Below are 114191 nucleotides of genomic sequence, written 5' to 3'. Positions count from 1 at the left end.
TCGGACTCCACCAGCGGCACCCACAAGATTGTGGATGCCGCCGACAACCAGTTCATGCAGTTCGGTGGCGGTGATTCAGCGTACACGGCCTTCGGCGTGACCACGGGTGGCGCTTACAACCTGAACTTCGACTACAGCGGTTCAGGTTTCTGGGCGCTGTACAACACGGGCACGTCCTTGTTTGAATCGACCGGCCCGCTGGTCCAGTTCAGCAGCGCAAGCACGACCAACAACACCAGCAGCCTCACGCTGGCCAGCAGCGGCAACTACAAGCTGTACTTTGGCTCGATCGGTGCCGGCCTGCCCGTGACCACCGACCTGCAACTGGACAACGTGTCGGTCACCGCCGTGACGCCGGTACCGGAACCCGAGAGCTACGCCATGCTGCTGGCTGGTCTGGGCGTGCTGGGTTTCGTCAGTCGCCGCCGCCACCTGCGTTGATGTGCCGCGCCCGAGAGGCGCTGCAGCCAGGGGCGCCCTGCGGGGCGCCCTTTTTCGTTCAGACCACGGCGTTCAAGCGTGCGGGTGCACGACCACCTTGCCCTTGACTTGCCGCGACGCCATGCGCTGGATCGCGTCCCGTGCACCGTCCAGCCCGACCCGTTCGCTGATCACTGGCCGGATGCGCCCTTCGGCGAACCACATGGCGAGTTGCTGCATGTTGGCAAGATGGGTCGTCGGATCCCGCCGGACCGCATCACCCCAGAACACCCCCATGAGCACGCGCTCCTTGAGCAGCGCCAGATTGAGCGGAATCTTCGGAATGGCACCGGCCGCAAAGCCGACGACCAGATACCGGCCGCGCCAAGCGGTAGCACGCAGCGCCGGCTCGGCATAGTCACCGCCCACCGGGTCGTAAACCATCTGAACTCCCTCGCCGCTAGTCAATGCATCGACGCGCTTGCGCAGATCCTCGGTGCTGTAGTTGACGGTTTCATCCGCGCCCACAGTGCGGCACAGCGCCAGCTTGTCCTCGCTGGACGCTGCAGCGATCACGCGGGCGCCCATCTGCTTGCCCAGTTCGATCGCCGCCAGCCCCACGCCACCCGCGGCCCCCAGCACCAGCAGCGTTTCGCCCGCCTGCAGGCGGCCGACATCCTTGAGGGCATGGAGTGACGTGCCATAGGTCAGCACCAGGGCGGCGCCGGTGTCCATGTCCATGCCCTCCGGCAGTGGCATGACCTGGCGGGCCAACACCACCGCCAGCTCGGCAAACGCGCCATGGCCGCAGAAGCTGATCACGCGCTGGCCGGGCTTCAGGTGACGCACCCCCTCGCCGACGGCCTCGACCACACCCGCCAGCTCGGCGCCCGGCGAGAACGGCAGCGCTGGCTTGACCTGGTACAGCCCCTGCACGATCAGGGCATCGGGGAAGTTGACCGACGCCGACTCAACCCGTATGCGGACCTCGCCAGGACCGGGTTCGGGCGTGGCCACCTCGCACACCCGCAGTTGGTCGATCGGGCCATAGGAATCGCAGATCAGCGCACGCATGGGCAAGGCTCCTTGGGGGTTTTGGCAAAGGCTGCAGTCTGCTGGCCGGTGGTCCTGCGGCTTGACTCCTACGTGACAGGCCAGCCCAGCACCAGTTGCCCGAGCCACCAGCCCACCGCCACCGCCGCCAATGCGCCCAGCAAATGCGCCGCGCTGTGCAGCACCGCCAGCGGCACTTGTCCCGACTGCAGCAGCAGCAGCGACTCGCCCGAAAAGGACGAGAACGTCGTCAACCCGCCGAGGAAGCCAGTGACGATCAACAGTCGACTGTTAGTAGCTTCTGGATGGAGACGAAACCAGACAAGCGCGAGGCCGATCAGGAGTCCGCCGACCACATTGACCACAAGCGTGCCGAGCGGGAAACCGGCGACAACGAAGCCCAGCCGCAGCCCGGCCTGCCAGCGCAGCAGCGCCCCGAGCGAGGCACCGAACGCGACCGAGGCCGCCTGGAGCAACGTCGGGTTCATGGGGTTCAGGCGCCGGTCGCGTTGCCTGAGACAATGCCCCAGCGCTGCAGTGCCGCGTCGTCGCTGACGCGGGCATCGACCCAGCGGGCACCTTCGGGCGTGGTTTCCTTCTTCCAGAACGGCGCCTCGGACTTCAGGTAGTCCATCAGGAACTCGCACGCTTGGAACGCCTCGCCGCGGTGCATTGACGTGACCGCGACCAGCACGATCTGGTCGGCGATCTGCAGGGGGCCGACGCGGTGGACGACGCGGGCGGCGCGGATGTCGAAGCGACGCAATGCCTCGTCGATCATCGCCTCGATGCTCCGCTCGGTCATGCCGGGGTAGTGCTCCAGCTCCATCGCGCGAATCGCGCCGGCGTCTGGCTGGCCGGCATGGCGGTCGCGCACGGTGCCGACGAAGGTGGCGATGGCGCCGACGCCCGCGTCACCGGCCCGCAGCGCAGCGACTTCGGCGGACAGGTCAAAGTCCTCGGTCTGGATGGACACCCGCGGCGTGGTCGTCGCCATGGCTCAGCCTCCGGTGACGGGCGGGAAGAACGCGACTTCGGCACCGGAGGTCAGCGCGGCCGACTCGGCGCACATCGTCTGGTTGAGTGCCGCACGCAACGCCCGGCCCCGCGCCAGCGCATCCGCATACGGCTCGCCACGGGCGATGAGCTGGTCGCGCAACTGGCCGACCGTCAGCGGCGCGTCGAACGACAGCGCCTCGCCGGCCCCGAGCGACTCGCGCAACGACGCGAAATACCGGATCTGGATCTGCATGCTCACGTCACGATTCATTGCAATTCATCCCAGTTCACTCAGCGGCACGAAGCGCACCGTCTCGCCGCAGGCGATCACCTGCCCCGCCGCGACATCGACCAACCCGTCGGCCCACACCGCCGAGGTCAGCACCCCGGAACTCTGGTTCGGGAACAGCGTGACGCCGCCCTCGGCGTTGACCCGCGCCCGCAGGAATTCGCGGCGGCGATCGGGTTTCGGCCAGTCGAAATCGGCGCGCAGCGGATAACTGCGCGGCGTCAAATCCGCCTCGGGCACCCCCTGCAGCCGCAACAGCACCGGCCGCACCGTCAGCAGGAAGGTCACGAAGCTCGACACCGGATTACCCGGCAGACCGAGGAACCACGCTTCGCTGCCGTCCTCGCGCCGCACCGCGCCGAACGCCAGCGGCTTGCCGGGCTTCATCGCGATCTGCCAGAGGTCCAGCCGCCCTTCGGCCTGGACGGCGGGGCGCAGGTGGTCTTCCTCGCCCATCGAGACACCGCCGGACGTGATGATCAGGTCGCAGCCGGCCGCAGCCGTGCGCAGCGCCTCGCGGGTGGCGTCGAGCCGGTCCGGGACGATGCCCAGGTCCTGCACCTCGCAGCCCATCGCCTGCACCAGCCCGCGCAGCGTGTAGCGGTTGGAGTTGTAGATCGCGCCGGGGCGCATCTGCTTGGGTGTGACCTCGCCGGGCATCACCAGTTCGTCGCCGGTCGAGAACACTGCCACGCGCGGGCGGCGGGCGACCTGCAGCGTGGCGGCACCAACCGACGCGGCCAGTCCCAGCGCGGCAGGCGTGAGGCGTGTGCCGGCCGCGAGCACGACGGCGCCGCGCTGCACGTCCTCGCCACGGCGGCGAATCCACTGTCCAGCCGGCGGCACGAGGTGGACGCGCACGGTGCCCAGCCCTTCGCCCGCCACGGCCTCGCACTGCTCCTGCATCACGACGGCATCGGCACCGGGCGGCACCTGCGCACCCGTGAAGATGCGCGCGGCTGTGCCCGGCTGCAGCGGCTGGCCGACGACACCGGCCGGGATGCGCTGGCTCACCGGCAGCACAGTGCCGACGGCAGGCACGTCGGCCGCCCGCATCGCGTAGCCGTCCATCGAGGTGTTGTCGGCCGGCGGCACGTCCAGCAGCGAGCACACGTCCTCGGCCAGCACGCGGCCGAGCGCATCGAAGGTCGAGACGGTTTCGGGCTGCGCGGCACAGGACGCAGACACCGCCGCGAGCAGCTTCGCCAGCGCATCGTCCAGGCTCTGCAGCACCGGACGGCGCGGGGCCGCCGCTGGTTCAGCGTTGTTGAGGGGCGCGGTAGCCATAGCGTTGCGGGTCGCTTCGCAGGAAATCGGCCACCGACGCCGGATCGTCCAGATCCAGCAAGGGCAGCGCGGTGGAATGGGGCACGGTGTCCTCTGCCGGGCGCGCAATCGCGACGACAAACGGATCGTTCGGGTAGGCCGCTGGTGCGCCATGGGCGGCGCGCCAGACCTCGACCTTGGGCAAATCGGCGTGCTTGAAGCCTTCGACGATCACCCAGTGCTCGACACCGAACGCGCCCAGGTCGCTGAGTTCGGCGATGAGCTGGTGGACGGACAGATCGGCCTCCATCTCGAACTCGCGCATCAGTGCCAGCCGGTGGTTGTTGGCGACCAGCACCTCGAACGCACCGGCCTCGCGGTGGCGAAAGCTGTCCTTGCCGGGGCGGTCGATGTCGAACCACTTATGGGCGTGCTTGATCACGGAGACGCGGCAGCCCTGCGCCTTCAATGCACGGATCAAGCCTTCGCCGAGCGTGGTCTTGCCCGAGCCGGACGCGCCGCAGAGTCCGATGACGTTCACAGCGGGACGTGGTCGCGGACGTACTGCTGGATCACCGCCGTGTCGGCCGGCATGACCTGGAACCGCTTCGGGCGCGACTCCAGATCGGCCAGCGCGGGCGGGCGTGGCGCGTGGACATCCGGGCCAAGCGCCTCGGCGATGGTGGCCTCGAACTTCGCGGGCAGCGCAGTTTCGAGCACGATCATCGGCACGCCGTCCTCGCGCAGCTCGCGCGCCACCTTCACGCCGTCGGCGGTGTGGGTGTCGATCAGCACGCCCTGGCCTTCGTAGGTGGCGCGGATCGTGGCGAGGCGGTCGGCGTGGGTCGAGCGGCCGGACTGGAAACCGTAACCAGCGATGCGGGCGAACTCTTCCGGGGATACGGTGAACACGCCCTCGCGGTTCAGCGCCTCGCCGAACAGCGCCTTGGTGCGGCTGCCGTCGCGGCCAAGCAGGTCGAACACGAAGCGCTCGAAGTTCGACGCCTTGCTGATGTCCATCGACGGGCTGGACGTTTCCCACGTCTCGCTGCTGCCGCGCACGCGGTAGGCGCCGGTGCGGAAGAACTCTTCGAGCACGTTGTTCTCGTTGGTCGCGACCACGAGGTGCTTGACCGGCAGGCCCATCATCCGCGCCACATGACCGGCGCAGACGTTGCCGAAGTTGCCGGACGGAACGGTGAAGCTGACCTGTTCGTCGTTCGATTTCGTGGCCTGGGTGGCCTGGAAATAGCCAGCGAAGTAGTAGACGACCTGGGCCAGCAGGCGCGCCCAGTTGATCGAGTTGACGGTGCCGATGCGGTAGGCGCGCTTGAACTCCAGGTCGTTCGAGACGGCCTTGACGATGTCCTGGCAGTCGTCGAACACGCCTTCGACGGCGAGGTTGTGGATGTTCTCGTCCTGCAGCGAGAACATCTGCGCTTGCTGGAACGGGCTCATGCGGCCGTGCGGCGACAGCATGAACACGCGCACGCCGGCCTTGCCGCGCATCGCGTATTCGGCCGCGCTGCCGGTGTCGCCGGAGGTGGCGCCGAGGATGTTGAGCTGCTCGCCACGGCGACCGAGTTCGTACTCGAACAGGTTGCCCAGAAGCTGCATCGCCATGTCCTTGAAGGCGAGCGTCGGGCCATTGGACAGCGACTCCAGGCACAGGCCCGGCTCCAGCGGCTTGAGCGGCACGATGGCGTCGGTGCCGAACACCTCGGCGGTGTAGGTCTTCTCGGTCAGGCGCTTCAGGTCGTCGGCCGGGATGTCGTCGATGTAGAGCGACAGGATCTCGAACGCGAGGTCGGCGTAGGACAGGCCGCGCCAGCGGGCCAGCGTGGCCACGTCGATCTTCGGATAGCGGACCGGCAGGTAGAGCCCGCCATCGGGCGCGAGGCCCTCCAGCAGGATCTCGCAGAAACGGCGCTCGGTCTGGTCGCCGCGGGTGCTGATGTATTTCATCGTGCGTGCTTCAGGGTGCGGACAGCCGGCTCACGCCAGCTCTTCCTTGCGCAGACTCACGATCGGCGCCAGCACCGTCGCCAGCGCCTGCATCTGCGCCAGCGCCGCGCGCATCACGCCTTCCTGCGTCTCGTGCGTCAGGATGATGACGTCGGTCTGGTGCTCGCCGTCGTTGGACTCGCGCTGCAGCACGGCGTCGATCGAGATGTCGGAGGCCGCCAGGATCGAGGTGATCGCCGACAGCACGCCCTTCTGGTCCGCCACGCGCAGGCGCAGGTAGAACGCCGTGCGCACTTCGCTGATCGGCAGGATCGGCGTGGTGTGCAGCTCGTCCGGCTGGAAGGCCAGGTGCGGCACGCGGTGGTCCGGGTCGGCGGTGTGCAGGCGGGTGATGTCCACCAGATCGGCGATCACGGCGGAGGCGGTCGGCTCGGAACCGGCGCCCTTGCCGTAGTACAGCGTCGTGCCCACGGCATCGCCCTGCACCATCACGGCATTCATCGCGCCTTCGACGTTGGCGATCAGGCGCTTGGTCGGCACCAGCGTGGGGTGTACGCGCAGCTCGATCCCGGCCACCTGCCGCTTGGCGATGCCCAGCAGCTTGATGCGGTAGCCCAGTTGCTCGGCGTAGCGGATGTCCACGGCCGAGAGCTTGGTGATGCCCTCGACGTGCGCCTTGTCGAACTGCACCGGCACGCCGAACGCGATCGCGCTCATCAGCGTGGCCTTGTGCGCGGCGTCCACGCCCTCGATGTCGAAGGTCGGATCGGCTTCGGCGTAGCCCAGGCGCTGCGCTTCCTTCAGCACCACGTCGAAGTCCAGGCCCTTGTCGCGCATCTCGGACAGGATGAAGTTGGTCGTGCCGTTGATGATGCCGGCGATCCACTGGATGCGGTTGGCGGTCAGGCCCTCGCGCAGCGCCTTGATGATCGGGATGCCGCCCGCAACCGCCGCCTCGAACGCGACGATCACGCCCTTTTCGCGCGCCGCCGCGAAGATCTCGGTGCCATGCACGGCCAGCAGCGCCTTGTTGGCCGTGACGACATGCTTGCCGGCAGCGATTGCTTCGAGCACCAGTGCCCGGGCGATGCCGTAGCCGCCGATCAGCTCGATGACGATGTCGATGTCGGGGTTGGCGATCACCTGGCGCGCGTCGGCCACGACCGCCACACCGTCGCCGACGATCTCGCGGGCACGTTCGACGTTCAGGTCCGCCACCATCGTGATCTCGATGCCGCGGCCCGCACGGCGGCGGATCTCTTCCTGGTTGCGCAGCAGCACGTTGAACGTGCCGCTGCCGACGGTACCGATGCCCAGCAGGCCGACTTGGATGGGTTTCATGGCGATCTAATCTATCTACGGTCAAAAAAACGGGTCGAAAAACAATCAGGTACCGTGGCGGCGACGGTAGCCGTCAAGGAAACGGGCAATGCGCCCGACCGCGTCGGACAGGTCGTCCGAGTTCGGCAGGAACACGAGACGGAAATGGTCCGGCGTGGCCCAGTTGAAGCCGGTGCCCTGCACGATCAGCACCTTTTCCTCGGCCAGCAGCTCGTAGGCGAACTGCTGGTCGTCGGCGATCGGGTACATCTTCGGGTCGAGTTTCGGGAACATGTACAGCGCCGCCTTGGGCTTGACGCAGGTCACGCCCGGGATTTCGGTCAGCAGCTTGTGAGCGAGGTCGCGCTGACGGCACAGGCGCCCACCCGGTGCCACCAGATCCTTGATGCTCTGATAACCACCCAGCGCGGTCTGGATCGCGAGCTGCCCCGGCGTGTTCGCGCACAGGCGCATCGAGGCGAGCATGTTCAGCCCCTCGATGTAGTCGCGGGCATGGCGCTTGTCGCCCGACACCACCATCCAGCCGGCGCGGTAGCCGCAGGCGCGGTAGTTCTTGCTCAGGCCGTTGAAGGTCAGGATCAGCACATCGTCGGCGAGCGCAGCGATGCTGGTGTGCGTGTGGCCGTCGTAGAGCGTCTTGTCGTAGATCTCGTCGGCGAAGATGATGAGCTGGTGCTCGCGCGCCACCTGCACGATCTCGCGCAGCACCGCGTCCGGGTAGAGCGCGCCGGTCGGGTTGTTCGGGTTGATGACGACGATGGCCTTGGTGCGCGGCGTGATCCTGGCGCGGATGTCGGCGATGTCGGGCATCCACTCGGATTGCTCGTCGCAGATGTAATGCACCGGCTTGCCCCCCGACAGCGCGACGACTGCGGTGTAGAGCGGGTAGTCCGGCGACGGGATCAGCACCTCGTCGCCGTCGTCGAGCAGTGCGTTCATGCTCATGGCGATCAGCTCGGAGGCGCCGTTGCCGAGGTACACGTCATCGACGGTGACGCCCTTGACACCCTTCTCCTGCGTGTAATGCACGACCGACTTGCGGGGTGCAAACAAACCCTTCGAGTCGGTATAGCCGGCCGAGTGCGGCATGTTGCGGATCATGTCCTGCACGATCTCGTCGGGCGGCTCCAGCCCGAACACCGCCAAGTTGCCAATGTTGAGCTTGATGATCTTGTGGCCCTCCTCTTCCATCTGGCGGGCCTTCTCCAGCACCGGGCCACGGATGTCGTAGCACACGTTGGCGAGCTTGCTGGACTTGGCGACGGTCTTGAGCACGAGGGAGATCCTGTTCGAATGGGGCGAGAGAGGGAAAGGCGACAAAAGCTAGAATTTACCGCATCCCGGCCCCATCTCCAGCCAGCCCTCCACTTCCCGGCGCATACGCCGACCACCGTGAAACTCCAGCCCGACCGCATCGAAGGCGTCAACGCCATCTTTTCCACGACGCACGACGCCGTGTCCGTGAACAACCAGGTCGGCCTGCAGCAGTGGCGCAGCAGCGTGATCGTGCCGTTCAAGGGCGAGGTGGTGGCGTGGGCCTGCACGCGGCACGAGGATCTGAAGCGCGAGGACTTCGACGCGCTGCTGGCCTATCAACCAGAGTTGGTGATCTTCGGCAGTGGCAAGACAATCCGCTTCGTGCATCCCTCGCTGATTCGCACGCTGATCGATGCCCGCATCGGCGTGGAGTGCATGGACACACTGGCCGCCTGCCGCACCTACAACGTGCTCGCCAGCGAAAACCGCCGGGTCGTGGCCGCGCTGCTGATCGGGTGAAGCCCTGACCCACGCCTATCCTGCCGGATGGGCGAAGCTCTCCGTATGGACTTATAATAGATGGCTTATCCCCGTCAGGGATCCTCAGACTCAAAGAAATTGCATGACGCCCGCTCTCAACAAACCTCTTCCGGAACTTGAAGCGAATGCAACCGGCGGCGTGAAATTCACCCCCCAGGCGTTCCTCGGCAAAACCGTGGTGCTGTATTTCTACCCGAAAGACAACACGCCCGGCTGCACCACTGAAGCCATGCAGTTTCGTGACCACCACAAGGACTTCGTGGGCGCAGGCGCCGTGGTGTTCGGTGTGTCGCGTGACAACATGGCATCGCACGACAAGTTCAAGCAGAACATCGAACTGCCCTTCGACCTGATCGCCGACACTGAAGAAAAGCTCTGCCACATGTTTGGTGTGGTCAAGAACAAGATCATGTACGGCAAGAAGGTCAAGGGCATCGAGCGCTCGACCTTCCTGATCGACCCCGCTGGGGTGCTGCGCGCCGAATGGCGTGGCATCAAGGTGGCTGGACATGTGGAAGAAGTACTCAAGGCGGTCAAGGAACTGAAAAGCCCCGCCTGAGCACCCTTGGCGACACTGGCGGCCTGTGCATAATGGGTTCATGCGCGTAAGACATGAACCGCATCCGCCGACCAACGAGAAGCCGTACAGCTTGCTGTGCGGCTTTTTCTTTTTCCAGTGACGCCACCGCTCATGCCTCTGCCCAAACCACCCGCCAAGCGCGGCACCATCCTCGATCCTTCTGCCTTTGACGCCCAGGCCGCGCCCAAGCCGGCGCGGCGAACATTGAAGGCGCCAGCCGACGAGTCGAGCCCCCTGGAATTGCAACCGCCGCCGCCGCCCGCGGCTGCGCCTCAGGTTGTCAAACCCCTGCCCGCACCGATTCCTGCGAGGGTTGTGGCCACGGTCGCTGCGCCGGTGGCGCGTCCGCCCGTCGCCCGTCCCGCGCCCAAGGCTGCCCGGGTCCGATCAGCCCGCACGGGGCCGGCCAAGTTGTTCGTGCTCGACACGAATGTGCTGATGCACGATCCGATGAGCCTGTTCCGCTTCGAGGAACATGACATCTACCTGCCGATGATCACGCTCGAAGAACTGGACGGCCACAAGAAAGGCATGAGCGAGGTCTCGCGTAATGTCCGACAGGTCAGCCGCGAACTCGACGCGCTCGCCGCCAGCCAGGGCGATTCGGCGAAGTTCGACCCCGCCGTCGGCATCCCGCTGGCGCGCACCGGTCACAGGGACGCAGGCGGAAAACTGTTCTTCCAGACCACCTTCGTCGATTTCAAGCTACCCGATGGCCTGCCACAGGGCAAAGCCGACAACCAGATCCTCGGCGTCGTGCAGGCCCTGCGCACGCAGCAGCCCGAGCGCGAGATCGTGCTGGTGTCCAAGGACATCAACATGCGCATCAAGGCGCGTGCGCTGGGCCTGCCCGCCGAGGACTACACCAACGACAAGACGCTCGAAGACGGCGACCTGCTCTACACGGGGGTGATGGCACTGCCGGCGGACTTCTGGGAGCGCCACGGCAAGACGATGGAGAGCTGGCAGCAGGCCGGCTCGACCTTCTACCGCATCAGCGGCCCGCTCGTCCCGTCGCTGATGATCAACCAGTTCGTCTACCTGGAGAGTCCGGGCAACGCGCCGCTGTACGCCCGTGTCACCGAGATCACCGGCAAGTCAGCGGTGCTGAAGACACTCAGGGACTACACCCACGCCAAGCAAGCGGTCTGGGGTGTCGTGGCCCGCAACCGCGAGCAGAACTTCGCCCTCAATCTGCTGATGGACCCGGACTGCGACTTCATCACCCTGACCGGCACGGCGGGCACGGGCAAGACGCTGATGACGCTGGCCGCCGCACTCAGCCAGGTGCTGGACGAGCGCCGCTACACCGAGATCATCGTCACCCGCGTGACCGTGCCGGTGGGCGAGGACATCGGCTTCCTGCCCGGCAACGAGGAGGAAAAGATGAGCCCGTGGATGGGCGCGCTCGACGACAACCTCGAAGTGCTGGCCCGGGGTGAAACCGGCGCGGGCGAATGGGGCCGTGCGGCGACCAACGACCTCGTGCGCAGCAAGATCAAGATCAAGAGCCTGAACTTCATGCGCGGGCGCACCTTCCTGAACAAGATCGTCATCATCGACGAGGCGCAGAACCTCACGCCCAAGCAGATGAAGACGCTGATCACCCGCGCTGGCCCGGGGACCAAGATCATTTGTCTGGGCAACTTGGCGCAGATCGACACGCCCTATCTCACCGAAGGCAGCTCGGGCCTGACCTTCGCGGTGGACCGATTCAAGGGCTGGCCGCACGGTGGTCACATCACGCTGGCGCGGGGTGAACGCTCCCGACTGGCGGACTTTGCCTCGGAAGTACTCTGACCGAGCGGCCCTCGGCCGCAGTTCATGGGGCGCCTGCGGGCGCCCTTTTCATTGCCCGCAGGGCCGGGAAATCAGTCGCCCCAGAGCATCAGGACGTCGCGCCCCTGCACCACCAGTTCGATCTTCACACCCACCGGCAAGGTCACTTTGGTCGGTACATGGCCAAAGGGCAGACCAGTCAGGATCGGTGTGTCGCACACCGAGCGCAGGTGCGCCACCATCGCCTTGAGGTTGTAGCCACGGTCGAGCGGCGACTTCTTCCAGTTCCCGAAGTACCCCAGCACGAGGGCCTTCTGCGCAGCGAGCACACCCGACTGGTGCAATTGCAGCAACTGGCGCTCGACGCGGTAGGGGTGTTCGTTGACGTCCTCGACGAAGAGCACGCCGCCCTTGATCTTCGGCCAGTGCCGCGTGCCGAGCAACGAGCACAACACCGAGAGATTGCCCCCCCAGAGCGTGCCCTTCACGTCCAGCCCGTCGAAGCCGGCCTCGGTGCGAAAGCCCACCGCCTCCAGCTCGCCGGACATCGCCTCGCGAAAGCAGTCGGGAGTGACCTCGTCGAGCCCGCCATCCGCTTCGGCTCGGCCAAAGTCTTCGCAGGCGAGCGGGCCGGCCCAGCTCGCGGTCTTGGTGTGCGCCAGCAGGCCCATCTGCAACGCGGTCTGGTCGCTGTAGCCCACCCAGCGAGTACCGCGGGCGGCGGCGTCGGCGAGCAATGGCCAGTCGATGCGGTCCAGCAGCCGGGTCAGGCCGTAACCACCCCGCGAGGCCATCGCGACAGACGGCGCCGCCTGCGCAACGCGGTGCAGCGCGGCCAGCCGCAGGTCGTCGTTGCCAGCAAAGCGCTGGAATTTCGCGATCGCGCTCTCGTCGATCTGCACGTCGAAGCCGAGCGCGCCGAGGCGCTTGGCCGCCAGCTTGATGGCCGCCGACTTGAGCACCACACCAGACGGGCTGTAGATCGTCAGCGACGGGTTCGGGGTCGTGGGGGCATCACTCATGGGGGCAGTCCGGGTGCAGGTGGGAAGGCAGGTCGTCGTCGCCCAGCTCGCTCGCTTCCCCGGCGGGGATCGGGGCTTGGGTGGCGGGCGATGGTAGCGCAGCACCACCGCGTTCCAGCAGGCGCTGCGCCTTCTGCTCCGCACGCCTTCGGGCGAAAAACGCCCGCAGCAGGTCGCCGCAAGGTTCCGCCAGCACGCCACCCTGCAGCGCAGTCTGGTGGTTCAACTGCGGCTGGGCGAACAGATCGACCACCGAGCCAGCCGCGCCCGTCTTCGGGTCGTAAGCGCCGAACACCACCCGCTTGAAGCGCGCATGGAGCAGCGCCATCGCGCACATCGCACACGGCTCCAGCGTCACGAACAGCTCGCATTCCGGCAGGCGGTAGTTCTCCAGCAGCGTCGCGGCGTGGCGCAATGCGACCAGCTCGGCGTGGGCCGTGGGGTCGTGCGTGGTGATGGGGCGGTTGTAGCCGGTGGCGATGACCTGCCCGTCGCGCAGGATCACTGCGCCGACCGGCACCTCGCCGACCAGCGCGGCATTGAGTGCCTGGTCGAGTGCGAGGCGCATGGCATGTTCGTCGGCGGGCGAGCAGGTGGTTTCAGACATGGGCACCGATTATGCTGGCGCGATGTCGAACACCACCGCCATCCACCAGCACGCCTTGTTCGCCGACGCTGACGACACCCCTGCGCCAGGCGCCACAGCCGTAGACGCCCAACCTCCAGGGGACGAACTGCATGCCTTGGCACAGGCACTCTCCCCTCGCATCCATCTGGGCACCTCGTCGTGGAGCTACCCCGGCTGGGCAGGCCTGGTCTGGGCCGGAGCCCACACCGACGCCGCCCTGGCCCGCGACGGCCTGCTCGCCTACGCGCAGCACCCGCTGCTGCGCACCGTGAGCATCGACCGCGGCTTCTACCGCCCCATGACTGCCGAGCAGTTCGCGCTGTATGCAGCGCAGGTACCGGACGATTTCCGCTTCATCGTCAAGGCGCCCGCCCTTGTCACCGACGCCATGCTGCGTGCCGGTGACGGTCGCGGCGTCCAGCCCAATCCTGCGTTCCTTGATCCGCAGCAAGCCATCGATCGGTTCGTGCAGCCGGCGCTGGACGGCCTGGGCGCGAAGATCGGCGCGCTGGTGTTCGAGATCTCGCCGCTGCCCTCCACACTGCGACGCGACATGCCGGCGCTGCTGGAGCGCCTGGCCAGGCTCCTCACCGCCCTGCCCGCGCTGGCGCCGACTGCGCCGGACGGCGTGATCGCCGTCGAGGTACGCGACCCGGACTGGCTGGTGCCGGCTTTCCGTGACGTGCTGCGCGCAGCAGGGGCGCGCTACTGCCTGGGCCTGCACCCGCGGCTGCCACCGATCGCCGAGCAGCTTCCACTGCTGCGTGCGATGTGGCCGGGGCCGTTTGTCTGCCGCTGGAATCTGAACCGGCTGCACGGCGCCCAGGGCTACGAGGCGGCCAAGGCGGGCTATGCGCCGTTCGACCGGCTGGTCGATCCCGATCCCGATACCCGTGCCGCACTGGCCCGCATCGTGCGCGGCACAGCGGCGGCGGGTTTTCAGGTGTACGTCAGCGTCAACAACAAGGCGGAGGGCTGTGCGCCGCTGTCGGTGGTGGCGCTGGCGCGCGCAGTGATCGCCGAGACCTGACTCGGGCAAGATGCGCACCATGCTTGATCCCCAGTCCGACCTTTCCCCTCTGCCCGACACGCCACTCGGCCGCTACCGCCATTACAAGGGCGGCGAATACGAAGTCATCGGTGTTGCCCGGGACAGCGAGACGCTAGCCCCGATGGTGGTCTACCGACCGCTCTGCAACGCCAGCGGGTTGTGGGTGCGCCCGCACGCGATGTTTTTCGGGTGCATCGAGATCGACGAACAGTCGGTGCGCAGGTTCGCACCGGTCAACCCCGACACCTGACCCCGCTCACTCCCACTCGATCGTCGCGGGCGGCTTGCTCGACACGTCGTAGGTGACGCGGTTGATGCCGCGCACCTCGTTGATGATGCGGCTCGACACCCGCTTCAGCAGCGCGTAGGGCAGCTCCGCCCAGTCCGCCGTCATGAAGTCGCTGGTCTGCACCGCCCGCAGCGCCACCACGTAGTCATACGTGCGGCCATCGCCCATCACGCCGACGCTCTTGACCGGCAGGAACACCGTGAACGCCTGGCTGGTCAAGTCGTACCAGCTCTTGCCCGTCGCCGGGTCGATGGTGCCGCGCAGCTCTTCGATGAAGATGTGGTCAGCGCGCTGCAGCAGGCTGGCGAAATCCGCCCGCACTTCGCCCAGAATCCGCACGCCCAGACCGGGGCCGGGGAACGGATGCCGATACACCATCTCGTGCGGCAGACCCAAGGCCACGCCCAGCTCGCGCACCTCGTCCTTGAACAGTTCGCGCAAGGGTTCGAGCAGCTTCAGGCCCAGCGTCGCGGGCAAGCCGCCGACGTTGTGGTGGCTCTTGATCGTGGCTTTCTTGCTCGCCGTGCCGCCGCTTTCCACCACGTCCGGGTAGATCGTGCCCTGGGCCAGCCACTTGGCGCCCTTGTTGCCCTCGCCCTTGAGCTTGGCGGCCTCGGCCTGGAAGACTTCGACGAACTCGCGGCCGATGATCTTGCGCTTCTGCTCGGGGTCGGTGACGCCCTTCAGATGGCCGAGGAACTGCTCGGCCGCCTGGACGTGGACGACCTTGGCGTGCAGCCGGCCGGCGAACATCTCCATGACCATCGCGCCTTCGTTGAGGCGCAGCAGGCCATGGTCCACGAACACGCAGGTGAGCTGGTCGCCGATGGCGCGGTGGATCAGCGCCGCCGCCACCGACGAATCGACGCCACCCGACAGGCCAAGGATCACCTCTTCATCGCCGACCTGCTCGCGGATCTTCGCGACGGCTTCCTGGATGTAGTCGCCCATGATCCAGTCGCCCTTGCAGCCGGTGATCTCGCGCACGAAGCGGTTCAGCAGCGCCGCACCCTGCAGCGTGTGCGTCACTTCGGGGTGGAACTGGACGGCGTAGTAGCCCTTGTCCTCGTTGGCCATGCCGGCCATCGGGCAGCTCGGGGTGGAGGCCATCAACTTGAAGCCGGGCGGCAGCATCGTCACCTTGTCGCCGTGGCTCATCCAGACCTTGAGCATGCCGTGGCCTTCGGGGGTGCCGAAGTCCTGGATGCCGTCGAGCAACCTAGTGTGGCCGTGGGCGCGGACTTCGGCGTAACCGAACTCGCGGTGGTCGCTCCAGCTCACCTCGCCGCCAAGCTGCACGGCCATCGTCTGCATGCCGTAGCAGATGCCCAGCACCGGCACGCCCGCGTCCCACACGGCCTGCGGGGCGCGCAGTTGGTGGTCTTCGTAGGTGCTGGCGTGGCTGCCGCTAAGGATGATGCCCTTGGGGGCGAACGACCGGATGAAGTCATCCGACACATCGTTTGGATGGATCTCGCAATAGACATGGGCCTCGCGCACGCGGCGGCCGATGAGCTGGGTGACTTGCGAGCCGAAGTCGAGGATGAGGATCTTGTCGTGTTGCATGTCGAACTCAGGCGACCACATGCGCCGGGTGCGGCAGCGTGGCGGGATGGCGTCGGAAGTGGCGCAGCGCGAGCACGGTGGCCGTGATCTGGAGCGCCGAACAGAGGAAGAACGGCGCGCCGATGCGCCAGTCGCCCTGCGGCAGGTGCGAGACAAAACCCAGCAGCGCAGAACCGATGACGGGAGCGAACACGGCGGTCAGGCTGTTGAGCGAACCGAGTGCGCCCATGGTGCGGCCCTGCGATTCATCGTCGGCCGCGTTGGAGACCAGCGTCTGCATGGCGGCCTGCACCATGAAACCGAAGACGTTCAGCCCGATGACGGCGTACATCATCCAGCCCTCGGTGGCCGCGCCCCACAAGGCGTAGGTGATGGCCGACGAGATCAGGCCGATGACGGCGATGCGCTGCGGCGTCGTGCGTTTCAGGGCCACACGGATCAGCCCGCCCTGCACCAGCACCGACATGACCCCGACGGCGAACAGCGACCAGCCGTTTTCCTTCGGGCCCCAGCCGAACTTGAACATCGTGTAGAGCACCCAGGTGGTGTGCAGGATGAACTGCGCCAGGCTGGACAGGCCCATCACGAACACGAGCGGGCCGACCCCGCGCAGTTCGGTCAGGCGGCGCAGGGAGGCCACCGGATTGACCTTGGTCCAGTCGATGGCCGGGCTGCGGCGCTCCACCGGAAGCGACTCCGGCAGCACGAACGCACCGTAGATGGCGTTCAGCACCGCCAGCCCACCCGCCACGTAGAACGGCAGGTGCAGGTCGATCGCACCCAGCAGCCCACCCATGACGGGACCGAGGATGAAGCCCATGCCGAACATCGCACCCAGCAGCCCGAAACGCTTGCCGCGCTGCTCGGGGGTGCTGATGTCGGCGACATACGCCTGCGCGATGGACGCATTGGCCTGCAGCGCACCGCTGACCAGCCGCACCGCCACCAGCATCCACAGCGCCGTCGCCAGCCCCGTGACGAAGAAGCTCAGCGCCAGCCCGGTGAAGCCGAGCAGCAGCACGGGCCGGCGGCCATAGCGGTCCGACAATGCCCCCAGCACCGGCGAGCCAATGAAGTTGGCAACGCCAAAGGCGAAGGTCACCACGCCGTACCAGAACGCCTGGTCCGCCTGCGAGCCGGTGAACTTGCCCACCAGCGGCGCCAGCACCGGAATGATCAGGCCGATGGCGACCATGTCGATCAGCACGGTGATCATGATGAAGGGCATCGCCGCAGTGCGGCCCTTCGGCTTCGACTCGGCGTCGACGCTCGGATCGTCGGTCAAGCGCATCACTCCATGCGGTAGTTGGGCGCTTCCTTCGTGATCTGCACGTCGTGGACGTGGCTCTCACGGATGCCGGCGGAGGTGATCTCGACGAACTCGGCGCGGTCCTGCATGTCGGTGATCGACGCGCAGCCGCAGTAGCCCATCGACGCACGGATGCCACCGGCCATCTGGAAGACGATCGACAGCATCGAACCCTTGTACGGGACACGGCCTTCGATGCCTTCCGGCACCAGCTTGTCGGCGTTCGGGTTGCTGGTCTCGTCGTTTTCCTGGAAGTAGCGGTCGGCAGAGCCCGCCTTCATCGCGCCGATCGAACCCATGCCGCGGTAGCTCTTGTAGCTGCGGCCCTGGAACAGCACGATCTCGCCCGGCGCCTCTTCGGTGCCAGCGAACATGCCACCCATCATCACGGTCGACGCGCCGGCCGCGATGGCCTTGGCGATGTCGCCCGAGTAGCGGATGCCACCGTCGGCGATCAGCGGGACACCCGTGCCGCGCAACGCGGTGGCCACGTTGTCGATGGCGGTGATCTGCGGCACGCCAACACCGGCGACGATGCGGGTCGTGCAGATCGAGCCCGGTCCGATGCCGACCTTGACGCCGTCCGCACCGGCTTCCACCAGCGCCAGCGCGGCGGCGCCCGTGGCGATGTTGCCGCCGATGACATCGACGTGCGGGTAGTGTTGCTTGACCCAGCGCACGCGCTCGATGACGCCGTGGCTGTGGCCGTGGGCGGTATCGACGACGAGGGCATCGACGCCGGCCTTCACCAGCAGCTCGATCCGCTCTTCCGTGCCGTCGCCGACACCGACCGCCGCGCCGACGCGCAGCTTGCCGTGGGCATCGCGGGCCGCGTTGGGGAAGGTGGTCTGCTTGGTGATGTCCTTGACGGTGAACAGGCCGCGCAGCTCGGATTCGTCGTTCAGCACCAGCACGCGCTCCAGCTTGTGCTGGTGCATTAGCGCCTTGGCCTGGGCGAGCGAGGCGCCTTCCTTGACGGTAACCAGGCGCTCGCGCGGGGTCATGATCTCGCGCACCGGGGCGTCGAGACGGGTCTCGAAACGCAGGTCGCGGCCGGTGATGATGCCGACGACGCGGCCGTTCTCGACCACCGGGAAGCCGGAGATGCCATGCGAGCGCGACAACTCCATCACGTCACGCACACGGGCGCCAGGCGCCACCGTGATCGGATCCTTCAGCAGGCCCGATTCGTAGCGCTTGACGCGTGCCACTTCGGCGGCCTGCTGTTTCGGGCTGAGGTTCTTGTGGACGATGCCGATGCCGCCCTCCTGGGCGATCGCAATCGCCAGACGGGCCTCGGTGACCGTGTCCATCGCGGCGGACACCAGCGGCAGATTCAGGGTGATGTTGCGCGACAGTTTGGTCGCCAGCGAGGTGTCGCGGGGCAACACCTGGGAGTACGCGGGGACCAGCAACACGTCGTCGAAGGTCAGTGCTTTGCCAAGCAGGCGCATGAGTCGGGCTCCAGACGCAAAAGGAGATTATACGGACCCGTTACACGCTCGACCCGCCCGGACGGTTACGGACCTCCGCAGGGAGCGGAGCCGCCGCTACACTGGCGCCCATGTTTTCGACCCCCAAGCACCGACACCGACCACTGCGGGGCGTGCTGCTGGCCCTGGTGGCCGCGGCACTGGCCCTGCCCTGTGTCGCGCAATGGAAATGGCGCGATGCCCAAGGCCGTGTGCAATACAGCGACCGCCCGCCGCCGAACGATGTGCGCGACCGCGACATCCTGACCCGCCCCGCCGCCGTGCCGATGGCGCAGCGTCCGGCAACACCGACGTCTGCGGCCGCTGGCGCTCAAGCGGGATCCGCGTCTGCACCGACCAGCGATCCGGCCCTCGAAGCCCGCAAGCGCCAGGCCGAATCGGCCCAGGACCAGGGCAAACGCGACGAGGAAGCCCGCATTGCGCGCCAGAAGATCGAGAACTGCGCCCGCGCCAAGGAATACGCCCGCACGCTCGACAGTGGTCAGCGCATCTCGCGTGGCAACGACAAGGGCGAGCGCGAGTTCCTCGACGACGCCCAGCGCGCCCGGGAATCGGCCCGCGCCCGCGAGATCATCGCGAGCGACTGCCGCTGACCCGCGTGCGGCCCCGCTCGCCCTGCGCCCGGTAGCGCACGCGGCGGGCCTCCTTGGGATCGACGATCAGCTCCCGGCAGAGTTCCAGCCGGTCTCCATCGTGCAGCACGGCCGACGGTGCCACCGCCCTGCCCCACACGGCCACCGTCACCCGCTCCAGATCGAAACCTGGATGCCGCGCCGGCAACCCGGCCGCCAGCACCGCCTGTCCGGCCGTTGCGCCGACCGGCAGCGCAAACACCTGCAGATCCACCTGCCGCGGCGCCGGGCTGTAGGCGACCTCGACCTGGATCGTCTCCCCTGCCATGCCCGCGCCCGACTCAACGCTTGCCATGAACCTGCTCGGCCCGGGTGACAAATGCATCGACGAAGGTGTTGGCGATGCGGTCGAACACGGGGCTGACCACCAGCTCCAGCGGTCGGCTGGCGAAGGCGTAGGACAGCTCGAACTCGACCTTGCACGCCTTGCTGTCAGGCCCGATCGGGATGAAACGCCAGAGTCCTTCCAGGTGCGAGAACGGCCCGTCCACCAGACCCATGGCGACGGACTGGCCCTCGACATGCGTGTTGCGGGTGGTGAAGGCATGGCGCACACCCGCGTAGGCCAGGTGCAGCCGGGCGGTCACCGCCCCCGGCTCCTGCGACAGCACCTCGGCCCGCTGGCACCACGGCAGAAACTGCGGATACGCTGGCACATCGACCACGAGATCGAACATCTCGCGGGGCGAGTACCAGAGGAGGACGGATTTTTTGACGTGCTTCACAATGCAGGGATTGTATTGAGGCTGCCCATGTCCACCGCCCACACCCCCGCCACCATTGCAGAAAACAGAAAAGCGCATTTCAACTACCACATCGAGGAGCGGCACGAGACCGGCGTCGTGCTGGAAGGCTGGGAGATCAAGGCCATCCGCGCCGGGCAGGTGCAACTCACCGACGGCCACGCGGTCATCAAGAACGGCGAGCTGTTCCTCGTCGGCTGCCGGATCAACGCGCTGCGCAACGCCTCTGCCCACGTTCACCCTGAAGCCGACCGCACCAAGAAGCTGCTGATGCACAAGGCGGAGATCAAGCGCCTGATCGGCAAGGTGGAGCAGAAGGGCTACACGCTGGTGCCGCTGAACCTGCACTACAAGGGCGGCCGGGTGAAGGCCGAGATCGCGCTGGCCAAGGGCAAGGCCGAGCACGACAAGCGTGACACCGAGAAGAAGCGCGACTGGGAGCGCGAGAAGGGCCGCCTGATGCGCCACAAGGTGTCCAGCCCGCGCAAGGACGCCTGAGGGTGCGGCTGGTTACCGGCAAGGCGAGCGCGGCCGAACGCATCGGAGCGCTGGACGGCTGGCGCGGCCTGGCTGTACTGACCCTGCTGGCAGGTCACTTCGTGCCGGGCATGGGGCTGGATGCGCCGGTCTGGTCGGCCAACCTGGGTCGCGTCGGCGTGGAGCTGTTCTTTGCGCTCTCCGGCTGCCTGATGGGCACGCTGCTGTTCGGGCGGGAAATGGGGCTGAGGGCATTTTCCGTGCGGCGCTTCGCGCGCATCGTGCCGTCGATGTGGGTGTTCCTGGTGGTGGCTTGCGGCGTGACGCTGCTGCGCGGTGGATCGTTGAGCGCAGCGTCGGTCGGCATGGGCCTGTCCGGCTGGATCAATTTTTGGCCGGTGCTCACGCTGAGTGCCCCGCCGGAGCGTCTGGGCCACCTGTGGTCGGTGTGTGTCGAACTGCAGGGCTACCTCGTGCTCGGCGGGCTGGCCGCGGTGTCACGGCGATGGCGGCTGGATCCGGTCGCACTGATCGCTCCGGTGCTGCTGCTGAGCTGGGCGGTGCTGGGTCTGCAGGTCATGCGCGGCGACCCGCTGCCCTACTACCTCACCTTCTGGCGCCCGGACACGCGGCTGACCGCGATGCTGCTGGGCACGCTGTTCGTGGTGCTGCATGACAGTGGCAGGCTGCGGCTGGACCGGTTGCTGGCATGGCCGCTGTCGACCACTGCCGGGCTGCTGCTGCAGGTGAATCTCGTGCCTGACGTGCTCAAGTACACCATCGGCGCGGCACTGATCGCGCTGGGCTGCGCGGGGCTGGCGCGTTCCGCGGGACCGGGTTCACGCTGGCTGGACCATCCCGTGCTGGTTGCGTTCGGCACGGTGTCCTACAGCCTCTACCTGTGGCAACAGCTTTTCTACGCGGAAAAAACCCTGCTGCGCTGGCCGGTGGCACTGGTGCTGGCGGTGATGGTCGGCTTTGCGGCGCACCACCTGTGGGACCGCTGGTTGCACCAGTGGACCGTGGCGCGTCTGGACCGACGCCCTGTGCGGCCCCACGCGGTCAACTGACTGTCGACCCGGTACCCGAGCGGCGTTCAAGCAGGCGGGTCAGCGCCGCGCCCGCCGCATCCAGCACGAACCAGGTCAGCAGGAAGCCGCCGGTTTCCAGCAGGAAGCTGTGCCACTTGTAGAACAGCTCGGCCACCAGCAGCGAAAGCAGCAAAGCCGGGGTTTGACGCAGCAGCAGTTCGCGCGCAGTGAGACGTGAGATCAGCGTGAACATGTTGTCATCTCCTGGTTTCATGCGTGGAATTGGATGTAACGTGGCTCTATGTTCTGCCGTGCGTTACCACCCTGCAGCGTGTACCCGGAGGCTACCCACTGGCTGCTCTGGTCATGGTGCGCCAGGCAGGACAGGTAGTCGCCCCAAGCCTGATCGACTGGCCCGTGGGTGCTGGTCTTGGTCAGCGTGGTCTGCCAGCCCGCAGCGGTGTGGACGCCAACGACATGCCCCGGATGGATGGCGCCGCCGCCGTAGAACGCCGTGAAACCGGCCTGACCCTGCGCATTGGCCGCCGCCGCTGGATAGGCCCAGGCCGCCGTGTTGCTCCAGATGTCCGGCTCGTTGAGTACCGTCTTGGTCGATTCGCTGAGGCGGACGACGCGGATGTAGGGCAGCGGGTGGCTGGCGTCCCGGTTGGCGGACCACATGAAGCCGATCACGCCCGCACCGACCCAGGCCCCGGTGACACGCGGATCAAGCCGGTTGAGCCAGTTCACACCACCAGGACCGGGCGCCGAATACGCCCCGGCACTCCAGGCCCGCACCCCCACCGTGCTGGAGCTGATGCTGACGGCCGTGTCCGCCCACTGGTACACCCGCATCTGGCTGAGCGAGTTGTGGCTGCCCATGTACATGACCGAGCTGGCACCGCGGCACAGCCGGATCGAGCCGTTGGTGGTCGTGTTCCACCAGCGGTAGCTCAGGCCCGTGCCCGAGGCCAGCGCAGTCAGCGGAAAGCGGAACACCACCGCCCGTTGCCAGGCGTTGCCGATGAAGGCGTTGAAGCTGATGAACAGTTGCTGGTTGGTGAACGCCATGTCCGGGTAGTCGAACCAGGTGGTGGTCCAGGCGGCGTTCAGGTCGGTGGGCCGAAAGTCCCAGTAGTACCAGGTGCCAAAGCTCGCCTCACGCGAGATGGCCAACCGGAACAGATTGCCACCGCCGGGGCCCGCGCTGTACTGCAGCAGCCAGATCCAGATGCGGTGCTGCGGGTGATAGAGCACTACCTGGTCACAGCAGAAGCCGCCCGCGGACGCCGGGAAACGGGTGAACGGGTCCACCGATGTCCAGGACGTGCCCCCGTTGGCTGACGTGCAGGCAAACCAGTTGCCCGTCATCATCAGCTGCAGCTTGTTCGCCGCCGTGGTGGGCTCGCACACGGACGACGTGCGGGTGGTGGTGGCCGCGTCCGAGAGGCCGATGTTCTTGACCAAGGTGAGTGACATGGCGGTCTCCGTCGGTCATTGGGGATCGGTGGGCGGAGTGAGCTGGGCATCCGGCACCGCCCGCGTGGGCACAGGTTCGGGTGTGTCGCCAGCCAGCGGCGGACCGGCCTGCCGGCGCGGGCCGGATTTGATCCGGTCGCGGGCATCCAGCTCCGCATCAGTCGGGCCGGACGCAGCGCCTCGGGCCGTGCCAGCGCTGCTGTTCACGGGTGCGCCAGCGTCTTTGACGCGAGTCCGCTCCGTGCGGGGTCCCTCGGACGGTCCGGGTGTCCTGGTAGCCATGTCGGGCCTCCTTGCCGGTGAACTTCAGAACCTGAAGTTCCAAGGTATCCAGTCTGCACTTCTGCAAAAAATGGTCAATGCCTGCACTGGAGCGCAGCAGCTCTGCCATCCTCAAGGTTGATGACCCCCTCCCCGCACTCCGCCCTCACTCCGCCCGGAGTGCATCCACCGGATCGAGCCGCGCCGCCCTTCTCGCCGGCATCACCCCTGCGAGCAAGCCCACCGCCATCGCCAGCCCTTCGGCCAGCAGCACGAAGGGCAGCGGCGTATGCACCGGCAGCGCCGGCAGCAGCAGGTGCGCGCCCTGCGCGATGCCGATGCCGATCGCCAGCCCCAGCGCGCCGCCTACCGCCGACAGCACCACCGCCTCGCCCAGGAACAGCGCCAGCACCGTGCGCCGCCGTGCGCCGAGCGAAATCAGCAGGCCGATCTCGGCCGTGCGCTCGGTCACCGCGATGGTCATGATCGTGACGATGCCGACACCGCCCACCAGCAGCGAAATGCCGCCCAGCGCCCCCACCGCCGCCGTCACCACGTTGAGGATGTTCGACAGCGCGCCGAGCATGTCCGCCTGCGTGACGATGGAAAAGTCCTCGCGGCCATGGCGCGCCTTGATCAGCGCCCGCGCCTGTGCGACGACCGCGGCGGACGAGGTCGCTTCGGTGTAGGTCAGGTGCAGCTCCATCAACCCCGTGCGGTTGAACAGCTCCATCGCCCGCGCCGCCGGCACGTAGGCCACGTCGTCCAGGTCGATGCCCAGGAACTGCCCGCGCGGCGCCAGCACGCCGATGACACGGAACTGCTGGCTGCCGACCCGGATGCGGGCGCCGAGCGGACTCTCAGCGCCGAACAGCTCGCGCTTGAGGCTCGCGCCGAGCACGACGAAGTTGCGCGCATGCGCCGTGTCCTCGTCGGGCAGGAACTGGCCCGCGGACGTCGCCAGGTGGAACGCTGGCACCAGCGCCGCGCTCGTGCCATAGACCATCGCCCGGCGCACGCGGCCGTTGGCGCCCATCTCGGCGTTGCCGGTGACACCGGGGGTGACACCGACGAGATTCGGGATGCGCTGGCGCAGCACGTCCGCATCCTCCAGCGACAGCGGGCGAACGGACGACGGAAAGCCCGGGTTGGTGCCGCCCGTCGACACCCTGCCCGGCGACAGCGTGACGACGTTGGTGCCGATCTGGCTGAACTCGGCGAGCAGGAAGCGGTGCAGCCCCTCGCCGATCGAGGTCAGCAGGATCACGGCGGCGATGCCGATGGCGATGCCCAGCAGCGTCAGCACGCTGCGCGCGCGCTGGGCGGTGATCGAGCGCCAGGCCATGGCGAGGGTGTCGGCGAGGCGCATGGCGTGCGTCCCGTCCTCAGCGCTTCGAGAGCGCAGTGACCGGCTCCAGTGCCGCGGCCTTGCGCGCCGGCAACACGCCGAAGAGGATGCCAGTGGACAGCGCCGTGGCGAGTGCCGCGACCACCGCCCAGGTCGGCGGCCAGGCGGGAAAGGCCGGATACGCCGTGCGCACCGCGAACGCACCCGCGTGTCCGACCAGGTAGCCGACCACCGCGCCAGCCACCGACAGCAGCGCCGCCTCGGTCAGGAACACGGCGCGGATCGTCGCCGCCGGCGCGCCCAGCGCCTTGAGCAGGCCGATCTCGGACGTGCGCTGCGCCACCGACACCAGCATCACGTTCATCACCAGCACACCGGCCACCGCCAGGCTGATCGCCGCGATCCCCGCCACTCCGGCCGTGAGGGCTCCCAGCACGCGGTCAAACGTGGCGAGCACGGCGTCCTGCGTGATGACGGTGACGTCCTGCTCGCCGTCGTGGCGGGTCTGGATCAACGCCGTCGCCTGGCGCTTGGCGGCGGGGATGGCGTCGCGGTCGCGGGCTTCGATGAGGATGCGGAACAGCGTGTTCGAGTCGAACATCGCCTGCGCCAGCGCGACCGGCACGATCGCCAGCTCGTCCGAGTTCAGGCCCAGGCTCTGCCCCGCCGATGCGAGCACGCCGATCACTCGCAGCCGCCGCCCGCCGATGCGCACCGTCTGGCCGAGCGGATTCTCCGCGCCGAACAACTCGCTGCGCAGCTTCGCGCCGAGCACGACGACCGGCGAGCCACGCCCCCAGTCCTCCTCGGGCAGGAAACGCCCCTGCCCCATCGCCATGCGCCGCACCGCCAGGAAATCCGCCGTCGTGCCGAGCACCATCGACTCGCGCAGCCGCCCGGCCAGCGCCACCTCCGACAACCCCACCGCCAGCGGCGCGACCCGCCGCACCGACGGCAGGTGCAGCAATGCGTGGGCATCGTCGATCGTCAGATCACGCGGTGTCGTGCTGACCGCGTTGGCGGGGCTGAAGCCACCGGTCTGCGAGCGCCCGGGCAGCACGATGACCAGGTTGGTGCCAATCGACGAGAACTGGTCCACCACGTAGCGCCGCGCACCATCGCCCAGCGCCGTCAGCAGCACGACCGCCGCCACGCCGATCGACATCGCCAGCGTCATCAGCAACGTGCGCACCGGGCTGCCGGTGGCGGCGTCGCGGGCAAAGCCGAGGATGTCGAGCGGGCGCATGTCAGGCGGGCACCGCAGTGTCGAGCGTCAGGCCACCGTCTTCCATCATCAGCCGCCGGCGCGCCCGGGCGCCGAGCGCCGGGTCATGGGTCACGACGATCAGCGCCATGCCACCCGCGTTGAGGGCTTCGAGCAGCCGCACCACCTCGTCGCCGGTGGCGCGGTCGAGGTTGCCGGTGGGTTCGTCGGCCAGCAGCAGCGCGGGCTGCATGATGGTCGCGCGGGCGATCGCCACCCGCTGGCGCTGGCCGCCGGAGAGTTCGTTGGGCTTGTGGCTGGCGCGGTTGGTGAGGCCGTAGTCCTGCAGTGCCTTCTCGACCCGCCGCGCCCGTTCACGCGGCGGCAGGCCGGCCAGCACCATCGGCAGCGCGATGTTCTCGGCAGCCGTCAGCCGCGGCACCAGGTGGAAGCTCTGGAACACGAAACCGATGTGCCGGCTGCGCACCGCCGCCTGTTCGTCTGGCGACAGCGTGGTCACGTCGCGCCCTTCGAGCAGCAGGTGGCCGGCGTTCGGCTGGTCGAGCAGGCCAAGGATGTTCAGCAGCGTGGACTTGCCCGAGCCGCTCGGCCCCATCACCGCCACGTACTCGCCCGCACCGATGCGCAGGTCCAGCCCGCGCAGCGCATGCACCTCGCTGTCCCCGAGATGGAAGACACGCTCGATGCCCTGCAGTTCGATCAGCGGCGGGGTCACGGTCACCATCACGGCTTGGCGGCAGGACTGGCAGAGGCTTCGACGGTGACGCGGGCACCGGCCTTGACACCTTCGCGCTCCAGCGAGGTGACGACCCGCTCGCCGCCCTTCAGCCCGTCGAGCACCTCGGTGTGTTCCCAGTTCGACAGGCCGGCCCGAATGCGGCGCTCGACCAGCATGTCGCCTTCGACGACGAGGACACGGCCGCCTTCGCCCAGCGCCGCCGCGGGCACGCGCAGCACCTCCTTGCGGGTAGCGAGCACGACCTCCACGTCGGCGCTGTAGCCCACCAGCAGCGGGCCGGTCTTGTCCGGCTGGTCGAAGCTCACGTCGATGTCCACCGTGCGCGCCTGCTTCTCGACCGCCGAGACGATGGGCGCCACACGCTTCACGCGCCCGGGGAAAGTCTTGCCGGGCAGCGCGTCGATGGTGATGCGCACCGGCTGGCCGGGCTGGATGCGCGGCGCGTCCACCTCGTCCATCGGCGCCTTGATGTAGAGGCAGGAATCGTCGATCAGGTCGATGGCCGGCGGCGTCGGCACGCCCGGCGGCGACGGTGTCGAGTATTCGCCCACCTCGCCGACGATCCGGGCGATGCGACCGTCGAAGGGGGCGTACAGGTGCATGCGGCCCTGCTCGACCTGGGTGGCGCCGATGCGCGCCTGCGCGGACGCAACGTCAGCCTGCGCGGTCTGGCAGGCGGCGCGGCGGGTGTCGGCCTCGGCGCGGGCCGCTTCCTCGCGCGAGACCGAGACGAAGCCCTGCTCGCGCAACGCCGACTGGCGCTTCGCCTCGCGGGCAGAGGCGTCTGCCGCCGTGCAGGCTTCGACAACGCGCTTGCGCGCGGTCTCTCTCTGCGCGGTGGCCAGCGTCTGCTGCGCCTGCTGGTCGTCGTTCCAGAGCTTCATCAGCAACTGGCCCTTGCGGACGCGGTCGCCTTCCTTGACGTTGAGCAGTTCGATGCGCCCGCCCATGACCGTGGACAGCCGCGTGCGCTGGCAGGCCTCGACCGTGCCGGCGCGGGTGTTGGCGATGGAGGATTCGACCTGACCGCGTCCCACCTCCACCGTGACCACCGCGACCGGCTTGGGTCGCCGCAGCCACACGACACCGCCCGCCAGCAGGCCGAGCACCAGCAAGGGGATGAGGCCGCGGCGCAGCCAGGGCGAAAAGGTCAATGGGCGCATCAAGTTGGTCCCGTTCAGCCGGCGATGGGACGATTCTGAACGTGAACCCTGTCACGCAGTGGCCTGTTTCGGCCGCCGCTTGATGCGCGTCAAGTCAGGGTCTGAACACCACCGAGGTCGCGCGGATGCCCGGCACGGCGGTGGTGCCGATGGCCGTACCGTTGACCACCTGCAGGCCGTAGGACGTGAGTTGCAGTCCGTAGGGCGCCGAAGCCGACACGGGCACCAGACCCTCGTTGAGCGACATGTCGAGCACGGTCTGGTTGTCCCAGGAGCCATTGCCCTTCCAGGACCAGGCGAGGTAGCCCAGGCCGTCGCGGTTGGACATCTGCATCAGGTAGCGGTGGTCCGCGGCCTGACCGGGCTGGAAGGCCAGTTGTCCGAACTCGCCCCAGACAAAGGGGTAGCCGCTGGCGCGCACGGCGGTGGCCGCAGCGTCGATCAGCGCGGCGGTCTGGTAGCTCCAATAGGCGTGGACCGAGAAGATGATGTTGCGGTACTTGTCGGCGCCCGCGATGCGCGCCGCGCCGCCATTGGTCAGCACGCTGGTGTTCTGGCCGCAGTGGGCGGCGTCGATCATGAGCGGAAAGGCGTAGCCAGCCGCACGCAGCTGGGTGATGGCGGCGCGGTAGGTGGTGCCGTAGGTATCGGCGCTGTCCGGCTCGCCCCACTCGTTGGCGATGTTGAGGATGAGGTGGCGCCGGTACTTGGCGTTGCTCAGCACCGGCTTCCAGGTGTTGAGCCAGCGGTCCATCGCGCGGTCGAAGCCCTGGGTGTAGGAGCGGCAGGTCACGTCGTCCTCCCAGTACATCAGCACGGCGACCATGTTCTTCGCCACGATGGCGTCCAGCGCGGCCGTCAGTTCGGCCGCAGTGGTGGCGTTGCGCAATTCCAGCCGCACGGCGTTGGCGCCGGTGGCTGCAATGGCGTTGATGCCGGCGAGCCGGACGGACGGCCAGTCGCCGTACTGCAGGTTGATGCCGCGCAGCACCAGCTTCTGGCCGCTGGCACTGTAGAGGCTGCCGGTGCGCGCCACGATCACATCGGCGGGCGGTGTCACGGCGGTCACCGGGGTGACGGTGGGCGGCGTCGTGACCATGCCCGCAGGGATCACGCAGGAGCGGTTGGCCTCCCAGCCCCAGCCAGCGCTGCTGGAGAGCTGGTAGTGGCCGGCGGTGCAATACGGGTAGCCGTTCGACGCCTTGGCGATCTGGCACGACTTGTTGTTCTCCCAGCCCCAGCCATCGCCGTCCGGGTCGCTGGCCAGCGCCGTGCAGACCGGGTAGGTGATGACCGGGCTCGGGCTGGTGGTGGGAATCACGCACGAGCGGTTGGCTTCCCAGCCCCAGCCGGCGCTGGTCGAGGTCTGGTAGTGGCCGGCGGTGCAGTAGGGGTAGCCGTTGGCTGCCTTGGCGACTTGGCAGGACTGGTTGTTCTCCCAGCCCCAGCCGTCGCCGTCCGGGTCGCTGGCCAGCGTGGTGCAGGTCGGGTAGCTCTGGGCCTGCGCCATGGGGGGCGCGATTCCGGCACTCAGGACGGTCCAGACCAGGGTGGTCAGGCACAGGGTGATCCAGGTGCGGATCAGGCGAGCAGCAGTCATTGGCGATTTCCCACGCACAGACATTGCGCGTTTTTTCAAAGATCGCAAATCATGCTTGGTGAATGCACACCGCGCCAGTGCCTTGGTACAGGTGCGGCCGACTGTTACGAGAGCCTCGCCTCTAATCCGAGCTCAGCAGGCCAAGGACTCGTGGAAGGACACGTCATCACCGAGCCTTGCAGTCACTGCCTGTGCCTCGATGCGCAGCGCCGTCCCCGAGATCAACCAAAACTCGCAGACGGTCGCCCCACGCGCCTCCAGCGGCAGCGCCAGGGCATGGGCCGCCGCGCCGACCGGAATGCCGTCCACCAGCAGGCTGCCGTGCGCGATGCCACCCAGACAGAGTGCGGGATCGTCCCCGCGCCAGGTGGCGGCGTGAAACACCAGCTCGACCGGGCGCAAGTAGCCTGCCACACCGTCCGCTGTCCGACGGCAGAAGGCCGCGGCGAAGCGCAGGCGCAGCGCCATGGAAGGGTCTTGGGTGACACCGGCCAGTTCGGAGTCGGGCCAGTGGAGGCAATAGGTTTCAGGCATGCAGCCATCATCCACCAAAGCTAGACTCGACCGATGCGCCTGCAGATCTTTTCCGACCTCCACCTCGAACGCCACCCGCACTGGGAGCCGACTCCCGCCCCCGGCGCCGACGTGCTGGTGCTGGCCGGCGACATCGGCTCCTACCAGACCGGCTCGCTGCTGCGCGACGACGATTTCGGGCTGACACGGTTTTCCCCGACCCACGGCGCGGGGCACTGGCGGAACGTGCTGTTCGTGCCCGGCAACCACGAGTACGACGGTTACGAGCTGAGCGAAGCCGGTGAGCGCATGCAGGCACTGTGCGCGCGGCTGGGCATCACCTGGCTGGACCGGCGGCGGGTGGTGGTCGATGGCGTGCGCTTTGTCGGCACAACCTTGTGGAGCGACTTCGACGCGATCGGCCCACGCGAAAAGGCATTCCGCGCCGCCAATTACTACCTGCGCAAGAACACCTGCCTGCGCGGTGGCGAGCCCATGCTGGCCGAGTCGATGCGCGAACTGGCGCTGGAGTGCCAGCAGTGGCTGCGCACGGCACTGGCCGAGCCCTTCGACGGCCCGACCGTGGTCGTGACCCACTTCGCGCCAACGTTGGCGAGCGCGGATCCGCGCTACGGGCTGGCACCGGGCACGGCCGGGTTCTGCAACGCGCTGGACGACCTGCTGCCGGCGGCCAATCTGTGGATCCACGGCCACCTGCACTGCCCGGTGGACCACGTCACCCGGGGCTGCCGGGTGGTGGCGAATCCGCTCGGCTATGCGGTCAAGGGCGAGCAGGATGGGTTTCGGCCCGCCATGGCCGTCTCGGTGCCACAGCGCTTCACAGCGTCGTACACGCCAGCGACGACGCCGGCAGGCTGAGCCGCGCCAGCTCCAGCAGGTGCCGGTGGTGGGTGAACACCAGCACCTGCCCGCCCTGCGCGAAGTCGGCCAGCATCCGCAGCATGCGCACGGCGCGGTCGTCGTCGGAGGTCATCAGCACGTCATCGAGCACCAGCGGCAGGTCGATGCCGCGCTCGCGGTGCAATTGCAGCGCAGCCAGGCGCAGCGCGAGGTAGAGCTGGTCGCGCGTGCCTTCGCTGAGGCCCTCCACGCCGAGCGTGCAGCCACCGCGGCGGCGGATCTGCAACACCGGCCGGTGGTCATCCACACCCGGTTCGCTCTGCAGACGGTCGTAGTCCCCGCCGGTCATCGCGGAGAAAAAGCCGGACGCAGCACGCAACATCGGCCCCTGCGCCCGCTCGCGGAACTGGCCCAGCGCCTGCGCCAGCAGGGCCTGCGCCAGGCGCGCACGCATCCACGGCACCAGACTCGACCGGATCGCCGCGCCGGACTGCTCCATCTGCGCGCGGGCCTGCGCGGCAGCGTCACCGGAATCGATGGCGTCACGGGCGCGGCGGGCGGCCTCATCCTGCTGACGGGCCTCGTCGAGCCGGGGCGCCAGATCGGCCAGTGCCTGCTCCGCCCGCTGTGCTTCCGCTTGGGCCTGGGTGGCGTCGAACGCACCAACGAGCGCGCGCAGCTCCGATTCGTCGCGCGGGGACACCTGGGCAAGCAGATCGCGGACATGGTCACGCTGCTGCTGCGCTTCTCGGCGTTGCCGGGCGCGCTCTTCGGCGCCGGGCAGATCGGCCTCCGTGTCCACGCCGGCCGCCGCACACAGGCTGAGACACACCTGTTCGAATTGATGCAGGGTGGCCGTGTGTTGCCGCTGCCGCTCGGTCGCTTCGGCGAGCGCCTGCGAGAGCACCTGGCGGCGCCCCTCCAGGCGGCGGGCTTCGTCGAGGCGGCGCCCCACGTCATCGATCCAGTGGCGCAGATCGGCCATCGGCGCCGATTCCTGCAAGGTGGCTGCCAGCTCGGCGGCCTTGCGCCCCAGATCGGCCACAGCACGCTGCGCCCGTGCATGGACTGATCGTGCCTGCACGAGTTGGTCTGCGCACAGCCGGACCTGTTCCCATTCCTGCAACCGGGCCCGCGCGGCCACGGCATCCGCCGTGGCCGGCAACTGCAAAGCGGCGCAGACAGGCCCCAGCGCCGCGGCGGCCGCGTCACGCAGCGTCAGCAGACGCCGCTCTTCCTGCTGCGCGCGTTCGTGCTGTTCGCGGCGCAGGCCCCGCTCGGCAGCCAGCGCCAACGCGGCCTGTTCCGCGCGGGCGAAGGTCTCCTCGCGTTGCCGGGCCAGCGCCAGCAGCGTGGCAACGGGCGCGTCGGGCGCGTCGAGGTTGTCGAGCACCACGCGCAGGTCCTGCCGCAACTGTGCGGCGAGCGCGGTGGCACGGGCCTCTTCAAGGGCCAGCGTCTCGGCCAGATCGGCGGCCGTGCGTGCCGCCCGCAGACGGGCTTGCCATTCCCGCAAGGATTCCGGCACACACTCCGGCAACCCCGCCTCCTGCAGCCTCGCCCGCCAGGCGGCGGCGCGGCTGGTCTGGTCGATCTGCAACTGCCGTATCTCTGACTGGCGCAGGTGCTGGTCGCGCGCCAGATCGGCGATCTGGCGTTGCAGCGCCTGCAGTTGCGCGGCGCGCCCGGCATCGCGCACCAGTGCGTCCACCAGCGCATCGGCATGGCGCACGGCCTGCTCGACACGCCGCATCGACTCGGCACTGGCGAGGTCCGTGCACCACATGCGCCACGCCTCGTCGCGCGCCGATCGGGCAGTACGCACATCGTCCGGCGTCGGCACGACCCCTTGTGACAGCAGCTGGTCACGCTCGGCTTCGCGCCCGCGCAGCGCTTCCTCGATCTGCGCCAGCCGCATCACCAGTTCACGCTGGCGGGTGCGGGCGTCATCTTCAGTGCGAACGGCGAGGTCGATGTCCACCTCCAGCACGGGGCACGCGGCCCGCACCGCTGCAACGTTCCACGCGGACGCGTGGCCCAGATCGGACAGCGCCAGGGCCTGCCGCTGCCGCGCCAGCGCCAGCTCCGCAGGCAGCGCAGCGAGGCGGGTCAGCACACCTTCTGCGCGCACCACCGCGTCACACGCTGCACGCAGCGCCACCCGCCGCGGGTCGGTCGAGTGGCACACGGCCGTCGTGCCAACACCGCCCACAGTGGCCGGGTCAGCCACCGGGGCCTGGCCCTGCATGGCCTGCCGGTGCTGCAGCAGAGCACGTTCCGCCTCGTCCAGCGCCTGCAGCGCGGCATCGGACTGGGCGCGAAGTACCGCTGCAGGCATGGACCGCAGCAGCGTGTCGACCGGCTGCATGGCATCGATCGCCGCGAGTTGCCGCGCAAGCTGCGCTTCGAGCCGCACCTGCTCGGCCTCGGCTTCACCGATCTCGCGCTGGCCCTGGTCCAGGCGCTCGCCCTCGGCAACCAGGCGCTCGATGGCGGGTGCAGCCAGCAGCAACGCCGATGAGACCGGCAACACATCCCACTCCCGCCGGTAACGGGCCAGAACCTCCTGCACCGCGTGCAGCGACTGCTGGTGCTCGGCCGCGCTGGCTTGCAGCGTCAGACGCCGGGCGCTGGCGTCTTCGCCGAGCACTGGGGCACTGGCCAGCTCCGCACAGCGGTTCAGCGCCTGGTCCAGCCGAGCCAGCAGCGGCGCCACGGCCAGCCGCTCGCGCCATTGCCGGACTTCACGGTCGAAGCTGGCCTGGGTGTCCAGCAGCGCAGCCAGCGTGCGCCCGGTCGCTTCACAGCGCCGCTGCAACTCGACCCACGCCGTCGGGCGCAAGGTGGCTTCGCGCAGGACGCCCGCCTGCTCACCGTGCTGACGCAGCGCCTCGTTGATGCGGCCCTTGCTGCCACGCGCACCGGGCACGAAGTGGCGGCGCGCCTCCTGGTCGAGCCGCACGATGACGTCCTGCAAGCTGCGCACGCCGACGCTGGCCTCGAACAGCGCGGCGCCGACATCACCCTCGCCCTTCAGCAAGGCTTCGCCGCCCTGGCGCAGGCGCGTGTGGTCGAGCCCGTAGAGCGAGTCGAAATCGGCACGCTTGAGTCCACCGGTGAGCTGGTGTTCCAGGTCGGCGGATGCAGCCAGCAGCGTGTCGTTCGCGCCGCACAGACTCAGCGTCTGCCCCCGGCCCTTGCGGCGCACGACACGCACCTCGCGCCCCTCGCGGTCCAGCAGGACAGCACCCAGGCGCATCGCGGGGTGGTCGTGCACGAAATCGTCGGTGCTGCGCAGCTCGATGCCGTAGCGCAGCGCGGTCAGCGCGCGCAGGGTGGAGGATTTTCCCGCCTCGTTAGGGCCGCAGACCAGTTGCAGCCCGACGGAGCCATCACCCAGATCGAGCCAGCGGTCGGTGAACGGACCGAAGGCCTGGAGGTGCAGGCGCAGCAGTTTCACCGGGAGGTGTCCGCCGGTTGAACATCCGGCAGACCGGCGCCGAGTTGCGCCAGAACCATCGCTTCGGCATCGGCCAGCAGCGCACGCCAAGCATCCGGAGTCAGCCGTTCGGGCCGGGCATCGCCGAGATCGGCGGGCAAGACCGGCACAGCGTCCAGCGCCGCCAAGGCCCACCGCTGCAAGGCCGCGTCGTCCCCGACAAGCTGATCGACCAGGCGAACCACCTCGCCCACCGCATCGGGCCGCTCGGCCGCAGCGGCGCGGTCCAGTGGCGACTGCAGTTGTGTCAGTACACGCTCGATCCAGACTTCGGGGCCCTCCCGCTGGCGCAGCGCCGCCTGCAACGCCGCCTCCAGCACGCCGGGCTGGCTGGCTTCGAGACGGTGCAGCGGAGATTCGCCCTCCAGCCGCACGCGCACGACATGCAGACGCTGCCGATCGCCGACAAGTGCGTCGTCCAGCGCGGCGGTAAATCGAAGGCACAGGGCGTCGATATCGACCAGAGACTGGCACGCAATGACCAAAGCGTGCCAGCGCACGACATCCAGCGCGACGAACTCGGTTTGCGTGATTTGCCCGTCCTCGACGGTAACAATTTCGCAACCTTTCGGGCCGATTTCGTGGGCGTGCCGCCCTTGCAGATTACCGGGAAATACGATACGGGGCGCCAATTCCCGCACAACCTGCCGGGCATGGATATGTCCAAGCGCCAGATAGTCATATCCGGTGGCGACCAGTCGATCGAGCCGCGTGGGGGCGTACGTACCGTGGTCGGGGCTTCCGGCCAGACTGGTGTGGAGGATGCCAATATTGAAACAGCCTCGCACGGGTGCAGGATATCCTGGCACCAGATCTTCTGTGACCGCGCGGTCCGGAAAGCTGCGCCCATGGACCGCCACGCCCAGATCGCCCATTACATGGGTTTGTGCGACACGGGAGCTGAAGACGTGGACGTGGGCCTGTCGAGGCAGTTGCCGTGAAATGATGCTTTCCGCATCGTGGTTACCTCGAACCACAAAAACGGAAATACCGTGGACGGCTAGTCGTGCGAGTTGCTCGTGGACAAACAGGCCCGTCCGGAAATCGATCCAGTCGCCGTCATAAAGATCGCCGGCCAGAATCACCAGATTCACCTGCCGGCGCACAGCCAGATCAATCAGGGCAACGAACGCCCGCCGGGTAGCGCCACGCAGGCGTTCTACCGGGGCATCGCGCGCATCTAGCCCCCGCAAGGGGCTGTCAATGTGGAGATCTGCCGCGTGGAGAAACCGCATGCAAGCTCAGGCGATCTCACCCACGGTCACAGGCGCTCAGTGGGCCTGGTTTTCGATCAGGAACTCGTCCTGCGTGCGGCCACTTTCGAGGGCAGCAACCAGCCAGCGCGGCTTCAGACCACGGCCGGTCCAGGTCGAGCCAGTCGAAGGGTCGCGGTACTTGGCAGCGACCTTGGACGGCTCCTTGTCCGGATTGGCCGCCTTGCGACCCGTGACCGTCAGGTCCGAGGCAGTGATGCCGTGCTGGGCCATCAGGGTCTTGATCTCGTTGATCACACCGGAGCGTTGAGCCGACTGGAATTCAGCGATCGATTTCGCGATTTCCTGCTGCTGGCGCAGCAATGCGTCTTTCTGTGCGATCAGTTCCTGAAGTGTCGTCATGGCTGGAATTGGTTTTGGAGTGAAGGAAGAGCACATGCTCAGGGTGCAGTATGCCGGCTTTTTACCGGCCAGGACCCCAACATTTCATGAAAAAATATTAATCACCCGGTATCCGGGGGTGCCCGGTTCTAATGCACAAGTCCGAATGCCGGTTATTCCACGGGGGTGGCGAAGAGTTCCACAGGATTCGGGCGCATCCGGGCATTGAATTGCCGAGCCAGCTCGGACGGCAGGCTGGACTTGTGCCGATGGTCCGACCAGTACTGGCGCCAGAGCCTCGCACCGCGCTCGCCATTCCACAGCCCCAGGGCGTGGCGCATGGCCGTCGGCCAGGCGCGCCCACCACGGTGCACCCGGTCCAGATACTCGAACCACTGGGTTTCTACGGATTCACGGCTGTCTGCGGGGCCGATTTGCCCGAAAAATCGCGCGTCCCAGCCGGCCATCATCCAGGGGTCGTGGTAAGCCTGTCGGCCGACCATCACGCCGTCCACGTGGGCCAGATGGGCCTCGATTTCGTCGTCGCTGCGCACGCCACCATTGAGCACGATGGTCAGGTGCGGGAAATCTTGCTTGAGGCGATAGACGAGTTCCGGACACAGCGGAGGAATGTCGCGATTTTCCTTGGGACTCAGACCCTTCAGCCAGGCGTTGCGGGCGTGGACGATGAACACCCCGCAACCGGCCTCGGCCACGGCACCGACAAAGTCGCGCACGAAGTCGTAGCGTTCGATCTGGTCTATGCCAATGCGGTGCTTGACGGTCACGGGCAGGTCCACGGCATCCCGCATGGCCTTCACGCCATCGGCCACCAGTTGCGGCTCGGCCATCAGGCAGGCTCCGAAGGCCCCCTTCTGCACCCGCTCGCTCGGGCAGCCGCAGTTGAGATTGACCTCGTCATAGCCCCACCGCGCCGCCAGCCGGGCACACGCGGCCAGATCCGCCGGTTCACTGCCACCAAGCTGCAACGCAAGGGGGTGCTCCGCAGCGTCGAAATCGAGGTGCCGCGCGGCATCGCCGTGCAGCAGTGCGCCGGTGGTGACCATCTCGGTATAGAGCCTGGTCTGACGCGTCAGCAGGCGATGAAACGTGCGGCAATGGCGATCCGTCCAGTCGAGCATCGGGGCCACGGACAGACGCCACGGCGAATGCACGGCGGGAGATGTAGGGGCAGCGTAGGTAGTCACCCGGGCATTATCCCGGCAGTCCGACGGACCAGCGTGAAGCGGTGTGGGGCGGCATCGCGTGATGTCGTTAACGATTATGTTAATTTTTTACGTAATGTTACATTGGCCTATGCCATCCACCCGCCCCCTCTGTCTGATCACCGGCCTGGACCGTCTGGGCATTCCGTCGGTCTGGCCCGCGCAGGACCGGATCTGGCCCGAAACCAACCGCTACACCGATCTGTGGGTCAGCGTGCTTGCCGCGCTCCGCCTGGATCCGTCGGCCTGCCTGCCCTACACGCTGGCGGTGGATTTCCTGGACGACCAGTGGACGCAGTTCCGTCCGTCGCACGACGATCTCTACATGCTCTACGGCATCGAGGTGCAGACGCTCACCCTCTGGCGACCGCTGATCGATCATCTGCACGAGCAGCTCAGTGCCGGGCGGCTGGTCGTTGTCGACGTGCCAGCGCGTGGCCTTCCCGATGGCGCGGGCGGCTTGCTGCACCCACGCCGCGCGACGGAAACCATCGTCATCAACGAGATCGACACGCAGCGCGAATGCCTCGGCTTCTTCCACCGGACCGACTACCGCGTGCTGCAGGGCAGCGAGTACCGCCGCCTGTTGCACCCCGACTCGGCGCCCGAGGCCGAAGCGCTGCTGGGCCGAGCGGAGGTCATCAACCTGCACAGCCTGGTGCGCCGCCCACCCGACACCCTGCGCCACCTCTCGCACCAGTTGCTGGAGAAATACCTGCAGCGCGTGCCAACCCGGCATCCACTGCGTCGCTGGAAGCGTCGATTTGCGCGTGAGGTCACGCCGCTGCTGGCGAGCGGGTCGACGCATTACCAGCACTGGGCAGAGGCCGGTCCGCACCAGCTCGGTGCCGCCTTCGAGCTGGCCGCGTTTTACCTGGTGTGGATTGCGGGTGGCTGCAGTGGCTCAGCCCATCTCGTGCAGGCGGCAGACGCATTCCGGCAACTGAGCGTGCTGGCACGCTCGCTGCTGCTCAAGGGCGCCCGCGCGGTGGAGAGCGGCCAGCCCTTCCAGGAACACGATCTGGTCGACCGCATGGTCCGCCACTGGAGCCGCGGCATGGCGCTGCTCGGTGCCGGCGAAATCGTGCTGGACACGCCGACGCTGGTGCTCAGACCCGGGTACCCACCAGACGGAGGTCCGCCAGCCGTGGACTGAAGCAGGAGTCCACCGCTCTGGCTACAGGGTCCACCGGCCCCGCATCGCGACGAGTTCGTTGCCGACGAGCGCACCCAGCACCAGCGCACCCCCTGCGAGCGCCGTTGGACCCGGCGCCTCGCCTGCACCGATCCACGCCCAGAGGACACCGAACACGACTTCCAGCAGCCCGAGCAGCGCAATTTCCGGCGCCGGCAGGATGCGCGTCAAGCCGACCACCAGCAGGCACGGTAGCGCCAGTTGAAACACCCCCAGCCCGGCGAGCAGCATGAGGTCGTGCGCGGACGCCTGCGGCGGCCACGCCAGCGGCAGCGTGAACAGCGCCGAGATCAACGCACCGATCAGCACCGCCGGCAGCATGTCCTGCGACTCGCCAGCCACTTCTCCGTGCGAGATGTGCTGCAGCACGGTGAAGTTGATGGCGGCCGCCAGCGGCACGGCCAGCGCCACGGCCATGCCCAGCAGGCTGCGCGCGTCGGCGGCCTGCACTTCGTGGCCGAACATCCACGCAATGCCTGCCCCGGCCACCGCGATAGCCAACCAGGTGCGCGCCGGCAGCCGGTGGTGCAGGAAGAGCCGCGCAAACAGTGCCGTGACCAGCGGCCCGATGGCCATCGTCACCAGCACATTGGCGACGCGGGTCATCGTCAAGGCCAGCATGAACGCCGTGAACATCACTGCCCAGCAAGCCCCCGACAGCCACACCACCCGCGGCGAGCGCCACAGGCCACGCCACAAGGCCACGCCGTGCAGCCCGGTCAGGGCCGCCGACAGCGCCAGCGCGGTGAAGGCGCTGCGCCAGAACGTCACCTCGAAGCCCTGCGCCACCTCGAAATGGCGGCTGACCACGCCGGCCGTGCTCCACAGCAGCGTGACCAGCACCATCAGCGACACCGCACGCACGTGCGACATGGGAATCCCTTCATCCATGAAAAAAGCCCCGGCGGATTTCCGGGGCTCGGTACGACAAACGCTCAGGCGATCAATCGCGCGCAGCGCGCTTGCGCTCGTGTTCGGCCAGGAAACGCTTGCGCAGGCGGATCGACTTCGGGGTGATCTCGACCAGCTCGTCGTCCTCGATGAACTCGACGCCGTATTCCAGCGACAGCTCGATCGGCGGCGTGATCTTGGTGGCGTCTTCCTTGCCGGAAACGCGGAAGTTCGTGAGCTGCTTGGTCCGGGTGGCGTTGACCACCAGGTCGTTGTCGCGGCTGTGGATGCCGACGATCATGCCTTCATAGACGGGATCGTTCGGCTTCACGAACATGCGGCCGCGGTCGTCGAGCTTGCCCAGTGCGTAGGTGAAGATTTCACCGGCGTCCATCGAGATCAGCACGCCGTTCTTGCGGCTGGCAATCTCGCCCTTGTGCGGCTCGTAGCCTTCGAAGATGTTGGCGATCAGGCCGGAACCGCGGGTCAGGTTCATGAACTCGTTCGAGAACCCGATCAGGCCACGCGCCGGAATGCGGTACTCCAGGCGCACGCGGCCACGGCCGTCCGGCACCATGTTGACCAGTTCGCCCTTGCGCTCGCCCATGGCCTGCATCACGCCGCCCTGGTGCTGCTCTTCCACGTCGGCCGTGACCATCTCGATCGGCTCGCACTTCTCGCCGTTGATCTCCTGGAACACCACACGCGGCTTCGACACGGCCAGCTCGTAGCCTTCGCGGCGCATGTTTTCCAGCAGGATGGTCAGGTGCAATTCACCCCGGCCCATCACTTCGAAGATGCCGTCTTCGTCGGTTTCCTTGACACGCAGCGCGACGTTGGACTGGAGTTCCTTCTGCAGGCGGTCCCAGATCTGGCGGCTGGTGACGTACTTGCCTTCGCGACCGGCCAGGGGACTGGTGTTGACGCAGAAGTTCATCGTCAGCGTCGGCTCGTCGATCTTGAGCATCGGCAGCGGTGCGGGATTGAGCGGATCAGTGATGGTCACGCCAATGCCGATGCCTTCGATGCCGTTGATCAGCACGATGTCGCCCGGGCCGGCTTCGGTGGTCTGCACCCGGTCAAGGCCGTGGAACGTCAGCACCTGGTTGACCCGGCCCTTCACGGCCTTGCCGTCCGGACCTTCCATGACCAGCACGTCCATGGACGGCTTGATGGTGCCCTGGCTGATGCGGCCCACGCCGATGCGGCCGACGAAGGTGGAGTAGTCGAGCGAAGAGATCTGCAGCTGCAGCGGCGCAGCGGGGTCACCCGCATTGGCCGGGACGTGCTTCAGCACCGTGTTGAACAGGGCCGACATGTCGGGGCCCCACTGCTCGCCCGGTGCGCCCTCTTCCAGCGAGGCCCAGCCGTTGATGCCCGAGGCATAGACGACGGGGAAGTCGAGCTGCTCGTCGGTGGCACCCAGCTTGTCGAACAGGTCAAACGCGGCGTTGATGACAGCGTCCGGCTTCGCGCCCGGCTTGTCCACCTTGTTGACCACGACGATGGGCTTCAGACCCAGCGCGAGCGCCTTCCTGGTCACGAAGCGCGTCTGCGGCATCGGACCTTCTTGTGCGTCGATCAGCAGCACCACGCCATCGACCATCGACAGCGCGCGCTCGACTTCACCACCGAAGTCCGCGTGGCCCGGGGTATCGACGATGTTGATGTGCGTGCCTTCCCAGCTCACGGCGCAGTTCTTGGCCAGGATGGTGATGCCGCGTTCTTTTTCGATCGCGTTGTTGTCCATCACGCAATCGACGACCTTTTCGTGGTCAGCGAAGGTGCCGCTCTGGCGCAGAAGTTGGTCCACCAGGGTGGTCTTGCCATGGTCGACGTGGGCGATGATGGCGATGTTGCGGATTTGCTTGGTCATGGGGTTGTACGCCAGGGGTGTGGCCGTTCGGGTTTCAGGACGGCTGCAGGGCCTGGACTTCAAGTGGGCTCAGGAGCCGATCGGCGATCAGCTCGCCGGCAGTGATGTGGGCGCTGCCCAGCAGGGCGCGACCATCGGGACCATAGACACGCACGCGCTCTGCATCGGGCTGACCCGTGCGGCGGCGCATGCCCGAGAGGAAACGACCGGCGTCTTCAGTGCTCAGATGCACCGCCGGCCAGTCCGACAGCAGCACATCGACGGGCAGCACCCGTGCATCGCGTTCAGCCTCGCTCATCGCCGTCAAGGCGTCGAGCGTGATCGAGCCGCGCAGATCGACCGGGCCGCTGGCAATGCGCCGCAGTCCGGCCAGGTGGGCGCCACAGCCGAGCACTTCGCCGATGTCTTCAGCGAGCGTGCGGATGTAGGTACCTTTGGTACACAGTACGTCGATCACCAGCGTTTCGGGCTGGTCAGCCTGCCACGCGATGAAGTCAATGCGGTGAATCGTGACTTGCCGCGGCTGGCGCTCGATGGTGATACCGGCACGGGCGTACTCGTAGAGCGCCTTGCCGTTGTGCTTGAGCGCCGACTGCATCGGTGGCAGTTGCGAAATCAGACCCGTGAAGCGCGCGCAAGCCGCATCGATCAGCGTCCGGTCCACCTGCACCGGACGTTCGTCGATCACCTCGCCTTCGCGGTCACCGCCGACCGTGCGCTGACCCAGGTGCAGCGTGGCCCGATAGCCCTTGTCGGCTTCAAGGCTCACCTGCGAAAACTTGGTGGCTGCACCGAAGCAGATCGGCAGCAGCCCGGTCGCCAGGGGGTCGAGCGTGCCGGTGTGTCCCGCCTTTTCGGCGCGGAACAGGCGCTTGACCTTCTGCAAGGCGTCGTTGCTCGACAGACCGATCGGCTTGTCGAGCAGCAGCACGCCATGCACCGCGCGGCGCTGGATGCGCACGCGGGGAGGCTTGGGCGCCACCACTTCGGCAGCGTCCATGGTCACATCGGCCGTCATTTGGAGGCGTCGTCCTTCGGTTCACCCTCAGTCACAGCGTCGTCCGGGACGCGCTGCGAATTGGCCAGGGTGATCAGCGCACTCAGTTCCGCTGCACGTTCGGTGGTGCGGTCGAAGTGGAAATGCAGCGTCGGCACGGTGTGGATCTGCAGCCGCTTGAACAAGCCGTTGCGCAGGAAACCAGCCGCCTCGTTGAGCGCCACTTCGGTCTCGCTGGCCTCACCGGTCAGCACCGAGAAACGAATGCGGGCATGGGCGTAGTCCGGCGTGATGTCCACGGCGCTGACCGTGACCATGCCGATGCGCGGGTCTTTGAGTTCACGGATCAGGTCGGCCACATCGCGCTGGATCTGGTCGGCCACCCGGAAGCTGCGGTTGGGAATGGAACGCTTGTGTCGCATGGATATCGCATCGAAGCCCATGGCAATGAACCACGGAAAAACAATGAGGCCCCGACACAGCGTCGGGGCCCGGAACGTGAGAGCGAAGCCTTACAGCGTACGCGCCACTTCCTTGATCTCGAAGAACTCCAGCTGATCGCCTTCAGCGATGTCGGTGTAGTTCTTGAGCTTGATACCGCACTCGAAGCCTTCCTTGACTTCCTTCACATCGTCCTTCAGGCGGCGGATCGAATCGACTTCGCCGGTGTAGATGACGATGTTCTGGCGCAGCAGGCGGAACTTGCAGTTGCGGCGCACCAGCCCCGCGGTGACCATCGAGCCGGCAACGGTACCGATCTTGGTCGCCACAAACACCGTGCGGATTTCGGCAGAACCAATCGCCTCTTCGCGCTGCTCCGGTGCCAGCATCCCCGACATGGCGGCCTTGATCTCGTCGACCGCGTCGTAAATGATGTTGTAGTAACGCAGGTCCACGCCGTTGTTGTCGGCGAGCTTGCGCGCACCGGCATCTGCCCGGGTGTTGAAGCCGATGATGACCGCCTTCGAGGCAATCGCCAGATTGACGTCCGACTCGCTGATGCCGCCCACCGCCGCGTGGACGATCTGCACCTTGACCTCGTCGGTCGAGAGCTTGAGCAGCGAGGTGGCCAGAGCCTCCTGCGAACCCTGCACATCGGCCTTGATGATCAGCGGCAGCATTTGTGCGGCGCCTTGGCCCATGCCCTCGAAGATATTTTCGAGCTTGGCGGCCTGGCGCTTGTTCAGCGTCACTTCGCGGTACTTGCCCTGGCGGAACGTGGCGATTTCACGGGCACGGCGCTCATCGACCAGCACCATGAACTCATCACCAGCACGCGGCACCTCGGTCAAGCCCTGGATTTCCACCGGGATGGAAGGCCCAGCTTCCTGGCACGCCTTGCCGTTCTCGTCGAGCATGGCACGCACGCGGCCATAGCTCTGACCCGCCAGCACAGCATCGCCGCGCTTGAGCGTACCGGACTGGATCAGCACCGTCGCGACCGGGCCGCGGCCCTTGTCCAGACGGGCTTCGATCACGAGGCCCTTGGCGAGTGCGGCCACCGGGGCGCGCAGCTCCAGCACTTCGGCCTGCAGCAGCACCTGCTCCAGCAGCGCGTCGATGCCCTGACCCGTCTTGGCCGAAACCAGACAGAACGGCGATTCCCCACCGAACTCTTCCGGGATCACGCCTTCAGCGACCAGTTCGCTCTTGACCCGTTCGAGGTTCGAGTCGGGCTTGTCGATCTTGTTGATCGCGACCACGATCGGCACCCCCGCCGCCTTGGCGTGGTGGATGGCTTCCTTGGTCTGCGGCATCACGCCGTCGTCCGCCGCCACCACCAGGATGACGATGTCCGTCGCCTTGGCACCGCGGGCACGCATCGCCGTGAAGGCTTCATGGCCCGGGGTGTCGAGGAAGGTGATCACGCCGCGCGCGGTTTCCACGTGGTAGGCACCGATGTGCTGCGTGATGCCACCCGCTTCACCCATGGCGACACGGGTGGTGCGGATGTAGTCCAGCAGCGACGTCTTGCCGTGGTCGACGTGACCCATGACTGTGACCACTGGCGGACGGGGCAGCGATTCGCCAGCCTCGGCCGCGTTTTCCTCTTCGAGGAACGCATCCGGATCGTCCAGCTTGGCCGGGAATGCCTTGTGACCCATTTCCTCGACGAGGATCATGGCCGTTTCCTGGTCGAGCTGCTGGTTGATGGTGACCATCTGACCCAGCTTCATCAATTGCTTGATGACCTCGGACGCCTTGACCGACATCTTGTGCGCCAGATCGGCCACCGAGATGGTTTCGGGCACATGGACTTCGTGGATCTGGACTTCGACCTGCGGTGCGAAGCGTTCGTTGCTGTGGTCATGGCGTTCGCCACGGCGACCACCTGAACGGCCAGCCGGCCCACGCCATGCGGTGCCACCACCCGGACGCGGCGGATCGGTGCGACCCTTGGCGGCGGCGCGCTTCTTGGCAGCGTCATCAGCCCAGCTCGACGAAAGCTTTTCGGACTTGACCGCCTTCTTGTCTCCGGGCTTGTCGCCTGGCTTGGCGGCCGTCGTCGGCGTCGTGCCGGGCGCACCCGGCTTCGGACGGTGGATCGTGCCCTTGATGCCATCCTTGCCAGCGGCAGCCCCTGCCGCGGCGGGCGCGACCGGTACTGGCTTCGGCTCTTCAGGTTTCTTGGCAACCAGCACCTTGCTCTTGCGCGACATCATGTCGCGAATCGCAGCAGCTTCCGCTTCGGCAGCCTTGCGACGGCGGTCCTGTTCCACCAGACGCTGCGCCTCGCCAGCAGCCGCATCGGCCGCCTTGACGACACGGGCGCCGGCACCCGGCAGCGACGGCGCTTGCACACCACGCACCGGCGTCACAGCCACCGAAACCGGCGACGCGGCCACACCACGCGGGGGCACCGGCATCGGCACATTCGGAGCACGCACTGGCTGCTGGACAGCCTTTTCGGCAACCGCAGAGACCACCGTCGGCGCAACCTCGACCACCACCGGCGCAGCGACCGGAGCTTCCACCACAGCCGCTGCAACCACCGGAGCCACCACCACGGGGGGAGCAGCACCACGGCGCGCACCGGCAGGACCATTGCCACGGCGATGCGAATTCAGGGCAGCGACTTCCACCGCCGCACGGGCCTGGGCTTCGGCACGGGTGCGGGCCTGGGTTTCGCGGGCCAGCGCATCCTTGGCTACCTGCGCTTGCGCCGCCAGCTCGGCATCGCTCACCACAACAGCAGCTTGCGCACGGGCGGCGGCTTCTCGCTCGGCTGCTTCGCGTGCCACCGCATCGGCGGAGGCACGGGCCGCAGCAGCAGCAGCAGCAGCAGCAGCCTCCTCGATAGCAGTGCGCTCGGCCGCCTCTTGGCGCGCACGGGTTTCGGCAGCCTGGCGCTCAGCTTCTGCAGCCTGGACTTGGCGGCGCAGTGCTTCAGCGGCCTCATCAACACTGTCATCGACAGACGGCAGCTCGAACTCTTCCGAGTCCCCCATAACCAGCGGCTCCGAAGCCGCAGCGCCCGAGACGAAGTCATCACGCTTGACGAAGGTGCGCTTCTTGCGCACTTCCACCTGGATCGTGCGGGCCTTGCCCGAGGCATCGGCCTGCTTGATTTCGCTGGTGGACTTCTTGGTCAGCGTGATCTTCTTGCGATCTCCGCCGACCGTGCCGTGCGAGGTGCGCAGGTAAGCCAGCAGGCGTTCCTTGTCGGCCTCGGTCAAGGGATCCCGGTCGGACTCCTTGCTCACTCCGGCGTGTTGAAGTTGCTCGAGCACAGTCGATACCGAACTTTTGAGTTCGGCAGCGAACTGGGCAACGGTGGTCACAGCCATGTGTTTGTTTCCTTGGGACGTGCGTCGTGTGCGGTCGGGTCGGACAGAGTGAGCGTTCAGGCGGTGAACCAGTGTTCACGGGCCTTCATGATCAGGGCCTTGGCCGCCGCTTCGTCGATGCCCGTCATCTCCGTCAGCTCATCCACGGCGAGATCGGCCAGATCATCGCGGGTGTGGACACCGCCTTCGGACAGCTTGGCGACCAGTTCGGGGGTGACCCCCTCCACATCACGCAAGTCCTGGGTGACTTCCTCGACGCGCTCTTCCTTGGCGATTTCCATCGTCAACAGCACGTTCTTGGCGCGGGTCCGCAATTCCTGCACCGTCTCTTCGTCAAAGGATTCTATTTCCAGCATTTCCTGCAGCGGCACGTAGGCCACTTCTTCCAGGCTGGTGAAACCTTCGGCGATCAGAATGTCGGCCACCTCTTCATCCACGTCGAGCCTGTCGACGAAGAGTTTGCGGATGCCGTCGCTCTCCTGAGCTTGCTTGGCCACCGATTCCTCAGCGGTCATGATGTTAATGCGCCAGCCGGTCAGCTCGGATGCGAGCCGCACGTTCTGGCCGCCACGACCGATGGCGATGGCGAGGTTTTCCTCGTCCACCACCACGTCCATGGCGTGTTTTTCCTCGTCCACCACGATCGACTGGACATTCGCCGGAGCCAACGCACCGATCACGAATTGCGCCGGATCTTCCGACCACAGCACGATATCCACCCGCTCGCCGGCGAGTTCATTGGTCACGCCGTTGACCCGCGAGCCACGCACGCCGACACAGGTGCCAATCGGATCGACCCGCTTGTCGTAGGACACGACGGCGATCTTGGCGCGCGAACCCGGATCACGGGCGCAACTCTTGATCTCCAGCAGCCCCTGCTCGATCTCGGGCACTTCCTGGCGGAACAGCTCGATCATGAAGGACGGCGCCGAGCGCGACAGCACGATCTGCGGGCCACGCAGCGTCGGGTCGATCTCGATCATCATGGCCCGCACACGGTCACCGCTGCGCAGGTTTTCCTTGGGGATCAGCTCGCTGCGCTTCAGACGCCCTTCGACCCGGCCGCTCTCGATGACGAGATCGCCCTTGTCAAGCCGCTTGACCGTACCGGTGAAGATCTTGTCGCCGCGCGACAGGAAATCGTTCAGCAGCTGCTCGCGCTCTGCATCACGGATCTTCTGCAGAATGACCTGCTTGGCGGCCTGCGCGCCGATCCGCCCGATAGGCACGGACTCGACCGACTCTTCGAGGTAGTCGCCCACGTCGATGTCGTCAATCTGCTCCTTGGCTTCGAAATGCAGGATCTCAGCCTCGGCCTGCTGCAGACCCGCCTCGTCCGGCACGACGTGCCAACGGCGGAAAGTCTCGTAGGCACCCGATTCGCGATCGATCGCGACGCGGATATCAACTTCGCCTTCATAGAGTTTCTTGGTGGCCGATGCCAGTGCCAACTCGACGGCACCAAACACGACTTCACGATCCACGTTTTTCTCACGCGAGATCGCATCCACCAGCATCAACAGTTCGCGGTTCATTCTTCGTGACCTCCGGATTCCTGTGTCGCCCCGCCCGCCGCCGCATCTCGCCGGCTGCGCCCCTTGAAATCCACCACCGGTACCAGCCGGGCATCGCGGACCTCATCAAGCACAAACCCCAGTACGTGGCTTTCCTTGCCTTCATGGAAAACCAGTTCGAGACCTGCAGCAGGGTCGTCGCCCACCACGCGCAACACGCCGCGGTATTTCTTGCGTCCCTGGAAAACCACCTTGAGCGTCAGATCGATTTCCGATCCGGCAAATCGCACGAAGGCGTCCAACCGCCTGAGCGGCCGGTCCAGACCCGGGGAAGACACTTCGAGCCGCTCGTATTCGCAACCCTCCACTTCCAGCACACGCTGAAGCTGGCGGGTCACCTGCTCGCAATCTTCCACGGTAACGAATTCGCCCGGCCCGGTCGGATAAACGACGTCGGGCATCCGGTCGATATAGACGCACAGCAACCCCCGAAGACCACGCTCGCAATCCACGAGGTCGTAGCCCAATCCGGTCACGGTGCGTTCGACAGCCTGCTGCCAATTCATCAATGCAGTACAAACGGCAGCCTCTTAGCCGCGCAACCACGGTAAACACCCAAGGGTGCCCACGTCGTCACGCCAGCCGGCTGCCGCGCTCCTTCCGGTGCCTTGCGGCGGTTCAAGCAAAAAAAATGGGCTGGATTCATCCGCCCATTCAGCGTTTTAGCGAAAGGGTGATGATACCCGACACAAGCCACGCGGGCAACCACTGCACACTGACTGCTCCGGTGCGTGCGAGAATCCGTTGTTTCGAACACTGATCATCCACTGATCCACATCTCGGAGAGTCCATGGGTTTTCTCGCAGGCAAGCGCCTTTTGATCACCGGTCTGTTGTCGAGTCGCTCGATCGCCTACGGCATTGCCAAGGCATGCCACCGCGAAGGCGCCGAACTGGCGTTCAGCTATGTCGGCGAGCGCTTCAAGGACCGCACCACCGAATTCGCACAAGAGTTCGGCTCCTCGTTGATCTACGACTGCGACGTCGGCAGTGACGAACAGATCCAGCACATGTTCGATGAGCTCGGCCAGGCTTGGCCAGAAGGCTTTGACGGTTTCGTGCACTCGATCGGCTTCGCGCCACGCGAGTGCATCGCTGGCGAGTTTCTCGACGGACTGAGCCGCGAAGCCTTCCGCATCGCACATGACATCTCGGCCTACAGTTTCCCAGCGATGGCCAAGGCGGCCTTGCCGCGCCTGCGGGAGCGCAGTGCCCTGCTGACGCTGAGCTACCTGGGTGCTGCGCGGGTCGTTCCGCACTACAACACCATGGGTCTGGCCAAGGCGTCGCTCGAAGCCAGCGTGCGCTATCTGGCGTCCAACCTGGGTCCGCAAGGCATCCGCGTGAACGGCATCTCGGCCGGCCCGATCAAGACGCTGGCCGCAAGCGGCATCAAGGACTTCGGCAAGCTCATGGCCATCTTCACGCAGAACGCCCCCCTGCGCCGCCTGGTGACCATCGACGATGTGGGCAACGTCGCCGCATTCCTGCTGTCGGACCTGGCCGCTGGAATGACCTCGGAGATCACCTATGTCGACGGCGGATTCAGCCACGTCATGGTCGGCTCGGCCGACGCCTGATCCGCGGTCGATCGCAACCCGCCATGCGCGCCCTGCTCGCTGAAGACGATGCCATCCTCGCCGACGCGCTGGGAGCGAACCTGCGCGCGGCGGGCTTCGACGTCGAGGTGGCAGACAACGGCGCCGTGGCAGAGTACCTGCTGACGCGGCAGACCTTCGACGTCGGCATCATCGACATCGGCCTGCCACTGGTCGATGGTCTGACAGTGGTGCAGCGCGTGCGGGCCGCCAAGCCCGGCATGCCGCTGCTCATCCTGACCGCGCTCGACGGCCTGCACAACCGCGTGGCCGGCCTCAACGCGGGTGCCGACGACTACTTGACCAAACCCTTCGACTTCCCCGAACTCGAAGCGCGCATCCGCGCCGTGCTGCGCCGCAGTCAGCCCGCACCACCCGCCGGCACACCGCTGGAGCCGGCCGATGCACTGATGGTCGGCCAACTCCAGTTCGACCGCGATGCGCGCCGGGTGACGATCGCAGGCCAGCCGGTCGATCTCTCGCCAAGAGAATGGCTGCTGCTGGACCTGCTGCTGAGCCAGCGCCGCAAGGTCATCACCAAGGAGCAGATCGCGCAGGCGTGGTCCACCGATGTCTCCGAAAGCGGCGGCCCCAGCTCGCTGGAGGTCTACATCCACCGCCTGCGCCGCAAGCTCGAAGGCTCCGGCGTCGGCATCCGCACCGTGCGCGGGCTGGGTTACTTGCTCGAAACCCAGGACTGACCTGCCCGTGCCCGTGCATCGCGGCGACACTGCGCTGCCATGCTGAATCTCCTTCAACCCCTGCTCAGCCGATTGCCGGTGGTGTCTCCTGGCAGCCGCTCGCTGCGCCGCCACCTGCTGGCCTGGCTGCTGCTGCCGCAGCTCGTGCTGTGGCTGGCGGCCGCGGCCGTGACCTACAACGTCGCCGTGCGCTATGCCGACCGCGCCAACGACCACGGCCTGTACCTGTCATCGCGCGCACTGGCGAGGCAGGTCAAGCCGATCGACAGCGGCCTGTTCGTCGACTTCCCGCGCGCGGCCAAGGACATCATCGAGGCCGATCCGGACGACCGCGTCTACTACATGGTCAGCAGTCCGCCCGGTGAATTCATCCTCGGCAACCACAAGCTGCCGCCGCCGCACAACGCCGACGCGCTGCGCCCCGACCGCCCCACTTTCTACGACGGTCAGGTCGAGACCTCGACCGGCACGGTGCAGGTGCGCGTGGCCGCCATCCTGCTGGACTATGGCGATCCGGCACTGCAGCGCCGCATGATGGTGCAGGTGGCCAAAAGCCGTGTCAGCCGCGAGGCGCTGGCGCGCGACATTCTCATCGACACGCTGCTGCCGCTGTCGGTGCTGGTGCTGGCGATGTCGGGACTGGTGTGGGCGGGGATACGCACGGGACTGGCTCCACTGGCGAGGCTGCGCGAAGCAGTCAGCGGCCGGGGACCGAACGACCTCGCGCCCATCGAGCTGCAATCCGCGCCGGAAGAGGTGCGCGACCTCGCTGCAGCGGTCAACACGCTGCTGGCGGCCGTACACGCGTCAGTGGTGGAACAGCGGCGCTTCATCAGCGACGCCGCCCACCAGTTGCGCACCCCGCTGGCCGGCCTGAAGAGCCAGTCCGAACTCGCCCTGAAGGAAGCCACCGACCCCGCGCTGCGCGCCCGGCTGGAGATGGTGCGTGAAAGCGCCACCCGCAGCGCCCACCTCGTCACCCAGTTGCTCACCCTCGCCCGCGCCGAGCCCGAATCGCTGGCCACGCTCGGGCGCAGCCGGTTCGATCTGCGCCGCCTCGTGCAAGACCTCACGGCGGAAATGGTGCCCCGTGCGCTGAATGAAGGCATCGATCTCGGGCTGGACGACGATGGCCACCCCGACGATGCCCCCGAGCCAGCGGTGACCATCGAAGGCAATGCGTTGTTAATCCGTGAAGCCATCGTTAATGTGATCGACAATGCCATTCGCTACGCCGGCCGGGGCAGCGAGATCACGGTGCGGGTGCGCGAGGTGCGGGCGGGGCCTGGACAGCAGCCCACGGCAACCGTGGAAATCGATGACACCGGGCCAGGTCTGCCACCCACCTTGCACGAACAGGTGTTCGACCGCTTTTTCCGAGGCACCAATGAGGGCCGAGGCTGCGGACTCGGCCTGGCGATCGTCAAGGAGATCGTCGAGCGTCACCGTGGACGTGTCCGCCTGGAGTCACGCCAACCGCGGGGTCTGCGGGTGGTGGTGCAGTTGCCGACCACCTGATCCGGCCAGACCGCGGACTGTCAGGGGTTTCACCTAGTGTTAATTTTTTAAAGAAATATTAATCTTCGACTTCGTTCTCACCCACCACCGTTTTTGATTCCGGAGTGCATATGAAAAAGTTGGAGATGACCCGCCGCCCCGCCCAGACCCTGCTGGCTGTTGTTGCTGGCCTGAGCATGGCGGGCCTGTCGCAAGCCGGTGAAGTCGAAGTGCTGCACTGGTGGACCTCGGGTGGCGAGGCCAAGGCCGCGTCTGCCCTGAAAGCCACGCTGCAAGGCAAGGGCCACACCTGGAAGGACTTCGCCGTCGCAGGCGGCGGTGGTGATTCGGCCATGACCGTGCTGAAGTCGCGTGTCGTGTCGGGCAACGCCCCGGCCGCTGCCCAGATCAAGGGCCCGTCCCTGCAGGAGTGGGCCGCTGAAGGCGTGCTCGCCAACATCGACGACGTGGCCAAGGCCGAGAAGTGGGACAGCCTGCTGCCCCCGGTCGTCGCCAACGTCATGAAGTACAAGGGCAACTACATCGCCGCTCCGGTGAACGTTCACCGCGTGAACTGGCTGTGGGCCAACCCGGAAGCCTTCAAGAAGGCTGGCGCCAAGGTGCCGACCAACTGGGACGAGTTCTTCGTCGCTGCGGACAAGCTCAAGGCTGCGGGCATCATCCCCGTCGCCCACGGCGGCCAGAACTGGCAGGACTTCACCACGTTCGAGAGCGTTGCGCTCGGCGTCGGTGGTGCCGAGTTCTACAAGAAGGCGTTCGTGCAGCTCGACCAGGCCACGCTGAAGAGCGCGACCATGGAAAAGGTGCTGACCACGTTCAAGAAGGTGCATGACTACACCGACAAGAACGCCCCGGGCCGTGACTGGAACCTGGCGACCGCGATGGTCATCAAGGGCGAAGCCGGCATGCAGCTGATGGGCGACTGGGCCAAGGGCGAGTTCGTGGCCGCGGGCAAGGTGCCGGGCAAGGACTTCGTCTGCGCCGCCGCTCCCGGCACCGCCAAGTCCTTCACCTTCAACGTCGACTCGTTCGCGATGTTCAAGCTGAAGAACGACAACAACGTGAAGGCCCAGAAGGACCTGGCCGCCGCGATCATGTCGACCGACTTCCAGGAAGTGTTCAACCTGAACAAGGGTTCGATCCCGGTTCGCCTGAACATGGACCTGAGCAAGTTCGACGACTGCGCCAAGCTGTCGTCCAAGGACTTCGTCGAGACCGCCAAGACCGGTGCGCTGGTGCCGTCCGTCGCCCACGGCATGGCCATCCCGTCGGCCGCCGCTGGCGCGATCCAGGACGCGGTCAGCCAGTTCTGGAACAGCGACAAGATGACCGCCGCTGACGCCATGGCCAAGATCGCCACGGCCGCACAGACCAAGTAAGTCCACCGGCAGCTCCGCGGCTGCCCACCCACAGCCACCGGCTCTCAACCAGCCGGTGGCTTCGTTTTCACCTGCGGGACACACGACATGGCCTCCCCTAGCGCCGCTGCGCGTCTGGACCACTGGCTGCCCCGGATCGTTCTGGCGCCCAGTTTCCTTCTCTCCTTCCTCTTCATCTACGGCCTGATCGCCTGGAACGGCTACCTGTCGGTCTCCGCTTCGCGACTGCTGCCGAACTACGAATTTGTCGGACTGCACCAGTACACGTTGCTGTTCGCCTCCGAGCGCTGGATGGTCGCGCTCAAGAACCTCGGCATCTTCTCGACGCTGTTCATCGGCCTGTCGATGGCGGTCGGCCTGCTGCTGGCGATCCTGCTGGACCAGAAGATCCGCGCCGAAGGCGTGCTGCGGACCGTCTACCTCTACCCGATGGCCCTGAGCTTCATCGTCACGGGTACCGCGTGGAAGTGGATCCTGAATCCCGGCCTGGGCATCGAGCACCTGATGCACGGCTGGGGCTTCCCGAACTTCAGCTTCGACTGGCTGGTGAACCCCGATTACGCGATCTACACCGTCGTCATCGCCGGCGTGTGGCAGAGCGCGGGCTTCGTGATGGCGCTGTTCCTGGCGGGCCTGCGCGGCATCGACGACTCCATCATCAAGGCGGCCCAGATCGACGGCGCCTCGCTGCCGCGCATCTACTGGCGCATCGTGATCCCGAGCATGCGGCCGGTGTTCTTCAGCACGCTGATGGTGCTGGCACACATCGCCATCAAGAGCTTCGACCTGGTGATGGCGCTGACCGCAGGCGGCCCCGGTTTCGCGACCGACGTGCCGGCGACCTTCATGTACACGATGGCCTTCACCCGCGGCCAGATCGGCCTGGGCGCGGCCTCGGCGACCGTGATGCTGGCGACGGTGGCGGCGATCGTCGTGCCGTATCTCTACAGCGAGCTGCGCTCGCGTGACCGTTGAGTCCGGAGCACGCAACACCATGAAACACCACGTCAACCGACTGATCCTGTGGTCCCTGCTGGGGCTGTTCGCGGTCTTTTTCCTGCTGCCGCTCTACGTCATGCTGGCCACCTCGCTGAAGGACATGGCCGAGATCCGCGACGGCAATCTGCTGTCGTTGCCTGCAGGACTGGACTTCACCGCCTGGGGCAAGGCCTGGTCCACTGCTTGCACCGGCATCGACTGCGGCGGCCTGCAGCCCTACTTCTGGAACTCGATGACGATGATCATCCCGGCCGTGGCCATCTCGACCACGCTCGGGGCGCTCAACGGCTACGTGCTGACGAAGTGGCGCTTCAAGGGCAGCGAGCTGCTGTTCTCGTTCATGCTGTTCGGCGTGTTCATGCCGCTGCAGGTGGTGCTGCTGCCGATGTCGCAGGTGCTGGGCTGGATCGGGCTGTCGGACTCGGTGTGGGGCCTCGTCTGTGTCCACGTGCTGATGGGCCTGGCGTCCACCACGCTGTTTTTCCGCAACTACTACCTGAGCCTGCCAGACGAGCTGATCAAGGCGGCCATGCTGGATGGTGCGGGTTTCTTCCGCATCTTCTGGCGCATCGTGCTGCCGCTGTCGGCGCCGATCCTGGTCGTCACGCTGATCTGGCAGTTCACCAACATCTGGAACGATTTCCTGTTCGGCGTCGTCTTCTCCGGCGCGGACTCCAAGCCGATCACGGTGGGCCTGAACAACCTGGCCAACACCTCCAGCTCGGTCAAGGAATACAACGTGGACATGGCCGCCGCGATGATCGCCGCGCTGCCGACGCTGTTCGTCTACGTCGTCGCTGGCAAATATTTCGTGCGTGGCCTGACCGCCGGCGCCGTCAAGGGTTAATAGGATCCACACATCATGGGCGCACTTTCCATCCGCAACGTCCGCAAGAGCTACGGCGAGACGAACATCCTCAAGGGCATCGACCTGGAGATCGACAAGGGCGAGTTCCTGATCCTGGTCGGGCCGTCCGGCTGCGGCAAATCGACGCTGCTGTCGATGATCGCCGGCCTGGATTCGCCGACCTCGGGCACGATCCACATCGGCGACCGCGATGTCACCCACGAACTGCCGAAGAACCGCGACATCGCCATGGTGTTCCAGAGCTACGCGCTCTACCCGAACATGAACGTGGCCGAGAACATCGCCTTTGGTCTGGAGATGCGCAAGGTGCCCAAACCCGAGCGCGAGAAGGCCGTGGCCCGCGTGGCCAAGATGCTGCAGATCGAGCACCTGCTGGCGCGCAAGCCGGGCGCCTTGTCCGGTGGTCAACGTCAGCGTGTGGCGATGGGCCGGGCGCTGGCGCGGGATCCGCTGCTGTTCCTGTTCGACGAGCCGCTGTCCAACCTGGACGCCAAGCTGCGCGTCGAGATGCGCGCCGAGATCAAGCTGCTGCACCAGCGCACCAAGACGACCACCGTCTACGTGACGCACGACCAGGTGGAAGCCATGACGCTGGGCGACCGCATCGCCGTGATGAAGGACGGCGTGGTGCTGCAGTTCGGCTCGCCGGACGACATCTATGCGCGGCCCGCCACGGTGTTCGTCGCCGAGTTCATCGGCTCGCCGGCCATGAACATGGTGCAGGCGCAGGGCAGCGCGCAAGGCGTGGTCGCCAGCGGCGTGGCGCTGCCGACCAGCGCGGCGCAGCAGGCCGCCGTCAAGCCCGGCCAGAAGCTCATCTACGGTCTGCGCCCCGAGGCGCTGAACTTCGCCGACAGCGGCGTGGCCGGCGAGATCACGATGCTGGAGCCAACCGGCCCGGAAACCTACGTCAGCGTCAGGACCGCGGCGGGCCTGCTGGTCGTGCGCGCACCGGGCAAGGTGCTGCACGCAGTCGGCGACCGGGTGCACCTGAACTGGGGCACGCACGACGTGCACCTGTTCGACGCCGAGAGCCAGAAGCGCCTCGCCGACTGATCGCCACGGATTGAAGTAGGCGAGAAACCGACGGCGCGCTACGATGCGCGCCGTCGGCGCTTGTGTTTCCGGCCGCTCCTCCAGAGCCACCGACTCCCTTGAACCTCCCTCATCGCCCCTGCCTGCCATGACCACTCGCTCGCCCTTCCCCCGTCTTGTGGCCGACGTCGGCGGCACCAACGCCCGCTTCGGCTGGATCGCCGAGGAAGGCGCTGCCATCGACGCCGTGCGCACCCTGCCCTGCGCCGAACACGCCACGCTCGCCGACGCAGTGCGGGCCTATCTGGCCGGCCTCGGCCGGGGGCAGCCGGGCTCGATGGCCATGGGCATCGCCAACCCGATCACCGGGGACGAGGTCCGCATGACCAACCACCACTGGCAGTTCTCGATCTCGGCGCTGCAGGCCGAACTCGGGCTGCAGCGGCTGGTGGTGATCAACGATTTCACGGCGCTGGCGCTGTCGCTGCCTTCGCTGCAGCCGCACGAGTTGCGGCAGGTCGGCGGTGGCGCCGCGCGGGCGCATGCGCCGATGGCGCTGATCGGACCGGGGACCGGGCTGGGCGTGTCGGGGTTGGTGCCCGCGGGGGCGCAGTGGGTAGCGCTGGCCGGCGAAGGCGGTCACGTCACGCTGCCGGCCACCACCGAGCGCGAGGCGGCATTGATTGCGCTGCTGGGCCAGCGTTATGGCCATGCGTCGGCCGAGCGCGCCATCTGCGGCGCGGGGCTGGTGGCGCTGTATGAAGCCGTGTGCGTGCTGGATGGGGCCATCGCCGAGCCGTCCAGCCCGGCCGATGTGACCACGCGCGCGCTGGGTGGCACCTGTGTCCGCAGCGCCGAGGCGGTGGCGCATTTCTGCGCGCTGCTGGGCAGCGTGGCAGGCAATCTGGCGCTTACGCTGGGGGCGCTGGGTGGGGTCTACATCGGCGGTGGCATCGTGCCGCGGCTCGGCGAGGCCTTCGACCGCTCGGATTTCCGCCAGCGCTTCGAGGCCAAGGGGCGCTTCAGCGCCTATCTGGCGCAGATGCCGGTGTTCGTCATCGATGCCAGTGTGTCGCCGGCGCTGCTGGGCGTCGCGCGGGCGCTGGACCAGGAACTCTGAACGGACACGAAACATGAAAAAGCCGCAGCGTCTGCTGCGGCTTTTTTCATGCAGGAACGTGATCAGGCGGGCGTCAATGTGAATGCATAGGTAGCCGCGGGCTCATACGGCACGATCTCGGCAGTCCACTTGCCATCGGTCGACTGCTTGACCATCACCTTGACCGGGAAGGTCAGCTTGTCCTTCTGGATGAAGCCAGGGACGTCGTTGTAATTCCAGGTCTTGGTATAGACCTCGCCCGACTTGGCAAACGCAATCTGCAGCGTCACGAAGGTCTGGGCCGGAATCGGTGCACGCACCTTGGTGGCAGCAATCCAGTAGTTGCCGGCACGCAGCTTGCTTTCGTCGCAAGATGCGTAGTAGTGCTCTGGTCCAACCGTTCGGCTGTCCGCGTCCAGGAAGCCGGAAGTGCCGACCAGCGTCGCGCCGCCGCCGCCCTTGCCGACGTCGCCGGTATCGGTGAAGTGCACGTAGTCGCCAGACGGCTCAATGACCTGCAGGTCAAAGTCGTTCTGGATGTCTTCCATCAAGCCCGTGACGGTATTGAGCTTCTGACCAATCGCCGCCGCAGGTACCGCCCACGACAGCGTCGCGGTAAAGAAGCCCTGGTTCTGCGCAGGTGTAGGAATGGTCAGCGTGGCCATTGTCGCGGTCAGCGAGGACTGCAGCGCCACCGCCGGCAATGCAGTCAATTCCTGCTTGAGCACGGTCTTGTCCGTCGGCGAACCCAGCTTCGCGAATGCCTTGTCGGCGAACAGCGTGCCTTGCGAGTACCCAACCATCAGCAGCTTCTGGCGCTCGGTGTAGAGCGCCTGGGCACGCGCCAGTTGGCGGGCCGCCATCGTCGTGCTGACCTTCAGTTCAGCCTCGAGATCGGTCTTCGCCTTGGTCGCCAGGCTGGTGACGGTGGCGGGATAGGCCGAGGTGATCGCCAGGAAACGGGAATCACCGGACTTGGCCGCCAGCACTGACCAGTTGTCGGCACTGCCGGACGCCATGTCCCAGAAGTATTCCCAGTTCTGGGTCAGCGCGCCGTCCAGCAGCTTGCGGTATTCGCCGGCCAGCGCCTGGAAACGCGATTCGGTGGCACCGCTGGCGGTGCCGGCGGTGCTGTAGAAGGTCTCATAACGCACCGGCTCGGGCTCGACCTTGCCGGTCGTGGTCGTCGCGGTCTCGGCGGCACCCGTGTACTTGCCGTGGCGCGAGATGCGCAGCGCGGCGCGCTGGGCATCGGCGTCTTCAGGGGTCGCAAAGGTGCCGTTGTAATAGGCGACGACGTAGCCGCCATCGGGTTCACAGATCGTCGAGGCCGCTTGCGCGATGCCCAGCGAGCCGGCCGCCAGCAGACCGAGGACAGCGCCTGTCAGAGGACGGAGGAAGGTGCGGGGGGTACGGGTATTGCGGCGATCAAACACAGCCGTCTCCTTGGGGTGCGCGGGCCACGGTGTCGTTGACCAGTTCGACATACTTGAGATAGGCAGTGACGCGGGCATCGGTGTTGACCGTCACGCGGCGCAGGTCGGCCACCGTCTTGTAGCCGGCCTCGATCGAAGGCGCCTTCTGCATGATGCATTCCACGGCGTCGCTGGAGGCCAGGCGCGCCGCACGCACGGCGGTGTCGTCGGTCAGCGTCAGGGTCAGCACGGTCTGGTAGGACTTGGCCAGCTGGGCTGCTGCTTTGGGCAGATCGCCGGCATAGCCCTGGGTGCCGATCCACGCCGTGACGTCGTCCCGCACGCCATCGCCGTTAGCATCGGTTCCCGCCACCGCTGTGGAACGGTCCAGCGTCAGCAAGGCCCCACTGGTCTGCAGTCTGGTCATCACCGTTGCAGTCGGCTCAGCCACCACAGCAGCACTGCCCCCACCACCACCACCGCACCCTGTCAGCACACCCAGGGCCACCAGCCCCAAGAGTCGAGTTGTCTTGTTCAGCATCGATTCCACGCAATATAAGTTTAGGTTTTGTCGCGTCGAACAGTCTCACCCGATGAGCCTGCCGTGAAGTTCACGAGTCGCAATTCCGGTGGATCCTGCTGCCCGACGAAACACATTCTCGAACCGCAAGGGAAGTCGACACACCCTCTATTCAGGTGGTCATAAATTGAACATTTCCACTAATGCCAATTAAGCAGCATTCGGCGCCCCGGCATCCGAGGCCAGGGCGCCGATCAGCACCAGCAACCCCGCCTCGTCGAGGATGGACAGGCCCAGCGCCTGAGCCTTTTCCAGCTTCGAGCCGGCCTCTGCCCCCGCGACCAGGTAGTGCGTCTTCTTCGAGACCGAGCCACTGACCTTGCCCCCTGCCGCCTCGATCAGGTCCTTGGCGGCGTCACGGCTCAACGTCGGCAGTGTGCCGGTCAGCACCAGTGTCAGGCCGGACAAGGGCAACACTTCGGCACTGGGAACACCGTCACTTTCCTCCCAGACCAGCCCGGCCACACGCAATTGCTCCACCACTTCGCGGTTGTGCGGCTGGTCGAAGAAGGTGCGCAGGCTCTGCGCCACCACCGGACCCACATCGGCCACCTCCACCATCTGGTCCGCCGTGGCGTCCATCAGCCGGTCGATGCTGCCGAAATGCCGCGCCAAGGCCTTGGCCGTCGATTCACCGACATGCCGGATACCAAGCGCATACAGGAAGCGCCCCAGCGTCGTGTGCCGGCTCTTCTCCAGCGCATCGACCAGGTTCTGCGCACTGCGTTCGCCCATGCGGTCCAGCGCCGCCAGCTTGGCCACACCCAGCCGGTACAGCTCGGGCAGCGTGCGCACGATGCCGGCGTCGACGAGCTGCTCGGCCACCTTGTCGCCCAGCCCCTCGACATCCATCGCCCGTCGGCCAGCGAAGTGCAGGATCGCCTGCTTGCGCTGCGCCGGGCAGAACAGGCCACCGGTGCACCGCCAGTCGGCCTCGCCCTCCTCGCGCACGATGTCGCTGCCGCAGACCGGGCAATGCCCGCCAAGACGCTGGTACAGGTCGAACGGCTCGCCCACATTCGGCGGCCGGCGCTCCAGCACCACGCCGACCACCTCCGGGATCACGTCACCGGCCCGGCGCACGATGACGGTGTCACCCGTGCGCACGTCCTTGCGCCGGGTCTCGTCCTCGTTGTGCAGCGTGGCGTTGCTCACCGAAGTGCCGCCGACGAAAACCGGCTCCAGCTTGGCCACCGGCGTGAGCTTGCCGGTACGGCCGACCTGGATGTCGATCTCGCGCACGGTGGTCATCTGCTCCTGGGCCGGGTACTTGTGCGCCACCGCCCAGCGCGGCTCGCGGCTGACGAAGCCGAGCTGGCGTTGCAGGGCCAGATCGTCGACCTTGTAGACCACGCCGTCGATGTCGAAGGGCAACTGGTCGCGCTGGGCACCGATGCGCTGGTGGAACGCTGCCAGCCCGTCGGCCCCCTCCACCACCGCCCGTTCGGCGCACACCGGCAGGCGGAAGGCGTCGAGCGCGTCCAGCACGCCGCTGTGCGTGGCCGGCAGTGCCCAGCCCTGCACCTCGCCCAGCCCGTAGGCGAAGAAGCTCAGCGGACGCTCGGCAGCCAGCGCCGGGTCGTGCTGGCGCACCGCGCCGGCGGCGGCGTTGCGCGGGTTGACATAGGTGCGCTCGCCCTTGTCGCCCCGGGCAATGCGTTCGCGCTGGCGCTCGTTGAGCCGGTCGAAGTCGTCGCGGCGCATGTAGACCTCGCCGCGCACCTCCAGCACCGCTGGCAACCCACCCGGCACGTCACGCAGCCGCAGCGGAATCTGGCCGATGGTGCGGATGTTTTGCGTCACGTCCTCGCCGCTCTCCCCGTCGCCACGGGTGGCCGCCTGCACCAGCACACCGTCCACATAGCGCAGGTTGATCGCCAGCCCGTCAAACTTCAGCTCGCAGGCGTAGCGCAACGGTGGTGCATCCTCGCCCAGACCCAGCTCACGCCGGACGCGGACGTCGAAGGTGCTGGCACCGGTCGCTTCGGTGTCGGTCTCGGTCCGGATGGAGAGCATCGGCACGGCATGACGCACCGCCGCGAAACCATCGAGCACCTGGCCCAGCACCCGCTGCGTCGGTGAATCGGCGGTGCGGAGTTCCGGCCGTGCGGCTTCAAGAGCCTGAAGGGCCTGGAAGAGTCGGTCGTACTCGGCGTCGGGAATTTCCGGCGCGTCGAGCACGTAGTAGCGGTGGGCGTGGTGGTGCAGTTGCCGGCGCAGTTCGGCGGCCTGCTCGGCAGGAGAGGCCTGCGTATCGGGGCCGCAGGAGATGTCCGGCGGCGACGAGAAGAGATCGGTTTGCGACATGCGCGCCAGTGTAGGCGCGCGCCCGGCTCAGGTGAACCCGGCTGGTCTAGCTGAACAGACGCCGCGCAGCCGGTGATCCCGCCGCCAGTTCGAACTCCGCAAGCTTGGCGTACAGGCCGTCCAGATCCTCGCGGATCAGCGTGAACGCGCCGGCGTTGAGCGGGCGCCCTTCGTCGTCGTTGACATCTGCGTCGAGTGCGATGGCGAGCGCCTGCCCGGAGGCGCACCAGGCGTTGAACGGCTGCTCGGCCTGTGGCGTCTGTGGCACGTCGAACACCAGCGCCATCTCGGACACCCAGGAGTGGTCCGGATCCTCGGCCAGCGCGGCCTGGGCGTCGAACACCAGCGCCAGCACGGGCGGCGCACCGTCGTCGCGGCCCGGCAGGATGAGCCGGCCCGGCACAGGTCCGCTGACAAAGCCATGCCGCGCCGCATGCTGCTGGATCCAGCTCACCGGCCACTGGCCGTGGCGGGCCGTCAGACGCATGGCGAGCTGTGCGTCATGGTGCACCGCCACCCGGTCGAGCGAGCGCGCCCGGGCCACCACATCCAGCATGTCCGGAAACTCGGCCTCCGCCGACAATGGCTCGGCAAAGCGCTGGATGATCTGGACAAACTCGGAATATTCGATCTCGTTGACGGCCCCAAGCCGGTTGGCCAGTTGCAGCCCGGCACGCAGCTCGGCGTAGGTCTGGCCGGCCAAAGGCGTTTCCCACTCGCCGGTCCGGCTGTTGCAGGCCTCGATCAGGAAGGGCTTGCCACCCGCACGGCGCGACGGCGGCCAATGCGCCAACACCGCCTCGCCAGACAAGGGAAGCTCGGGCAACAAGCGGGCAATGGCGTCGATCAGCGGATCGATGCGCAGGGCGGCCACCGCGCGGCGTGCAAGCACGTTCAGGGCTGCGGGCACAGCGGTCAGACGCTGTTCGAGCACCTCGACAGGCGAGGCAAGCGGTGCGGCATCCAGCGGCATCGGCTCGGTCGGTGCCTGCGCCTCCTCGAAGCTCGGCTCCAGGTACCCCGTGGTCACGGCGGCGGCACTCGGCACGACGGGATCCGCTGCCTGCAGCCGCGGTGGACGCACCTTGCCGCCGACACGGCGGGTCTGCCAGGCGCCATGCCCGACGACAGCAGCGAGCACCAGCCCACCAACGATGGCCAACCAAACTTGCAAAGAATTCATCGGTCCCCGGGTTCCTGGTCATGGCCTGAACAGTGTGTCTTGCCGCCTGCGTCGCCGCTCACGGTAGCTCAGCCAGTGAGACTGCCGCGTCCATGTCGACCGCGACGATGCGCGACACACCTTGTTCCTGCATTGTCACGCCGATCAATTGCTCGGCCATCTCCATCGCGATTTTGTTGTGCGAAATGAAAAGAAACTGCGTGCCAGACGACATTTGACGGACCAGACGGGCATATCGCTCGGTATTCGCATCGTCCAGTGGTGCATCCACCTCATCGAGCAGACAGAACGGCGCCGGGTTGAGCAGGAAAATCGCGAACACCAGCGCAATGGCCGTGAGGGCTTTCTCGCCGCCGGAGAGCAGGTGGATGGTCGAGTTCTTCTTGCCCGGCGGCTGTGCCATGACTTGCACGCCTGCGTCGAGAATCTCCTCACCCGTCATCACCAGTCGGGCCTGACCGCCACCGAACAGGCTGGGGAACATGCGCCCGAAACCGTCATTGACCTGATCAAACGTGGCCTTGAGCAGGTCGCGGGTTTCCAGATCGATCTTGTGGATCGCGGCTTCCAGCGTCTGCATGGCCTCGCTGAGGTCGGCCACCTGCGCGTCCAGGAACTGCCGGCGCTCTCTGGCCGCACCGAGTTCATCCAGTGCGGCCAGGTTCACGGCACCCAGCGCGTTGATCTCGCGCTGGATGCGGTCGATTTCGCCCTGCAAGCCATGCAGGCGCACGCTGCCTTGCTCGATGCCGGCGGCCAGCGCCTCCAGATCGACCGCCGCCGCCTGCAGCTGCTCCAGGAACTGTGCACCACCGAGCTGCGCGGCCTGTACCTCAAGCTGCAGCCGAGTGATCTCGTCGCGCAGCGGCTGCAGGCTGCGCTCATGCGCGGCGCGCTGCTCGTCGGCGCGGCGCATCTGCTGCGAGAGTTCATCCCAGGTCTGGCGAACAGCGGCCAGCGCCTGCTCGCGCCCGACCCGCAACGCCAATGCTTCCTGCAGACCGCCTTCCGCGGCAGCGTCATCCAGTCCAGCCAACTCGGCGGTGAGCTGCTCCAGCGCACGCGCGTTGACGGTGAGCTGCTGCGCCGCCGTTTCCAGCCCGCGTTGCAGCTCGCCCCGACGCGCCAGCAGCGAACGGGCCGCGAACTGCGCCTCCTGCGCCGTGCGCTCCAGGCCGCGCAGTTGCTCGCGGGCATCCGCCAGCCGACGCTCGGCGCTGATCACCGCGTCTTCCAGCTCGGCGTGGCGCTCCTGCTCAGTGGCGAGCATCAGGTCCAGCTCTTCAAACCGCGCCTCACCGGTCACGCGACGCTCTTCGATGTCCTCGATCTGCGCATCGACCTCGGCGAGTTCGGCGTCCAACTGGTCGCGGCGGCGCGTGACCTGCTCGGCCTGCTGCGTCAGGCGCAGAACCTCGACCTGCAACTGGTGCGCCCGCGTCTGGCTGTCGGCAGCGTCGCGGCGGGCGCTGGCGAGCCGCTGCGCCGCGTCGGTGTAGGCCGCTTCGGCGCGGACCAGCGCGCTGCGGGCGTCATCGGCCATCAAGGCTTGCGCACGAACCTGCGTTTCCAGGTTCTCGATTTCCTGCGCCCGCGCCAGCATCCCGGCCTGCTCCGAATCCGGCGCGTGGAAGCTCACCGCGTAGGCGCTCACCGCGTGGCCAGCCGGCGTCAGGATCAGCTCGCCGTGCGTCAGCCGGCTGCGCAGCGCCAGTGCCTCCTCGACATTCACCGCCGTGTAGACCCCTTCGAGCCAGTCGTTCAGCAGCGCCATCAGCCCCGGATCACCCACCCGCAGCAGGTCGGTCAGCCGCGGCAAGGTGCGGTGCGTGTTGGCGATCGCGGTCGTTGGAGGCGAATAGAAGGCGAGCTTGGCCGGCGGCGGGTCCAGATCAAAGCCACGCACTGTCTCGATCCGACCCACCTCCAGCGCCTGCAGCCGCTCGCGCAGGGCCGATTCGAGCGCGGTTTCCCACCCCGGTTCGATGTGGAGACGGCGCCACAGGCCCTGCAGCCCGTCCAGCCCGTGCCGCGCCAGCCACGGCCGCAGCTTGCCTTCGGTCTGCACCTTCTCCTGCAGCGCCCGCAGCGCGTCGAGCCGGGCGGTCAGTGCCGACTGCCGGGCGGACTCGCCATTGGCCGCGCTCTGCTGACCGCGGCGCTGCTCGTCGAGCGTGGGCACGAGGTCGGACAACTCGTGCAGCCGGGCATCGGCCAGTTCCTGCACTTCCTGCGCCCGCACCAACTGGAGGCGCAAGTCGCTGAGGCGGTGGTCTTCAGGTGTGCCAAGCTGACGCCGTTCGCTGCCCAGACGCTCGCGGCGGGTCTGCAGCTCCCGGCTGCGCTCGTCCAGGTGGCGTGACTGCGCGGCCAGCACCTGGATCTGCTGCTGCACCTCGCTGGCGCGGGTGCGTTGCGTGGCAGCGCGCTGGCTGGCCTGGCGCAGCGTGTCCTCGACGGCAGGCAGCGCCATCGAACGCTCTTCCACCTGCGCCGCGAGGATCTCGCCCTGCTCCTCCGCTGCGGCGAGCTGTTCGGCCAGCGTCTCCAGCTCGGCCTCGGCGTGTTCGCGGCGCAGCGTCCATTGCTGCGTCTGCACGCTGATCTCGGCTTGCCGCTGCAGGCCGCGCTGGCGCGCATCAACGACGTGGCGGATGCGCTCCTCCAGCCGGCTGACCTGCATCGCGGCTTCAGCCAGCACGGACTGGGCTGCATGCAACCCGTCGCTGGCGTCGTAGTGCGACTGGCGCAGCGATTCCTGTTCGGCCTCGACGTGGCGCAGCTCTGCGGTACGCAACTCCAGCGCATTGGTGGCTGCCAGCTCGGCGAGCCGGACGCGCTCGCGCTCGCTGGTGGCATCACGGTGCTTGAGGAACCAGAACTGGTGCAGTTTGAGCGTGCCGGTGTCCTGCAGCGTGCGGTAGCGCAGCGCGACCTCGGCCTGCGCTTCGAGCTTGTCGAGGTTGGTCGTCAGCTCGCGCAGGATGTCGTCCACGCGGGTCAGGTTCTCGCGGGTGTCCTTCAGGCGGTGTTCGGTCTCGCGGCGGCGTTCCTTGTACTTGGACACGCCGGCCGCTTCCTCCAGAAACAGCCGCAATTCCTCCGGCCGCGATTCGATGATCTTGCTGATCGTGCCCTGGCCGATGATGGCGTAGGCGCGCGGGCCCAGACCAGTGCCGAGGAACACGTCCTGCACGTCGCGCCGGCGCACCGGCTGGTTGTTGATGTAGTAGGTGCTGGTGCCGTCGCGGGTGAGCACGCGCTTGACGGCGATCTCGGCGTACTGGTTCCACGAGCCGCCCGCCCGCCCGGCGTCGTTGCTGAACGCGAGTTCGACGCTGGCGCGGCTGGCCGGCTTGCGGTTGCCGGAGCCGTTGAAGATCACGTCCTGCATCGACTCGCCGCGCAGCTCGCTGGCCTTGGACTCGCCCAGCACCCAGCGCACGGCGTCCATGATGTTCGACTTGCCGCAGCCATTGGGGCCGACCACTCCAACGAGTTGCCCGGGCAGCTGGAAATGCGTCGGATCGGCGAAGGATTTGAAGCCCGAGAGCTTGATCGAATTCAGGCGCATCGACGCGTTGCCGTGGTGTCAAGTCGTTGATTTGAATGGTATTTTCACCCGTTTGCGGCAGCGAAGGGCGGCCGCGATGATAGCACCCGCCCTGCGCCAGACCACGAACTTGGGCACACTCTCGGGTCATCCCGAATGGACAATCGATGCCCGACACGTTTCCCCTGACACCGCGCCGTGAGCGCGTGATGCTGCTGACCCTGGCTGCGATCCAGTTCATCCACGTCGTGGATTTCATGCTGATGATGCCTCTGGGGCCACAGCTCACGGTGATCTTCGGGATCAGCGACGCGCAGTTCGGGCTGCTGATCGCCGCCTACACGCTGGCCGCCGGTGTTTCCGGATTGGCCGCCACCACCTACATCGACCGCTTCGAGCGCCGCTGGCTGCTGCTGATCCTGTTCGCGGGGCTGGCGGTGGCGACGCTGGCGTGCGGGCTGGCGCCGACCTTCCACACGCTGATGGCAGCGCGGGTAGCAGCAGGGCTGTTCGGCGGTGTGCTGGGGTCGCTGGTGCAGACGATCGTGGCGGACGCGGTGCCCTTCGAACGGCGCGGGGCGGCCATGGGCATGGTGATGGCGGCGTTCTCGATGGCGACTGTGGCCGGCGTGCCCGCCTCGCTGTGGCTGGCCAACACCTGTGGCTGGCATGCTCCCTTCCTCGTGCTGCCGGCGGTGTCGGTGCTGATCTGGGTGGCGGCGAGCCGGTGGGTGCCGCGCATGACCGGCCATCTCGTCGCGCGTGACAGCCGCGAGAACACGGTGCAGCAACTGCGGCAGGTGCTCGGTGTGCGCAACCACTGGCGGGCGTTTGCGCTGACGGTGCTCATGGTGTTCAGCAGCTTCACGATGATTCCCTACATCACGCTGTTCACCACCACCAACCTCGGCCTGACCACCGCGCAGGTGCCGATGATCTACCTCGCTGGGGGCCTGGCCACGCTGATCAGTTCGCAACTGCTGGGCCAGCTGGCCGACCGCTGGGGCAAGGTGCCAACCCTGCGGCTGGTGGCGCTGCTCGCGCTGGGGCCGATCCTGGCGCTGCCGCAACTCGCGCACTGGGGCCTGACCACGCTGGCACAGGTGCTGGTGGTGACGACGCTGTTCTTCGTGCTGGTGTCGGGGCGCATGGTGCCGGGCATGGCGCTGGTGACCTCGGCAGTCGAGCCGCGCTCGCGGGGGGCGTTCATGAGCCTGAACAATGCGATGCAGTCCGGCGCGATGGGTGTGGCGTCGCTGGTCGGCGGGCTGCTGATCTGGCGCGACGGACAGGGGCTGGTGCAGGGCTATGCGCGGGGCGGGTGGCTGGCGCTGGGCTGCACGCTGGCGGTGGTGTGGCTGGTGGGAAGGCTGCAGGTGGTCGCAAGCACGACCAGCTCCAAGGCCCATGCCCGATAATCCCGCCCCATGAACCCGCTGCTCTCGCGCCTCCAGCCCTACCCCTTCGAGCGCCTGCGCGCGCTGACCCAGGATGTCCGCTCGAACCCGGATTTCAGGCCGATCAGCCTCGGCATCGGCGAGCCCAAGCACCCGACGCCCGAGTTCCTGAAACTCGCGCTGACCTCGTCGCTCGACGGGCTGGCCGCCTACCCGGCCACCGCCGGCCTGCCCGCCTTGCGCAAGTCGTGCGCCGGCTGGGTGCAACGCCGCTACGGCGTGGCGCTGGACGCCGACACGCAGATCCTGCCGGTCAATGGTTCACGCGAGGCGCTGTTCTCGCTGGCACAGACCGTCATCGACCCGACCCGCGATGCGGCAACGGGTGGCCCGGTCGTCGTCTGCCCCAATCCGTTCTATCAAATCTATGAGGGCGCGGCCTACCTGTCCGGCGCCACGCCCGTCTTCGCCAACAGCGACCCGGCGCGCAACTTCGCCGCCGACTGGTCACAGATCGACGAAGCCACCTGGGCGCGCACGCAACTGCTCTACGCCTGCTCGCCGGGCAACCCGACCGGTGCCGTGGTGCCGCTCGACGAGTGGGCCGAGCTGTTCGCCTTGTCCGACAAGCACGGCTTCGCGATCGCCTCGGACGAGTGCTACTCCGAGATCTATTTCCGCGAGGACGCCCCGCTCGGCGCACTCGAAGCCGCGAAGCAGCTCGGCCGCACCGACTTCCAGCGCCTGATCGTGCTGACCAGCCTGTCCAAGCGCTCGAACGTGCCGGGCCTGCGCTCGGGCTTCGTGGCAGGGGACGCGCAGATCCTGAAGTCCTTCCTGCTCTACCGTACCTACCATGGCAGCGCCATGAGCACCACCGTCCAGCAGGCCAGCATCACCGCCTGGGACGATGAGGCCCACGTCGTCGAGAACCGCGACCTGTACCGCCAGAAGTTCGCGCAGGTCACGCCCGTGCTGGCCGAGGTATGGACGTGGCGCTGCCCGACGCGGGCTTCTACCTGTGGGCGAAGGTGCCCGAGACCGTCTTCGGCGGCAGCGACACCACGTTCACGCGAGAACTGCTGGCTCAATACAATGTCGCGGTGCTGCCCGGCAGCTACTTGGCCCGCGAAGCGCATGGCGTGAATCCCGGCGCCGGGCGCGTGCGCATGGCGCTGGTGGCTGGCGTCGGGGAATGCCTCGAAGCCGCCCGCCGCATCGCCGCATTCGTGCGCACCAACACCCGCCACACCGCCTGATCCCAACCGAATCCGAGAGAACTCCATGTCCGACCACAGCCAACTCCAGCAAGTCATCGAAGCCGCCTGGGAAGACCGCGCGAACCTGTCCATCGCCTCGGCCCCGGCCGATGTGCGCGACGCCGTCAACCACGTCATCGACGCCCTCGACACCGGCAAGCTGCGCGTGGCCGAGCGTCAGGGCGTCGGCCAGTGGCAGGTCAACCAGTGGGCCAAGAAGGCCGTGCTGCTGAGCTTCCGCCTGAACGACAACGTGCCGATGGGCGCGGGTGACCTGAACTTCTTCGACAAGGTGCCGACCAAGTTCGCCGGCATGTCCGAAGCACAGTTGCGCGCCACCGGCGTGCGCGTGGTGCCACCGGCCGTCGCACGCCGCGGCAGCTTCGTTGCCAAGGGCGCGATCCTGATGCCGTCCTACGTCAACATCGGCGCCTACGTCGATGAAGGCACGATGGTCGACACCTGGGCCGCCGTCGGTTCCTGCGCGCAGATCGGCAAGAACGTGCACCTGTCGGGCGGCGTCGGCATCGGCGGCGTGCTGGAGCCGATGCAGGCCAACCCGACCATCATCGAAGACAACTGCTTCATCGGCGCCCGCTCGGAAGTGGTCGAAGGCGTGATCGTCGAGGAGAACTCGGTGCTGTCGATGGGTGTGTACATCGGCCAGAGCACCAAGATCTATGACCGCGCCACTGGCGAAGTCACCTACGGCCGCATCCCGTCGGGCTCGGTCGTCGTCAGCGGCAATCTGCCGAGCGCCGACGGCAAGTACAGCCTGTACTGCGCCGTGATCGTCAAGCGCGTCGATGCGCAGACCCGCGCCAAGACCAGCATCAACGACCTGCTGCGCGGCTGAACGCCATCACACGACCACGCGGGGGAACGATGAGCACCAAGAACATGGAGCGCGTGCTGCGGCTGATGGCCGAGAAGCGCGCATCCGACGTATTCCTCTCGGCCAACATGCCGGTGCTCATCAAGATCCACGGACAGATCCTGCAGCTCACGCAGGAGCCGCTGGCGCCCAACCAGCCACGCATGCTGCTGGGCGAGGTGATCACGGCCGCGCAGATGGAGGAGCTGGAGGAAACCGGCGAGTTGAACATCGCCATCCAGATCACCGGCGTGGGGACGTTCCGGCTGTCCGGCTTCAAGCAGCGCGACTCGGTGGCGGCCGTGTTCCGCTTCATGCCGACCGAAATTCCGGCGCTCGACTCGCTCAACCTGCCCGAGATGCTGAACACGCTGTGCCTGACCAAGCGCGGGCTGGTGCTGATGGTCGGTGCCACGGGCACGGGCAAGAGCACGACACTGGCCTCGATGCTCCAGAACCGCAACAAGCAGATCGCGGGCCACATCCTGACCATCGAGGACCCGATCGAGTTCCTGTTCACCAACTACAAATCGGTGGTGAACCAGCGCGAGGTCGGCCGCGACGTGCAATCGCTGCAGATCGGCCTGAAGAACGCCATGCGCCAGGCGCCGGACTGCATCTTCATCGGCGAAATCCGCGACCGCGAGACGATGAGCGCAGCGCTGTCCTACGCACTGTCGGGCCACCTCGTGCTCTCGACGATGCACGCCAACAACAGCCACCACGCGCTGAGCCGCATCCTGTCCTTCTACACGCCGGAGTCGCGTCCGGCCCTGCTGTCCGATCTGGCGGCCGGGCTGAAGGCCATCGTCTCCCAGCGGCTGCTGCGGTCCACCCAGGGCGGGCGGGTGCCAGCGGTGGAAGTCCTGCTGAACACGCAGTTCGTTTCCGAGCTGATCGAGCAGGGCAACTTCTCGGGCATCAAGGAGGCGATGGACCGCCTGATGGCCGAGGGCTCGCAGACGTTCGAGCAGGACATCGCCCGCCTTGTCACCGAAAACCTCGTCACGCGCGACGAAGGCATCTCGCACGCCGACTCGCCGACCAACCTGCTCTGGCGCCTTCAGAACGACCTGGTCGGCGGCAAGCGCCAGCAGGAGGAGGAGAAGGAGGCCGAACCCGGTCCGTCCTTCACCGAGATCACGCTGGACGTGGTGCCCGGCCAGAACCCGAATGCACGCGGCAGCTTCACGCCTGCACCCGCTCCGATGCCCACCGGCACGGCCCACACGAAACCGCCGAGTTCGGCCGCCATCAAGCCGCTGCCCTTCCTGTCCAAGAAGCGCTGATGCGCGCCAGGACGCTGAACAGCCGCCTGCGCGGCCGTCCCCCGACATGCACCTGCCTACCCTCGCCCTGGTCGAGCAACTCCTTGCCCGCCGCTCCCTCACCCCGGACGACGCGGGCTGTCAGGCGCTGATCGCTGACCGCCTGCGCCCGCTGGGCTTCGAGTGCGTCGATCTTCCTTTCGGCCCGGACGATTTTCGGGTCAGCAACTTGTGGGCAATCCGCCGAGGCACTGCCGATGGCCCGACGCTGGTACTCGCCGGCCACACCGATGTGGTGCCCACCGGCCCGCTCGACCAGTGGTCCTCCGATCCCTTCGTGCCCACGCACCGCGACGGCCGCCTCTACGGCCGCGGCAGCGCCGACATGAAGACCTCGCTGGCAGCGATGGTCGTGGCGGTGGAGGAGTTCCTCGCCGCGCACCCGGACCACCGCGGCGCCATCGCCTTCCTGCTCACCAGCGACGAGGAAGGCCCGGCGCACAGCGGCACCGTCAAGGTCTGCGAGTGGCTGGTCGAGCGCGGCGAGCGGCTGGACGCCTGCATCGTCGGCGAGCCGACCAGCGTACGCAGCGTGGGCGACATGGTGAAAAACGGGCGGCGTGGCTCAATGTCGGGTCGGCTGACGGTGCGCGGCGTGCAAGGCCACATCGCCTATCCGCAGCTCGCGAAGAACCCGATCCACCTCGCAGCACCGGCGCTGGCCGAGCTGTGCGCGGTCGAGTGGGACCGCGGCAACGACCACTTCCCGCCGACAAGCTGGCAGATGTCCAACGTCCACGCCGGCACGGGCGCGACCAACGTCATCCCCGGCGCGCTGGTGGTGGACTTCAACTTCCGCTTCTCGACCGAATCGACGCCGGAAGGCCTGCAGCAGCGGGTCTGCGCCGTGCTGGACCACCATGGGCTGGACTACCAGATCGACTGGAGCCTGAGCGGGCGCCCGTTCCTGACACGGCCTGGCCCGCTGGTCGTGGCGCTGGCCGGCGCCATCCGTGCCGTGACCGGACTGGAGACCGAGCTGTCCACCACCGGCGGTACGTCCGACGGTCGCTTCATCGCGCAGATCTGTCCGCAGGTGGTCGAGTTCGGCCCCGTCAATGCCACCATCCACCAGATCGACGAGCACTGCGAACTGGCCGCACTCGGCCCGCTCAAGGACATCTACCGCCGCACGCTGGAGGCGATGCTCGCATGACCCCACCCCCGACGAACACTCCGCAGCCCACCACCGTCCTTGCGCTGGTCGACGCCATGAGCGCGCGTCTGACACAGGCCGGCGTCAGTTTCGGGCATGGCACCACCAATGCCTTCGACGAGGCCGCCTGGCTGACGCTGTGGAAGCTGGGTCTGCCGCTGGACGCACTCGACGCGCAGGCCGCTTCGCTGGTCACCCCCGCACAGCAGACCGAGGTCGAGTCGCTGATCGACACACGCATCGCCACGCGCAAGCCCGCCGCCTACCTGACCCGCGAGGCGTGGCTGCAGGGCGTGCCGTTCTATGTGGACGAACGGGCCATCGTGCCGCGCTCGTTCATCGCCGAGCTGCTGGCGGATCCCGAACTGGGCGAGGCGCTGGATGCCTGGCTGTCCGAGGACACCGACCGCGTGCTGGACCTGTGTACCGGCAACGGCAGCTTGGCGGTGCTGGCGGCGATGGCGTATCCGCAGGTGCGGGTCGATGCCGCAGATCTCTCCGCCGATGCGCTGGCGGTGGCACGCATCAACGTGGAACGCCACGGCCTGAACGACCGGATCACGCTGGTGGAAAGCGACGGGCTGGTGGCGCTGGATGGCCTCTACGGGCTGATCCTGTGCAATCCACCATATGTGAATGCTGCATCGATGGCCACACTCCCGGCCGAGTACCTGGCCGAGCCGGAACTGGCACTTGCGGGCGGCAAAGACGGGATGGACTTCGTGCGTCAGCTGCTGCGGGACGCGCCGAGGCGGATGCGGCCGCAGGCTGTGCTGGTGCTGGAAATCGGCAACGAGCGGGCCTATTTCGAGGCGGCGTTCCCCACGCTGGAAGCCGTGTGGCTGGAGACGAGTGCGGGGGAGGATCAGGTGCTGCTGGTCACGCGCGAGGCAGTGCTGGCGTGGCAGCTGGCTTCTGGCGGAGCGGGCTGAGGCAAGAATCTGGAGCGGGTGATGGGAATCGAACCCACGTATGAAGCTTGGGAAGCTGCCGTTCTACCATTGAACTACACCCGCGCCGTCTGAAACAGCAGACTGCAATTATGCCAGACGCGCGGCCCATTCGACACAGGCGTCGAGCGCCGGCGTCGCAGCGGCCACGTTCTCGGCGTGGTTGGCCAGCAGGCACACGCCCAGCATGCGTCCGCTGCGGGTCCGCACATAGCCGGCCAGACCGCGGGTATCGAGCAGCGTGCCTGTTTTCAGCCAAGCCTGCCCCTCGGCAACGCCGCCACGCAAGCGCCCTTCCAGCGTTCCGTCCACACCCGCGATCGGCAGGGATTTGAGGAGCAATTTCCCTTGTGGCCCACGGGCTGCGCGGCTCAACAGATGCACCATCGCCTGCGGTGTGGCCTTTTCCAGCCGAGACAGGCCCGAGCCGGTATCCAGCCCGACCCACTCCTTGCGCACTCCCTTGCGGGTCAGCCAGTCGCGCACACGGACCTGCGCCGCTTCCGCCGTCGCGGCGCGGTTCGGAAACTCGGGCGCGAGGCTGAGCATCAGGTGGCGCGCGACCAGGTTGTCGCTGCGCTTGTTCATGTCGATCAACTGCTCGGACAGGGGCGCCGACACATGCTCGGAAAAGGGTGCCGCGTCCGCCAGTTGCCACGGCACAGGCGACGACGGGGAGTGTTCGACCACCCGACCGCGCAGCACCCCACCCGCCTGCAACCACAACCCTTCGATCCCCCGCAGACCCAGATCGCGCATGCTGACCGGCGAAAACTTGATCTGCTGCGCACCACAGCGGGCCGACCACTGACCGTTGATCTGCAGTTGCGGCTGCGGCGAACCTTCGACATCCCGGTAGACAGCGTTCGCCACGCAGGCACCACCGCGCCCCAGCGCATTGATCAGCTTGACATCGTGCAGCGGCGGCGTCACCTGGATATTGGCCCGCCCGACGCTGTCCGACTGCACCGCGACGCGCACCACGCCCGCATCCAGCGCCAGCGCATCCGGGCGGACATGGTGGGGACGCTCCGGCGTCGGCTCCGGCGTGGACGTCAGATCCTGGGGGCGCAGACTGAACGCCTCCCGGTTGAGGATGATGTCGCCCCAGACCTCGTGCAGCCCCTGTTCACGCAGTTGCTGGAACCACACCAGCAGATCCTGCGAGGTCAGGCTGGCATCACCACCACCGCGGATGACCAGATCGCCCAGCAGCCGCCCATGGGTGAGCGGGCCGCTGAGGTAGGCCCGCGTGCGCCAGCGGTAGGTGGGGCCGAGCAGGTCGAGTGCGGCCATCGAGGTGATGAGCTTGGAGGTGGATGCCAGCACAAAGGGCCGCGCAGCCTGCCAGGACAGTACCGCGGGCGTGCCGTCCAGTGGCTGCACATGCAGACCGAAACCTTCCATTGCCAGCCCGGTTTCGCTCAGACGCTCCCGGAGCGCCGCCGGCAGCACATCGACCGGCTCGGACAAGACGGACGCTGGCGCAGCCTGTGGCGCCTTGCGGGTGCGGGCCTGCAGCGGGTCCGCCGCAAGACTTGCCGACGCCGCTGCGGCGAATGCGAGCCACTGGCGCCGGGACGCACGAACGGGCGAATCGGAGGCCCTCACGGTTGATGCAGAATCACTCATGCACTGAGCCTAGGCGGGCATCGCCCCGGTGCATAGGCAAAATAGCCCGGACTAGTCCCCTCAATCCCGGGACCATTGGTTCCAGGGATTTCACTTTGAAATATTCATACCGAACGCACACGCCGCGGTTCCTATTGTTCATGACTGTCACTGATCCGACCCCCGTTCCTGCTGGCTCGACCGATGAGCCTGTCGTTCACCACCGCGCGATCCGCAGCTTCGTCGTCCGCGCGGGCCGCATGGGCACGGGGCAGATGCGTGCGCTGGAGGAACTCGGGCCGCGCTACGTGTTGCCGTGGTCCGACCAGTTGCTCGATCCGCAAGCCGCCTGGGGCCGCACGGCGCCGCTGGTGCTGGAGATCGGTTTCGGCATGGGCGGGGCCACTGCGGAGATTGCAGCGCGACAGCCGGAGGTGGATTTTCTCGGAGTCGAAGTCCACACACCCGGCGTCGGCGCGCTGCTCAAGCTGATCGACGAGCGGGGCTTGGGCAATCTGCGGATCGTGCAGCACGACGCCGTCGAGGTACTGGACCGCATGATTGCGCCGGCGTCACTGGCCGGTGTCCACATCTTCTTCCCGGACCCTTGGCACAAGAAGAAGCACAACAAGCGCCGATTGATCCAGCCCGAGTTCGTGGCCCGGCTGATCACGCGGCTCGCGCCGGGTGGCTATCTGCACTGCGCGACCGACTGGCAGCCCTACGCAGAGCAGATGCTGAATGTCCTGTCCGCGGAGCCGGGGCTGGAGAACACCGCAGAGGGCTACGCACCCCGACCCGACTACCGCCCGCTGACCAAGTTCGAACACCGGGGCCTGAAGCTTGGGCACGGCGTCTGGGACTTGGTGTTCCAGCGCCCCACCGCTGACCTCACTGGTGCCAGCTGACCACGCCGGTATAGGACGTCAGCAGGATCAGCAGCCCGAATGCGATGCGGTACCAGGCGAAAGGCACAAAATTGTGCGTCGCCACGTACTTCAACAGCCAGCGCACGCACAGCCACGCCGACAGGAACGAGAACACCAGTCCAACCAGGAACACCGGTGCATCGGCCATCGACAGGTGGGCGCGCTCCTTGTAGAGACTGTAGACACCTGCGCCGATCAGCGTGGGAATGCCCAGGAAGAAGCTGAAGTCCGTCGCCGCCTGCCGCGACAGGCCCATCAGCATGCCGCCGATGATGGTCGAGCCGGAGCGGCTGGTACCCGGGATCATCGCAAAGCACTGCACCAAGCCCACTTTCAGTGCATCGAGCGGGGTCATGTCGTCGACTGAAGACACCCGAACCGAGCTGGCCGGGCGACGTTCTGCCCACAGGATGATCAGACCACCGACAATGAAGGCCGACGCCACGATCACCGGGGTGAACAGGTGGGCCTTGACCGTCTTGCCAAACGCCAGACCGAGCACAACCGCGGGCAGGAAGCCGATCAGCACGTTGAGCACGAAGCGCTGCGCGTCCCGGCTGCTGCCCAAGCGGGTCACTGTCGTCGACAAGCGTTGCCAGTAGACAAGGATCACGGCGAAGATCGCGCCAGTCTGGATCGCGATCTCGAAGACTTTGCCACTTTCGGTATCGAATCCTCCCAGCAGCGAGCCTGCGAGGATCAGGTGTCCGGTGCTGGAAATAGGCAGAAACTCTGTCAGCCCCTCGACCACGCCCATCACCGCGGCCTTCAACAACATCACGACATCCACACGCACATCCCTTCGATTCGACTCAGACAAGTCCAGACAAGAAAACGCCCCGATTGACGGGGCCTGATACTGGTGTTCAATACTGCAAAAGAAGATAGCACAGGCGCAGTGGCGTTCCGTTCCGGAAGCCTTGCGCCCTTGCTCGCCTGACGACATGGTCACACTCACTTTGAAAAAGAAATCCGCGCCCTCCCCCGATCACGGGAAGCCCGCCGGGCGCGGCCCGCTGCGCGGCCAGGGTTCGCGTCCTCGCCCGACCCTCGCCGAAGCACAGGCGCAGCGCACTGAGCAGCAGCAGGCCTGGGACCGGGAGAATGCCCAGCAGCGCGACGAGCGCCGGCCGCAGCCCCCGCGTCGGGAGGGCGGCGGACCGTTGAGTGTCAACAACCAGCGATTTGCCCAGAATCTGGTCGACCGTGGCGCACCGCCGCGGCGTGACGCTTCGCCCCCTCGGCAGCAGCAGGCTTGGGAGCGTGACGCGGCACCGCAGCGCGACGACCGCCGACCGCCTTCTCCGCGCCGGGACGGCGGCGGACCGCTGAGCGTCAACAACCAGCGATTTGCCCAGAATCTGGCCGACCGTGGTGCGCCGCGCCGGGATGCTCCGGCGCCGATGCGGCAGCAGCCGCCCGAAGCGCCGCGCCAGACCCCGACCCGGCCGCTGAAGAGCGTCGTCAATCCCCAGGTGGCGCGCCAGATGGGCTCCGACCGCCCAGGTGCATTGCCTGTTGCCCCCGCGAACCGGCCGCCAGGTTTGCCTTCGGCCGAGGGCGACCGCCTCTCCAAACGCATGACCGCGCTTGGACTGTCGTCGCGCCGGGAAGCCGACGAATGGATCGAGGCGGGATGGGTACGTGTCAACGGCCGTCTGGCTGTACTGGGACAGCGGGTGCGCCCAGAAGACAAAATCGTCGTTGATCCCGCCGCGCACCGCGAGCAGGCCCAGCGCGTCACCATCCTGCTGAACAAGCCGATGGGCTATGTCAGTGGCCAGGCCGAAGATGGCTACGAGCCGGCCTCCGTGTTGCTGCGGCCGGAGAACCAGTGGCAGGAAGACCAGTCCGGCCTGCGCTGGCATCCGGGTCACATGCGCAGTCTGGCACCTGCTGGCCGGCTGGACATCGATTCGGTCGGCCTGCTGGTTCTGACCCAGGACGGACGGGTGGCGCGCCAGCTGATCGGGGAAGACTCGAACATCGAGAAGGAATACTTGGTCCGGGTCGAATACCACCACGGCCCGCGCCTGCCCGACTCGGATCTGGCGCTGCTCAACCACGGCCTCACGCTCGATGACCACGTGCTGCGTCCGTGCAAGGTCAGCTGGCAGAACGAGGATCAACTGCGTTTCGTGCTGCGCGAAGGCCGCAAGCGCCAGATCCGGCGCATGTGCGAAGCCGTCGGCCTCAAGGTGGTCGGGCTGAAACGCGTGCGCATCGGCAGCGTCTCATTGGGCCACCTGCCCCCGGGTCAATGGCGATATCTGCGACGTGATGAATTTTTCGCGTGAATCGTTCACTGATCTGCAGATACAAATCTTGAATAAACGGGTAAGAACCGTACCACTTTCCAGCATCTCACCACCACCCCTTCGTTGACACTGTTCCGATGGATGTCAAGTCGATCACACGGTCGTTAACATCTATCGAACTGCTGTCATCGTTAGCGCAACGGTAATAAAAAGTACCCATTTTTATCACTTTTGCTGCTTTTAGGAATAAAAGCTAAAGTACGATTGGGACGTGGGGAAGCCTCATGATCGAACAAACAGCCATAATTTCTTCTTCGCTAGACCACCGCACCCGGCTTCTTGAAGGCATGGCTCGCTGCGTGGCCACCAAAGGGTACGCCGACACCACGATTGCCGACATTGCGACGGCAGCGCGTGTATCCAAGCGTACGTTCTATGAACATTTCAGGACCAAGCAAGAATGCCTGATCGCACTGTATGAAAACGCCAGCCAGCGCGGCCTGAACAGCCTCGCAAGAGCGATCGAACCTGATCAGCAATGGCCGGCTCGCGTCGACCATGCCGTGAAGGCCTATTTCAGTCATCTGGCGGCCAACCCGCTGCTGATGCGCACACTGTTCATCGATGTACTGGCGGTAGGCCCTGAAGGTCTGCAGGCGCGGCGCAAGGTGCATCAGCAACTGGCGGAGCTGATTGCCAGCACCGCAGAGCAGCCGGACAGCGAACTCAATGTCTGGCAGGCCAACGCGATCATTGGTTCACTGACCGAAATCGTGCTGCAGGCCATCGAGCAGGATCGGGTCGAACATCTGCCGGAGTGCGCCGACGAGGCCGCTCAGGTCATTCGTGCGGCGATGCAATCCCAGCTGGCACACCCGGTCATTGCACCGGCACCCAGCGACCACCCGCGCTGAGTCAAAAACGGGACCGATTCCGGTCCCGTTGCATTTCCAGAGCCGGCAAGCGCTTTCCCCACACATGCGCTTGCCAGGAAATGCCCCCTTCAGCCGACCCACTTCCGGGCGTTGCCGAACATGCGTAGCCACGGGCTCTGCTCGGACACGCCGCCCGAAGTCCAGCTCATCTGCACATTGCGGAATACCCGCTCCGGGTGCGGCATCAGCACCGTGAAGCGACCGTCCGCCGTGGTCACTGACGTCAGGCCGTCCGGGCTGCCGTTGGGGTTGAGCGGATAGGTCTCGGTCGGACGGCCCACGTGGTCGACGAAGCGCATCGCGCGCTGCACCCGTGTCGCGTCACCACGCTGCGAGAAGTCGGCATAGCCTTCCCCATGCGCCACCGCGATCGGCATCCGGCTACCTGCCATGCCCTGGAAGAAGATCGACGGGCTCTCCAGCACCTCCACCAGGCTCAGCCGCGCCTCGAACTGCTCGCTCTTGTTGCGGGTGAACTTGGGCCAGTCCTGCGCACCGGGGATGATCGGTGACAGCGCGGCCATCATCTGGCAGCCGTTGCACACGCCCAGCGCGAAGGTGTCGGTGCGGTTGAAGAAGGCCGCGAACTGCTCGGCCAGCGCCGGGTTGAACAGCACCGAACGCGCCCAGCCCTCGCCCGCCCCCAGCGTGTCGCCATAGCTGAAGCCACCGCAGGCGACGAAGCCCTGGAACTGGTCCAGCCGTGCACGACCGCGCTGCAGGTCGGTCATGTGCACGTCGAAGGTGTCGAAGCCGGCCTTGGCCATCGCGTAGGACATCTCGACGTGCGAGTTCACGCCCTGCTCGCGCAGGATCGCCACCTTGGGCCGCGTCGTGTTGATGAATGGCGCCGCCACGTCCTGCCGCGGGTCGAAGCTCAGCGCGACATGCAACCCGGTGTCGTCCGGCGCACCGACCCTCGCATGTTCACTGTCCGCACAGGCCGGGTTGTCACGCTGCGCCGCGATGCGCCAGCTCACGTCGTCCCACACCTGCTGCAGCTTCTGCAGGGGCGCACTGAACACCGTCTTCGCATCGCGCCAGACCTCGACGGCGGCGCGGTCGTTGGTCTTGCCGATGACGTGGCTGTGCTTGCTCAGGCCGTGCGTGCGCAGCGTCTGCATCACCTCGTTGCGCACGCTGGTCGGCACCTGGATCACGGCGCCGAGTTCCTCGTTGAACAGCGCCTTGAGCGTCAGCTCGTTGCGGCGCTCGCCCACCTGCGTGGCCCAGTTCTTCGAGTCGCCCATCTCGGCGCGGCTGTCGCTGATGCCGTCGCCTTCGGTGACCAGCATGTCCACGTTCAGGCTCACGCCAATGTGCCCGGCAAACGCCATCTCGCAGGCAGCAGCCCACAGACCGCCATCGCTGCGGTCGTGGTAGGCCAGCAGCTTGCCTTCGGCGCGCAGTTGGTTGATCAACGTCACCAGCGCCTTGAGCTGCGCCGGGTCGTCCACGTCCGGCACCTCGTGACCGAACTGGCCGATCACCTGCGCCAGCATCGAGCCGCCCATGCGGTTGCGGCCATTGCCGAGGTCGATCAGGATCAGCGAGGTGTCCAGTCCGGCCGGCGTATCGGTCTTGAGCTGCGGTGTGAGCGTGCCGCGCACGTCGTCCAGCGTCACGAACGCGGTGACGATCAGCGACACCGGCGCCACGACCTGCTTCTGAACCTGCCCATTCGGCCCGCCATCGCTCCACTTGGTCCGCATCGACAGCGAATCCTTGCCGACCGGGATGCCCACGCCCAGCGCCGGGCACAGCTCCATGCCGACGGCCTTGACCGTCTCGTACAGCGCCGCATCCTCGCCTGGCTCGCCACAGGCGGCCATCCAGTTGGCCGACAGCTTGACCCGCGACAGCTCGAACGGCGCCGCCAGCAGGTTGGTGATGGCCTCGGCCACCGCCATGCGTCCCGAAGCAGGTGCGTCCAGCGAGGCCAGCGGCGTGCGCTCGCCCATCGCCATCGCCTCGCCGCGGAAACCGCTGTAGTCGGCCAGCGTCACGGCGCAGTCGGCTACCGGCACTTGCCACGGTCCCACCATCTGGTCGCGGTGGCTCATGCCGCCCACGGTGCGGTCGCCGATGGTGATCAGGAAGCGCTTGGACGCCACCGTCGGGTGGCGCAGCACGCTGAACGCCACCTCGTCGAGCTGCACGCCCGTCAGGTTCAGCGGCGCCTCGGTCCGCTCGACGCGGGTCACGTCGCGGTGGACCTTCGGCGGCTTGCCGAGCAGCACGTCCATCGGCATGTCGATCGGACGCTCGCCCTGCGGGCCATCCTCCAGCACCAGCTCGCGGTCATCGGTGGCGACGCCGACCACGGCATACGGCGCCCGCTCGCGGCGGCACATCTCGTCGAACAGCGGCAGCGCCTCGGGCGTCACCGCCATGACGTAGCGTTCCTGGCTCTCGTTGCACCAGATTTCCTTCGGGGCCAGGCCGGTCTCTTCCAGCGGCACCTTGCGGATGTCGAAGGTCGCGCCCTTGCCCGCGCCGTCCACCAGCTCCGGGAACGCATTGCTGATGCCGCCCGCGCCCACGTCGTGGATTGCCACGATCGGGTTGCTGGCACCGAGAGCGAAGCAGTGGTTGATGACCTCCTGCGCGCGGCGCTGGATCTCGGGGTTGCCGCGCTGGACCGAGTCGAAGTCAAGCGAAGCCGTGTTGGTGCCCGCCGCCATCGAACTGGCCGCACCGCCACCCATGCCAATCCGCATCCCCGGCCCGCCGAGCTGGATCAGCAGCGTGCCCGCGCCGAAGGGCAGCTTGTGCGTCTGGCTGTCGGTGATCGTGCCCAGACCGCCGGCGATCATGATCGGCTTGTGGTAGCCGCGCTGCACGCCCGCCACGTCCTGCTCGAACACGCGGAAGTAACCCGCCAGATTCGGTCGGCCGAACTCGTTGTTGAACGCTGCGCCGCCCAGCGGCCCCTCAGTCATGATCTGCAGCGGGCTGGCGATGTGCGCCGGCTTGCCGATGGGGTCGTTCTCCCACGGCTCATTGGTGCCCGGCAGGTTCAGGTTCGACACGCTGAAGCCGGTCAGGCCCGCCTTGGGTTTGGAACCGCGGCCCGTCGCGCCTTCGTCGCGGATTTCGCCGCCCGCGCCGGTCGCGGCACCAGGGAACGGGGAAATCGCCGTCGGATGGTTGTGCGTCTCGACCTTCATCAGGACGTGCACCAGTTCTTCGCGGGCGCCGTACTGCGGTGCGTTGGTGTAGCCCTGCGGCGTCCAGCGTTCGATCACACCACCCGTCATGACCGAGGCGTTGTCGCTGTAGGCGACCACGGTGGACTGCGGCGAGACCTTCTCGGTGTTGCGGATCATGCCGAACATGCTCATCGGCTGGCGCTCGCCGTCGATCGTGAAATCGGCGTTGAATATCTTGTGGCGGCAGTGCTCGGAGTTGGCCTGCGCGAACATCATCAGCTCGACGTCGCTCGGGTTGCGGCCCAGGCCGGTGAAGGCGTTCACCAGGTAGTCGATCTCGTCCTCGGACAGCGCCAGCCCGAAGTCCTTGTTGGCCACCACCAGCGCCGCGCGGCCCTGCCCCAGCACATCGACATGCGCCAGCGGCTCGGCCGGCTGCGCGTCGAACAGGTGGCGGGCCGCGTCGCGCGCGAAGGCGGCCGATTCGGTCATGCGGTCGTGCAGCACCAGCGCGCAGGCTTGCAGTTCATCCGCCGTCAGCGGCTTGGCGCCCCCCTTGAAGGTGTCCAGCAGGCCGGACTTCAGCACCAGCCGGTACTCCGTGACGCGTTCGACGCGGTGCAAGGCCGCGCCACAGTTGTGCGCGATGTCGGTCGCCTTCGAGGCCCACGGCGACAGCGTGCCCAGCCGCGGCATCACCACGATCAGCTCGCCCTCGGGTTTGGCGGTGCAGGCATCGCCATAGGTCAGCAGCGCCGAAAGCTTGTCGAGGTCCGCACGGTCCAGCACCGCGTCGCTGCACACCCAATGCACATGGCGGGCCGACACCTCGACGATGCGGGTGCTGACGGCCTGCAGGCGGGGCAGCAGCGCCTGGGCGCGGAAGGCGGAAAGGGCGTTGCCACCCTCGAAATGCTGGAGGTGCTGGGAGGTGCTGGAGGAAGAAGACACGCGGTGAGTCCCGAAGGGCTGGAAAGCGTGCGATTTTAGGGGAGCGACCGCACCACTTCGTCGGCGATCGCCAGACAAGAGGTCAAACCCGGGGATTCGATGCCCAGAAGCTGCACCAGCCCTGGCACGCCATGCACGGCCGGGCCGTCGATGCGGCAATCCGCCGCCGCCACATCCGGCCCGCCCAGCTTCGGCCGTACCCCCGAGTAACTGGGTTGCAGCACACCGTCCGGCAGGCTCGGCCAATAGCGGCGGATCGCTTCTGCCATGCCTTGCACACGCTCGGGGGCCACGGCGTAGTCGATCTGTGCCGCGTCGGCAATGTCGAGCCACTCCACATCCGGGCCGAAGCGCATCTGGCCGCCAAGGTCCAACGTGACATGCACGCCCAGCCCCGCCGCCTCGGGAATCGGGTAGACCAGCCGCGAGAACGCTGGCCGGCCGCTGCAGGCGAAGTAGTTGCCCTTGCAGAAATACGCCGCGGGCTGTTGCGCCGCGGCCTCGGGTGTCGCCGGCCAGCCGCGCAGGCTGCGGGCGATCGCCGGCGCACTCAAGCCTGCGGCGTTGATCACTTCGCGGGCAAGGATCTGCATCGGTTGCTCGCCCCCCACGTCGAGCACGATCCCGTCCGGCGTGATCGCCCCGCCGGTCACGGGCGAACACAGCGCCAGCGACGCCCCCGCCGCCTCGGCGTCGCCCAGCAGCGCCAGCATCAGCCCATGGCTGTCGATGATGCCGGTCGAGGGCGACCACAGCGCCGCCGTGCAAACCAGCGCCGGCTCCATGGCACGGGCTTCGTCACCGCTCAGGCGCTGCAGATCGTGGACACCGTTGGCGCGGGCCTGGGCATGCAGCGCGTCGAGCTTGCCGAGCTGCGCGTCACTGGTGGCCACGATCAACTTGCCGCAGCGGCGGTGTTCGATCCCGCGCTCGGCGCAGTAGGTGTACAGCCGCTCCCGGCCCTGCACGCAGAGTTTGGCCTTGCGCGATCCTGTCGGGTAGTAGAGACCTGCGTGGATGACCTCGCTGTTGCGGGCGCTGGTGACGGTGCCGAAGGCGTCGGCGGCTTCGAGGATGACGACCTCGCGGCCGGTCAGCGCCAGCGCACGGGCGACGGCCAAGCCCACCACACCAGCGCCGATGACGAGGGTTTCGATTTTGTCCAAGGTGTCCATCCGCTCAGCTTAGCCGACCCCCGGTGCGATAATCCCGCCCCATGTCGATCACGATCAAAACCGCCGCGGACATCGCCGCCATGCGCGTGGCTTGCCGCCTCGCCTCCGAAGTCCTGGACCTCCTCACGCCGCACGTCCGGGCGGGGGTGACGACCAACGAGCTGGACCGCATCGCCCACGACCACATCGTGAACGTGCAGCAGGCCATCCCCGCACCGCTGAACTACCAGCCGCCCGGCTACACGCCGTATCCGAAGTCGATCTGCACCTCGGTCAACCACGTCATCTGCCACGGCATCCCCAGCGACAAGGCGCTGAAGAACGGCGACATCGTCAACCTCGACATCACCGTCATCAAGGACGGCTGGCACGGCGACACCAGCCGCATGTTCATCGTCGGCGAAGGCTCGATCGCGGCCAAGCGGCTGTGCGCGGTGACGTATGACGCGATGTGGCACGGCATCCTCAAGGTCAAGCCCGGCGCACGCCTGGGCGACATCGGCCACGCGATCCAGACCTTCATCGAAAAGCAGGGCCTGTCGGTGGTGCGCGAGTTCTGCGGCCACGGCATCGGGCAGAAGTTCCACGAGGAGCCGCAGATCCTGCACTACGGCCGCCCTGGGACGCTGGATGTGCTGGTGCCCGGCATGGTGTTCACCATCGAGCCGATGGTCAACGCCGGCCGACGCGAGTTGAAGGATGCAGGCGACGGCTGGACCATCGTCACCAAGGACCGCTCGCTCTCCGCGCAGTGGGAGCACACGCTGGCCGTCACCGAGACGGGCTTCGAGGTGATGACGCTGTCGGCCGGCAGCCCGCCGCTGCCCAGCTTCGTCACGACCACGTCCTGCTGATGCCTGACACCACCGGCGCCGACGCCGACCGCCGCCACCCCCTGCCCGCCCTGCCGCTGCCCGAGCTGCGCCGTTTGCTGCGCGAAGGCAAGCAGGCGCTGATCCAGCAGTTCCGCGACGACAAGGCCACCGTGGCGAACGCCGACCGGCTGGTGCGCCAGTTGACGCAGCATGTGGACAGCATGCTCGGCCAGTTGTGGCAGCAGTCGGAGCTGCCCCGCGGCGCAACGCTGGTGGCGGTGGGTGGGTATGGGCGCGGCGAGCTGTTCCCGTATTCGGATGTCGACGTGCTGCTGCTGCTGCCCGAAGAGCTGGCGCAGACCCATGAGCAGGCACCGGACGATCCACGCCGCGCCGGCATCGAAGCCTTCATCACCGCCTGCTGGGACATCGGGCTGGAGATCGGCTCCAGCGTCCGCACGGTCGAGGAATGTGTCTTCGAGGCGCAGGCAGACGTGACCATCCAGACCTCGATGATCGAGGCGCGCTTCCTGTGCGGCGCGAAGAAGCTGTTCGAGCAGTTCCGCCGCGCGACGCAGGAGGTGCTGGATCCGGCCGCCTTCCTGCGCGCCAAGTCGCTGGAGATGCAGCAGCGCCACGTCAAGTACGAAAACACGCCCTTCTCGCTGGAGCCGAACTGCAAGGAAAGCCCCGGCGGCCTGCGCGATCTGCAGGTGGTGCGCTGGATCGCGCTCGGCGCCGGGCTGGGCCGCTCCTGGCGCGAGCTGGCGAGCAAGGGCCTGATCACCCGCTTCGAGGCGACGCAGCTCCAGCGCAACGAGGGTCTGCTCAAGCTGATCCGGGCGCGGCTGCACACCATCGCCGGCCGGCGCGAGGACCGCCTCGTGTTCGACCTGCAGACGGCGGTCGCCGAGAGCTTCGGCTACGTCTCGACGCATGAGCGCCGCGCCAGCGAAGCCCTGATGCGCCGCTACTACTGGGCGGCCAAGGCGGTGGTGCAGCTCAACCAGATCCTGATGCTGGGCATCGAGGAGCACGTCACGGGCTCGGGCGACGCGCCGATGCGGCCGATCAACGAGCGCTTCTTCGACCGCGCCGGCATGCTCGAAGTCGCCAGCGACGACCTCTACCAGCGCGATCCGCACGCCATCCTGCAGACCTTCCTCGTCTACCAGCAGACGGTCGGCATCAAGGGCCTGTCGGCGCGGACGCTGCGGGCGCTCTACAACGCCCGCGAGCTGATGGACGGCGCCTTTCGCAGCGACCCGGAGAACCGGCGGATATTCATGGAGATCATGCGCGAGTCGCAGGGCCACACGCACGCCTTCCGGCTGATGAACGACACATCGGTCCTCGGGCGCTACCTGTGGGTGTTCCGCCGCATCGTCGGCCAGATGCAGCACGACCTGTTCCACGTCTACACGGTCGACCAGCACATCATGATGGTGCTGCGCAACGTGCGGCGCTTCTTCATCGTCGAGCACACGCACGAGTACCCGTTCTGCTCGCAGCTCGCCGCGCACTGGGACAAGCCGTGGCTGCTGTACGTCGCCGCGCTGTTCCACGATGTCGCCAAGGGGCGCGGGGGGGACCACTCGGACCTGGGTGCGGTCGAGGTGCGCAAGTTCTGCCGCGACCACGGCATCGACAAGGAAGACGGGCGGCTGATCGAGTTCCTGGTCAAGGAACACCTGACGATGTCCCGCGTCGCGCAGAAGGAAGACCTGTCCGACCCGGACGTGATCGACGCCTTCGCCGCCCATGTGAAAGACCCGCGCAGGCTCACCGCGCTGTACCTGCTGACGGTGGCGGACATCCGCGGCACGAGTCCCAAGGTCTGGAACGCCTGGAAAGGCAAGCTGCTGGAAGACCTGTTCCGCGCCACGCTGCGGGCACTCGGCGGGGCCAAGCCGCAGCTCGATGCAGAAATCGAGATGCGCAAGCAGGAGGCGCGGCAACTGCTCGCGCTGCACTCGATGCTGCCGGGCACCGAAGAGACGCTGTGGAAGACGCTGGACCTGAACTACTTCACCCGCCACGACAGCGGCGAGATCGCCTGGCACGCCCGTGCGCTCAACCGCAAGGTAGACGCCACAAAGCCGCTGGTGAGCGCCCGCCTGTCCCCGCTTGGCGAGGGCCTGCAGGTGCTGGTCTATTCGCCGGACCGGCCGGACCTGTTCGCGCGCATCTGCGGCTATTTCGACTCGGCGCAGTTCAGCATCCTGGATGCGCGGGTCCACACGACGCGGGCCGGCTATGCGCTCGACACCTTCCAGGTCATCACGCCGTTTTTTGACCAGGCGTACCGGGATCTGATCGCGCTGGTGGAGAACCAGCTCGGTCTGGCCCTGCAAGCCGATGGCCTGCTGCCACAGCCCAGCCGCGGCCGGCTGTCACGGCGGGTCAAGTCCTTCCCGGTGACGCCGCGCGTGCAATTGCGCCCGGATGAGCGGGCACAACGCTGGGTGCTGTCGGTATCGGCCAGCGACCGCTCGGGACTGCTCTACAGCATCGCCCGGGTCTTGGCCAAGCACCACATCAACCTGCAGCTCGCCAAGATCAGCACGCTGGGCGAGCGGGTCGAGGACACGTTTCTGGTCGATGGGGCGGCGCTGCAGCACAACCGGAGTCAGATCGAGTTCGAGACCGAGTTGCTGGATGCGCTGAGCTGAAGCTATGCCTGCGGGTGAACGGTGTCAGCTCCAGCCACGCTGTCCACCGCGAGGGACTCCGCCGAGACCCCCGAATCGATCGGCGGCTCGACCACCACCGGCAGCGTCCACCCCTCGACCCGCTCGAACACCGCGATCGACTCGACATGTGCCGTGTGCGGGAACATGTTGACCACGCCCGCCGCGACGCAGCGATACCCGGCCTGATGTACCAGCAAGCCCGCATCCCGCGCCAGCGTGGCCGGGCTGCAGCTCACGTAGACGATGCGCTGCGGTGGCGTGTAGCCGTCGATCGGCGTCTGGCGCACCTCGGCCAGCGCCTTGACCAGCGCAAACGCGCCCTCACGCGGCGGATCGACCAACCAGCGCGTGGCCGAGCCATACGCCGCCAGATCGGCCGCTGCCATCTCGAACAGGTTGCGCGCCTCGAAACTCGTCTTGGCAGCCAACCCGTTGAGCGCGGCGTTCTCGCGTGAGCGTTGCACCAGCGTCTCGCTGCCCTCGATGCCGAGCACCTCGCGGGCCTGCGTGGCGATCGGCAGCGTGAAGTTGCCCAGACCGCAGAACCAGTCGATCACCCGCTCGTCGGCCCGCGCCTCCAGCAGCTTCAGCGCCCGCGCCACCAGCACGCGGTTGATGTGGTGGTTGACCTGCGTGAAATCGGTCGGCTTGAACGGCATCGTCACGCCGAACTCGGGCAGCGTGTAGGCCAGCACCGGCCCGCCCGCGTCGAGCAGGTGGACCGTGTCCGGCCCCTTCGGCTGCAGCCACCACTGGACCGCATGTGCGGCAGCAAAGTCACGCAGCTTCTGCACATCACCCGCGCTCAGCGGATCCATGTGGCGCAGCACCATCGCATTGACCAGCCCGTTCGGCGATTCACCCAGCGCCAGCTCGATCTGCGGCAGCCGCTCGCGGGCGTCCATCGACAGAACCATCACCCGGAGCGGCACCAGCATCGCGCTGATGTGCGGCGGCAGCACGGGGCAAGTCGTCATGTCGGCCACGTAGCGGGACTTGCGCTCGTGGAAGCCGATCAGCACGACGCCCTTCTTGATCACATGGCGCACCGACAGCCGCGCCCGGTAGCGGTAGCCCCAGGTCGGCCCTTCGATCGGGCGCATCACGCGTTCAGGGCGGAGCTTGCCAAGGTGCCAGAGGTTGTCCTCCAGCGTGCGCTGCTTGACAGCGACCTGCGCGGACGGGTGGAAGTGCTGCATCTTGCAGCCACCACAAGCCCCTGCATGCAAGCCGAAGTTCGGGCAGCCCGGCGTGACCCGCTGCGCACTCTCGCGCCGGATCTCGACCAGCGCGGCCTGTTCCCAGTTGTTCTTGCGCCGACCCGTCTGGACCCGCACCTTCTCGCCCGGCAGGGCACCGTCGATGAAGACCACCTTGCCTTCGGCATTGCGGGCCACGCCCTGGGCATCGAGGTCGAGCGCGTCAACCGTCAGCCATTCGTTGATATCGGTCATGAAGTCTCGGAGCGTCTCAGCGGGCCGGCAGCACCTTGGTGGGGTCGATCGGCTTGCCGCGGCGGCGCACCTCGAAATGCAGCTTCACGCGGTCGGTGTCGCTCGATCCCATCTCGGCGATCTTCTGGCCACGGCGCACGACCTGGTCCTCGCGCACCAGCAGCGCCTGGTTGTGCGCGTAGGCGGTCAGCAGCGTTTCGTTGTGCTTGATGATGACCAGATTGCCGTAGCCACGCAGGCCGGAGCCAGCGTAGACCACGCGACCGTCGGCGGCCGCATAGACCGGGTCGCCGAGCTTGCCACCAATCGCCACGCCCTTGTTCCGGGTGTCCTCGAAGGAGCCCACCACAGCGCCTTGCGCAGGCCACATCCAGTTGACGTTGTCATCGCCTTCGCGGACCGGCGCGGCAACCGGGGCTGGTGCGACAGCGGGTGCAGACGCGCCGGCGGCGCTGGCGGCAGAAGCGGCACCCGCGGCAGGCGCAGACGGCGTGGCCGGCACGGACGCAGCGGCCGGGGCCGGTTTGGCGTCAATTGGACGCGGTTCGATGCGCGAGGTGGTGACCGGGCGTGTCGCGACCTGGGTCGGATCCTGTCCGGGTGGCACCACGCGCAGGACCTGACCGACCTCGATCAGATCGGGGTTGTCGAGCTGGTTCCAGCGCTGGATGTCGCGCCAGTTCTGGCCAGACTCCAGGCCAACGCGGATCAGCGTGTCGCCAGGCTTGACCGTGTAGTAGCCGGGTTTGCCGGCGTTCTCGGCACCGGGCAGCACACGCTCGGTTTCCGTCGTCACCACCGGACGGCTCGCACCACCGCGGTTGTCGACAGGCGCCGGAGGGCGCAGATGCGAAGCACAACCAACCAGCGTGATCGCCAGTGCGGCACTGATCAGCACCCGGAAGCCGGGCACCTGGAATAGGGAAGTCATCATGGAGTGGTCGGGAGGGCCCGCAGCCTCAGGGTGTGTCGGACGGGGATGAGCGTCACCTCGGGAAGGTCCGAAATCGCCAGCATTCGCTAGCCATCGCTAGTGCCGGATTCTAAAGGGACGAACCGTACTGCTTCATGGCTGCGTTGCACGATGCTGCCATCGAGGAGCTTGTCGACAACCATCAGCACCTGGGTGCCGAGCGCCGGGTCCTGCACCGGTGCAACCAGCCTTCCGCCGCGCGCCAGTTGCTCCAGCCAGGCGCCGGGCAGATCGCGGCCACCGGCGGCAGCGATGACCCCGTCATAGGGCGCGGCCGGCCCGTGACCCAGGCGCCCGTCGCCGTAGACGAGCGTGATCCCAGGCAGTTGCAGCGGTTCGAGTTGTCGGCGTGCGCGGTCGTGCAGGCCCAGCAGGCGCTCGATGGAGACGGTATGTCCCGCCACATGCGCCAGCACGGCGGCCTGGTAGCCGCAGCCGGTACCGATCTCCAGCACGCGGTCCAGTGCCGGACCACCAGGTCGCTGACGCAGCAGCTCGATCATGCGCGCCACAACCGAAGGCTTGGAGATCGTCTGGCCGAGGCCAATGGGCAGGCTGGTGTCTTCGTAGGCCTGTGCCGCGAGTGCACTGTCCACGAACAGGTGCCTGGGCACCGCGTTCATGGCAGCCAGCACGCCTTCGTCATGACAGCCGGCTTGGCGCAGGCGAACCACCATGTTCTGCCGGAAGGCTTGCAAGTCACTGTGCCCGACAGGAGCCGAGCGCACTCGGTTGGCTTCGCGCAATGCGTCGGACAGGGGCCGCTGCGGACGCAGCGTCTGCGCATCTGCGGTCGTCATGGCGCGCTCGCTCGCCGATTTGGCCGACCGCTCGATGCGATCCAGGCTGAGCGGCCAGTGCCGGGACTTGCCCGACCGGGGTTTGCGCGTGGCCGAATCGGGCATGGCGGCGCGCGGCCTGGCTCAGTCGCCCGCAGGCCCGACCCAGCGGGCCCACTGCGGTGCCGCGGCGTGGTCAGTCAGATCGATCTGCAGCGGCGTGATCGAGATCTGGCCGTTGGCGGTCGCATGAAAATCGGTGCCGATACCCGCCTCGCGCACATCGCCTTGCGCGCCGATCCAGTAGATCGGATCGCCACGCGGGCTGAACTGGCGCACCACCGGCTCGCTGGCGTGGCGCCGACCGAGGCGGGTGACCTGCATCGGCAGTGTCGCGGCATCGGCACGGCTCGGAATGTTGACGTTCAGCAGCCACGGGCCTGCAGCCGGAGGCCGGCGAATGACCTCCGCCAGCAGGCGCCGCACCACCGCAGCGGCCGCATCCAGGTGTTGCCAGCCATGCTCGACCAGCGAAAACGCGATGGCGGGCACGCCGAACAGATACCCCTCGGTGGCGGCGGCGACGGTGCCGGAGTAGAGCGTGTCGTCGCCCAGGTTGGCACCGTTGTTGATGCCCGAAACGATCAGGTCCGGGCGGCTGTCCAGCAAGCCGGTGAGTGCGACGTGGACGCAGTCCGAGGGCGTGCCGTTGACTACCCGCACGCCGTTGGACGCCGTCCATACCGACAGCGGGCGGTGCAGCGACAGGGCGTTGGAGGTGCCGCTGGCGTTCTGTTCCGGGGCGGCGACATCGACGTCGGCGAACTCACGGCACACCTGGGCCAGGGCCAGCAGCCCCGGTGCAAGGTACCCATCGTCATTGGCTACGAGAATGCGCATGCGGTCGATTGTAGGCAGTGCGCCCCGCCGCCGCGTGTCGGCCCACCACCTTCTTTCGCGGCGCAGCCCCTGTACCCGAGGGCCACCTCCACCGCGAACAACCCTGATAATCGGGTACCAAGCTCCTGTGTCCCCCGTCAAGGATTCCATTCATGTCCATCCGCGCGCTGATCGTTGAAGACAACGCTGTCGCCCGCAGTTTCCTGGCCCGTGTGGTGCGGGAAAGTTTCAGCGACGAGATCCGCTTCAGCGAAGCCTGCGATCTGGAGTCGGCGCGCGCGCTGCTGGGCATCGGCGCGGGGGAGCTGGCCCGCGCCGAGGCGGACGGGTTCCGCCTGATCCTGTGCGACCTGGAACAGCCGGACAGTGCCGGGCTGGAACTGCTGGCGCAACTGGGTGACTACCCGGCCATCAAGATCGCCACCACGCTGCACTCGGACGACGATCACCTGTTTCCCGCCCTGCTGTGTGGCGCGAATGGCTATCTGCTCAAGGAGGACCGCTTCGAGGTGCTGGTGGAGGAACTTCAGCGCATCGTGCGCGGCCAGCCGCCGCTGTCTCCCGCGATGGCACGGCGCCTGCTGGGCCATTTCCGCCAGCACGACAGCCGGTTTGCTCCGCTGGACACAGATCCCGGTGCATTCGAAGGCACCCTGTCGGACAGCCTGAATGCGCGAGAAAACGAGGTGCTGACCTACCTCAGCAAGGGCTACACGATCAAGGAGATAGCCCGCCACATGGGCATCAAGTGGCAAGCGGTGAATGACCACATCCGTGTGGTCTACCGCAAGCTTGCCCTGGCCAGCACGCCGGAAGAGGGTCTGCAGGTCGGACGTCAGACCGACGCCTGATCCGGGCTTGTGGCCATTCCGATCGCGTCCCGCACCGCCCAAGAAAAAAGCCAGCCCGATGAGGAGCTGGCTTTTTTTCTGCGTTAGGTGGGGTGGCTAATGGGACTCGAACCCACGACAACCAGAATCACAATCTGGGACTCTACCAACTGAGCTATAGCCACCGCAGAGAAAGCAATTGTAGACCAAAATTTCTCGACTATCTCGGTTTTTCGGCGTATTTATTTCGACGCCACCGAAGCAGCCATCGCCGGCTCCTCGGATGCCGCCACATTGGCGCTGTCCAGCACCACCGCCTTGTAGCGTTTGCGCAGTGCGACGTAGTAGGCGTCGCTCTCGGCCTGCGCCCAAAGCTGGGCGACCTGCTCGCGGGCCTTGTCGAGGGAACCGGCGTCGGCCAGATCGGCGGGCAGCACTTTTTCGATGACCACCACCGCGTAGCCTTCGTCGCCAAGATCGACACCGATCCAGGTCGGCAGCGCATCGGCCTTGGCCTTGAGCACCGCCTCGACCACCGCGCGCGGCAGGTTCTGCGGCTTGACACGCGACAGCGTAACGGCTGCAGGCAGCGCGCCGGCCGCCGCTGGCTGCGTCTTCCACAGTGCCAGCTTGGCCGCGCCTTCCTCACGGGCCGCCTGCGCCGCCTTCGCCTGCAGCACGCCCGCCTTGACCTGCTCGCGCACTTCGGTCAGCGCCTGCTTGCGCGCCGGCTGGTGTTCGGTGACGCGCAGCGACAGCAACTGGTTGGCACCGATCTCCAGCGCCAGCGCATTGCGCTTGCTGCGCAGGTTGTCGGCCAGGAATGCGGCTTCGGCCACCTTCGGATTGGCCAGCGCGCTGCCGGGCTCGGCCTTGAATCCACGTGTGAACCGCTCGGCCCGCTGCACGCTCAGCTTGAGCTTGTCGGCCACCGGCTGCAGCGTATCTTCCTGCTCGACCAGATTCGAGAATTGTTCGGCCACTTCGGCATAGCGTTTCTGCGCCAGCGACTTGCGCACTTCCGCGTCGATCTCGGTCTTGACCGACTCGAAACTGCGCTTGTCACCGCCGCGGAGGTCGTCCAGCTTCAGGATGTGGAAACCGAAGTCGCTCTCCACCACGCCACTGATCTCGCCCTTCTTCAGCGCGAAAGCGGTGTCCTCGAAGACCTTGACCATGGCGCCGCGACCGAACCAGTCCAGATCCCCACCCTGCTTGGCCGAGCCGGGGTCTTCGGAATTGGCCTTGGCCAGATCGGCAAAACCGGCCGGGTTCTTGCGCACCTCGGCCAGCAGCGCCTCGGCGCGGGCCTTGGCCTTGGCTTTTGCGTCGGCCGTGGCGCCGGTTTCAGCCTTGATCAGGATGTGGCGGGCACGGCGCTCCTGCGGCTGCTCGTAGCGGGCAGCATTTTCGGTGTAGTACTTGCGCAGGTCCTCGTCGGCGACGGTGATGCCACGCGCGATCGTCGGCAGGTCGAGCACCACGTACTCGAAATTCACCACCTCGGGCGACTGCAGACGCGCGGCGTGCCTGGAATCGTCGTAGTACGCCTGCAGATCAGCGTCGCTGGCATGCGCCTTGGCCACGTAGTCCTTGGCCGCAAAGGTCTGCACACGCACGTCGCGGCGCTGATAGAAGGCGTCCACCGCGGTGCGTGCCACAGCGTTCGGCACCACGGCCGTCGCGCCCACACCCAGCAGCACCTGGTTGAGCGACATGTCCTGGCTCAGGCGGGCAGCGAACTGCTGCGAGTTCATGCCTTGTGCGGCCAGCAGTTCCTTGCGGACGGTGCCATCGGCATTGCGCAGATTCGCGAACTGCGGGTCGGTTTCGAACAGGCGCTTCAGGCGCTCGTCGGTCGGCACCAGGTGAAGGTCACGCGAAGCCGCGAACAGCACGCGTTGCCGGATCAGGTCGTCAAGCACGCGCTTGCGCACGTCCGGCGTGTCGAGCAGCTTGACGTCGACATTGGGCATCTGCGCACGCAGGCGCTCGATCTGGTTACGGTGGGCCTGGTCCCACTCCCCGCGGGTGATGGCCTGGCCATCGACCTTGGCGACCTCGTCCTTGCCCTGCGAGAACTTGTCATAGCCCTGAATGCCGAACACCACAAAGGACGGCACGATCAGCAACAGCAGCAGGAACTGCAGGACGCGGGTATGGCGACGGAAAAAATCGAACATCTGAGCTTCCTAGGAGGCACTGCAGCACGCAGCGCCAGACACGACAAAGGCGAACCAGGGTTCGCCTTTGAAGAGAAATGACCGCAACTCATCGCGGCGGAATACATGACAGGAACCCGTGTGGTGGGTGCTGAGGGGCTCGAACCCCCGACCTACGCCTTGTAAGGGCGCCGCTCTACCAACTGAGCTAAGCACCCGGATACCGTCCGTCCGACGAGTCCGCAACTGTATCAGCTCAGCGCGTCGAGCAACAACTTGCCCGGTCGAAACCGCGGAATGCGCGCTGCGCGGATATGGACCGGCGCGCCCGTGCGCGGGTTGCGTCCCTCGCGAGCGGCGCGGCTGGACACCACGAACGTACCGAACCCGACCAGCGCCACCGGCTCGCCTTTCTTCAGCGACTGCGACACGCCGGCAATCATGGCGTCCACGGCACGGGCAGCGGCAGCCTTGGAGATGTCGGCTTGCAACGCAATGTGCTCAATCAGTTCAGTCTTGTTCACGCGGAACCCCTGATGCCTAGTTTGGAAGGGAACGGATTCTAGGAGCGGTGCCCGGCGTCTGACTTCAGCGCGCCTTGGCGCGGATTTCGGGTAACGCCTTCTGCAGGTAGTACACCATCGACCAGATCGTCAACACCGCTGCAATCAGGATCAGCACCGTGCCCCACAGCCGTGTCGGGACCACACCGAAGAGCCGCCCGTCATAGAGCAGGAATGGAATCGCCACCATCTGCGCCGTCGTCTTGAGCTTGCCGATCATGTGGACGGCCACGCTACGGGACGCGCCGATCTGCGCCATCCACTCGCGCAGCGCCGAGATGGCGATCTCGCGGCCAATGATGACCAGCGCCACCATGGCACTCACCCGGTCGAGTTGCAGCAGGATCAGCAGCGCTGCGCAGACCAGGAACTTGTCGGCCACCGGATCGAGAAACGCACCGAACGACGAAGTCTGGTTGAGCTTGCGCGCCAGCCAGCCATCGAGCCAGTCGGTCAGCGCCACCACGACAAAGAGCACGGTCGCCATCAGGTTGCGCGTCGGCATGTCGATCGGCAACTCGTAGATGCCGACGATCAACGGAATGGCGACGATGCGCGCCCAGGTCAGCAGCGTGGGGAGGGTCCAGAACATCCATGCATTGTGCATGGTGTAACGAAACGCCGGGTTTTCGGCCCCTGCATGCGCCCCTCAACGCAAGGCCCGGTAAATCTCTTCGGCCAGATCGGCCGAGATGCCCTCGACCCCGGCCAGGTCCTCCACCGACGCGGCAGCCACCCCGCGCACGCCACCAAACCGCTGCAGCAGCCGCGCCCGCTTCTTCGGCCCCACGCCGGCGATGTCTTCCAGCCGACTGCCGCCGGTGCGGACTGACGCCCGTTTCGCCCGCATCCCGGTGATGGCAAACCGGTGCGCCTCGTCGCGGATCTGCGCCACCAGCATCAGCGCAGCCGAGTCGTGGCCGAGGTAGACCTTCTCGCGCCCGTCGGCGAAGACCAGTTCCTCCAGCCCGACCTTGCGGCCTTCGCCTTTTTCCACGCCGACCAGCAGCGACAGGTTCAGCCCCAGCGTGGTGAACACCTCACGCGCCACGCTGATCTGACCGCGTCCGCCATCCACCAGCACCAGATCGGGCAATCGGCCCGTGCCCTGCTGCACCGCGTCCACCAGCTTGGCGTAGCGGCGCGTGAGCACCTGGCGCATCGCGGCGTAGTCGTCGCCGCCGGTGATGCCGGTGATGTTGTAGCGGCGGTACTGGCCGGGCTGCATCTTGTGGCCCTCGAACACCACGCACGACGCCTGCGTCGCCTCGCCCGCCGTGTGGCTGATGTCGAAACATTCGATGCGCAGCCCTTCCAGCCCAGTGTCGATACCCTCCGGCGCCAGATCGAGTGCTTCGACCAGCGCCCGCGTGCGCGCCTGTTGCGAGCCTTCCTCGGACAAGAGCCGTGCCAGCGCGAGTTCGGCGCCCTTGATCGCCATGTCGAGCCAGGCGCGGCGGTTGTCGCGGGGCTGGTGCTGCGCGCTGACCTTGTGGCCCCGGTGGTCGGTGAGTACCGCGATCAACCCACGCTCCACCGGATGGCTGGTCACCAGGATCGGCGGGCAGTCGGCGCCGAGGTAGTGCTGCGCGATGAAGGCTTCGAGCACGCGGGCCTCGACCGTGCGGGTACCTTCGGCCGACTCTCCAGCCTCCGGTGCCTCGTCGCCCACGTCCACGGCCACGGCATCCTCGACGTGCGCCGGAAAGTACGCCCGGTCCCCCAGATGCCGCCCGCCCCGCACCATCGCCAGGTTCACGCAGGCCCGCCCGCCCTGCACCTTCACGGCCAGGATGTCGGTGTCGCGGTCCTCCTGCGTGAACACGGCCTGCTGCTGCAGCACCTTGGACAGCGTGGCGATCTGGTCACGCAGTTCCGCCGCCTTCTCGTAGTCGAAGGCTTCAGCCGCGGCCATCATCTGCGCCTGCAGCCCGTCGAGCACTTCCTGCGTCTCGCCGCTCAGGAAACGCACCGCGTTGCGCACGTCCGCGGCGTAGTCCTCGCGGCTGATGAAATCGACACAAGGCGCCGAGCAGCGGTGGATCTGGTGCAGCAGGCAGGGCCGCGTGCGGTTGTTGAACACCGTGTCCTCGCAGGTGCGCAGCAGGAACACCTTCTGCATCAACTGGATGCCCTCCTTCACCGCCCAGGCGCTCGGGTACGGGCCGAAGTAGCGGTGGCGGCGGTCCACGGCGCCACGGAAATAGACGACGCGGGGGAATTCGTGCGTGACGAACTTCAGGTAGGGATAGCTCTTGTCGTCGCGGAACAGGATGTTGAAGCGCGGGTTCAGCGACTTGATGAGGTTGTTTTCGAGCAGCAGCGCCTCGGCCTCCGAGCGCACCACCGTCGTCTCCATCCGCACGATCTTGCTGACCATGTGGCCGATGCGGGTGCCGCCGTGGTCCTTCTGGAAGTAGCTGCTGACGCGCTTCCTGAGGTGCTTGGCCTTGCCGACGTAGAGCAGGCCGCCCTCGGCGTCGAAGTAGCGGTAGACGCCGGGCAGCGCCGGCAGCGCGGCGACCTCGGCCAGCAGGCGCTCGCGGGCGGCGGCGGCCGGCGTTTCCAGCACGGGGTCGGGGATCAGGAGGGCTTCGGCCTCGTCGGGGGTCAGGCGGCGCGTCATGGTCGGGGATTGTGCCGCCGCGGATAATTCCGTGATGACCACCGACGCTGCACCCACGCCCGCCGCCACCATTGCACCGCTCCTGGCCGTCCCGCAGACGCTGCGCCGCTGGGACGTGTTCTGCCGCGTCATCGACAACCACGGCGACCTCGGCGTGTGCTGGCGGCTGGCGCGGGATCTGGCTGGGCGGGGCGCGCAGGTGCGGCTCTGGGTGGACGATGCCAGCGCGCTGGCCTGGATGGCACCGGACGGCTCGCCCGGCGTGCAGGTGCTGCCGTGGCGTGACCCGCTGGAGGCGGAGGTGCCGGCCGACGTGGTCATCGAGGCGTTTGGCTGCGACCCGCCCGCCGCCTACGTCGCCCGCATGGCCGCCGCCCCCACCACCGGCCCGGCGCCGCTGTGGATCAACCTCGAATACCTCAGCGCCGAGCCGCATGTCGAGAGCCTGCACGGGCTGGCCTCGCCGCAGTGGAGCGGACCCGGCAGCGGACTCACCAAGTGGTTTTTCTTCCCTGGGTTCACTCCCGCCACGGGTGGCCTGTTGCGTGAGCCTGGCCTGCTCGCTCGCCATGGTGCCCACGACCGGCAGGCCACGCGGGCGGCCTTCGGGGTCGGCCCGAACGCGGACAAGGATGAGGCGCTGGTGCTGCTGTTCGGCTACACGCAGCCGCTGCTGGACGATGGCTCACGCTGCTGGCCGAGGCGCCGACACCGACCACGTTGCTCGTCACGCCCGGCTACAGCGCCCGGCAGGTCCGTGCCTGGCAGGCGCAGCACGCTGGGGCGCCGGACACGCTGGGGGCGCTGCGGCTGCACTTCCTCCCGCATGTCACACAGCTCGAATTCGACCGGCTGCTGTGGGCGAGCGACCTCAACCTCGTGCGCGGCGAGGACAGCCTGGTGCGCGCGCTCTGGGCCGGACGGCCCGTGCTGTGGCAGCTTTATCCGCAGGAGGATGGCATCCACGGCGACAAGCTCGAAGCCTTCCTCGACGTGGCGCTCGACCAGACTGCACCTGCGCTGGCCGACCCGCTGCGGCGGATGGCCCGGCTGTGGAATGGTCTGGGTGAATCGGTCGGGTTGGCGTCGGCGTGGTCAGCGCTGTGGCCCGCCCTGCGTGACACATGGACCGACAGCACCACCGCCCGACAGCGCCGCTGGGCCGGCCAGCCCGACCTGACCAGCAGCCTGATCGCCTGGGCGCAGCAGCGGCACGCAGACGGGCTGGGCTAGAATCGAGGGCTTTGCGGTGCGGCGGCTTGCTCACCGCCCCAACGGAAACACCACCCATGAAGATCGCCCAGGAAATCCGCGCCGGCAACGTGATCATGCAAGGCACCGCCCCGATGGTCGTGCTGCGCACCGAATACAGCCGCGGCGGCCGCAACAGCGCCACCGTGCGCATGAAGCTCAAGAGCCTGCTGAACAACTCCGGCACCGAAGTCGTCTTCAAGGCCGACGACAAGATGGACCAGGTCATCCTCGACAAGAAGGACTGCACCTACTCCTACTTCGCCGACCCGCTCTACGTGTTCATGGACGAGGAGTTCAACCAGTACGAAGTCGAAGCCGAGAACATGGGCGACGCGCTGAGCTACCTCGAAGACGCGATGCCCGTCGAAGTGGTGTTCTACGACGGCAAGGCGATCTCGGTCGAGCTGCCGACCTCGCTGGTGCGCGAAGTGACCTGGACCGAGCCAGCCGTCAAGGGTGACACCTCGGGCAAGGTGCTGAAGCCCGCCAAGATCTCGACCGACTTCGAGATCCAGGTGCCCGCCTTCGTCGCCCAGGGCGACAAGATCGAAATCGACACCCGCACGCACGAGTACCGCAAGCGCGTCTGATCGATGCCAGCGCGATTCGCGCCTTGCAAGCGAAGCGGCCCCGAGGGGCCGCTTTTTTGTTGTCTCAGTGGCGCGTGGCTCGTCAGGTCAGCATGTCGCCCACCAGCCCCGCCTGCGGCCTCTGCCGGCTGACGGCATAGCCATACCCCAGCCCCAGCACTGCATACGGCAGCAGCACCAGCCCCCACCCCAGCCCGCTCAAGCCCCACGCCGCCGTGGTCGGATCGACGCCCTCGGCCGCCGTGCCCGACAGCAGCCCGAAGCGCGACATCAGCAGGTACTGCCCGAGCGCCAGCCCGATCACGGCCAGCACCGGGGCGACCTTGGTCGTGAACACGCCCTCCTCGCCCGGATGGCGGCCGAAGTACGCGATCACCGCCACGCACACCAGCGCCTCAATCAGCACGATCGCCACCACCGCCAGCCCGCTGAACCAGAAGAACATGTTCAGGATCGGGTCCAGCCCGGCGACGACGAACACCGCGATCACCGCCAGCCCCAGCGCCGAGGTCAGCCACGCCGCCGCGCCCGGGGCGCCGAAGCGGTTGGTGCGGCCAAGCGACGCCGGCAGCACCTCGCTGCGGCCCAGCGCGTAGAAATAGCGGCTCGCCGAGTTCTGGAACGCCAGCAGCCCGGCGAACAGGCTGGAGAGCACCAGCACGCCCATCAGCTTGGCCATCCAGCCGCCCACGTACTGCGTCGCCAGCGCGAACAGCACGGCCGACGGGTCGGTCAGCGGCACCTTGTCCACCGTGGTCAGCTCCATCACGCGGTCCACCACCTTCGACGCGCCCAGCCCGGTCACCACCGCGAACGAGGTCAGCGCGAACAGCAGCGCGATCACGCACACCGACAGGTAGGTCGCGCGCGGCACGGCGGTCTTCGGGTCGGTCGATTCCTCGCCGTAGATGGCGGTGGCCTCGAAGCCGATGAACGACGCGAAGGCAAACGCGAACGCGATCCCTGCCGAGCCGGTCAGGCCACCCGCCAGCACCGCCGAGGGGCTGAACGAAGCGGCGAAGTTCAGCCCTTCCGGCCCGCCGTTGGCCAGGATCGCGAGCGACGTGACGACCAGGCAGGCCAGTTCCATCAGCATCAGCACGCCCAGCAGCTTCGCGCCGACATCGACCTGGTAAAGCGACAGCGCCGTCACCGCCGCCCACGCCAGCGCGGCCCAGCCCCACCACGGCAGCCCCCCGGCCTGTCCGGCCATCAATCCGCCGAAGAAGCCGTAGAGCGACAACTGGATCGTCAGGTAGGCGAGGATCGACACGAACGCCGCCGCCACGCCCAGGTTCACGCCCAACCCGCGCCCGATGTAGGCGAAGAAGGCACCCGCGTTGGTGACGCGGTGGCTCATCGCCGCGTAGCCGACGCTGAACAGCAGCAGGATCAGCCCGACGAGCAGGTAAGCGCCCGGGGCGGCGGCGCCGGTGCCGAGCGCGATGGCCGGGGGCAACGCGCCGGTCATGCCGACCAGCGGCGCGGCAGCAGCCACCACGAAGAACACGATCGCCCAGACGCCCAACTGGCCTGAGCGCAGGCGCGTGCCGGACTCGTCGGCGCGCGCGGTGGAAGGGGTAGAACTCATGGACTTGTCTCCTTTTATCAGTCAATTGCCCGCAGATCACGCGGGATCGGACACCATCCCCAGCCCTTGCAGGGCCAGGGCAAAGCCGGCGCCAGGCGCCTGCACATCGAAATGCACCGTCGGCAACCCGACCCGTCGGGCGCCGAGCACATTGCGAAGCTGGTCATCGACGAACACGCAGGCCGACGCGGGCAGGCCGAGCGCGTCCAGACACTGCTGATACGCCCGTGGATCGGGCTTGAGAATGTGCGTGTGGGTAGCGTCCACCACCACATCGAACAGGCCGAGCAGCGCCAGCCGGTGGCGGAAGTCGGCGCCGTAGAACAGGTCGAGTTCGTTGGAGAGGATCGCCAATCGGCACCCGGCCGCCTTCGCCGTATGGATCGCCGCGACCGCCTCGGGCCGGATCACCGCCTCGACATCGGCCCCTCGGGCGCGCTGCACGAAGGTCTCCATCCGGTCCCAGTTCTCGCCGACGAGGCGGCCGACTTCGCGGGTGCGGGCGAGCCAGTAGTCGCGCTCGGTGAGGCGGTCGGCCTGCATGTCCTGCCAGAGCGGGTCACTGTCGGCGTCGAACGGGCCGCGCCACGTCAGCGTGCCGCGTGGCAGGCCGAGCGCCGCTTCGGTCAGGTCGTGCGTCTCGAACAGCGTGCGGCTGATGACGCCGCCGAAGTCGAGGATCAGGGCGCGGTGGGTGTGATCAGTCATCGGATCAGCCCCCGTGCGCGCCAGTCGTCGAACACCACCAGCGCGGCCTCGGCGAAGGCCGCGTCGTTGATGTGCGCATCCACGCGGACCAGCGCGGTGCCGCCGCCCAGGTGCTTCGGCAGTTCCTCGATCAGCGCCGCCAGCCCCTCGGGGTCGTGCAGCGGCTGGCCGGGCCGGTCCCAGGCCTCGATGCCCTGCGTCGGCAGCAGCAGGCAGGTCGGTCCGGTGGCCGCCGCCAGCCGCTCGCCGATGGCCTGCGCGACCTCGCGGCGCATCGCGGGGTCGATGCAGACGGACGCGATCAGCCGGTTGTGCGCGTGGACGTTGCGCTCGGCCCAGCGGGCGGGGGGCACGTGCCACGCCGGGTAGTCCACCATGTCGGTCGCGCCCGGCGCCACGATCTGCGGCACCCCGGCACGGCCCGCCCCGGTCAGCCGGTCGGCGCCCGACGTGACGCACGAGCCACCGAGGTGGTTCACCAGCTCCTGCAGGCTGAAGTCCATCACCGCCGCGAAGAAGCCCTGCGCGGCGAGATCCTCGAACGCCCTGCCGCCCATGCCGGTGGTGTGGAACACGGCCAGCTCGTAGCCACGCGCCTCCAGTGCCGGCTTCAGGCGCTTCATGTAGCTCAGCGCGCTCGACCCGAGCGAGGTCATGCCGACCACCGGCCGGGGGTCGTCGTCGATCTGCCGGGCCTGCACCGCCCCGACCACCGCGCCCGCCGCCTGCGCCAGCGCCGAGCGACACAGCCGGTTCAGCCCGTACAGCCCGCCCGCCCACAGCCGCATCATCAGGTCGGGCGGGATGCGGTCGGCCGGGATCAAGTGCGAATACGCGATGGTGGACAGCACCACCTTCGGCACGCCCAGCGGCAGCGCGTTCGCCACGTCCAGCGCCAGGTCGGTGCCCATCGTGCCGCCGAGCGCGAGCAGGCCGTCGAAGCGGCGCTGCGCGTGGAGCTGCGTCGCCAGCATCGACGCGCCCTGGGCCATCCGCGTCATCGCGGTGTTCTCGTCGCCGCTGTCGATGATCTGCGCGAGCGTCACGCCAGCTGCCGCCGCGACCTGCTCGTTCGTGATGTCCGGCTGGACGCCCCCACGGCCCAGCACGCCGACATCCATCACCAGCGGCCGGGCGCCCAGTTGCACCAGCCGCTCGCAGAGGAAGCCAATCTCGTCGCTCTTGGTGTCCACGGTGCCGATCAGCAGGATGACGGGCGCCTCGGCCGGGAGGTTGTCCGCACTCACAGGGTCGCCTCCACCGCCGCGAACGAGGCGTCGAGGAGGTCCACGAGCTGGTCGATCTCCTCGCGGGTGATGACCAGCGGCGGCGACAGGATCAGGTTCGGCCCGGAGATGCGCACCATCAGGCCGCGCCGGTAGGCCTCTCGTGCCACGCGGGCGGGGATGTCACTGGTGCGCGGCATCGGCGTGCGTCTGGCCTTGTCGGTCACCATCTCGATGCCCGCCATCAACCCCATGCCGCGCACGTCGCCGACGAAGCTGAAGCGGTGCAGCGCCTGCAGGCGTTCCTGCAAGCAGGCGCCGACGCGGGCGGCGTTGCCGGGGATGTCCAGCTCTTCGAGGAGGTCGAGTGTCGCCAGCGCGGCGGCAGCGGCAACCGGATGCGCGCTGTAGGTGTAGCCGTGCGAGACCGCCGCGCCGCCCGTCGTGTCGGTGTCGAAGACCTCGGCGACCTTGCGGCCGATCGCGGTGGCGCCCAGCGGCACATAGCCCGAGCTGATGCCCTTGGCGAGGCACCACAGGTCGGCGTTGACGCCCCACAGCCGCGTGCCGAACAGCGCCCCGCCCCGCCCGAAGCCGGTCACCACCTCGTCGGCGATCAACAGCACGCCATGCCTGTCGCAGACCTGCCGGACCAGCCGCCAGTAGTTCGCCGGCGGCACGATCACGCCACCCGCGCCCTGGATCGGCTCGGCGATGAAGGCGGCCACGGTGTCCGGCCCCTGGAACACGATCTCGCGCTCCAGCATCTCGGCGCAGACGCGGCCCAGGGCTTCCGGGTCGTCGAGGCCGAAAGGGTTGTGGTACAGCCACGGCGTGTCCACATGGAAGCAGCCGGGCAGCAGCGGTTCGTAGGGGCGGCGAAAGTTGGTGTTGCCGTTGACGCTCATGCCGCCGAAATGCACGCCGTGGTAGCCCTGGCGCAGGCTGATGAACTTGAAGCGGTCGGCCTGGCCCTTGAGCTTCCAGTACTGGCGGGCGATCTTCAGCGCGCCTTCCACCGCGTCCGAGCCACCGTTCGAGAACAGCACCGCCGCGACGTTCTCCGGCGCCATCAGCTTCACCAGCCGCGTGGACAGTTCGATGGCGCGCACGTGCGTCGTGCCCCGGAAGACGTTGTAGAACGGCAGTTCGTCGAGCTGCGCCACCACCGCGTCGCGCACGCGGCGGTTGCTGTGGCCGAGGTTGCTGCTCCACAGGCCGCCGACGCCGTCAAGCATCCGGTGGCCGTCCACGTCCCAGATGAAACAGCCTTCGCCGCGGGCGATGATGTCCGGCGCGGACTTCTTCATCGCGCCGGGGTGGGCCATCGGGTGCCAGAGGTACTGGGCGTTGTCGCGCTTGAGTTCTTCAGGAGTGCTCATTCGGGGTCTTCCTTCTCTCTTTTAGTTGGGAACACCGACGGTGATCGTCTTCAGCTCGGTGTAGTGCAGCAGCCCCTCGGCGCCCATCTCCTGGCCGATGCCGCTGTCCTTCCAGCCGCCGAAGGGCATCTCGGGCTGCGACACGCCGTAGTGGTTGATGCCGACCATGCCGGCGTCCAGCTCCTCGCCGAGGCGGTGCGCGGTCATGAGGTCGCGGGTGAAGGCGTAGGCGCCGAGGCCGTAGGGCAGCGCGTTCGCGGCGTCGATCGCCTCGCCCAGCGTGTCGTAGGGCTGGATCACCGCGATCGGGCCGAACGGCTCCTGCTGCATCAGGCGCGAGGCGGGCGGCGCGTCAGCGAAGACGGCCGGCTCGAAGAAGAAACCGGGGCGATCGACACGCCGCCCGCCCGTCAGCAGCCGGGCGCCGCAGCCGAGCGCGTCCTCGACGAAGCCTTCCATGTCATCGAGGCGGCGGGCGTGGGTCAGCGGACCCATCTGCGTCTGCGCGTCCAGCCCGCTGCCGAGTCGCAGCCGGCGGGCGCCCTCGGCGAACTGCTCGGCGAACACCGTGTGCAGCCGGCGCGGCAGGTAGAAGCGGATCGGCGATGCGCAGACCTGCCCCGCGTTGCGGTACTTGGCCGCCAGCGAACTCTTGAGCACGAACGCCAGGTCCGCGTCCTCGCAGACGATCACCGGGGCGTGGCCGCCGAGTTCGCCCGTGAACCGCTTCAGGTGGCGCGCCGCCTGCTCGCCCAGCAGCTTGCCGACCGCGACCGAGCCGGTGATCGACACCTTGGCGATGGCCGGGTGGGCGATCAGCGCGGACGAGACCTGCGCCGGATCGCCGCAGACGAGGTTGATCGCGTCGGCCGGCACGCCCGCGTCGAGGAATACGCGCACCAGCAGCATCGCCGTACCCGGCGTTTCCTCGTCCGGCTTGAGCACGACGCTGCACCCGGCCGCCAGCGCGCTCGACAGCTTGCGCACCGGCAGGTTGGCAGGAAAATTCCAAGGGGTGAACGCCGCCACCGGCCCGACCGGCTGGCGCACGACGGTCTGCGACAGGATGCCCTCGACACGCGGCGCGACGGTGCGGCCGTAGAGGCGCTTGCCCTCCTCGGCCTGGAAATCGAGGATGTCGGCCGACAGGCGCACCTCGCGCACCGACTCGGCCAGCGGCTTGCCCTGCTCCAGCGTCAGCACGGTGGCGATGGCCTCGGCGCGCTCGCGCATCAGCTCGGCGGCGCGGCGCAGGATGACGTAGCGGTCATGGGCGCGCACCCGGCGCCACGCGAGAAAACCGCGCCGGGCCGACTCGGCGGCGGCGGCCAGTTCCTCGGCGCCGGCCAGCGGCAGCGTCGCCAGCGTCGTCTCGTCGGCCGGGTTGGTCACCGGGCGCTCGCCGCCAGAGGCACGGGTCAGCCACTGTCCGGCGACGTGCAGGGCGAGTTCGGGGTACTCCATTCGTTCTCCAGTGCAGGCGTTGGGATAAGCCACCGCACGATAGGAGCGCCACGGCCGCGGGCGTTATCAGGTTTGCGTAACCCTGGCCACGGGCAAACCCTGAACCCCGGCGCCAGCCCCGCGCCGCACAGTCACGCCCATGCTTGCGCTCCCGCCCGCCACACCCTGGATCCGCGACCACCGCTCGACCGACATCGACGAATACGCCGCCGCGCAGGCCGGCTGGGCGCTGCGCTACGAGCAGTTGTCGCCTGGGCGTTTCGCGGGCGAGTTCTGCCATGTGCAGTTGCCGGGCGTGCGGCTGGTGCGCGAATCGGCCAGCCGGCAGGTGCGCCAGACCGGCCAGATCGGCACCGACACGGTCGGCTTCGCGCTGGCGGCGACGCTGCCGGGCGAGGCGTTCTTCCATGGGCAACCCCTCGGCGGCGACACGCTCATGGTCGGCCGCGGCGACGACCTCGACATGACCACCCCCGACGGCTATGAGCACTTCGGCGTCGTGGTCGATTGCGCGCTGCTGGCCGAGCTGTGGGCGGGGCTGTACCAGAAGCCGTGGTCACCGTGGCTGGACCTGCAGATGGTGATCACCGCCCGCCCCGGCATGGCCGAACACGTTCGGCGGCAGCACCGGCAGGCAATGGACACGCTGGCCGCCTTCCCGTCGCTGCTGGACGAACCGAGGGCGGTGCTGCACCTGCGGGACGCGCTGCTGATCGAGTGGATCGAGGCCATTCCATCGCGGGTGGACACCTCGGCGCTGGAGGGGGTCGAGGCACGGCGGCGGCTGGTGGCGCGGGCCTGCGACCTCGTGCTGGGCCGGCGCGACGACCCACCCACGATCCTGCAAGTCTGCACCGAGATCGGCAGCAGCCCGCGCAAGCTCGACTACTGCTTCCGCGACGTGCTGGGCGTCAGTCCGTCGAAGTACCTGCGCGCGGTCCGGCTCAACGGGGCGCGGCGCGAGCTGAAGGGCCGCACATCCCGCCACGGCGACGACACGGTGCATGACATCGCCGCCCGCTGGGGCTTCTGGCACATGGGCGCTTTCTCGGCGGACTACAAGCGGCAGTTCGGCGAGTGCCCGTCCGCCACGGTCGAGCGCCGCCGGGCATGAGCGGTCCACCTTGGCGGTACCGGCGTCTGCTGGCGGCCGGCGGTCTGCTCGTGGCGCCGCTGCTGCTCCAGCAACTGGGCACCGGCCCGGTGCGCATCGCCGACCAGGCGCTGCTGTACGTGCTGCTCGCGCTGGGCATGAACATCGTGGTGGGCTATGCGGGCCTGCTCGACCTGGGCTATGTGGCGTTCTACGCGGTGGGCGCCTACACCTTCGCGCTGCTGGCCTCGCCGCACCTGTTCGAGCAGTTCCCCGCCGTGCAGGCGATGTTCCCGGCCGGCCTGCATGGTCCTTGGTGGTTGCTGCTGCCGTTGGGCGCCGGGCTGGCCGGCGTGCTGGGCGTGCTGCTGGGGGCGCCGACGCTGAAACTGCGCGGCGACTACCTGGCCGTGGTGACACTGGCCTTCGGCGAGATCATCCGGCTCTTCCTCAACAACCTGGCGCACCCGGTCAACCTCACCAACGGCGCCCACGGCATCAGCCAGATCGACGACCTGCACCTGTTCGGTCTCGACCTGCGGCGGACGCAGGTGGTGCTGGGCCTGGAGTTGCCGCCGGTGACGCTGCACTACTACCTGTTCCTCGCGCTGGTGGTGCTCGCCGTGCTGGTCTGCCACCGGCTGGAACGCTCTCGCATCGGCCGCGCCTGGATGGCCATCCGCGAGGACGAGGTGGCTGCGCAAGCGATGGGCCTGAACACGCGCAACCTGAAGCTGGCCGCCTTCGGCATGGGCGCGACCTTCGGCGGTGTGGCGGGCGGGCTGTTCGCGACCTTCCAGGGCTATGTCTCACCCGAGTCGTTCAGCTTGCAGGAATCGATCCTGGTCGTGGCGATGGTCGTGCTGGGCGGCATCGGCTACCTGCCGGGGGTGATCCTGGGGGCGGTGCTGCTGTCGGCGCTGCCGGAAGTGCTGCGCTACGCAGTCGGTCCCTTGCAGGCGATGACGGACGGGCGGCTGGACGCCCACATCCTGCGCCAGTTGCTGATCGCGCTGGCGATGATCGGCGTGATGGTGCTGCGTCCGCGGGGCCTGTGGACGCGGCCAGAGCGCCTCAATCCTCCCGCACGCTGACCTCGAACGTCACCTGCACCTCGTCCGACCCGCTGGCCTGGCACTTGAAGCGCCGCGCCGCCTGGGTGACGAGGCGGTGGTAGTCCTTCGGGCCGGACAGCGGCGTCACGTCGGTGATCTGGCTGCCGCGCACCGTCATGCGGACGCGCACGACGCCGGTGATGCCATAGCGGTCGTAGGCGCCGTCCATCGTGCTGCGGATGATGTCGGCGTAGCCGGGACAGGCCAGGCCGACCTCGGCGCGCGCGGGTGCGGCGGGAGGCGCAGGGGGCGTCGGCGGTGCGGGCGGGGCCGGGGGCGCGGGTGGCGGCGGGGGCTTGATCTCGACCTGCTTCGGCAGCGGCTCGGCCTGCACCGCCTGGATCGCCGGGGCGGGTGGCGTCGGCGCGGGCGTGACCTCGGGGGGCGGCACGTAGGCTTTCGGCGGCGGCGTGGGGGCGGGTGGCGGTGCGTCCTGCAGCTTCACGACCTTCGGCGGCTCGGGTGGCGGCGGGGGCGGTGGTGGTGGGAGCGGCGGTTTCACCTCGTCGATGATCGCCATCTCGATGGGCGGGCGCACCAGCTCCACCGCCTTGCGCGCCAGCCCCGACATCAGCGCCCAGCCCACCAGCACATGCAGCCCGACCACCACGCCCGCACCGACCCAGCGCGGCGTGCCAGCGTTCGGTGCGAATTCGGGCAAGCTCCCTGGCCGCACAGGACTCATTGAAACTGCTCCCCGCCGACCACGCCCAGCTTGCGCAGGCCCAGCTTCTGCGCCGACACCATCACCGACGCGAAGGTGTCGTAGCGCGACTGCGCATCCGGCCGGATGTGGATCTCGGGCGGCTCGGCCTGCGCGGCGGCGGCCTTGAGCTTGTCCTCCAGCGCCGCCCGGTCCGCCAGCGCCACACCCTGCCAGTACACGACGTTGGCCGGGTCGATGTCGATCTTCACCACCTCGGGCGGCACGGCGTTGGCTGGCGGTTTCCCGGTCGGCAGGTTCAGGTCGGTCGAATGCAACTGGATCGGGATCGTGATGATCAGCATCACCAGCAGCACCAGCATCACGTCGATCAGCGGCGTGGTGTTGATGTCCATGATCGGCTCGGGATCGCTGCCGGGGGCCAGGCCGTCGCCGGGGCCGAGGTTCATCGCCATCGCGGTTTCCTTGGGATTACACGTCCACGTCAGTGCAACGCGGGTGGCTCGGTGATGAACGAGATGCGGGCCATCCCGGCACGCTGACACGCCAGCACGACCCGCCCGACCGGCGCATACGCCGCCGAGCGATCACCCCGGACGTGGACCTCGGGCTGCGGCGACTGCACGGCCACCTTCTTCAGCCGCTCGACCAGCGCCTCGGCGCTGGGCAGCGGCGTGTCGTGCCAGTAGACGACGCCCTTCGCATCGACCGAGAGCACGATGTTCTCCGGCTTGCTTTGGCGCGGGTTCAGGCGCTCCAGCGGCAGATCGACCTTGATCGACGTGGTGACGACCGGAATCGTGATCAGGAAGATGATCAGCAGCACCAGCATCACGTCCACCAGCGGCGTCGTGTTGATGGTCGAGAGCACCTCGTCATCGCCCGCCGGGGCGTCGAACGGGCCGGGCGGCAGCGCCATGTCTCAGCCCTTGGACGATGTGGACTGCGACGACGCCGACGCCGATGCCTGCGCCAGCAGCACCGCGTGCAGGTCCGCCGCGAAGCCGCGCACCTCGTCCATCACCGCCTTGTTGCGCCGCACCAGCCAGTTGTAGCCTAGCACCGCCGGCACCGCGACCGCCAGACCGATGGCGGTCATGATCAGCGCCTCGCCGACCGGCCCTGCCACCTTGTCGATGCTGGCCTGCCCCGCGACACCGATGGCGGTGAGCGCGTGGTAGATGCCCCAGACGGTGCCGAACAGGCCGACGAACGGCGCGGTCGAGCCCACAGTCGCCAGAAAGGCCAGCCCGTTCTGCAAGCGCCCCTGCACCCGCTCGATGGCGCGCTGGATCGACATCGTGATCCAGGTATTCAGGTCGATCTGGCCGAGCAGGCCGGCGTGCTTGACCGAGGCATCCGCCCCCGCCTGGGCAATGAAGCGGAAGGGGCTGCCCACGCCGAGCGTGTCCACGCCTTGCGCAACACTGGACGCGGTCCAGAACGCCTCGGTCGCCTTGGCCTGGGTCAGCATGCGCTGCTGCTCGATCCACTTGACGATGAGGATGTACCAGCTGCCCGCGGACATGACCACGAGGATCAGCAGCACGGTCTTGGCGACGAGGTCCGAGCCGGACCAGAGGGCGGCGAGGCCGTAGGGATTGCTGGCGTCCAAGGCGGAGGCTCCGGGGGTTGGGTGGGAACGGCGGCGACTATAGCGCCTCGGGATCGTCAGGATTTCAGTCGGCCATGCGCCTCGCCACGTCGGCGATCAGCGCACGCGCCAGCGCCTGCTTGTCGCAGCGGCTGCCGTCTTCGGGCAGCGCGCGGGCGCCATCGGCATCGACCAGCAGCAGTGCGTTGTCGTCACGCCCGAAGGTGGCCGGGCCGAGATTGCCGACGATGAGCGGCACGTTCTTGCGCAGCAGCTTCTCGCGGGCGTGGTGTTCGAGCCTCTCGCTCTCGGCGGCAAAGCCCACGCAGAACGGCCGGTCAGGCAACGCAGCCACAGCGGCCAGGATGTCCGGGTTCTCGCTCAACTCGAAGGTCGGCGCCACCTTCTTGCCAGCCTTCTTGATCTTGTGTGCAGACAGGCTGGCCGGGCGCCAGTCGGCGACCGCGGCGGTGGCGATGAAGAGATCGTGCTGCGGCGCGGCTGGCAGCACGACATCGTGCATCTGCTGCGCCGAGCGGACATCGATGCGCCGCACACCGCGCGGCGTCTCCAGATGGACCGGGCCCGCCACCAGCGTCACGTCGGCCCCGGCCTCGCGGGCCGCACGGGCCAGCGAGAAACCCATCTTCCCGCTCGACAGGTTGGTGATGCCACGCACGGGGTCGATCGCCTCGAAGGTGGGGCCGGCCGTGATCAGTACCCGCTTGCCCGCCAGTGGCTTGGGCGACAGCGCGGCAATCAGGTCTTCGACGATCGCGGCCGGCTCGATCATCCGGCCGTCGCCGATCTCGCCACAGGCCTGCGCACCCGCGTCCACGCCCAGCACCCATGCACCATCGGCCTGGACCTGCGCCAGATTGCGCTGCGTGGCCGGGTGGGCCCACATCTCGCGGTTCATGGCGGGCGCAAGGATCAGCGGCACCGGGTGCGCATCGGCGGCCCCGCTGGCGAGCGGACGGGCGAGACAGGTCAGGCTGAGCAGGTCGTCGGCGCGGCCCTGCGCAAGGCGGGCGATGAAGTCGGCACTGGCCGGAGCGACGAGCACCGCATCCGCGCCGCGGGTCAGGTTGATGTGGGGCATGCCGTTGGGTTCGCGGGCATCCCAGGTGTCGGTGGCGACGGGGTGGCCGGACAGGGCCTGCATCGTCTCGGTGGTGATGAAGCGCTGGGCGCCGTCGGTCATCGCGACGTGGACCTCGGCCCCGGCCTTGACCAGCAGCCGCAGCAGCTCGGCACTCTTGTAGCAGGCGATGCCGCCAGTGAGGCCGAGCACAAGGCGGCGGCCGGCGAGATCAGGGCGGGAACGCAGGGTTTCAGTCATGGGCCGGGAGTCTAGCGAGACTGGCGAGACAATGCGGTCCATGCGTACCCTGCCCTCCCTGCCCTCCTCGTTGCTGCTGCTCGCCAGCGCGGTCCACGCCCAGACTGCCGATGCGCCGCCAGCGCCCTCCACCCCGCCAGCGGCCACGCTGGAGCGCGTCGAGATTCGCCGCACGGCGCCCACCGACACGGCGCAGCGCCAGCAGTCGACGGCCGCCAAGACGGTGGTCGGCCGCGAGGAAATCGAGCGCATGGGCGACGCCACCGTCAGCGAGGTGCTCAAGCGCCTGCCCGGCGTGACGCTGGGCGGCGGGCGGCCCGGGCGCGGCGGCGACGTGCGCATGCGCGGCCTGGGCAGCGGCTACACCCAGATCCTGCTCAACGGCGAGCGCATGCCCTACGGCATGGCGCTGGACTCGCTCACCCCCGACCAGGTCGAGCGCATCGAGATCACCCGCGGCCCCACCGCCGAGACCGGCGCACAGGCCATCGCCGGCACGATCAACATCGTGCTGCGCGAGTCGGTGCGCCAGCGGCTGAACAATGTCCACCTGCGCGTGGCCCACGACGAAGGTGCCTGGAAACCCGACCTGAGCTGGACCCGCGCCGAACAACTCGACGACTTCAGCTACAACCTCTCGACCAACTTCCACAGCGGCCGCGACCTCGACCACACGGACGTCCACACCGTCGAGACACGCCTGGCGGATGGCGCCACGACGCTCGACGAGCGGCGCATCACCGACGAGTCCTCGCGCCGCCAGTCGCTCCATGCCGGCGGGCGCCTGCAATGGCGACTTGGCGCCGGCGAGACGTTTGCGCTGATGCCGTTTGTCATCCTGTCCGAATCGCGCAGCCAGAGTGCGCAGACGCTGCAGTCCCTCGACCCGGCCGCCGTGCCGGACTACGCCACGGCCGACCGCACCGGCACCGGCCGCTTCGCGCTCGGGCGGCTCAACGCCCAGTGGCAGACCCGCTTCGACAGCGGCCTGCGCCTGGAGCTGAAGGCCGGCGGCAGCCTGGGACGCGGCGCAGGCGACAGCGTGCGCAACGAGCGTGATGGCAGCGGCGCGGTGCTGCGCCGCATCGACGACGAGCGTGCGGGCCAGGACCGTGGCCTGAGCACGGGCGGCAAGCTCAGCCGCAGCGCGGGTGACGGCGCACATCTGCTCTCGCTCGGCTGGGAAGCCGAGCACAACCGCCGCGACGAGACCCGCACGACGCTGGAAACCAGCGCCACCGGCACCCGCTCGCTCAATGGCGAGGTCGGCGACACCCTGCAGGCGCGCACGCTGCGCCGGGCGCTGTGGGCGCAGGACGAATGGACGGTGACGCCGCAATGGTCGCTGCAGGGCGGCTTGCGCTGGGAGGCCATCGACACCACCAGCGACGCCGCGGATGGTCAGGTCAGCAGCCGCAGCGGCGTGGTGACTCCGCTGTTCCACGTGGCATGGAAACCGGTGGAAGGCGGCAAGGACCAGGTGCGCCTGAGCCTGACGCGCAGCTACCGTGCGCCGACCCTGGCCAATCTGATCGCGCGCCGCAGTGAAGCCACTGGCACCAACCTCGAAACCAACCCCGACCGCGCGGGCAATCCGCAGCTCAAGCCCGAGCTGGCGACTGGACTGGACCTCGCATTCGAGCACTACCTGGCGGCCGGCGGCGTGCTGAGCATCGGCGTGTTCGAGCGCCGCATCGACCAGCTCATTCGCGCGCAGACCACGCTGGAAACCGTCGGAGGGGTGCAACGCTGGGTGTCTCGCCCGCAGAACATTGGCGACGCCGTGACCCGCGGGGTCGAGCTGGAGGCCAAGTTCCGCCTGAGCGAGCTGCTCGCAGAGGGAGCGCCGCCGCTGGAGCTGCGCGCCAATGTGAGCGCCTTCCGCTCCCGGGTGAACAGCATCGGCGGACCGGACAACCGGCTCGACAAACAGCCGGACTGGAGCGCGAATCTCGGCGGCGACTGGCGTTTTCGTGGCCTGCCACTGACGCTGGGGGCCAGCCTCAACTTCACGCCGGACTACGCCATCCGCCTGAGCGACAACCAGCGCAACACCGTGGACACGCGGCGGGTGATCGATGCCTACGCGCTGTGGACCTTCTCGCCCGAGCTGCAGCTGCGGGCCTCGGTGAGCAACGCGCTGCCGCTGGACAACGTCAACAGCGCGACCGTCACCACCGCCACCACCCGGCAGGTGGCGACGACCAGCAACCCTGGCAGCACCGCCTGGGCGCTGCGGCTGGAAATGAAGCTCTGACCGGAACGCCCGCGTTCAGAGTGCGCAGACGACCTGGCGCAGCTTGCCGCTTCGCGGATCGATCGCTGGCGCTTCGTCACTGAGGCTCAGGCGCACCGACAGGCCCTGGGTCAGGAAGTAGTGGCGCAAGGCCTCCAGCGAGGCCGCACGCAGCGCGGCCGGATCGGCGCTCAGGCTCACATCCAGCCGCAGCTCCAGCGCATCGGGCGCGGTCTGGCGCAGCTGGAAGCGGTGCACGTCGGCGCCCTCCTCCAGCGCCGTCGTGATGGCCATCGGCGACAGGTGCACCACCTCGCCCGCAGCATTCGGGAACTGCAGCGTGTCATCGCAGCGGCCTTCGACAGTGA

The 114191-nt window shown here is 67.4% G+C and carries 98 protein-coding genes, 3 tRNA genes and 2 pseudogenes (2 of these 103 only partly in view); 36 read left to right on the top strand and 67 right to left on the bottom strand.

Going from position 1 to position 114191, the window contains the following annotated elements; genetic code table 11:
• On the top strand, positions 1-441 hold the 3' portion of the coding sequence (locus RMP06_RS12115) for a PEP-CTERM sorting domain-containing protein (protein ID WP_310462033.1). Its footprint begins 171 nt before the window's first position; only the last 441 of its 612 coding nucleotides appear in the window; the start codon falls outside the window, past its left edge; it ends in the stop codon at positions 439-441.
• 72 nt (positions 442-513) lie between these two features.
• On the opposite strand, the gene RMP06_RS12110 is transcribed toward RMP06_RS12115, so the two are convergent.
• From RMP06_RS12110 to RMP06_RS12070, 9 genes are all read right to left on the bottom strand, one after another.
• Positions 514-1494 carry an NADPH:quinone oxidoreductase family protein gene (locus tag RMP06_RS12110; RefSeq protein WP_310462032.1) on the bottom strand — a complete coding sequence of 327 codons (981 nt, stop codon included), beginning with the start codon at positions 1492-1494 and terminating at the stop codon, positions 514-516.
• A 68-nt stretch (positions 1495-1562) separates the two neighbouring features.
• Positions 1563-1961: a fluoride efflux transporter CrcB gene (crcB, locus tag RMP06_RS12105; protein ID WP_310462031.1), complete on the bottom strand. Its 399-nt coding sequence runs from the start codon at positions 1959-1961 to the stop codon at positions 1563-1565.
• 5 nt (positions 1962-1966) lie between these two features.
• Entirely contained in the window at positions 1967-2470 is a 504-nt protein-coding gene (locus RMP06_RS12100; RefSeq protein WP_310462030.1) for a molybdenum cofactor biosynthesis protein MoaE, read from the bottom strand.
• A gap of 3 nt (positions 2471-2473) precedes the next feature.
• Positions 2474-2725: a MoaD/ThiS family protein gene (locus RMP06_RS12095; protein ID WP_310462065.1), complete on the bottom strand. Its 252-nt coding sequence runs from the start codon at positions 2723-2725 to the stop codon at positions 2474-2476.
• Between the two features lie 24 nt (positions 2726-2749).
• Entirely contained in the window at positions 2750-4048 is a 1299-nt protein-coding gene (locus tag RMP06_RS12090; RefSeq protein ID WP_310462029.1) for a molybdopterin molybdotransferase MoeA, read from the bottom strand.
• The gene (gene mobB, locus RMP06_RS12085; protein ID WP_310462028.1) at positions 4020-4568 is read right to left on the bottom strand and encodes a molybdopterin-guanine dinucleotide biosynthesis protein B; all 549 of its coding nucleotides are present in this window, start codon (positions 4566-4568) and stop codon (positions 4020-4022) included. Before mobB ends, RMP06_RS12090 begins: the two co-directional genes overlap by 29 nt.
• Positions 4565-5992, bottom strand: a complete 1428-nt coding sequence (gene thrC, locus RMP06_RS12080; RefSeq protein ID WP_310462027.1) for a threonine synthase — start codon at positions 5990-5992, stop codon at positions 4565-4567. The genes mobB and thrC overlap by 4 nt, the downstream gene beginning before the upstream one ends.
• A gap of 30 nt (positions 5993-6022) precedes the next feature.
• The gene (locus RMP06_RS12075) at positions 6023-7333 is read right to left on the bottom strand and encodes a homoserine dehydrogenase (RefSeq protein ID WP_310462026.1); all 1311 of its coding nucleotides are present in this window, start codon (positions 7331-7333) and stop codon (positions 6023-6025) included.
• A 45-nt stretch (positions 7334-7378) separates the two neighbouring features.
• Positions 7379-8608 carry a pyridoxal phosphate-dependent aminotransferase gene (locus tag RMP06_RS12070; RefSeq protein ID WP_310462025.1) on the bottom strand — a complete coding sequence of 410 codons (1230 nt, stop codon included), beginning with the start codon at positions 8606-8608 and terminating at the stop codon, positions 7379-7381.
• A 117-nt stretch (positions 8609-8725) separates the two neighbouring features.
• On the opposite strand from RMP06_RS12070, the gene RMP06_RS12065 reads away from it, so the two are divergent.
• From RMP06_RS12065 to RMP06_RS12055, 3 genes are all read left to right on the top strand, one after another.
• On the top strand, positions 8726-9109 hold the full coding sequence (locus RMP06_RS12065; RefSeq protein ID WP_310462024.1) for an Mth938-like domain-containing protein: 384 nt from the start codon (positions 8726-8728) through the stop codon (positions 9107-9109).
• A gap of 103 nt (positions 9110-9212) precedes the next feature.
• Complete coding sequence (locus RMP06_RS12060; RefSeq protein ID WP_310462023.1) at positions 9213-9689, top strand: peroxiredoxin; 477 nt, start codon at positions 9213-9215, stop codon at positions 9687-9689.
• A gap of 132 nt (positions 9690-9821) precedes the next feature.
• A complete protein-coding gene (locus RMP06_RS12055; protein WP_310462022.1) occupies positions 9822-11510 on the top strand; it encodes a PhoH family protein in 1689 nt (562 codons plus the stop codon).
• 71 nt (positions 11511-11581) lie between these two features.
• Here the strand turns inward: RMP06_RS12055 and RMP06_RS12050 are convergent, their stop codons facing one another.
• Positions 11582-12511 carry an LD-carboxypeptidase gene (locus RMP06_RS12050; RefSeq protein ID WP_310462021.1) on the bottom strand — a complete coding sequence of 310 codons (930 nt, stop codon included), beginning with the start codon at positions 12509-12511 and terminating at the stop codon, positions 11582-11584.
• Positions 12504-13118 carry a tRNA adenosine(34) deaminase TadA gene (gene tadA, locus RMP06_RS12045; RefSeq protein ID WP_310462020.1) on the bottom strand — a complete coding sequence of 205 codons (615 nt, stop codon included), beginning with the start codon at positions 13116-13118 and terminating at the stop codon, positions 12504-12506. The genes RMP06_RS12050 and tadA overlap by 8 nt, the downstream gene beginning before the upstream one ends.
• Between tadA and RMP06_RS12040 the strand changes: the two genes are divergently transcribed.
• Together RMP06_RS12040 and RMP06_RS12035 are read left to right on the top strand one after the other, a co-directional pair.
• A complete protein-coding gene (locus RMP06_RS12040; RefSeq protein ID WP_310462019.1) occupies positions 13117-14169 on the top strand; it encodes a DUF72 domain-containing protein in 1053 nt (350 codons plus the stop codon). The genes tadA and RMP06_RS12040 overlap by 2 nt on opposite strands.
• Positions 14170-14188: 19 nt before the next feature.
• Positions 14189-14440, top strand: a complete 252-nt coding sequence (locus RMP06_RS12035) for a DUF1653 domain-containing protein (RefSeq protein ID WP_310462018.1) — start codon at positions 14189-14191, stop codon at positions 14438-14440.
• Positions 14441-14446: 6 nt separating this feature from the next.
• Here RMP06_RS12035 and guaA read toward each other — a convergent pair whose 3' ends face one another.
• From guaA to guaB, 3 genes are read right to left on the bottom strand one after another with little or no spacing between them, the layout of a single operon-like run.
• On the bottom strand, positions 14447-16045 hold the full coding sequence (gene guaA, locus RMP06_RS12030) for a glutamine-hydrolyzing GMP synthase (RefSeq protein WP_310462017.1): 1599 nt from the start codon (positions 16043-16045) through the stop codon (positions 14447-14449).
• A 7-nt stretch (positions 16046-16052) separates the two neighbouring features.
• A complete protein-coding gene (locus RMP06_RS12025; RefSeq protein ID WP_310462016.1) occupies positions 16053-17336 on the bottom strand; it encodes a TCR/Tet family MFS transporter in 1284 nt (427 codons plus the stop codon).
• Positions 17336-18808, bottom strand: a complete 1473-nt coding sequence (gene guaB / locus RMP06_RS12020) for an IMP dehydrogenase (protein ID WP_310462015.1) — start codon at positions 18806-18808, stop codon at positions 17336-17338. The genes RMP06_RS12025 and guaB overlap by 1 nt, the downstream gene beginning before the upstream one ends.
• Positions 18809-18918: 110 nt before the next feature.
• On the opposite strand from guaB, the gene RMP06_RS12015 reads away from it, so the two are divergent.
• Positions 18919-19440 (top strand): DUF4124 domain-containing protein, encoded by a 522-nt coding sequence (locus tag RMP06_RS12015; RefSeq protein ID WP_310462014.1) that lies wholly within the window; start codon positions 18919-18921, stop codon positions 19438-19440.
• Here the strand turns inward: RMP06_RS12015 and RMP06_RS12010 are convergent.
• Together RMP06_RS12010 and RMP06_RS12005 are read right to left on the bottom strand one after the other, a co-directional pair.
• Positions 19418-19774, bottom strand: coding sequence for an RnfH family protein (locus tag RMP06_RS12010; protein ID WP_310462013.1), 357 nt, complete (start codon positions 19772-19774; stop codon positions 19418-19420). The genes RMP06_RS12015 and RMP06_RS12010 overlap by 23 nt on opposite strands.
• Positions 19761-20204 carry a type II toxin-antitoxin system RatA family toxin gene (locus RMP06_RS12005; RefSeq protein WP_310462012.1) on the bottom strand — a complete coding sequence of 148 codons (444 nt, stop codon included), beginning with the start codon at positions 20202-20204 and terminating at the stop codon, positions 19761-19763. The genes RMP06_RS12010 and RMP06_RS12005 overlap by 14 nt, the downstream gene beginning before the upstream one ends.
• Positions 20205-20231: 27 nt before the next feature.
• Here RMP06_RS12005 and smpB point away from each other — a divergent pair, with 27 nt between their 5' ends.
• Positions 20232-20720, top strand: a complete 489-nt coding sequence (smpB, locus tag RMP06_RS12000; RefSeq protein ID WP_310462011.1) for an SsrA-binding protein SmpB — start codon at positions 20232-20234, stop codon at positions 20718-20720.
• Positions 20721-20722: 2 nt separating this feature from the next.
• The gene (locus RMP06_RS11995; RefSeq protein WP_310462010.1) at positions 20723-21769 is read left to right on the top strand and encodes an acyltransferase family protein; all 1047 of its coding nucleotides are present in this window, start codon (positions 20723-20725) and stop codon (positions 21767-21769) included.
• On the opposite strand, the gene RMP06_RS11990 is transcribed toward RMP06_RS11995, so the two are convergent.
• The 9 genes from RMP06_RS11990 to RMP06_RS11950 all read right to left on the bottom strand — a co-directional run bounded on the left by RMP06_RS11990 (position 21762) and on the right by RMP06_RS11950 (position 30079).
• Entirely contained in the window at positions 21762-21983 is a 222-nt protein-coding gene (locus tag RMP06_RS11990) for a hypothetical protein (RefSeq protein ID WP_310462009.1), read from the bottom strand. The genes RMP06_RS11995 and RMP06_RS11990 overlap by 8 nt on opposite strands.
• A gap of 17 nt (positions 21984-22000) precedes the next feature.
• Positions 22001-23209 carry a hypothetical protein gene (locus tag RMP06_RS11985; protein ID WP_310462008.1) on the bottom strand — a complete coding sequence of 403 codons (1209 nt, stop codon included), beginning with the start codon at positions 23207-23209 and terminating at the stop codon, positions 22001-22003.
• A 15-nt stretch (positions 23210-23224) separates the two neighbouring features.
• A complete protein-coding gene (locus RMP06_RS11980) occupies positions 23225-23416 on the bottom strand; it encodes a hypothetical protein (RefSeq protein WP_310462007.1) in 192 nt (63 codons plus the stop codon).
• Positions 23417-23636: 220 nt separating this feature from the next.
• Positions 23637-24839, bottom strand: a complete 1203-nt coding sequence (locus RMP06_RS11975; protein WP_310462006.1) for an ABC transporter permease — start codon at positions 24837-24839, stop codon at positions 23637-23639.
• 16 nt (positions 24840-24855) lie between these two features.
• On the bottom strand, positions 24856-26064 hold the full coding sequence (locus tag RMP06_RS11970; protein WP_310462005.1) for an ABC transporter permease: 1209 nt from the start codon (positions 26062-26064) through the stop codon (positions 24856-24858).
• Position 26065: 1 nt separating this feature from the next.
• Positions 26066-26767, bottom strand: coding sequence for an ABC transporter ATP-binding protein (locus RMP06_RS11965; RefSeq protein ID WP_310462004.1), 702 nt, complete (start codon positions 26765-26767; stop codon positions 26066-26068).
• Positions 26767-27945 carry an efflux RND transporter periplasmic adaptor subunit gene (locus RMP06_RS11960; protein WP_310462003.1) on the bottom strand — a complete coding sequence of 393 codons (1179 nt, stop codon included), beginning with the start codon at positions 27943-27945 and terminating at the stop codon, positions 26767-26769. The genes RMP06_RS11965 and RMP06_RS11960 overlap by 1 nt, the downstream gene beginning before the upstream one ends.
• A 94-nt stretch (positions 27946-28039) precedes the next feature.
• Positions 28040-29545 carry a carbohydrate-binding domain-containing protein gene (locus RMP06_RS11955; protein ID WP_310462002.1) on the bottom strand — a complete coding sequence of 502 codons (1506 nt, stop codon included), beginning with the start codon at positions 29543-29545 and terminating at the stop codon, positions 28040-28042.
• 132 nt (positions 29546-29677) lie between these two features.
• Positions 29678-30079 (bottom strand): hypothetical protein, encoded by a 402-nt coding sequence (locus RMP06_RS11950; RefSeq protein ID WP_310462001.1) that lies wholly within the window; start codon positions 30077-30079, stop codon positions 29678-29680.
• Positions 30080-30112: 33 nt separating this feature from the next.
• Here RMP06_RS11950 and RMP06_RS11945 point away from each other — a divergent pair, with 33 nt between their 5' ends.
• Entirely contained in the window at positions 30113-30937 is an 825-nt protein-coding gene (locus RMP06_RS11945; RefSeq protein WP_310462000.1) for a metallophosphoesterase, read from the top strand.
• On the opposite strand, the gene RMP06_RS11940 is transcribed toward RMP06_RS11945, so the two are convergent.
• From RMP06_RS11940 to dusA, 4 genes are all read right to left on the bottom strand, one after another.
• A complete protein-coding gene (locus RMP06_RS11940; RefSeq protein ID WP_310461999.1) occupies positions 30897-34379 on the bottom strand; it encodes an AAA family ATPase in 3483 nt (1160 codons plus the stop codon). The two genes, RMP06_RS11945 and RMP06_RS11940, sit on opposite strands and share 41 nt — an antisense overlap.
• Positions 34376-35653, bottom strand: a complete 1278-nt coding sequence (locus RMP06_RS11935; protein WP_310461998.1) for a metallophosphoesterase — start codon at positions 35651-35653, stop codon at positions 34376-34378. The genes RMP06_RS11940 and RMP06_RS11935 overlap by 4 nt, the downstream gene beginning before the upstream one ends.
• A 36-nt stretch (positions 35654-35689) precedes the next feature.
• Positions 35690-36034, bottom strand: coding sequence for an H-NS histone family protein (locus tag RMP06_RS11930; protein WP_310461997.1), 345 nt, complete (start codon positions 36032-36034; stop codon positions 35690-35692).
• Positions 36035-36186: 152 nt separating this feature from the next.
• Positions 36187-37155: a tRNA dihydrouridine(20/20a) synthase DusA gene (gene dusA, locus RMP06_RS11925; RefSeq protein ID WP_409050156.1), complete on the bottom strand. Its 969-nt coding sequence runs from the start codon at positions 37153-37155 to the stop codon at positions 36187-36189.
• A gap of 175 nt (positions 37156-37330) precedes the next feature.
• On the opposite strand from dusA, the gene RMP06_RS11920 reads away from it, so the two are divergent.
• Positions 37331-38395 (top strand): DUF1839 family protein, encoded by a 1065-nt coding sequence (locus RMP06_RS11920; protein WP_310461995.1) that lies wholly within the window; start codon positions 37331-37333, stop codon positions 38393-38395.
• A gap of 21 nt (positions 38396-38416) precedes the next feature.
• Here the strand turns inward: RMP06_RS11920 and RMP06_RS11915 are convergent, their stop codons facing one another.
• The 7 genes from RMP06_RS11915 to rimP all read right to left on the bottom strand — a co-directional run bounded on the left by RMP06_RS11915 (position 38417) and on the right by rimP (position 48066).
• Positions 38417-39307, bottom strand: a complete 891-nt coding sequence (locus RMP06_RS11915; protein ID WP_310461994.1) for a DMT family transporter — start codon at positions 39305-39307, stop codon at positions 38417-38419.
• Positions 39308-39377: 70 nt separating this feature from the next.
• The gene (typA, locus tag RMP06_RS11910) at positions 39378-41201 is read right to left on the bottom strand and encodes a translational GTPase TypA (RefSeq protein WP_310461993.1); all 1824 of its coding nucleotides are present in this window, start codon (positions 41199-41201) and stop codon (positions 39378-39380) included.
• Positions 41202-41235: 34 nt separating this feature from the next.
• Complete coding sequence (gene truB, locus RMP06_RS11905) at positions 41236-42201, bottom strand: tRNA pseudouridine(55) synthase TruB (RefSeq protein ID WP_310461992.1); 966 nt, start codon at positions 42199-42201, stop codon at positions 41236-41238.
• A 14-nt stretch (positions 42202-42215) separates the two neighbouring features.
• Positions 42216-42620: a 30S ribosome-binding factor RbfA gene (rbfA, locus tag RMP06_RS11900; RefSeq protein WP_310461991.1), complete on the bottom strand. Its 405-nt coding sequence runs from the start codon at positions 42618-42620 to the stop codon at positions 42216-42218.
• A gap of 90 nt (positions 42621-42710) precedes the next feature.
• Entirely contained in the window at positions 42711-45986 is a 3276-nt protein-coding gene (infB, locus tag RMP06_RS11895) for a translation initiation factor IF-2 (RefSeq protein ID WP_310461990.1), read from the bottom strand.
• 56 nt (positions 45987-46042) lie between these two features.
• Positions 46043-47521 carry a transcription termination factor NusA gene (gene nusA / locus RMP06_RS11890; protein ID WP_310461989.1) on the bottom strand — a complete coding sequence of 493 codons (1479 nt, stop codon included), beginning with the start codon at positions 47519-47521 and terminating at the stop codon, positions 46043-46045.
• Positions 47518-48066 (bottom strand): ribosome maturation factor RimP, encoded by a 549-nt coding sequence (gene rimP / locus RMP06_RS11885; RefSeq protein WP_310461988.1) that lies wholly within the window; start codon positions 48064-48066, stop codon positions 47518-47520. The genes nusA and rimP overlap by 4 nt, the downstream gene beginning before the upstream one ends.
• 284 nt (positions 48067-48350) lie before the next feature.
• On the opposite strand from rimP, the gene fabI reads away from it, so the two are divergent.
• From fabI to RMP06_RS11845, 8 genes are all read left to right on the top strand, one after another.
• Positions 48351-49139: an enoyl-ACP reductase FabI gene (gene fabI, locus RMP06_RS11880; RefSeq protein ID WP_310461987.1), complete on the top strand. Its 789-nt coding sequence runs from the start codon at positions 48351-48353 to the stop codon at positions 49137-49139.
• Between the two features lie 23 nt (positions 49140-49162).
• Complete coding sequence (locus tag RMP06_RS11875) at positions 49163-49858, top strand: response regulator transcription factor (protein ID WP_310461986.1); 696 nt, start codon at positions 49163-49165, stop codon at positions 49856-49858.
• Positions 49859-49897: 39 nt separating this feature from the next.
• The gene (locus RMP06_RS11870; RefSeq protein ID WP_310461985.1) at positions 49898-51376 is read left to right on the top strand and encodes a sensor histidine kinase; all 1479 of its coding nucleotides are present in this window, start codon (positions 49898-49900) and stop codon (positions 51374-51376) included.
• Between the two features lie 125 nt (positions 51377-51501).
• Entirely contained in the window at positions 51502-52755 is a 1254-nt protein-coding gene (locus RMP06_RS11865) for an ABC transporter substrate-binding protein (protein ID WP_310461984.1), read from the top strand.
• Positions 52756-52842: 87 nt separating this feature from the next.
• On the top strand, positions 52843-53730 hold the full coding sequence (locus RMP06_RS11860) for a carbohydrate ABC transporter permease (RefSeq protein WP_310461983.1): 888 nt from the start codon (positions 52843-52845) through the stop codon (positions 53728-53730).
• Positions 53731-53749: 19 nt separating this feature from the next.
• Positions 53750-54601, top strand: a complete 852-nt coding sequence (locus RMP06_RS11855) for a carbohydrate ABC transporter permease (RefSeq protein WP_310461982.1) — start codon at positions 53750-53752, stop codon at positions 54599-54601.
• Positions 54602-54616: 15 nt separating this feature from the next.
• Positions 54617-55678 (top strand): ABC transporter ATP-binding protein, encoded by a 1062-nt coding sequence (locus RMP06_RS11850; RefSeq protein ID WP_310461981.1) that lies wholly within the window; start codon positions 54617-54619, stop codon positions 55676-55678.
• Between the two features lie 127 nt (positions 55679-55805).
• On the top strand, positions 55806-56777 hold the full coding sequence (locus RMP06_RS11845; protein ID WP_310461980.1) for a glucokinase: 972 nt from the start codon (positions 55806-55808) through the stop codon (positions 56775-56777).
• A gap of 62 nt (positions 56778-56839) precedes the next feature.
• On the opposite strand, the gene RMP06_RS11840 is transcribed toward RMP06_RS11845, so the two are convergent.
• The 5 genes from RMP06_RS11840 to smc all read right to left on the bottom strand — a co-directional run bounded on the left by RMP06_RS11840 (position 56840) and on the right by smc (position 65815).
• Positions 56840-58192 carry a hypothetical protein gene (locus tag RMP06_RS11840; protein ID WP_310461979.1) on the bottom strand — a complete coding sequence of 451 codons (1353 nt, stop codon included), beginning with the start codon at positions 58190-58192 and terminating at the stop codon, positions 56840-56842.
• On the bottom strand, positions 58185-58598 hold the full coding sequence (locus RMP06_RS11835; RefSeq protein WP_310461978.1) for a hypothetical protein: 414 nt from the start codon (positions 58596-58598) through the stop codon (positions 58185-58187). The genes RMP06_RS11840 and RMP06_RS11835 overlap by 8 nt, the downstream gene beginning before the upstream one ends.
• 303 nt (positions 58599-58901) lie before the next feature.
• On the bottom strand, positions 58902-61058 hold the full coding sequence (ligA, locus tag RMP06_RS11830; protein WP_310461977.1) for an NAD-dependent DNA ligase LigA: 2157 nt from the start codon (positions 61056-61058) through the stop codon (positions 58902-58904).
• Positions 61059-61104: 46 nt separating this feature from the next.
• Complete coding sequence (locus RMP06_RS11825; protein WP_310461976.1) at positions 61105-62241, bottom strand: cell division protein FtsZ; 1137 nt, start codon at positions 62239-62241, stop codon at positions 61105-61107.
• A 58-nt stretch (positions 62242-62299) separates the two neighbouring features.
• Positions 62300-65815, bottom strand: a complete 3516-nt coding sequence (gene smc / locus RMP06_RS11820; protein ID WP_310461975.1) for a chromosome segregation protein SMC — start codon at positions 65813-65815, stop codon at positions 62300-62302.
• Positions 65816-65961: 146 nt separating this feature from the next.
• Between smc and RMP06_RS11815 the strand changes: the two genes are divergently transcribed.
• From RMP06_RS11815 to prmB, 6 genes and pseudogenes are all read left to right on the top strand, one after another.
• Positions 65962-67212, top strand: a complete 1251-nt coding sequence (locus tag RMP06_RS11815) for an MFS transporter (protein WP_310461974.1) — start codon at positions 65962-65964, stop codon at positions 67210-67212.
• A 9-nt stretch (positions 67213-67221) separates the two neighbouring features.
• Positions 67222-68450 (top strand): annotated as a pseudogene (dapC, locus tag RMP06_RS11810) (succinyldiaminopimelate transaminase).
• A 25-nt stretch (positions 68451-68475) separates the two neighbouring features.
• Positions 68476-69306: a 2,3,4,5-tetrahydropyridine-2,6-dicarboxylate N-succinyltransferase gene (dapD, locus tag RMP06_RS11805; RefSeq protein WP_310461973.1), complete on the top strand. Its 831-nt coding sequence runs from the start codon at positions 68476-68478 to the stop codon at positions 69304-69306.
• Positions 69307-69335: 29 nt separating this feature from the next.
• The gene (locus RMP06_RS11800) at positions 69336-70613 is read left to right on the top strand and encodes a PilT/PilU family type 4a pilus ATPase (protein WP_310461972.1); all 1278 of its coding nucleotides are present in this window, start codon (positions 69336-69338) and stop codon (positions 70611-70613) included.
• 46 nt (positions 70614-70659) lie between these two features.
• Positions 70660-71808: a succinyl-diaminopimelate desuccinylase gene (gene dapE, locus RMP06_RS11795; protein ID WP_310461971.1), complete on the top strand. Its 1149-nt coding sequence runs from the start codon at positions 70660-70662 to the stop codon at positions 71806-71808.
• Positions 71805-72740, top strand: a complete 936-nt coding sequence (prmB, locus tag RMP06_RS11790) for a 50S ribosomal protein L3 N(5)-glutamine methyltransferase (protein ID WP_310461970.1) — start codon at positions 71805-71807, stop codon at positions 72738-72740. The genes dapE and prmB overlap by 4 nt, the downstream gene beginning before the upstream one ends.
• Positions 72741-72750: 10 nt before the next feature.
• Here prmB and RMP06_RS11785 read toward each other — a convergent pair.
• Together RMP06_RS11785 and dacB are read right to left on the bottom strand one after the other, a co-directional pair.
• A tRNA-Gly gene (locus RMP06_RS11785) sits at positions 72751-72824 on the bottom strand.
• Between the two features lie 24 nt (positions 72825-72848).
• Positions 72849-74390: a D-alanyl-D-alanine carboxypeptidase/D-alanyl-D-alanine endopeptidase gene (gene dacB / locus RMP06_RS11780; protein WP_310461969.1), complete on the bottom strand. Its 1542-nt coding sequence runs from the start codon at positions 74388-74390 to the stop codon at positions 72849-72851.
• Between the two features lie 140 nt (positions 74391-74530).
• Between dacB and trmB the strand changes: the two genes are divergently transcribed.
• The gene (trmB, locus tag RMP06_RS11775; protein WP_310461968.1) at positions 74531-75277 is read left to right on the top strand and encodes a tRNA (guanosine(46)-N7)-methyltransferase TrmB; all 747 of its coding nucleotides are present in this window, start codon (positions 74531-74533) and stop codon (positions 75275-75277) included.
• Here the strand turns inward: trmB and RMP06_RS11770 are convergent.
• Positions 75261-76088, bottom strand: a complete 828-nt coding sequence (locus tag RMP06_RS11770) for an undecaprenyl-diphosphate phosphatase (protein WP_310462064.1) — start codon at positions 76086-76088, stop codon at positions 75261-75263. The genes trmB and RMP06_RS11770 overlap by 17 nt on opposite strands.
• Before the next feature lie 154 nt (positions 76089-76242).
• On the opposite strand from RMP06_RS11770, the gene RMP06_RS11765 reads away from it, so the two are divergent.
• Together RMP06_RS11765 and RMP06_RS11760 are read left to right on the top strand one after the other, a co-directional pair.
• Complete coding sequence (locus RMP06_RS11765; RefSeq protein WP_310461967.1) at positions 76243-77595, top strand: pseudouridine synthase; 1353 nt, start codon at positions 76243-76245, stop codon at positions 77593-77595.
• Between the two features lie 245 nt (positions 77596-77840).
• Positions 77841-78470 carry a TetR/AcrR family transcriptional regulator gene (locus RMP06_RS11760; RefSeq protein WP_310461966.1) on the top strand — a complete coding sequence of 210 codons (630 nt, stop codon included), beginning with the start codon at positions 77841-77843 and terminating at the stop codon, positions 78468-78470.
• A gap of 89 nt (positions 78471-78559) precedes the next feature.
• On the opposite strand, the gene purL is transcribed toward RMP06_RS11760, so the two are convergent.
• Both purL and RMP06_RS11750 read right to left on the bottom strand, forming a co-directional pair.
• Positions 78560-82594: a phosphoribosylformylglycinamidine synthase gene (gene purL, locus RMP06_RS11755; RefSeq protein WP_310461965.1), complete on the bottom strand. Its 4035-nt coding sequence runs from the start codon at positions 82592-82594 to the stop codon at positions 78560-78562.
• A 35-nt stretch (positions 82595-82629) separates the two neighbouring features.
• Entirely contained in the window at positions 82630-83760 is a 1131-nt protein-coding gene (locus tag RMP06_RS11750) for an NAD(P)/FAD-dependent oxidoreductase (RefSeq protein WP_310461964.1), read from the bottom strand.
• 50 nt (positions 83761-83810) lie between these two features.
• Between RMP06_RS11750 and map the strand changes: the two genes are divergently transcribed.
• Both map and RMP06_RS11740 read left to right on the top strand, forming a co-directional pair.
• The gene (gene map / locus RMP06_RS11745; RefSeq protein ID WP_310461963.1) at positions 83811-84623 is read left to right on the top strand and encodes a type I methionyl aminopeptidase; all 813 of its coding nucleotides are present in this window, start codon (positions 83811-83813) and stop codon (positions 84621-84623) included.
• On the top strand, positions 84623-87256 hold the full coding sequence (locus tag RMP06_RS11740) for a [protein-PII] uridylyltransferase (RefSeq protein ID WP_310461962.1): 2634 nt from the start codon (positions 84623-84625) through the stop codon (positions 87254-87256). Before map ends, RMP06_RS11740 begins: the two co-directional genes overlap by 1 nt.
• A 2-nt stretch (positions 87257-87258) precedes the next feature.
• Here the strand turns inward: RMP06_RS11740 and rlmD are convergent, their stop codons facing one another.
• From rlmD to surE, 4 genes are all read right to left on the bottom strand, one after another.
• Positions 87259-88731 carry a 23S rRNA (uracil(1939)-C(5))-methyltransferase RlmD gene (rlmD, locus tag RMP06_RS11735; protein ID WP_310461961.1) on the bottom strand — a complete coding sequence of 491 codons (1473 nt, stop codon included), beginning with the start codon at positions 88729-88731 and terminating at the stop codon, positions 87259-87261.
• A 16-nt stretch (positions 88732-88747) separates the two neighbouring features.
• Positions 88748-89665, bottom strand: coding sequence for a peptidoglycan DD-metalloendopeptidase family protein (locus RMP06_RS11730; protein WP_310461960.1), 918 nt, complete (start codon positions 89663-89665; stop codon positions 88748-88750).
• An 86-nt stretch (positions 89666-89751) separates the two neighbouring features.
• Complete coding sequence (locus RMP06_RS11725) at positions 89752-90609, bottom strand: protein-L-isoaspartate(D-aspartate) O-methyltransferase (RefSeq protein WP_310461959.1); 858 nt, start codon at positions 90607-90609, stop codon at positions 89752-89754.
• Positions 90610-90627: 18 nt separating this feature from the next.
• On the bottom strand, positions 90628-91383 hold the full coding sequence (surE, locus tag RMP06_RS11720; RefSeq protein WP_310461958.1) for a 5'/3'-nucleotidase SurE: 756 nt from the start codon (positions 91381-91383) through the stop codon (positions 90628-90630).
• A 152-nt stretch (positions 91384-91535) separates the two neighbouring features.
• On the opposite strand from surE, the gene RMP06_RS11715 reads away from it, so the two are divergent.
• Positions 91536-92234 carry a response regulator transcription factor gene (locus tag RMP06_RS11715; RefSeq protein ID WP_310461957.1) on the top strand — a complete coding sequence of 233 codons (699 nt, stop codon included), beginning with the start codon at positions 91536-91538 and terminating at the stop codon, positions 92232-92234.
• An 88-nt stretch (positions 92235-92322) separates the two neighbouring features.
• On the opposite strand, the gene RMP06_RS11710 is transcribed toward RMP06_RS11715, so the two are convergent.
• From RMP06_RS11710 to uvrC, 6 genes are all read right to left on the bottom strand, one after another.
• Positions 92323-92398, bottom strand: a tRNA-His gene (locus tag RMP06_RS11710).
• A 57-nt stretch (positions 92399-92455) separates the two neighbouring features.
• Positions 92456-94396 carry a SurA N-terminal domain-containing protein gene (locus tag RMP06_RS11705; protein WP_310461956.1) on the bottom strand — a complete coding sequence of 647 codons (1941 nt, stop codon included), beginning with the start codon at positions 94394-94396 and terminating at the stop codon, positions 92456-92458.
• A gap of 121 nt (positions 94397-94517) precedes the next feature.
• A tRNA-Val gene (locus tag RMP06_RS11700) sits at positions 94518-94593 on the bottom strand.
• A 33-nt stretch (positions 94594-94626) separates the two neighbouring features.
• Positions 94627-94899, bottom strand: a complete 273-nt coding sequence (locus tag RMP06_RS11695; RefSeq protein WP_310461955.1) for an HU family DNA-binding protein — start codon at positions 94897-94899, stop codon at positions 94627-94629.
• Between the two features lie 64 nt (positions 94900-94963).
• On the bottom strand, positions 94964-95530 hold the full coding sequence (gene pgsA, locus RMP06_RS11690; protein WP_310461954.1) for a CDP-diacylglycerol--glycerol-3-phosphate 3-phosphatidyltransferase: 567 nt from the start codon (positions 95528-95530) through the stop codon (positions 94964-94966).
• A 57-nt stretch (positions 95531-95587) separates the two neighbouring features.
• Positions 95588-97564, bottom strand: coding sequence for an excinuclease ABC subunit UvrC (uvrC, locus tag RMP06_RS11685; protein WP_310462063.1), 1977 nt, complete (start codon positions 97562-97564; stop codon positions 95588-95590).
• Between uvrC and earP the strand changes: the two are divergent.
• Together earP and efp are read left to right on the top strand one after the other, a co-directional pair.
• Positions 97563-98797 (top strand): annotated as a pseudogene (gene earP / locus RMP06_RS21465) (elongation factor P maturation arginine rhamnosyltransferase EarP). The gene uvrC and the pseudogene earP sit on opposite strands and share 2 nt — an antisense overlap.
• A 56-nt stretch (positions 98798-98853) precedes the next feature.
• Complete coding sequence (efp, locus tag RMP06_RS11670) at positions 98854-99408, top strand: elongation factor P (protein WP_310461952.1); 555 nt, start codon at positions 98854-98856, stop codon at positions 99406-99408.
• Between the two features lie 82 nt (positions 99409-99490).
• Here the strand turns inward: efp and RMP06_RS11665 are convergent, their stop codons facing one another.
• From RMP06_RS11665 to RMP06_RS11645, 5 genes are read right to left on the bottom strand one after another with little or no spacing between them, the layout of a single operon-like run.
• Complete coding sequence (locus RMP06_RS11665) at positions 99491-100999, bottom strand: APC family permease (protein WP_310461951.1); 1509 nt, start codon at positions 100997-100999, stop codon at positions 99491-99493.
• Between the two features lie 36 nt (positions 101000-101035).
• Positions 101036-101707 carry an HAD-IA family hydrolase gene (locus tag RMP06_RS11660; protein ID WP_310461950.1) on the bottom strand — a complete coding sequence of 224 codons (672 nt, stop codon included), beginning with the start codon at positions 101705-101707 and terminating at the stop codon, positions 101036-101038.
• Entirely contained in the window at positions 101704-102954 is a 1251-nt protein-coding gene (locus RMP06_RS11655; RefSeq protein ID WP_310461949.1) for a Tm-1-like ATP-binding domain-containing protein, read from the bottom strand. The genes RMP06_RS11660 and RMP06_RS11655 overlap by 4 nt, the downstream gene beginning before the upstream one ends.
• Positions 102951-104315: an aminotransferase class III-fold pyridoxal phosphate-dependent enzyme gene (locus RMP06_RS11650; protein ID WP_310461948.1), complete on the bottom strand. Its 1365-nt coding sequence runs from the start codon at positions 104313-104315 to the stop codon at positions 102951-102953. Before RMP06_RS11650 ends, RMP06_RS11655 begins: the two co-directional genes overlap by 4 nt.
• A gap of 21 nt (positions 104316-104336) precedes the next feature.
• A complete protein-coding gene (locus RMP06_RS11645) occupies positions 104337-105779 on the bottom strand; it encodes an NAD-dependent succinate-semialdehyde dehydrogenase (protein ID WP_310461947.1) in 1443 nt (480 codons plus the stop codon).
• Positions 105780-105918: 139 nt separating this feature from the next.
• Here RMP06_RS11645 and RMP06_RS11640 point away from each other — a divergent pair, with 139 nt between their 5' ends.
• The gene (locus RMP06_RS11640; RefSeq protein ID WP_310461946.1) at positions 105919-106893 is read left to right on the top strand and encodes a helix-turn-helix domain-containing protein; all 975 of its coding nucleotides are present in this window, start codon (positions 105919-105921) and stop codon (positions 106891-106893) included.
• A complete protein-coding gene (locus RMP06_RS11635) occupies positions 106890-107966 on the top strand; it encodes a branched-chain amino acid ABC transporter permease (protein WP_310461945.1) in 1077 nt (358 codons plus the stop codon). Before RMP06_RS11640 ends, RMP06_RS11635 begins: the two co-directional genes overlap by 4 nt.
• Here the strand turns inward: RMP06_RS11635 and RMP06_RS11630 are convergent.
• Genes RMP06_RS11630 through coaBC form a run of 5 tightly spaced genes read right to left on the bottom strand, consistent with a single transcriptional unit; the run spans position 107947 to position 111587 of the window.
• A complete protein-coding gene (locus RMP06_RS11630) occupies positions 107947-108648 on the bottom strand; it encodes an energy transducer TonB (protein WP_310461944.1) in 702 nt (233 codons plus the stop codon). The genes RMP06_RS11635 and RMP06_RS11630 overlap by 20 nt on opposite strands.
• A 20-nt stretch (positions 108649-108668) precedes the next feature.
• Positions 108669-109106: an ExbD/TolR family protein gene (locus RMP06_RS11625; RefSeq protein WP_310461943.1), complete on the bottom strand. Its 438-nt coding sequence runs from the start codon at positions 109104-109106 to the stop codon at positions 108669-108671.
• 29 nt (positions 109107-109135) lie between these two features.
• The gene (locus RMP06_RS11620) at positions 109136-109570 is read right to left on the bottom strand and encodes an ExbD/TolR family protein (RefSeq protein ID WP_310461942.1); all 435 of its coding nucleotides are present in this window, start codon (positions 109568-109570) and stop codon (positions 109136-109138) included.
• Positions 109571-109573: 3 nt separating this feature from the next.
• Positions 109574-110320, bottom strand: a complete 747-nt coding sequence (locus RMP06_RS11615) for a MotA/TolQ/ExbB proton channel family protein (protein ID WP_409050154.1) — start codon at positions 110318-110320, stop codon at positions 109574-109576.
• Between the two features lie 10 nt (positions 110321-110330).
• Entirely contained in the window at positions 110331-111587 is a 1257-nt protein-coding gene (gene coaBC / locus RMP06_RS11610) for a bifunctional phosphopantothenoylcysteine decarboxylase/phosphopantothenate--cysteine ligase CoaBC (RefSeq protein WP_310461941.1), read from the bottom strand.
• Between the two features lie 40 nt (positions 111588-111627).
• Here coaBC and RMP06_RS11605 point away from each other — a divergent pair, with 40 nt between their 5' ends.
• On the top strand, positions 111628-113844 hold the full coding sequence (locus RMP06_RS11605) for a TonB-dependent receptor plug domain-containing protein (RefSeq protein WP_310461940.1): 2217 nt from the start codon (positions 111628-111630) through the stop codon (positions 113842-113844).
• A gap of 15 nt (positions 113845-113859) precedes the next feature.
• On the opposite strand, the gene RMP06_RS11600 is transcribed toward RMP06_RS11605, so the two are convergent.
• Positions 113860-114191: the end of a phenylacetate--CoA ligase family protein gene (locus RMP06_RS11600; protein WP_310461939.1), read on the bottom strand. It continues 1096 nt past the right edge of the window; 332 of the gene's 1428 nt are visible here — the last part of the coding sequence; the start codon falls outside the window, past its right edge — the gene reads right to left on this strand; it ends in the stop codon at positions 113860-113862.

This window comes from Sphaerotilus sp., from assembly GCF_031429695.1.
Taxonomy (GTDB): Bacteria; Pseudomonadota; Gammaproteobacteria; order Burkholderiales; family Burkholderiaceae_C; genus Sphaerotilus.
This window is presented reverse-complemented; position numbering and strand designations above follow the sequence as displayed.

Excerpts from the sequence above, each read along its gene's own strand:
- RMP06_RS12110 (WP_310462032.1), bottom strand. The coding sequence starts at position 1,494 with ATGCGTGCGCTGATCTGCGATTCCTATGGCCCGATCGACCAACTGCGG.
- crcB (WP_310462031.1), bottom strand. The coding sequence starts at position 1,961 with ATGAACCCGACGTTGCTCCAGGCGGCCTCGGTCGCGTTCGGTGCCTCG.
- RMP06_RS12100 (WP_310462030.1), bottom strand. The coding sequence starts at position 2,470 with ATGGCGACGACCACGCCGCGGGTGTCCATCCAGACCGAGGACTTTGAC.
- RMP06_RS12095 (WP_310462065.1), bottom strand. The coding sequence starts at position 2,725 with ATGCAGATCCAGATCCGGTATTTCGCGTCGTTGCGCGAGTCGCTCGGG.
- RMP06_RS12090 (WP_310462029.1), bottom strand. The coding sequence starts at position 4,048 with ATGGCTACCGCGCCCCTCAACAACGCTGAACCAGCGGCGGCCCCGCGC.
- thrC (WP_310462027.1), bottom strand. The coding sequence starts at position 5,992 with ATGAAATACATCAGCACCCGCGGCGACCAGACCGAGCGCCGTTTCTGC.
- RMP06_RS12075 (WP_310462026.1), bottom strand. The coding sequence starts at position 7,333 with ATGAAACCCATCCAAGTCGGCCTGCTGGGCATCGGTACCGTCGGCAGC.
- RMP06_RS12060 (WP_310462023.1), top strand. The coding sequence starts at position 9,213 with ATGACGCCCGCTCTCAACAAACCTCTTCCGGAACTTGAAGCGAATGCA.
- RMP06_RS12055 (WP_310462022.1), top strand. The coding sequence starts at position 9,822 with ATGCCTCTGCCCAAACCACCCGCCAAGCGCGGCACCATCCTCGATCCT.
- RMP06_RS12050 (WP_310462021.1), bottom strand. The coding sequence starts at position 12,511 with ATGAGTGATGCCCCCACGACCCCGAACCCGTCGCTGACGATCTACAGC.
- RMP06_RS12040 (WP_310462019.1), top strand. The coding sequence starts at position 13,117 with ATGGGCACCGATTATGCTGGCGCGATGTCGAACACCACCGCCATCCAC.
- tadA (WP_310462020.1), bottom strand. The coding sequence starts at position 13,118 with ATGTCTGAAACCACCTGCTCGCCCGCCGACGAACATGCCATGCGCCTC.
- RMP06_RS12035 (WP_310462018.1), top strand. The coding sequence starts at position 14,189 with ATGCTTGATCCCCAGTCCGACCTTTCCCCTCTGCCCGACACGCCACTC.
- guaA (WP_310462017.1), bottom strand. The coding sequence starts at position 16,045 with ATGCAACACGACAAGATCCTCATCCTCGACTTCGGCTCGCAAGTCACC.
- RMP06_RS12025 (WP_310462016.1), bottom strand. The coding sequence starts at position 17,336 with ATGCGCTTGACCGACGATCCGAGCGTCGACGCCGAGTCGAAGCCGAAG.
- guaB (WP_310462015.1), bottom strand. The coding sequence starts at position 18,808 with ATGCGCCTGCTTGGCAAAGCACTGACCTTCGACGACGTGTTGCTGGTC.
- RMP06_RS12015 (WP_310462014.1), top strand. The coding sequence starts at position 18,919 with ATGTTTTCGACCCCCAAGCACCGACACCGACCACTGCGGGGCGTGCTG.
- RMP06_RS12010 (WP_310462013.1), bottom strand. The coding sequence starts at position 19,774 with ATGGCAAGCGTTGAGTCGGGCGCGGGCATGGCAGGGGAGACGATCCAG.
- smpB (WP_310462011.1), top strand. The coding sequence starts at position 20,232 with ATGTCCACCGCCCACACCCCCGCCACCATTGCAGAAAACAGAAAAGCG.
- RMP06_RS11990 (WP_310462009.1), bottom strand. The coding sequence starts at position 21,983 with ATGTTCACGCTGATCTCACGTCTCACTGCGCGCGAACTGCTGCTGCGT.
- RMP06_RS11985 (WP_310462008.1), bottom strand. The coding sequence starts at position 23,209 with ATGTCACTCACCTTGGTCAAGAACATCGGCCTCTCGGACGCGGCCACC.
- RMP06_RS11975 (WP_310462006.1), bottom strand. The coding sequence starts at position 24,839 with ATGCGCCTCGCCGACACCCTCGCCATGGCCTGGCGCTCGATCACCGCC.
- RMP06_RS11970 (WP_310462005.1), bottom strand. The coding sequence starts at position 26,064 with ATGCGCCCGCTCGACATCCTCGGCTTTGCCCGCGACGCCGCCACCGGC.
- RMP06_RS11965 (WP_310462004.1), bottom strand. The coding sequence starts at position 26,767 with ATGGTGACCGTGACCCCGCCGCTGATCGAACTGCAGGGCATCGAGCGT.
- RMP06_RS11960 (WP_310462003.1), bottom strand. The coding sequence starts at position 27,945 with ATGCGCCCATTGACCTTTTCGCCCTGGCTGCGCCGCGGCCTCATCCCC.
- RMP06_RS11955 (WP_310462002.1), bottom strand. The coding sequence starts at position 29,545 with ATGACTGCTGCTCGCCTGATCCGCACCTGGATCACCCTGTGCCTGACC.
- RMP06_RS11950 (WP_310462001.1), bottom strand. The coding sequence starts at position 30,079 with ATGCCTGAAACCTATTGCCTCCACTGGCCCGACTCCGAACTGGCCGGT.
- RMP06_RS11945 (WP_310462000.1), top strand. The coding sequence starts at position 30,113 with ATGCGCCTGCAGATCTTTTCCGACCTCCACCTCGAACGCCACCCGCAC.
- RMP06_RS11935 (WP_310461998.1), bottom strand. The coding sequence starts at position 35,653 with ATGCGGTTTCTCCACGCGGCAGATCTCCACATTGACAGCCCCTTGCGG.
- RMP06_RS11930 (WP_310461997.1), bottom strand. The coding sequence starts at position 36,034 with ATGACGACACTTCAGGAACTGATCGCACAGAAAGACGCATTGCTGCGC.
- dusA (WP_409050156.1), bottom strand. The coding sequence starts at position 37,155 with ATGCTCGACTGGACGGATCGCCATTGCCGCACGTTTCATCGCCTGCTG.
- RMP06_RS11920 (WP_310461995.1), top strand. The coding sequence starts at position 37,331 with ATGCCATCCACCCGCCCCCTCTGTCTGATCACCGGCCTGGACCGTCTG.
- RMP06_RS11915 (WP_310461994.1), bottom strand. The coding sequence starts at position 39,307 with ATGTCGCACGTGCGTGCGGTGTCGCTGATGGTGCTGGTCACGCTGCTG.
- typA (WP_310461993.1), bottom strand. The coding sequence starts at position 41,201 with ATGACCAAGCAAATCCGCAACATCGCCATCATCGCCCACGTCGACCAT.
- truB (WP_310461992.1), bottom strand. The coding sequence starts at position 42,201 with ATGGACGCTGCCGAAGTGGTGGCGCCCAAGCCTCCCCGCGTGCGCATC.
- rbfA (WP_310461991.1), bottom strand. The coding sequence starts at position 42,620 with ATGCGACACAAGCGTTCCATTCCCAACCGCAGCTTCCGGGTGGCCGAC.
- infB (WP_310461990.1), bottom strand. The coding sequence starts at position 45,986 with ATGGCTGTGACCACCGTTGCCCAGTTCGCTGCCGAACTCAAAAGTTCG.
- nusA (WP_310461989.1), bottom strand. The coding sequence starts at position 47,521 with ATGAACCGCGAACTGTTGATGCTGGTGGATGCGATCTCGCGTGAGAAA.
- rimP (WP_310461988.1), bottom strand. The coding sequence starts at position 48,066 with ATGAATTGGCAGCAGGCTGTCGAACGCACCGTGACCGGATTGGGCTAC.
- fabI (WP_310461987.1), top strand. The coding sequence starts at position 48,351 with ATGGGTTTTCTCGCAGGCAAGCGCCTTTTGATCACCGGTCTGTTGTCG.
- RMP06_RS11875 (WP_310461986.1), top strand. The coding sequence starts at position 49,163 with ATGCGCGCCCTGCTCGCTGAAGACGATGCCATCCTCGCCGACGCGCTG.
- RMP06_RS11870 (WP_310461985.1), top strand. The coding sequence starts at position 49,898 with ATGCTGAATCTCCTTCAACCCCTGCTCAGCCGATTGCCGGTGGTGTCT.
- RMP06_RS11865 (WP_310461984.1), top strand. The coding sequence starts at position 51,502 with ATGACCCGCCGCCCCGCCCAGACCCTGCTGGCTGTTGTTGCTGGCCTG.
- RMP06_RS11860 (WP_310461983.1), top strand. The coding sequence starts at position 52,843 with ATGGCCTCCCCTAGCGCCGCTGCGCGTCTGGACCACTGGCTGCCCCGG.
- RMP06_RS11855 (WP_310461982.1), top strand. The coding sequence starts at position 53,750 with ATGAAACACCACGTCAACCGACTGATCCTGTGGTCCCTGCTGGGGCTG.
- RMP06_RS11850 (WP_310461981.1), top strand. The coding sequence starts at position 54,617 with ATGGGCGCACTTTCCATCCGCAACGTCCGCAAGAGCTACGGCGAGACG.
- RMP06_RS11845 (WP_310461980.1), top strand. The coding sequence starts at position 55,806 with ATGACCACTCGCTCGCCCTTCCCCCGTCTTGTGGCCGACGTCGGCGGC.
- RMP06_RS11835 (WP_310461978.1), bottom strand. The coding sequence starts at position 58,598 with ATGACCAGACTGCAGACCAGTGGGGCCTTGCTGACGCTGGACCGTTCC.
- ligA (WP_310461977.1), bottom strand. The coding sequence starts at position 61,058 with ATGTCGCAAACCGATCTCTTCTCGTCGCCGCCGGACATCTCCTGCGGC.
- RMP06_RS11825 (WP_310461976.1), bottom strand. The coding sequence starts at position 62,241 with ATGAATTCTTTGCAAGTTTGGTTGGCCATCGTTGGTGGGCTGGTGCTC.
- smc (WP_310461975.1), bottom strand. The coding sequence starts at position 65,815 with ATGCGCCTGAATTCGATCAAGCTCTCGGGCTTCAAATCCTTCGCCGAT.
- RMP06_RS11815 (WP_310461974.1), top strand. The coding sequence starts at position 65,962 with ATGCCCGACACGTTTCCCCTGACACCGCGCCGTGAGCGCGTGATGCTG.
- dapD (WP_310461973.1), top strand. The coding sequence starts at position 68,476 with ATGTCCGACCACAGCCAACTCCAGCAAGTCATCGAAGCCGCCTGGGAA.
- RMP06_RS11800 (WP_310461972.1), top strand. The coding sequence starts at position 69,336 with ATGAGCACCAAGAACATGGAGCGCGTGCTGCGGCTGATGGCCGAGAAG.
- dapE (WP_310461971.1), top strand. The coding sequence starts at position 70,660 with ATGCACCTGCCTACCCTCGCCCTGGTCGAGCAACTCCTTGCCCGCCGC.
- prmB (WP_310461970.1), top strand. The coding sequence starts at position 71,805 with ATGACCCCACCCCCGACGAACACTCCGCAGCCCACCACCGTCCTTGCG.
- dacB (WP_310461969.1), bottom strand. The coding sequence starts at position 74,390 with ATGAGTGATTCTGCATCAACCGTGAGGGCCTCCGATTCGCCCGTTCGT.
- trmB (WP_310461968.1), top strand. The coding sequence starts at position 74,531 with ATGACTGTCACTGATCCGACCCCCGTTCCTGCTGGCTCGACCGATGAG.
- RMP06_RS11765 (WP_310461967.1), top strand. The coding sequence starts at position 76,243 with ATGGTCACACTCACTTTGAAAAAGAAATCCGCGCCCTCCCCCGATCAC.
- RMP06_RS11760 (WP_310461966.1), top strand. The coding sequence starts at position 77,841 with ATGATCGAACAAACAGCCATAATTTCTTCTTCGCTAGACCACCGCACC.
- map (WP_310461963.1), top strand. The coding sequence starts at position 83,811 with ATGTCGATCACGATCAAAACCGCCGCGGACATCGCCGCCATGCGCGTG.
- RMP06_RS11740 (WP_310461962.1), top strand. The coding sequence starts at position 84,623 with ATGCCTGACACCACCGGCGCCGACGCCGACCGCCGCCACCCCCTGCCC.
- rlmD (WP_310461961.1), bottom strand. The coding sequence starts at position 88,731 with ATGACCGATATCAACGAATGGCTGACGGTTGACGCGCTCGACCTCGAT.
- RMP06_RS11730 (WP_310461960.1), bottom strand. The coding sequence starts at position 89,665 with ATGATGACTTCCCTATTCCAGGTGCCCGGCTTCCGGGTGCTGATCAGT.
- RMP06_RS11725 (WP_310461959.1), bottom strand. The coding sequence starts at position 90,609 with ATGCCCGATTCGGCCACGCGCAAACCCCGGTCGGGCAAGTCCCGGCAC.
- surE (WP_310461958.1), bottom strand. The coding sequence starts at position 91,383 with ATGCGCATTCTCGTAGCCAATGACGATGGGTACCTTGCACCGGGGCTG.
- RMP06_RS11715 (WP_310461957.1), top strand. The coding sequence starts at position 91,536 with ATGTCCATCCGCGCGCTGATCGTTGAAGACAACGCTGTCGCCCGCAGT.
- RMP06_RS11705 (WP_310461956.1), bottom strand. The coding sequence starts at position 94,396 with ATGTTCGATTTTTTCCGTCGCCATACCCGCGTCCTGCAGTTCCTGCTG.
- pgsA (WP_310461954.1), bottom strand. The coding sequence starts at position 95,530 with ATGTTCTGGACCCTCCCCACGCTGCTGACCTGGGCGCGCATCGTCGCC.
- uvrC (WP_310462063.1), bottom strand. The coding sequence starts at position 97,564 with ATGACGCGCCGCCTGACCCCCGACGAGGCCGAAGCCCTCCTGATCCCC.
- efp (WP_310461952.1), top strand. The coding sequence starts at position 98,854 with ATGAAGATCGCCCAGGAAATCCGCGCCGGCAACGTGATCATGCAAGGC.
- RMP06_RS11665 (WP_310461951.1), bottom strand. The coding sequence starts at position 100,999 with ATGAGTTCTACCCCTTCCACCGCGCGCGCCGACGAGTCCGGCACGCGC.
- RMP06_RS11660 (WP_310461950.1), bottom strand. The coding sequence starts at position 101,707 with ATGACTGATCACACCCACCGCGCCCTGATCCTCGACTTCGGCGGCGTC.
- RMP06_RS11650 (WP_310461948.1), bottom strand. The coding sequence starts at position 104,315 with ATGAGCACTCCTGAAGAACTCAAGCGCGACAACGCCCAGTACCTCTGG.
- RMP06_RS11645 (WP_310461947.1), bottom strand. The coding sequence starts at position 105,779 with ATGGAGTACCCCGAACTCGCCCTGCACGTCGCCGGACAGTGGCTGACC.
- RMP06_RS11640 (WP_310461946.1), top strand. The coding sequence starts at position 105,919 with ATGCTTGCGCTCCCGCCCGCCACACCCTGGATCCGCGACCACCGCTCG.
- RMP06_RS11635 (WP_310461945.1), top strand. The coding sequence starts at position 106,890 with ATGAGCGGTCCACCTTGGCGGTACCGGCGTCTGCTGGCGGCCGGCGGT.
- RMP06_RS11625 (WP_310461943.1), bottom strand. The coding sequence starts at position 109,106 with ATGGCGATGAACCTCGGCCCCGGCGACGGCCTGGCCCCCGGCAGCGAT.
- RMP06_RS11620 (WP_310461942.1), bottom strand. The coding sequence starts at position 109,570 with ATGGCGCTGCCGCCCGGCCCGTTCGACGCCCCGGCGGGCGATGACGAG.
- coaBC (WP_310461941.1), bottom strand. The coding sequence starts at position 111,587 with ATGACTGAAACCCTGCGTTCCCGCCCTGATCTCGCCGGCCGCCGCCTT.
- RMP06_RS11605 (WP_310461940.1), top strand. The coding sequence starts at position 111,628 with ATGCGTACCCTGCCCTCCCTGCCCTCCTCGTTGCTGCTGCTCGCCAGC.